The sequence below is a fragment of the Roseateles asaccharophilus genome (assembly GCF_031458115.1).
In the GTDB taxonomy this organism is placed as follows: Bacteria; Pseudomonadota; Gammaproteobacteria; order Burkholderiales; family Burkholderiaceae_C; genus Pelomonas; species Pelomonas asaccharophilus_A.
Map to the genome: position 1 here is coordinate 55,726 of NZ_JAVDXV010000003.1, position 110,913 is coordinate 166,638.

General features: G+C 69.4%; 103 protein-coding genes (2 of these 103 cut by a window edge). 51 read left to right on the forward strand and 52 right to left on the reverse strand.

Going from position 1 to position 110,913, the window contains the following annotated elements:
- Positions 1-324, reverse strand: partial view of a diguanylate cyclase domain-containing protein gene (locus tag J2X21_RS08675; RefSeq protein ID WP_310327357.1) — the 5' portion only. Its footprint begins 1,431 nt before the window's first position; the window shows 324 of its 1,755 coding nt (coding positions 1-324); the start codon lies at positions 322-324; the stop codon falls past the left edge of the window.
- A 156-nt stretch (positions 325-480) separates the two neighbouring features.
- Here J2X21_RS08675 and yajC point away from each other — a divergent pair, with 156 nt between their 5' ends.
- From yajC to J2X21_RS08695, 4 genes are read left to right on the forward strand one after another with little or no spacing between them, the layout of a single operon-like run.
- The gene (yajC, locus tag J2X21_RS08680) at positions 481-804 is read left to right on the forward strand and encodes a preprotein translocase subunit YajC (RefSeq protein ID WP_310327359.1); all 324 of its coding nucleotides are present in this window, start codon (positions 481-483) and stop codon (positions 802-804) included.
- A 43-nt stretch (positions 805-847) separates the two neighbouring features.
- Positions 848-2,746 carry a protein translocase subunit SecD gene (gene secD, locus J2X21_RS08685; protein ID WP_310327361.1) on the forward strand — a complete coding sequence of 633 codons (1,899 nt, stop codon included), beginning with the start codon at positions 848-850 and terminating at the stop codon, positions 2,744-2,746.
- A 12-nt stretch (positions 2,747-2,758) separates the two neighbouring features.
- Positions 2,759-3,793 (forward strand): protein translocase subunit SecF, encoded by a 1,035-nt coding sequence (gene secF / locus J2X21_RS08690; RefSeq protein WP_310327364.1) that lies wholly within the window; start codon positions 2,759-2,761, stop codon positions 3,791-3,793.
- Between the two features lie 45 nt (positions 3,794-3,838).
- Positions 3,839-6,280 carry a DUF1631 family protein gene (locus tag J2X21_RS08695; protein WP_310327365.1) on the forward strand — a complete coding sequence of 814 codons (2,442 nt, stop codon included), beginning with the start codon at positions 3,839-3,841 and terminating at the stop codon, positions 6,278-6,280.
- Positions 6,281-6,382: 102 nt separating this feature from the next.
- On the opposite strand, the gene J2X21_RS08700 is transcribed toward J2X21_RS08695, so the two are convergent.
- The 3 genes from J2X21_RS08700 to J2X21_RS08710 all read right to left on the reverse strand — a co-directional run bounded on the left by J2X21_RS08700 (position 6,383) and on the right by J2X21_RS08710 (position 9,164).
- Positions 6,383-6,835, reverse strand: a complete 453-nt coding sequence (locus J2X21_RS08700; RefSeq protein WP_310327366.1) for a Smg family protein — start codon at positions 6,833-6,835, stop codon at positions 6,383-6,385.
- Positions 6,836-6,921: 86 nt separating this feature from the next.
- A complete protein-coding gene (gene dprA / locus J2X21_RS08705) occupies positions 6,922-8,007 on the reverse strand; it encodes a DNA-processing protein DprA (RefSeq protein WP_310327368.1) in 1,086 nt (361 codons plus the stop codon).
- Entirely contained in the window at positions 8,007-9,164 is a 1,158-nt protein-coding gene (locus J2X21_RS08710) for a LysM peptidoglycan-binding domain-containing protein (RefSeq protein ID WP_310327370.1), read from the reverse strand. Before J2X21_RS08710 ends, dprA begins: the two co-directional genes overlap by 1 nt.
- Positions 9,165-9,291: 127 nt before the next feature.
- Between J2X21_RS08710 and def the strand changes: the two genes are divergently transcribed.
- The 11 genes from def to J2X21_RS08765 all read left to right on the forward strand — a co-directional run bounded on the left by def (position 9,292) and on the right by J2X21_RS08765 (position 20,080).
- Positions 9,292-9,828 (forward strand): peptide deformylase, encoded by a 537-nt coding sequence (def, locus tag J2X21_RS08715; protein ID WP_310327373.1) that lies wholly within the window; start codon positions 9,292-9,294, stop codon positions 9,826-9,828.
- Between the two features lie 4 nt (positions 9,829-9,832).
- A complete protein-coding gene (gene fmt / locus J2X21_RS08720; protein ID WP_310327375.1) occupies positions 9,833-10,768 on the forward strand; it encodes a methionyl-tRNA formyltransferase in 936 nt (311 codons plus the stop codon).
- A gap of 322 nt (positions 10,769-11,090) precedes the next feature.
- Positions 11,091-11,942: a zinc metalloprotease HtpX gene (gene htpX / locus J2X21_RS08725; protein ID WP_310327377.1), complete on the forward strand. Its 852-nt coding sequence runs from the start codon at positions 11,091-11,093 to the stop codon at positions 11,940-11,942.
- Positions 11,943-11,979: 37 nt separating this feature from the next.
- Complete coding sequence (locus tag J2X21_RS08730) at positions 11,980-12,318, forward strand: hypothetical protein (protein WP_310327379.1); 339 nt, start codon at positions 11,980-11,982, stop codon at positions 12,316-12,318.
- A gap of 114 nt (positions 12,319-12,432) precedes the next feature.
- Positions 12,433-13,191 carry a head GIN domain-containing protein gene (locus J2X21_RS08735; protein ID WP_310327382.1) on the forward strand — a complete coding sequence of 253 codons (759 nt, stop codon included), beginning with the start codon at positions 12,433-12,435 and terminating at the stop codon, positions 13,189-13,191.
- Positions 13,192-13,282: 91 nt separating this feature from the next.
- Positions 13,283-13,933: an AzlC family ABC transporter permease gene (locus tag J2X21_RS08740; RefSeq protein ID WP_310327385.1), complete on the forward strand. Its 651-nt coding sequence runs from the start codon at positions 13,283-13,285 to the stop codon at positions 13,931-13,933.
- Positions 13,930-14,259, forward strand: coding sequence for an AzlD domain-containing protein (locus J2X21_RS08745; RefSeq protein ID WP_310327388.1), 330 nt, complete (start codon positions 13,930-13,932; stop codon positions 14,257-14,259). The genes J2X21_RS08740 and J2X21_RS08745 overlap by 4 nt, the downstream gene beginning before the upstream one ends.
- A 61-nt stretch (positions 14,260-14,320) precedes the next feature.
- Complete coding sequence (locus J2X21_RS08750; RefSeq protein WP_310327391.1) at positions 14,321-15,514, forward strand: phosphoglycerate kinase; 1,194 nt, start codon at positions 14,321-14,323, stop codon at positions 15,512-15,514.
- 106 nt (positions 15,515-15,620) lie between these two features.
- A complete protein-coding gene (locus J2X21_RS08755) occupies positions 15,621-16,877 on the forward strand; it encodes a GGDEF domain-containing protein (RefSeq protein WP_310327395.1) in 1,257 nt (418 codons plus the stop codon).
- Positions 16,878-16,953: 76 nt separating this feature from the next.
- Positions 16,954-19,281, forward strand: a complete 2,328-nt coding sequence (locus J2X21_RS08760) for an NADP-dependent malic enzyme (protein WP_310327398.1) — start codon at positions 16,954-16,956, stop codon at positions 19,279-19,281.
- Between the two features lie 58 nt (positions 19,282-19,339).
- Positions 19,340-20,080, forward strand: coding sequence for a transporter substrate-binding domain-containing protein (locus J2X21_RS08765; RefSeq protein WP_310327401.1), 741 nt, complete (start codon positions 19,340-19,342; stop codon positions 20,078-20,080).
- Here J2X21_RS08765 and J2X21_RS08770 read toward each other — a convergent pair.
- Positions 20,077-21,009 (reverse strand): DMT family transporter, encoded by a 933-nt coding sequence (locus J2X21_RS08770; protein ID WP_310327403.1) that lies wholly within the window; start codon positions 21,007-21,009, stop codon positions 20,077-20,079. The genes J2X21_RS08765 and J2X21_RS08770 overlap by 4 nt on opposite strands.
- A gap of 39 nt (positions 21,010-21,048) precedes the next feature.
- Between J2X21_RS08770 and J2X21_RS08775 the strand changes: the two genes are divergently transcribed.
- From J2X21_RS08775 to pyk, 3 genes are all read left to right on the forward strand, one after another.
- On the forward strand, positions 21,049-21,621 hold the full coding sequence (locus J2X21_RS08775) for a helix-turn-helix domain-containing protein (RefSeq protein WP_310327405.1): 573 nt from the start codon (positions 21,049-21,051) through the stop codon (positions 21,619-21,621).
- Between the two features lie 16 nt (positions 21,622-21,637).
- On the forward strand, positions 21,638-22,117 hold the full coding sequence (locus tag J2X21_RS08780) for a GNAT family N-acetyltransferase (protein WP_310327407.1): 480 nt from the start codon (positions 21,638-21,640) through the stop codon (positions 22,115-22,117).
- A gap of 84 nt (positions 22,118-22,201) precedes the next feature.
- Positions 22,202-23,632: a pyruvate kinase gene (gene pyk, locus J2X21_RS08785; protein ID WP_310327409.1), complete on the forward strand. Its 1,431-nt coding sequence runs from the start codon at positions 22,202-22,204 to the stop codon at positions 23,630-23,632.
- A gap of 19 nt (positions 23,633-23,651) precedes the next feature.
- Here pyk and J2X21_RS08790 read toward each other — a convergent pair whose 3' ends face one another.
- Together J2X21_RS08790 and J2X21_RS08795 are read right to left on the reverse strand one after the other, a co-directional pair.
- Entirely contained in the window at positions 23,652-24,449 is a 798-nt protein-coding gene (locus J2X21_RS08790) for an alpha/beta hydrolase (protein WP_310327412.1), read from the reverse strand.
- Between the two features lie 59 nt (positions 24,450-24,508).
- Positions 24,509-25,522, reverse strand: coding sequence for an MBL fold metallo-hydrolase (locus J2X21_RS08795; RefSeq protein WP_310327414.1), 1,014 nt, complete (start codon positions 25,520-25,522; stop codon positions 24,509-24,511).
- Between the two features lie 108 nt (positions 25,523-25,630).
- On the opposite strand from J2X21_RS08795, the gene J2X21_RS08800 reads away from it, so the two are divergent.
- A complete protein-coding gene (locus J2X21_RS08800; protein WP_310327416.1) occupies positions 25,631-26,377 on the forward strand; it encodes a substrate-binding periplasmic protein in 747 nt (248 codons plus the stop codon).
- A 120-nt stretch (positions 26,378-26,497) separates the two neighbouring features.
- Here J2X21_RS08800 and J2X21_RS08805 read toward each other — a convergent pair whose 3' ends face one another.
- The 3 genes from J2X21_RS08805 to J2X21_RS08815 form a co-directional block, all read right to left on the reverse strand.
- Positions 26,498-26,743 (reverse strand): hypothetical protein, encoded by a 246-nt coding sequence (locus tag J2X21_RS08805; RefSeq protein ID WP_310327418.1) that lies wholly within the window; start codon positions 26,741-26,743, stop codon positions 26,498-26,500.
- 64 nt (positions 26,744-26,807) lie between these two features.
- A complete protein-coding gene (cphA, locus tag J2X21_RS08810) occupies positions 26,808-29,369 on the reverse strand; it encodes a cyanophycin synthetase (RefSeq protein ID WP_310327420.1) in 2,562 nt (853 codons plus the stop codon).
- Positions 29,370-29,647: 278 nt separating this feature from the next.
- Positions 29,648-31,822, reverse strand: coding sequence for a cyanophycin synthetase (locus tag J2X21_RS08815; protein ID WP_310327422.1), 2,175 nt, complete (start codon positions 31,820-31,822; stop codon positions 29,648-29,650).
- A gap of 90 nt (positions 31,823-31,912) precedes the next feature.
- Here J2X21_RS08815 and J2X21_RS08820 point away from each other — a divergent pair, with 90 nt between their 5' ends.
- On the forward strand, positions 31,913-34,168 hold the full coding sequence (locus J2X21_RS08820) for a cyanophycin metabolism-associated ABC transporter (protein WP_404666522.1): 2,256 nt from the start codon (positions 31,913-31,915) through the stop codon (positions 34,166-34,168).
- Positions 34,165-34,638 carry a cyanophycin metabolism-associated DUF1854 family protein gene (locus tag J2X21_RS08825; RefSeq protein ID WP_310327426.1) on the forward strand — a complete coding sequence of 158 codons (474 nt, stop codon included), beginning with the start codon at positions 34,165-34,167 and terminating at the stop codon, positions 34,636-34,638. The genes J2X21_RS08820 and J2X21_RS08825 overlap by 4 nt, the downstream gene beginning before the upstream one ends.
- A gap of 49 nt (positions 34,639-34,687) precedes the next feature.
- On the opposite strand, the gene bfr is transcribed toward J2X21_RS08825, so the two are convergent.
- On the reverse strand, positions 34,688-35,164 hold the full coding sequence (gene bfr, locus J2X21_RS08830) for a bacterioferritin (protein ID WP_310327428.1): 477 nt from the start codon (positions 35,162-35,164) through the stop codon (positions 34,688-34,690).
- A 114-nt stretch (positions 35,165-35,278) separates the two neighbouring features.
- On the opposite strand from bfr, the gene J2X21_RS08835 reads away from it, so the two are divergent.
- The 5 genes from J2X21_RS08835 (at position 35,279) to J2X21_RS08855 (ending at position 41,859) form a co-directional block, all read left to right on the forward strand.
- A complete protein-coding gene (locus tag J2X21_RS08835) occupies positions 35,279-35,494 on the forward strand; it encodes a (2Fe-2S)-binding protein (protein ID WP_310327430.1) in 216 nt (71 codons plus the stop codon).
- Between the two features lie 134 nt (positions 35,495-35,628).
- Entirely contained in the window at positions 35,629-35,844 is a 216-nt protein-coding gene (locus J2X21_RS08840; protein WP_310327433.1) for a cold-shock protein, read from the forward strand.
- 81 nt (positions 35,845-35,925) lie between these two features.
- Complete coding sequence (locus J2X21_RS08845) at positions 35,926-38,202, forward strand: YgiQ family radical SAM protein (RefSeq protein ID WP_310327435.1); 2,277 nt, start codon at positions 35,926-35,928, stop codon at positions 38,200-38,202.
- 119 nt (positions 38,203-38,321) lie between these two features.
- Positions 38,322-40,538 carry a putative bifunctional diguanylate cyclase/phosphodiesterase gene (locus J2X21_RS08850; protein ID WP_310327437.1) on the forward strand — a complete coding sequence of 739 codons (2,217 nt, stop codon included), beginning with the start codon at positions 38,322-38,324 and terminating at the stop codon, positions 40,536-40,538.
- Positions 40,539-40,641: 103 nt separating this feature from the next.
- Positions 40,642-41,859 carry a 6-phosphofructokinase gene (locus tag J2X21_RS08855; protein ID WP_310327439.1) on the forward strand — a complete coding sequence of 406 codons (1,218 nt, stop codon included), beginning with the start codon at positions 40,642-40,644 and terminating at the stop codon, positions 41,857-41,859.
- A 4-nt stretch (positions 41,860-41,863) separates the two neighbouring features.
- Here J2X21_RS08855 and J2X21_RS08860 read toward each other — a convergent pair whose 3' ends face one another.
- From J2X21_RS08860 to J2X21_RS08870, 3 genes are all read right to left on the reverse strand, one after another.
- The gene (locus J2X21_RS08860) at positions 41,864-43,465 is read right to left on the reverse strand and encodes a hypothetical protein (RefSeq protein ID WP_310327441.1); all 1,602 of its coding nucleotides are present in this window, start codon (positions 43,463-43,465) and stop codon (positions 41,864-41,866) included.
- A 269-nt stretch (positions 43,466-43,734) separates the two neighbouring features.
- A complete protein-coding gene (locus J2X21_RS08865) occupies positions 43,735-45,447 on the reverse strand; it encodes an Hsp70 family protein (RefSeq protein ID WP_310327443.1) in 1,713 nt (570 codons plus the stop codon).
- 52 nt (positions 45,448-45,499) lie between these two features.
- Complete coding sequence (locus J2X21_RS08870; RefSeq protein ID WP_310327445.1) at positions 45,500-45,955, reverse strand: YciI family protein; 456 nt, start codon at positions 45,953-45,955, stop codon at positions 45,500-45,502.
- Positions 45,956-46,101: 146 nt separating this feature from the next.
- Here J2X21_RS08870 and J2X21_RS08875 point away from each other — a divergent pair, with 146 nt between their 5' ends.
- Positions 46,102-46,500, forward strand: a complete 399-nt coding sequence (locus J2X21_RS08875; RefSeq protein WP_310327449.1) for a BlaI/MecI/CopY family transcriptional regulator — start codon at positions 46,102-46,104, stop codon at positions 46,498-46,500.
- Complete coding sequence (locus J2X21_RS08880; protein WP_310327451.1) at positions 46,497-48,746, forward strand: M56 family metallopeptidase; 2,250 nt, start codon at positions 46,497-46,499, stop codon at positions 48,744-48,746. Before J2X21_RS08875 ends, J2X21_RS08880 begins: the two co-directional genes overlap by 4 nt.
- Here J2X21_RS08880 and J2X21_RS08885 read toward each other — a convergent pair.
- The 16 genes from J2X21_RS08885 to J2X21_RS08960 all read right to left on the reverse strand — a co-directional run bounded on the left by J2X21_RS08885 (position 48,743) and on the right by J2X21_RS08960 (position 62,216).
- Positions 48,743-49,651, reverse strand: a complete 909-nt coding sequence (locus J2X21_RS08885; protein ID WP_310327453.1) for a hydroxymethylglutaryl-CoA lyase — start codon at positions 49,649-49,651, stop codon at positions 48,743-48,745. The genes J2X21_RS08880 and J2X21_RS08885 overlap by 4 nt on opposite strands.
- 6 nt (positions 49,652-49,657) lie before the next feature.
- On the reverse strand, positions 49,658-50,125 hold the full coding sequence (locus tag J2X21_RS08890) for a nucleotidyltransferase (protein ID WP_310327456.1): 468 nt from the start codon (positions 50,123-50,125) through the stop codon (positions 49,658-49,660).
- Between the two features lie 128 nt (positions 50,126-50,253).
- Entirely contained in the window at positions 50,254-52,236 is a 1,983-nt protein-coding gene (locus tag J2X21_RS08895; RefSeq protein WP_310327458.1) for an ATP-binding protein, read from the reverse strand.
- On the reverse strand, positions 52,229-52,360 hold the full coding sequence (locus J2X21_RS08900) for a hypothetical protein (RefSeq protein ID WP_310327460.1): 132 nt from the start codon (positions 52,358-52,360) through the stop codon (positions 52,229-52,231). The genes J2X21_RS08895 and J2X21_RS08900 overlap by 8 nt, the downstream gene beginning before the upstream one ends.
- A gap of 93 nt (positions 52,361-52,453) precedes the next feature.
- Positions 52,454-53,494 (reverse strand): biotin synthase BioB, encoded by a 1,041-nt coding sequence (gene bioB / locus J2X21_RS08905; RefSeq protein ID WP_310327462.1) that lies wholly within the window; start codon positions 53,492-53,494, stop codon positions 52,454-52,456.
- Positions 53,491-54,177 (reverse strand): dethiobiotin synthase, encoded by a 687-nt coding sequence (bioD, locus tag J2X21_RS08910; protein WP_310327465.1) that lies wholly within the window; start codon positions 54,175-54,177, stop codon positions 53,491-53,493. Before bioD ends, bioB begins: the two co-directional genes overlap by 4 nt.
- 76 nt (positions 54,178-54,253) lie before the next feature.
- The gene (gene bioF, locus J2X21_RS08915; RefSeq protein WP_310327467.1) at positions 54,254-55,468 is read right to left on the reverse strand and encodes an 8-amino-7-oxononanoate synthase; all 1,215 of its coding nucleotides are present in this window, start codon (positions 55,466-55,468) and stop codon (positions 54,254-54,256) included.
- The gene (gene bioA, locus J2X21_RS08920; protein WP_310327470.1) at positions 55,455-56,735 is read right to left on the reverse strand and encodes an adenosylmethionine--8-amino-7-oxononanoate transaminase; all 1,281 of its coding nucleotides are present in this window, start codon (positions 56,733-56,735) and stop codon (positions 55,455-55,457) included. Before bioA ends, bioF begins: the two co-directional genes overlap by 14 nt.
- Positions 56,736-56,743: 8 nt before the next feature.
- Positions 56,744-57,355: a DUF4126 domain-containing protein gene (locus tag J2X21_RS08925; protein ID WP_310327473.1), complete on the reverse strand. Its 612-nt coding sequence runs from the start codon at positions 57,353-57,355 to the stop codon at positions 56,744-56,746.
- Positions 57,356-57,358: 3 nt separating this feature from the next.
- Positions 57,359-57,949 carry a DUF7010 family protein gene (locus tag J2X21_RS08930; protein ID WP_310327476.1) on the reverse strand — a complete coding sequence of 197 codons (591 nt, stop codon included), beginning with the start codon at positions 57,947-57,949 and terminating at the stop codon, positions 57,359-57,361.
- Complete coding sequence (locus J2X21_RS08935) at positions 57,946-58,737, reverse strand: enoyl-CoA hydratase/isomerase family protein (RefSeq protein ID WP_310327479.1); 792 nt, start codon at positions 58,735-58,737, stop codon at positions 57,946-57,948. Before J2X21_RS08935 ends, J2X21_RS08930 begins: the two co-directional genes overlap by 4 nt.
- Positions 58,734-59,267, reverse strand: a complete 534-nt coding sequence (locus tag J2X21_RS08940; protein ID WP_310327481.1) for a hypothetical protein — start codon at positions 59,265-59,267, stop codon at positions 58,734-58,736. The genes J2X21_RS08935 and J2X21_RS08940 overlap by 4 nt, the downstream gene beginning before the upstream one ends.
- A 19-nt stretch (positions 59,268-59,286) precedes the next feature.
- A complete protein-coding gene (locus tag J2X21_RS08945; protein ID WP_310327483.1) occupies positions 59,287-59,811 on the reverse strand; it encodes a GNAT family N-acetyltransferase in 525 nt (174 codons plus the stop codon).
- A gap of 9 nt (positions 59,812-59,820) precedes the next feature.
- Positions 59,821-60,231, reverse strand: coding sequence for a type II toxin-antitoxin system VapC family toxin (gene vapC / locus J2X21_RS08950; protein ID WP_310327485.1), 411 nt, complete (start codon positions 60,229-60,231; stop codon positions 59,821-59,823).
- A complete protein-coding gene (locus tag J2X21_RS08955) occupies positions 60,218-60,532 on the reverse strand; it encodes a type II toxin-antitoxin system VapB family antitoxin (protein WP_310327486.1) in 315 nt (104 codons plus the stop codon). The genes vapC and J2X21_RS08955 overlap by 14 nt, the downstream gene beginning before the upstream one ends.
- A gap of 76 nt (positions 60,533-60,608) precedes the next feature.
- A complete protein-coding gene (locus tag J2X21_RS08960; protein WP_310327489.1) occupies positions 60,609-62,216 on the reverse strand; it encodes a carboxyl transferase domain-containing protein in 1,608 nt (535 codons plus the stop codon).
- 152 nt (positions 62,217-62,368) lie between these two features.
- On the opposite strand from J2X21_RS08960, the gene J2X21_RS08965 reads away from it, so the two are divergent.
- Complete coding sequence (locus J2X21_RS08965) at positions 62,369-63,061, forward strand: TetR/AcrR family transcriptional regulator (RefSeq protein WP_310327492.1); 693 nt, start codon at positions 62,369-62,371, stop codon at positions 63,059-63,061.
- Here J2X21_RS08965 and J2X21_RS08970 read toward each other — a convergent pair.
- Positions 63,047-63,331, reverse strand: a complete 285-nt coding sequence (locus tag J2X21_RS08970) for a hypothetical protein (RefSeq protein ID WP_310327494.1) — start codon at positions 63,329-63,331, stop codon at positions 63,047-63,049. The two genes, J2X21_RS08965 and J2X21_RS08970, sit on opposite strands and share 15 nt — an antisense overlap.
- Before the next feature lie 108 nt (positions 63,332-63,439).
- Here J2X21_RS08970 and J2X21_RS08975 point away from each other — a divergent pair, with 108 nt between their 5' ends.
- The 4 genes from J2X21_RS08975 to J2X21_RS08990 all read left to right on the forward strand — a co-directional run bounded on the left by J2X21_RS08975 (position 63,440) and on the right by J2X21_RS08990 (position 74,099).
- Positions 63,440-65,044 carry a FecR family protein gene (locus J2X21_RS08975; protein ID WP_310327496.1) on the forward strand — a complete coding sequence of 535 codons (1,605 nt, stop codon included), beginning with the start codon at positions 63,440-63,442 and terminating at the stop codon, positions 65,042-65,044.
- Positions 65,041-67,413, forward strand: a complete 2,373-nt coding sequence (locus J2X21_RS08980; RefSeq protein WP_310327498.1) for a hybrid sensor histidine kinase/response regulator — start codon at positions 65,041-65,043, stop codon at positions 67,411-67,413. Before J2X21_RS08975 ends, J2X21_RS08980 begins: the two co-directional genes overlap by 4 nt.
- Before the next feature lie 141 nt (positions 67,414-67,554).
- The gene (locus J2X21_RS08985) at positions 67,555-70,299 is read left to right on the forward strand and encodes a TonB-dependent receptor plug domain-containing protein (RefSeq protein ID WP_310327500.1); all 2,745 of its coding nucleotides are present in this window, start codon (positions 67,555-67,557) and stop codon (positions 70,297-70,299) included.
- Between the two features lie 86 nt (positions 70,300-70,385).
- Positions 70,386-74,099 (forward strand): ATP-binding protein, encoded by a 3,714-nt coding sequence (locus tag J2X21_RS08990; protein ID WP_310327502.1) that lies wholly within the window; start codon positions 70,386-70,388, stop codon positions 74,097-74,099.
- Positions 74,100-74,112: 13 nt separating this feature from the next.
- Here J2X21_RS08990 and J2X21_RS08995 read toward each other — a convergent pair whose 3' ends face one another.
- The 3 genes from J2X21_RS08995 to J2X21_RS09005 all read right to left on the reverse strand — a co-directional run bounded on the left by J2X21_RS08995 (position 74,113) and on the right by J2X21_RS09005 (position 77,294).
- The gene (locus J2X21_RS08995; RefSeq protein ID WP_310327504.1) at positions 74,113-74,718 is read right to left on the reverse strand and encodes a M15 family metallopeptidase; all 606 of its coding nucleotides are present in this window, start codon (positions 74,716-74,718) and stop codon (positions 74,113-74,115) included.
- Complete coding sequence (locus tag J2X21_RS09000; protein WP_310327507.1) at positions 74,715-75,614, reverse strand: LysR family transcriptional regulator; 900 nt, start codon at positions 75,612-75,614, stop codon at positions 74,715-74,717. Before J2X21_RS09000 ends, J2X21_RS08995 begins: the two co-directional genes overlap by 4 nt.
- Positions 75,615-75,713: 99 nt before the next feature.
- Positions 75,714-77,294 carry an ABC transporter substrate-binding protein gene (locus J2X21_RS09005; RefSeq protein ID WP_310327509.1) on the reverse strand — a complete coding sequence of 527 codons (1,581 nt, stop codon included), beginning with the start codon at positions 77,292-77,294 and terminating at the stop codon, positions 75,714-75,716.
- 114 nt (positions 77,295-77,408) lie between these two features.
- Here J2X21_RS09005 and J2X21_RS09010 point away from each other — a divergent pair, with 114 nt between their 5' ends.
- The 3 genes from J2X21_RS09010 to J2X21_RS09020 are packed head-to-tail and all read left to right on the forward strand — an operon-like array spanning position 77,409 to position 80,424.
- Positions 77,409-78,302: an alpha/beta fold hydrolase gene (locus tag J2X21_RS09010; RefSeq protein WP_310327513.1), complete on the forward strand. Its 894-nt coding sequence runs from the start codon at positions 77,409-77,411 to the stop codon at positions 78,300-78,302.
- The gene (locus tag J2X21_RS09015) at positions 78,302-79,375 is read left to right on the forward strand and encodes a tartrate dehydrogenase (RefSeq protein WP_310327516.1); all 1,074 of its coding nucleotides are present in this window, start codon (positions 78,302-78,304) and stop codon (positions 79,373-79,375) included. Before J2X21_RS09010 ends, J2X21_RS09015 begins: the two co-directional genes overlap by 1 nt.
- On the forward strand, positions 79,372-80,424 hold the full coding sequence (locus J2X21_RS09020; RefSeq protein WP_310327519.1) for a homocysteine S-methyltransferase family protein: 1,053 nt from the start codon (positions 79,372-79,374) through the stop codon (positions 80,422-80,424). The genes J2X21_RS09015 and J2X21_RS09020 overlap by 4 nt, the downstream gene beginning before the upstream one ends.
- A 53-nt stretch (positions 80,425-80,477) precedes the next feature.
- Here J2X21_RS09020 and J2X21_RS09025 read toward each other — a convergent pair whose 3' ends face one another.
- Entirely contained in the window at positions 80,478-80,945 is a 468-nt protein-coding gene (locus tag J2X21_RS09025; RefSeq protein WP_310327521.1) for a hypothetical protein, read from the reverse strand.
- 516 nt (positions 80,946-81,461) lie between these two features.
- On the opposite strand from J2X21_RS09025, the gene J2X21_RS09030 reads away from it, so the two are divergent.
- From J2X21_RS09030 to J2X21_RS09045, 4 genes are read left to right on the forward strand one after another with little or no spacing between them, the layout of a single operon-like run.
- On the forward strand, positions 81,462-81,956 hold the full coding sequence (locus tag J2X21_RS09030; RefSeq protein ID WP_310327523.1) for a hypothetical protein: 495 nt from the start codon (positions 81,462-81,464) through the stop codon (positions 81,954-81,956).
- A gap of 1 nt (position 81,957) precedes the next feature.
- Positions 81,958-82,623 (forward strand): PspA/IM30 family protein, encoded by a 666-nt coding sequence (locus J2X21_RS09035; protein ID WP_310327526.1) that lies wholly within the window; start codon positions 81,958-81,960, stop codon positions 82,621-82,623.
- Between the two features lie 31 nt (positions 82,624-82,654).
- Positions 82,655-83,281: a YqiJ family protein gene (locus J2X21_RS09040; protein ID WP_310327528.1), complete on the forward strand. Its 627-nt coding sequence runs from the start codon at positions 82,655-82,657 to the stop codon at positions 83,279-83,281.
- A 16-nt stretch (positions 83,282-83,297) separates the two neighbouring features.
- Positions 83,298-84,980: a flotillin family protein gene (locus tag J2X21_RS09045; RefSeq protein ID WP_310327530.1), complete on the forward strand. Its 1,683-nt coding sequence runs from the start codon at positions 83,298-83,300 to the stop codon at positions 84,978-84,980.
- Between the two features lies 1 nt (position 84,981).
- On the opposite strand, the gene J2X21_RS09050 is transcribed toward J2X21_RS09045, so the two are convergent.
- Genes J2X21_RS09050 through J2X21_RS09060 form a run of 3 tightly spaced genes read right to left on the reverse strand, consistent with a single transcriptional unit; the run spans position 84,982 to position 87,223 of the window.
- On the reverse strand, positions 84,982-86,121 hold the full coding sequence (locus J2X21_RS09050; protein ID WP_310327533.1) for a hypothetical protein: 1,140 nt from the start codon (positions 86,119-86,121) through the stop codon (positions 84,982-84,984).
- Positions 86,122-86,135: 14 nt separating this feature from the next.
- A complete protein-coding gene (locus tag J2X21_RS09055) occupies positions 86,136-86,636 on the reverse strand; it encodes a chlorophyll a-b binding domain-containing protein (RefSeq protein ID WP_310327535.1) in 501 nt (166 codons plus the stop codon).
- Positions 86,633-87,223 (reverse strand): RNA polymerase sigma factor, encoded by a 591-nt coding sequence (locus tag J2X21_RS09060; protein WP_310327536.1) that lies wholly within the window; start codon positions 87,221-87,223, stop codon positions 86,633-86,635. Before J2X21_RS09060 ends, J2X21_RS09055 begins: the two co-directional genes overlap by 4 nt.
- Positions 87,224-87,433: 210 nt before the next feature.
- Between J2X21_RS09060 and J2X21_RS09065 the strand changes: the two genes are divergently transcribed.
- The 5 genes from J2X21_RS09065 to J2X21_RS09085 all read left to right on the forward strand — a co-directional run bounded on the left by J2X21_RS09065 (position 87,434) and on the right by J2X21_RS09085 (position 90,729).
- Positions 87,434-88,216 (forward strand): MliC family protein, encoded by a 783-nt coding sequence (locus J2X21_RS09065; RefSeq protein ID WP_310327538.1) that lies wholly within the window; start codon positions 87,434-87,436, stop codon positions 88,214-88,216.
- On the forward strand, positions 88,213-88,629 hold the full coding sequence (locus J2X21_RS09070; protein WP_310327542.1) for a VOC family protein: 417 nt from the start codon (positions 88,213-88,215) through the stop codon (positions 88,627-88,629). Before J2X21_RS09065 ends, J2X21_RS09070 begins: the two co-directional genes overlap by 4 nt.
- The gene (locus J2X21_RS09075) at positions 88,626-88,757 is read left to right on the forward strand and encodes a hypothetical protein (protein WP_310327544.1); all 132 of its coding nucleotides are present in this window, start codon (positions 88,626-88,628) and stop codon (positions 88,755-88,757) included. Before J2X21_RS09070 ends, J2X21_RS09075 begins: the two co-directional genes overlap by 4 nt.
- A gap of 46 nt (positions 88,758-88,803) precedes the next feature.
- Positions 88,804-89,949 carry a methionine aminotransferase gene (locus J2X21_RS09080; protein ID WP_310327547.1) on the forward strand — a complete coding sequence of 382 codons (1,146 nt, stop codon included), beginning with the start codon at positions 88,804-88,806 and terminating at the stop codon, positions 89,947-89,949.
- 99 nt (positions 89,950-90,048) lie between these two features.
- Positions 90,049-90,729 carry a type IV pili methyl-accepting chemotaxis transducer N-terminal domain-containing protein gene (locus tag J2X21_RS09085; RefSeq protein ID WP_310327549.1) on the forward strand — a complete coding sequence of 227 codons (681 nt, stop codon included), beginning with the start codon at positions 90,049-90,051 and terminating at the stop codon, positions 90,727-90,729.
- A 1-nt stretch (position 90,730) separates the two neighbouring features.
- On the opposite strand, the gene J2X21_RS09090 is transcribed toward J2X21_RS09085, so the two are convergent.
- Positions 90,731-91,105, reverse strand: a complete 375-nt coding sequence (locus J2X21_RS09090) for a MerR family transcriptional regulator (RefSeq protein WP_310327550.1) — start codon at positions 91,103-91,105, stop codon at positions 90,731-90,733.
- Between the two features lie 82 nt (positions 91,106-91,187).
- Here J2X21_RS09090 and J2X21_RS09095 point away from each other — a divergent pair, with 82 nt between their 5' ends.
- Complete coding sequence (locus tag J2X21_RS09095) at positions 91,188-91,625, forward strand: hypothetical protein (protein WP_310327555.1); 438 nt, start codon at positions 91,188-91,190, stop codon at positions 91,623-91,625.
- Here J2X21_RS09095 and J2X21_RS09100 read toward each other — a convergent pair.
- Positions 91,582-92,631 (reverse strand): alpha/beta fold hydrolase, encoded by a 1,050-nt coding sequence (locus tag J2X21_RS09100; protein ID WP_310327557.1) that lies wholly within the window; start codon positions 92,629-92,631, stop codon positions 91,582-91,584. The two genes, J2X21_RS09095 and J2X21_RS09100, sit on opposite strands and share 44 nt — an antisense overlap.
- Positions 92,632-92,811: 180 nt before the next feature.
- On the opposite strand from J2X21_RS09100, the gene ilvD reads away from it, so the two are divergent.
- Positions 92,812-94,674 (forward strand): dihydroxy-acid dehydratase, encoded by a 1,863-nt coding sequence (gene ilvD, locus J2X21_RS09105; RefSeq protein WP_310327561.1) that lies wholly within the window; start codon positions 92,812-92,814, stop codon positions 94,672-94,674.
- A gap of 156 nt (positions 94,675-94,830) precedes the next feature.
- On the opposite strand, the gene J2X21_RS09110 is transcribed toward ilvD, so the two are convergent.
- The 7 genes from J2X21_RS09110 to J2X21_RS09140 form a co-directional block, all read right to left on the reverse strand.
- Positions 94,831-95,361, reverse strand: coding sequence for an SMI1/KNR4 family protein (locus J2X21_RS09110; protein ID WP_310327566.1), 531 nt, complete (start codon positions 95,359-95,361; stop codon positions 94,831-94,833).
- A gap of 142 nt (positions 95,362-95,503) precedes the next feature.
- Positions 95,504-96,757, reverse strand: a complete 1,254-nt coding sequence (locus J2X21_RS09115; RefSeq protein WP_310327568.1) for a Zn-dependent hydrolase — start codon at positions 96,755-96,757, stop codon at positions 95,504-95,506.
- A gap of 11 nt (positions 96,758-96,768) precedes the next feature.
- On the reverse strand, positions 96,769-98,214 hold the full coding sequence (hydA, locus tag J2X21_RS09120) for a dihydropyrimidinase (protein ID WP_310327571.1): 1,446 nt from the start codon (positions 98,212-98,214) through the stop codon (positions 96,769-96,771).
- A complete protein-coding gene (locus J2X21_RS09125; protein ID WP_310327574.1) occupies positions 98,211-99,641 on the reverse strand; it encodes an NCS1 family nucleobase:cation symporter-1 in 1,431 nt (476 codons plus the stop codon). Before J2X21_RS09125 ends, hydA begins: the two co-directional genes overlap by 4 nt.
- Positions 99,642-99,659: 18 nt before the next feature.
- Positions 99,660-101,159, reverse strand: a complete 1,500-nt coding sequence (locus J2X21_RS09130) for a CoA-acylating methylmalonate-semialdehyde dehydrogenase (protein ID WP_310327577.1) — start codon at positions 101,157-101,159, stop codon at positions 99,660-99,662.
- Positions 101,160-101,172: 13 nt separating this feature from the next.
- Entirely contained in the window at positions 101,173-102,480 is a 1,308-nt protein-coding gene (gene preA / locus J2X21_RS09135) for an NAD-dependent dihydropyrimidine dehydrogenase subunit PreA (RefSeq protein ID WP_310327579.1), read from the reverse strand.
- Positions 102,473-103,819, reverse strand: a complete 1,347-nt coding sequence (locus J2X21_RS09140; protein WP_310327582.1) for an NAD(P)-dependent oxidoreductase — start codon at positions 103,817-103,819, stop codon at positions 102,473-102,475. Before J2X21_RS09140 ends, preA begins: the two co-directional genes overlap by 8 nt.
- A 107-nt stretch (positions 103,820-103,926) precedes the next feature.
- On the opposite strand from J2X21_RS09140, the gene J2X21_RS09145 reads away from it, so the two are divergent.
- Entirely contained in the window at positions 103,927-104,568 is a 642-nt protein-coding gene (locus J2X21_RS09145; RefSeq protein WP_310327585.1) for a TetR family transcriptional regulator C-terminal domain-containing protein, read from the forward strand.
- Positions 104,565-104,996 carry a nuclear transport factor 2 family protein gene (locus tag J2X21_RS09150; RefSeq protein ID WP_310327588.1) on the forward strand — a complete coding sequence of 144 codons (432 nt, stop codon included), beginning with the start codon at positions 104,565-104,567 and terminating at the stop codon, positions 104,994-104,996. Before J2X21_RS09145 ends, J2X21_RS09150 begins: the two co-directional genes overlap by 4 nt.
- On the opposite strand, the gene J2X21_RS09155 is transcribed toward J2X21_RS09150, so the two are convergent.
- Positions 104,997-105,593, reverse strand: a complete 597-nt coding sequence (locus J2X21_RS09155; RefSeq protein ID WP_310327591.1) for a NepR family anti-sigma factor — start codon at positions 105,591-105,593, stop codon at positions 104,997-104,999.
- A complete protein-coding gene (locus tag J2X21_RS09160) occupies positions 105,590-106,087 on the reverse strand; it encodes an RNA polymerase sigma factor (protein WP_310327594.1) in 498 nt (165 codons plus the stop codon). The genes J2X21_RS09155 and J2X21_RS09160 overlap by 4 nt, the downstream gene beginning before the upstream one ends.
- 79 nt (positions 106,088-106,166) lie before the next feature.
- Here J2X21_RS09160 and J2X21_RS09165 point away from each other — a divergent pair, with 79 nt between their 5' ends.
- Entirely contained in the window at positions 106,167-107,465 is a 1,299-nt protein-coding gene (locus tag J2X21_RS09165) for a S8 family serine peptidase (protein WP_310327597.1), read from the forward strand.
- A 109-nt stretch (positions 107,466-107,574) separates the two neighbouring features.
- Positions 107,575-108,402, forward strand: a complete 828-nt coding sequence (locus J2X21_RS09170; protein WP_310327601.1) for a hypothetical protein — start codon at positions 107,575-107,577, stop codon at positions 108,400-108,402.
- A 51-nt stretch (positions 108,403-108,453) separates the two neighbouring features.
- On the opposite strand, the gene J2X21_RS09175 is transcribed toward J2X21_RS09170, so the two are convergent.
- The 3 genes in view from J2X21_RS09175 to J2X21_RS09185 are tightly spaced (at most 40 nt apart) and all read right to left on the reverse strand, a layout consistent with a single transcriptional unit that may run on beyond the window.
- Positions 108,454-108,924, reverse strand: coding sequence for a hypothetical protein (locus J2X21_RS09175; RefSeq protein ID WP_310327603.1), 471 nt, complete (start codon positions 108,922-108,924; stop codon positions 108,454-108,456).
- Positions 108,925-108,964: 40 nt separating this feature from the next.
- Positions 108,965-109,756, reverse strand: coding sequence for an ABC transporter permease (locus J2X21_RS09180; RefSeq protein ID WP_310327606.1), 792 nt, complete (start codon positions 109,754-109,756; stop codon positions 108,965-108,967).
- Positions 109,753-110,913 carry the 3' portion of an ATP-binding cassette domain-containing protein gene (locus J2X21_RS09185; protein ID WP_310327609.1) on the reverse strand. Its footprint extends 939 nt past the window's final position, so only the last 1,161 of its 2,100 coding nucleotides appear in the window; its start codon lies beyond the right edge, outside the window; its stop codon occupies positions 109,753-109,755. Before J2X21_RS09185 ends, J2X21_RS09180 begins: the two co-directional genes overlap by 4 nt.

Sequence of the window (110,913 nt, forward strand, 5' to 3'; positions counted from 1 at the left end):
GTTCGGGTCGCGGTGGATGGAGGTGGCCAGCCAGAAGCGCTCACGCAGCGTGGCCATGTCGGCCTGCAGGTCGATCGGCGTCTGGCGGCCGGTGGGGAAGGCGGCCTCCAGCACGTTGTCGGCGCCGCCCACCTGGCGCTCCAGCGTGCCGGCCACGCGCTGCACCGCTTCCACCAGCAGTTGGGCGGACAGCGTGTCCACCGTGTCGCGGCCGGCACGCCAGGACAGCGCGCCCATCAGCAGCACCAGGGCCAGCACCAGCACCGCATAGGGCAGGGTCAGCAGGCGGCGCAGGCTCAGGCGGTCGGTCAGCCGTTTGTGCAAGGGAAGCTCCGGGCAGGGCGGGCGACACAGGTTAGCAGCGCGGCGGCCCGCCATGCAGGTCCTTCAGGGCATCGGCGGGGACGGTTACCGCCCGGCACTAGAATTCAAGGTTGCTTTGCGGCGGCGTCAGCCGCGCTTCACTGCCAGGAAACCCACGTGTTCATCTCCAACGCCTACGCCCAAGCCACCACGGCCGCCGCCTCTCCCGAATCCGGTCTCCTCGGCATGCTGCCGCTGGTGCTGATGTTCGTGGTGCTCTATTTCGTCATGATCCGGCCGCAGATGAAGCGCCAGAAGGAGCACAAAGCGATGATCGAGGCGGTCGCCAAGGGCGACGAGGTCGTCACGGCCGGCGGCATCGTCGGCAAGATCAGCAAGCTGGGCGACAACTTCATCCACCTCGAGGTGTCCACCGGCGTCGAACTGCAGATCCAGCGCAGCGCCATCACCCAGGTTCTCCCTAAGGGCAGCTTGAAGTAAGCCGGTCAGCCGCCATGTCGGGCGGCGCTGACAAGGAAGTCTCATGAACCGTTATCCGCTCTGGAAGTACGCGATCCTGCTCGTCGCGCTGCTGATCGGCACGCTCTACACCCTGCCCAACTTCTTCGGCGAAGCGCCGGCGGTGCAGGTGTCCAGCGCCAAGGTCACCGTCAAGGTCGACGCGGCGTTGTCGTCGCGCATCGAGGCCGCGCTGGAGCAGGCCGGCGTCAAGCCGGACTTCGTCCAGTTCGACGGCTCCTCGGTCAAGGCCCGCTTCGGTGACACCGACACGCAGATCAAGGCCAAGGACGTCATCAGCAAGGCACTGAATGCCGACCCGGCCGATCCGTCCTACATCGTCGCGCTGAACCTGCTGTCGCGGTCGCCGCAGTGGCTGTCGGCCCTGCATGCCAACCCGATGTACCTGGGCCTGGACCTGCGTGGCGGCGTGCACTTCCTGATGCAGGTCGACATGAAGGCGGCCCTGACCAAGAAGGCCGAATCGCTGACGGGCGACGTGCGCTCCGCGCTGCGCGAGAAGAACATCCGCCATGCCGGTGTCTCCCGCGACGGCAACACGGTGCTGATCGCCTTCCGCGAGGCGGCGCTGCGCGATGCGGCGCTGGTCGTGTTGAAGGATACGCAGCCCGACATCGTCTGGACGCCGCAGGGCGAGGGCAGCGAACTGCGCCTGGTGGGCAGCCTGTCGCCCAAGGCCCAGACCGCGGTGCAGGACGCGGCCATCAAGCAGAACATCACGACGCTGCACAACCGCGTCAACGAACTGGGAGTGTCCGAGCCGGTCATCCAGCAGCAAGGTTCCGACCGTGTCATCGTGCAACTGCCCGGCGTGCAGGACTCGGCCCGTGCCGAGAAGCTGATCGGCCGCACCGCCACGCTGGAGTTGCGCATGGTGGACGACAGCGCCGAGGCACAGGAAGCGCTGAAGGGCAACGGCCCCGTGCCATTCGGCACCGAGCGCTACATGGACCGCAGCTTCGGCCCCATCATCGTCAAGCGCCAGGTTCTGGTGACCGGTGACAACCTCAGCGACGCGCAGACCGGCTTCGACGACAAGCAGCAGCCCGCCGTGCACCTGACGATGGACGCCAAGGGCGGCCGCATCATGAAGGAGGTCTCGCGCGAGAACGTCGGCAAGCGCATGGCCATCCTGATCTTCGAGAAGGGCAAGGGCGAGGTTGTCACCGCGCCGACCATCAATTCCGAGATCAGCAATCGCTTCTACATCTCGGGCTCGATGACCACGCAGGAGGCCGCCGACACCGCGCTGGTGCTGCGCGCCGGTTCGCTGGCCGCGCCGATGGAAATCATCGAATCGCGCACCATCGGCCCCAGCCTGGGCAAGGAAAACATCGACAAGGGCATCGCCAGCGTGACCTGGGGCTTTGTCGCCGTCGCCGTGTTCATGTGCGTGTACTACATGCTGTTCGGCGTGTTCTCGTCGCTGGCGCTGGGCTTCAACCTGCTGCTGCTGATGGCCGTGCTGTCGATGATGCAGGCCACGCTGAGCCTGCCCGGCATCGCCGCCATGGCGCTGGCACTGGGCATGGCCATCGACTCCAACGTGCTGATCAACGAGCGCGTGCGCGAGGAGTTGCGCAACGGCGCGGCGCCGCAGCAGGCCATCAACCTCGGCTACAAGCACGCCTGGGACACCATCCTGGACTCCAACGTGACGACGCTGATCTGCGGCCTGGCGCTGCTGATCTTCGGCTCCGGCCCCATCAAGGGCTTCGCCGTCGTGCACTGCCTGGGCATCCTGACGTCGATGTTCTCGTCCGTCGTGTTCTCGCGCGGCCTCGTGAACCTCTGGTACGGCCGCCAGAAGAAGCTCAAGAGCGTGTCCATCGGCCAGGTCTGGAGGCCCCAGGCCGACCAGCAGCCCGCCGCCGAAGCGACCGACGACGCCGCCAAGGCCTGAGGACAGCACACCATGGAACTCTTCCGCATCAAACGGGACATCCCGTTCATGAAGCACGCGTTGATCCTCAACGTCGTCAGCTTCCTCACCTTCGCCGCCGCCGTGTTCTTCCTGGTCACGCGCGGCCTGCACTTCTCCATCGAGTTCACCGGCGGCACGGTCATCGAAGTGGCCTACCCGCAGGCGGCCGAGATCGACAAGACCCGCCACATCATCGAGAAGATGGGCTACGGCGAGGTGCAGGTGACGAACTTCGGTTCGTCGCGCGACGTGATGATCCGCCTGCCGGTTCGCCCCGGCGAGAAGCAGACCGAAGTGGTCGGCAAGGTCTTCACCGAGTTGTGCAAGGCCGAGTCCGGCACGGTCAGCGAGCACCAGGAGGTCACGGCCCAGGGCGAGCAGGTCAGCAAGCAGGCCTGCGCCAAGGCCGGTGGTGTCGAGCCCGTCAAGCTGTCGCGCTCCGAGGTCGTCGGCCCCGCGGTGGGCGCCGAGCTGGCGCTGGACGCCGCCAAGGCGCTGGGCATGACCGTCATCGGCATCATGATCTACCTGGCCATCCGTTTCGAATGGAAGTTCGCGGTCGCCGGCATCATCGCCAACCTGCACGACGTGGTCATCATCCTGGGCTTCTTCGCCTTCTTCCAGTGGGAGTTCTCGCTGGCGGTGCTGGCGGCCATCCTGGCGGTGCTGGGCTACTCGGTGAACGAGTCGGTCGTCATCTTCGACCGGGTGCGCGAGGCCTTCCGCAAGTTCCGCAAGCTGAACACGCACGAGGTCATCGACCACGCGATCACGTCGACGATCAGCCGCACCATCATCACCCACGGCTCCACGCAGCTGGTGGTGCTGTCCATGCTGCTGTTCGGCGGCCCCACGCTGCATTACTTCGCCGTCGCGCTGACCATCGGCATCCTGTTCGGCATCTACTCGTCCGTCTTCGTGGCCGCCGCCATCGCGATGTGGCTGGGCGTGAAGCGCGAGGATCTGGTCAAGGCCGCAGCGAATCGTGACGATCCGAACGACCCGAATGCCGGGGCCGTCGTGTAGAGTGACTGCAGCCCGCAACTCCCGACGCCCAGCCATCCCTTCCCCATGAGCGCCGCCCGCAACCAGGCCCTGGCCACCCAGGCACGGCGCGTCTATCTCGAGGCCCTGGTGCGTGGGATGACGCCGCTAGGTGCGGCGGTGGGGCAGGGCGCCGTGCAATTGCTGTCGCAGGGCGCGGCGCATGCCGTCATGCAGGCGCGGCGCGATGCGGTGCAGGCCTGGCAGAAGCTGGGCCCCAACTGGCAGATGGCCGTCGTCGGCGCGCTGCGCCACGCGGCCCAGCATGGCGTGTCGGACAGCGGCCGTGAGCATGAGCCCACGGTGCCGGCCCAGTCCCAGAAGATGAGCCTGGTGGACGACCAGACCATCGAGCGCGAGATCACCAGTTCGCGCCTGGCGCTGGTCATGATGGATCGCGCCACCTGGGAGTTCACCGACCTGCGCACCCGCATGCAGGCGCTGGAGGCGCATGACGACCTCGACGCGCTGGATCTGCTGCGCGCCCATGTCGTCGCCCGCATCGCGCTGGACGCCTGGAGCCGCGTGGGCCTGGACGCCAACATCTGGCAGTTGCTGCACCACGAGCTGCACGAAGAGTTCGCCCAGCTCATCAGCGAGGCCTACCACGAGACCAACCGCTGGCTGATCGCGCAGAAGGTGCTGCCGGAGGTGGACCTGCGCCCCTTCATCCGCCGCACCGCGCAGGCCGCCGCTGCGGCCGCCGCCGCCGTGGGGGGCGTGCCCGCCGTGCCGCCCGCGGCGCCGGCGCCTGCCCCCGCGTCCGGCCTGGCGCCATTGACCGTGCCGTCGGGCAACGGGGACCTGCCACGCAGCCGCGCCACGACGCAGGCCGACGAGGTCATGGCCCAGTTGCAGCGCGTGCTGGCGCGCAACGTGCCCGGCTTCCCGGTCACGCACAGCCAGGTGCCGGCGCGACCCGGCGCGGGCCGGCCCAGCCTCGCGGGCATGGGCGGCGAGGGCGCCCCAGCCGGCCATGGCGCCGCCAAGCCGTCGCTGGCCGATGCGCCGGTCGCTGCCGGGGTGGCCTCGGCGCCGTCGCCGCGGCTGATGGGCGCCATCAAGCATGCACAGGAATCGCTACAACGCCGCGCGGCCGCGCCGGGTGCGGCACCCAGCGACACCGGCGGGCACAGCGCGCCGCGGGCGCTGGAGGAGATCGGCGCCCGCAACCAGGCCTTCAAGCAGGTCCTGAAGCAGGCCGCCAGCACGCCGGCGGAGCGCGCCACCATCGAGATCGTCGCGATGATGTTCCAGAGCATCCTGACCGAGGAGCGCATCCCGGCCACGGTGCGGGTCTGGTTCGCGCGGCTGCAGATGCCGGTGCTGCGCGTCGCCGTCAGCGAGCCCGACTTCTTCGCAGCGGCCGACCATCCGGCGCGCCGCCTCATCGACCGCATGGGCGCCTGCGTGATGGGCTTCAACACGGCCCAGGCCAGCAGCCCCGGCGCCGAGCGCGCCAGCAGCGATGCACTGGAGCGCGAGATCAAGCGCATCGTGCAGGTCGTCGAGGCCTATCCCGACACCGGCCGACGCGTGTTTGCCACCGTGCTGACCGAGTTCGAGAAGTTCCTGGATCACTACTTCGAGAACGAGAACCAGGCGTCCAAGCGCGGCGTGTCGCTGGCCCAGCAGGTCGAGCAGCGCGAGACGCTGGCCATCCAGTACACCATCGAGCTGCGCAAGATGCTGTCCGAGGTGCCGGTGCAGGATGGCGTGCGCGACTTCCTGTTCCATGTCTGGGCCGACGTGCTGGCCGTGACCGCCGTGCGTTCCGGCGCGCAGGCCGACGTCACCAAGTCCATGAAGCGCGCGGCCGCCGACCTGATCTGGAGCGCCAGCGCGAAGTCATCTCGCGAGGAGCGCGCCGAGGTCATCCGCCGCCTGCCGCCGCTGCTGAAGACCTTGCGCGATGGCATGAGCCACGCCGGCCTGCCCATCGAGAAGCAGGATGAGCACGTGCGCCAGCTGAACAACGCGCTGGCCGCGGCCTTCACGGCCAAGACGGCCGCCATCCCGCGCGAGCGCCTGGACGAGCTGATGGACCAGCTGGAAACGCTGGAGGCCATGCTGCCCGAAGACATCGAGGGCGACAGCCATGTCGACGAGATGCTGGTGCGCGACCTGTCCGGCCACGAATCCGAAGGCATGGAAGTCGTCGCCGAAGGCGGCTCGGCGCCCACGCCGGCCATGGTGGCCTGGGCCCGCGAGCTGCAGGTGGGCGGCTGGTTCATGCTGGACTACCGCGGTCGCAACGAGCAGGTGCAGCTGGCCTGGCGCGGCCTGCGCAAGCAGCTGGCGCTGTTCGTCACGCCCAAGGGTCGCGGTGTGCTGTTCTCGCTGAACCGCATGGCCGCCTTCCTGCAGGCCGGCCTGCTGCTGCCGGCCCAGGACGAGGCACTGACCGTGCAGGCCACGCGCAAGGCGCTGGCCAAGCTGGACGCGGATCCAGAGCAACTGCTGAAGTGATTGCGGGTCAGACCTGGGCGCGCAGCGCACTGCTCTGACTCCAACTGACTCAGGAATTGAAAACGGCGCCAGGGGCGCCGTTTTTCTTTCGCTGTGGCGGGATCAGTGGATCAACCGCTCTTCCGGTGCGACGAACAACTCGTCCAGGATCAGCGCGTCGGGTTCCTCGCCCAGGCTCCAGAACACCATCAGCACGATGATCTTCAGGTCTTCCAGGTCCATCGGGTTGCCGCCGATGGCCATCGCGCGGTCGATGACCATTTCGCGCATGGCGCCGGGCAGCACGCCGGCGGATTCGAGGAAGCTGATGAAGCTGATGGACGCTTCGCCCAGGTGCTCCATCTCGGCGCCGGAATAGACGCGCATGGCATGCTCGCTCTGCTCGCCGTGATAGGCGTCACCTGCGGCGGCCAGACCGTCCAGCCAGCTCAAGGCTTCCTGGATCTCGTCGGTCTCGAAGCCCACCGCCGAGAGCTTGCGCGTCAGCTGCGCATGGTCGGGGCAGGCGTCCGGGCGCCAGTAGGTCTCGTAGAGATAAACCAGGACATCGAACATCGTGAGGGGATGATAGCCCAGCGTTTCGGCGCGGCCGGCTGCGAATAACCCCTTGGATCGGGCTCTGATATCCGCGGTTAAGCTCGTCAGCCCTGTCTGCGTCGTTGGTACAGCTGGCCCGCCAAACGGGCGACCTGGCCGTCCAGTTCCAGCTCCAGCAGCGCCGCGCTCAGCTCGGCCGCGGGCCAGCCGCTGCGGGCCATCAAGGCGTCCAGGCTGACCGGATCGAAGCCCATCGCGTCCAGCAGCGCCTGCTGCTCGTGCGGTGTCTCGGGGATCTCGGGCGCGGCCGGGGCCGGCTGGCCCGACAGCTCCTCCAGCACGTCCTCGGCCGACTCGACCAGCTTGGCCCCCTGGCGTATCAGCGCATGGCAGCCGCGCGCTTGCGGCGAATGGATGGAGCCGGGAATGGCGAACACCTCGCGGCCGGCCTCCGTGGCCAGCCGGGCCGTGATCAGCGAGCCCGACTGCAGCGCCGCTTCCACCACCAGGCAGCCCTGGCTCAGCCCGGCAATGATGCGGTTGCGCTTGGGAAAATTGGCCGGCAGCACCGGCATGCCCAGCGCGTACTCGCTGACGATGAGCCCGCCGCCGGCCAGCAGCCGGGCCGCCAGCCCGGCATTGCGGCGCGGGTAGACCTGATCAAGCCCCGTGCCGACAACGGCAATGGTGGCGCCCGATGCGTCCAGCGCGCCCTCGTGGGCGGCGGCGTCCACACCCAGCGCCAGGCCGGACACGATGGTGTAGCCCTCCCGTGCCAGAGCGCGCGAGAAGGCGCGGGCGTTGTCGGCGCCTTGCGCGGTGGGATTGCGGCTGCCCACGACGGCCAGCGACGGCGTCGCCAGCAGCTCGCGCCGGCCCTGCAGCCACAGCAGCAGCGGCGGGTCGGCCGTGGCCAGCAGCTGCGGTGGGTAGCCGGGATCGCCCAACGTCAGCAGCGCGTGGCCGGGTTGTGCCAGCCAAGTGCCGGCCTGCTCGATCAGCCCGGTGAGGTGCTCGGACGGCTGCTTGAAGGCGTCCCGCTGCTGGGGCGGCAGCGCCTGGTTCAGCGCGGCGGCCGGTAATTCGAACACCGCTTCGGCGCTGCCGGCCATGGCCAGCAGGCGCCTTGCGGCACCGGGGCCGACGCTTTCCGTCAGCCGCAGCCAGGCGGCCAGCTCGGCCGGGGCCATCAGGGTTGGGTGAAGCGATCGCCCGGTTTGACCGGTTCTTTGACCGAAATGATCAACGCGTAGGACACGCGCTCGTAGACCTCGAAGACGAACAGCACGCCGTGGCGCTCGTCGGGCAGCTTGATGGCCTCGGGCCGGTTGCCGGTCTTGTCGGTGACGCGCTCGCCGTCGCGCCACAGAGCGAACACGTGGCCGCGCTCCACGCCATCGCGCTTGCCGCGGTTCAGCGCGACGATCTGGTTCTGGCCCGCGTTCAGCGCTTCGCCGTAGATGGACACGACTTGACCCGCCATGGCGCGGTCGGGCGCGTGCGGCACATAGCGGTCCAGGTTGCGCTGCGGTGCCGGCGCCAGCCGGTCGCCGACGCCCACTTCCTGCCGGGCCAGCTTGATCTGCAGCGTGGCTGGCACGATCTCGGTGGTCTTGCCATCCGCGGACTTGCGGTCCTCGCCGGCGCGGATCAGGTCGGCCGTGCCGACATAGGGCGCTTCGTAGCCCAGGATTTCCTTGGTCGCCGGGTCGCGCAGCTCGCGGGCGTTGCGGAAGATGCGGAAGTCCGTCGCGCCGGCGAAATCGCCGCGCGCATAGGCCAGGTCGCCGCGGCCCATCAGCACATGGCCCTCCTGGGCGGCGACGATGCGCGGCGCCGTGGCCAGCACATTGGTGTCGAACACGACCGCGTCGGTCAGGAAGGGCTGGATCAGGTGCAGCGGGATGGTGGGGATGGGGTTGCCATCCAGCGCCGAGATGCGCATCTGCGGGCTCAGCTTGACGGTGTCGCCGGGGCCGCCGCCCACGCGCTGGCCGAACTGCAGCCGCGCGCGGCCGTCTGATTTGACCAGCACCAGCACCTGCCCCGGATAGATCAGGTGCGGGTTGCGGATCTGGTCGCGGTTCATGCCCCACAGCTCGGGCCAGCGCCACGGGCTCTTCAGGAACAGGCCCGAGATGTCCCACAGCGTGTCGCCGGCCTTCACGGTGTGGCTGTCCGGCGCGTTGGGCGCCAGTTCGGACAGCGGCACGCCGGCGCTGGCGACCTGTTCGGCCACGCGGCGCTGGTCGGCCGTGATGGGCAGCGAACTGGTCTGCGCCCAGGCCGAGGTCAGCGCAAGGGTCAGGCAGGCCGCAACAAAGTGGGCGGGGCGGGCAGCGGGCATCGGGCGCGGTCTCCGAAGGGATTGCCGGATCGGCGAAAATCCGGGTGATTCTGCCCGCATTCAACCCGGCCGGCTTCCGCTTGCGAGTGCTTACAAAGCACCCGCCGTGGCCGCGGCCCCACAACTCATGGCCCAGCTCAACATCCTCCGCTTCCCCGACCCGCGCCTGCATACCGTTGCCAAGCCCGTGGCCGAGGTGGACGCCCGCATCCGCCAGCTCGTCGACGACATGCTGGAGACGATGTATGCCGCCGACGGCGTGGGCCTGGCCGCCACGCAGGTGGACGTGCACGAGCGCGTCGTCGTCATCGACACCTCGCAGGAGCGCGACACGCCGCGCGTGCTGATCAACCCCGAGATCATCAAGAAGAGCGATCGCATGGTGGACGGCGAGGAGGGCTGCCTCTCGGTGCCCACCATCTACGACAAGGTGCCGCGCCATGCCGAGGTCACCGTGCGTGCGACCAACCGCGACGGCGAGGTCTATGAATTCGACGCCGACGGCCTGCTGGCCGTGTGCGTGCAGCACGAGCTGGATCACCTGCTGGGCAAGGTGTTCGTCGAATACCTGAGCCCGCTGAAGCGCGACCGCATCAAGACCAAGCTGGTCAAGAAGCAGCGCGAAGACGAGGCGGAAGCCAAGCGCCGCCAGCAACGGCTGTAACGACATGCGTGTCGTTTTTGCCGGCACGCCGGAGTTCGCCGCCGTCGCGCTGGATGCATTGCTGGCCGCTGGTTTCACGGTGCCGCTGGTGCTGACCCAGCCCGACCGCCCGGCCGGCCGTGGCATGAAACTGCAGGCGTCCGCCGTGAAGCAGCGCGCCGTGGCGGCCGGCATCCCGGTCGCGCAGCCGCAGGGCCTGAAGCTGGACGGCAAGTACGCCAGCGACGCCGCCGCGGCGCGAGAGACGCTGCTGGCCGCCGATGCCGACGTGATGGTGGTGGCCGCCTACGGCCTGATCCTGCCGCAGTGGGTGCTGGAGCTGCCCCGGCGCGGCTGCCTGAACATCCACGCGTCGCTGCTGCCGCGCTGGCGCGGCGCGGCGCCCATCCATCGCGCGATTGAGGCGGGAGACGCCGAGACCGGCATCACCATCATGCAGATGGATGCGGGACTGGACACCGGCGACATGCTGCTGGTGGACCGCGAGGCCATCCGTGCCGACGACACCACCGCTGTGCTGCACGACCGACTGGCCGCCATGGGCGGCCGCCTCATCGTCGAGGCGCTGCGGGCTGGGTCGCTGACGCGGACCGTGCAGCCGGCCGAGGGCGTGAACTACGCGCACAAGATCGAGAAGGCCGAGAGCGTCATTGATTGGACGCAGCCGGCAGCCGTCATCGAGCGCCGCCTGCGCGCTTTCGACCCCTTCCCGGGCGGTGTCGCGACGCTGGCGGGCGAGGTGGTCAAGGTCTGGCGTGCCGAACTGGCCGAGGGCAGCGGGGCGCCGGGTGAAGTCATTGCGCCCGGGCCGGTGGTGGCCTGTGGCGAAGGCGCGCTGCGCTTGACCGAGTTGCAGCGTGCCGGCGGCAAGCGCGCACCGGCGGCGGCCTTCCTGCAGGCGCGGCCCATCGCGGTCGGCGAGCGTTTCGAAACCGCTTGAAATCTGGGCTTTCCAAGCCGACGGCAACGGGTTGCGTTGTGTCCCAACAGGCCGGGAGCAAGGCGCATACCGGAGCCGGGTTGGCTACCCGGCGAGGATTTGCAACGCCGCGCCCGGCCTGTTGGGACACAACCCTTCGGGAAGGCGGCTTGCCGGCGACCACTCTGCGTTGCAGCGTTTGCCCGCACATGAGTGCGGGCTGCGCGCCGCGCCTTGATTGGCCACCGGCCAGCCGCCTTCGCAACCCATTGCCGTCGACTTGAAAAGCCCTTGACGTGGCACCATCTGCCAAGTCGTTGTTTCGCCACCGGAGTTCACTGCAATGTTCAACCTCGTGAAGACCGCCGTCCTGATGGCCGCCATCACGGCGCTGTTCATGGCCGTCGGCGCCATGATTGGCGGCCAGACCGGCATGCTGATCGCGCTAGTCGTCGCCGTCGGCATGAATTTCTACAGCTACTGGTTCTCCGACAAGCTGGTGCTGAAGATGTACAACGCCCGTGAGGTCGACGCCTCTTCGGCGCCGCAGTTCTACGGCATGGTGCGCGAGCTTGCCCAGCGCGCCAACCTGCCCATGCCGCGTGTCTACCTGATCGACGAGCAGGCGCCCAATGCCTTCGCCACCGGCCGCAACCCCGAGAACGCCGCCGTCGCGGCGACCACCGGCATCCTGCGCGTGCTGTCCGAGCGCGAGCTGCGCGGCGTGATGGCGCACGAGCTGGCCCATGTGGCCCACCGCGACATCCTCATCAGCACCATCAGCGCGACGATGGCCGGTGCGATCTCCATGCTGGCCAACTTCGCGGCCTTCTTCGGTGGCCGCGACGAGAACGGCCGACCCACCAACCCCATCGCCGGCATCGCCGTCGCGCTGCTGGCCCCGCTGGCCGCCAGCCTGATCCAGATGGCCATCAGCCGCGCCCGTGAGTTCGAGGCCGACCGCGGCGGCGCCGAGATCTCCGGCGACCCGGCCGCGCTGGCCTCGGCGCTGGACAAGATCCATCGCTATGCCCAGGGCATCACTATGGCACCGGCCGAGGCGCATCCGGAGACGGCGCAGATGATGATCATGAACCCGCTGTCCAGCGGCGGCCTGCGGGGACTGTTCTCCACGCACCCCTCCACCGAGGAGCGTGTCGCTCGTCTCATGGCGATGGCCCGGGGCGGTCGCTGACCTCAAGTTGCCGCAGCGGCGGTCGATACCTCATCCCATGAAGCGTGTCCTTCTCGCCCTGCCCCTGCTCGCGGCCCTGTCGGCCTGCGAGCAGCTGGGCATTGAAGATCCCGTCAAGACCGCCGCCGCCAAGGAGGCCGAGGGCAAGGCCATAGGCAGCGCCTGCCGGCACGCGATGCGCGCCATCGAGGACTGCTATGTGCTGAATCCCAAGGCGCAGAAGGCGGCCGTCTACACCGGCTGGCGCGAAATGGACGAGTACATGCGCGAGAACAAGCTGGAAGGCGTGGCGCCGGTGGTGCCGCGACCGGGCAGCGTGAAGCCGCCGGCAGACGCCGAGGAAGTCGAGACCAAGCCGGCGGCCAAAGCGAGCTGATCAGCGCGTCCAGCCGCATTTCAGGGCTTCTATCCTGCGCATCGTCGCGCGGGCCTGGGGCGAGGCGGCCCCGGTCGGCAAGATTCATCCATCGCAACCTTGATGGAGCCCGACATGAACACCTCCCGCCGCCAATTCGCCCGTCTCAGCGCCCTCGGCCTCGTCAGCGCCGCCGTCTTCTGCGGCTCGGCCCAGGCCTGGAGCTGGAACAACAAGGGTGAGCGCATCACCGGCAACGGCGACATCGCCACCGAGGCGCGCAATACTGGCAGCTTCGACGGCGTGTCGCTCAGCGGCGGCTTCAACGTCGTGATCCGCCAGGGCAGCGGCAACAAGGTCGAGATCAAGGCCGACCGCAACGTGCTTCCCTACATCGAGACCGAACTGGACGGCCGCACGCTGCGCATCCAGCCCAAGAAGGGCTTCAACATCTCCACCAGTACCTCGCCCAGCTTCAGCATCGAGATGCCGGCGCTGCGCGCGGTGGCCGTGGCGGGCTCCGGCACCATCAAGGTCGAGGCCATGAAGACGGGCGGCGTCGAGGCGGCCATCGCCGGCTCGGGCGACATCCGCTTCGCCAACCTGGACGCCGAGCGCCTGGCCATGAAGGTCAGCGGCAGTGGCGACCTGGTCGTCGCCGGCCGCGCGGCCAGCGCGTCGGTCAGCATTGCCGGCAGCGGCGACGTGAAGGCGGCCGAGTTCGCCGCCGAAGAGGTCAAGGTCAGTATTGCCGGCAGCGGCGACGCCCAGGTGCAGGCCACCAAGGCGCTGAAGGTCAGCATCGCCGGCAGTGGCGATGTGAAATACGTCGGCTCGCCGGAGATCAGCTCCACCGTCGCCGGCAGCGGCAAAGTCCGTCGTCTCGAGAAGTAAAAGCCATCCCGCCGAGAATGGCGGGATGCAGTTCATTGAAAGACTGCGCGCGCTGAGGGCGGATCCCGACTTCCGGCAAGGCGCGCGTGACATGGCCTCCCCATCGCTGGGGCTTGCGGCCTGGGGCCTGGTGACAGGCATCACGATGGTGAAGAGCGGCCTCAGCCTGCCGCTGGCCATGGGCATGTCGCTGCTGGTGTTTGCCGGCAGCGCGCAGCTGACGGCGCTGCCGCTGATCGCCGCCGGCGCGCCGCTGTGGGTGCTGCTGGCCACGGCCTTCTGCGTGAACCTGCGCTTCGTCATCTTCAGCGCGCAGTGGCGCCACTACTTCGGCCACCTGCCGCGCGTGCGGCGGCTGTCGCTGACCTATTTCGCGGCCGACCTGAACTTCGTCTATTTCGTGAAACGATACCCGGACCCGCAGCCCGCGCCGGGCCAGCAGCGCTACTTCTGGGGCGGCGTGGCCGTGAACTGGCCCACCTGGCAGCTGAGCGCCTTCACCGGCATCCTGCTGGCCGATCGCATCCCGCCGCACTGGGGCATAGGCTTCGCCGGCGTCATGGCGCTGCTGGGCCTGTCGTACTCGCTGCTGACCGAACGCATGCTGTGGTGGGTGCTGGTCACGGCAGGCGTCGTGTCCATCCTGACCTACTCGTTGCCGTTGAAGCTGAACATCCTGTGCGCCATTGCCGCCGCGGGCGCCGTGGGCTGGTGGCTGGATTCGCGCAAGAGGCGCTCATGAGTGAATGGATGACCTGGATCGCGCTGGTGGGCCTGGGCGCCATCACCGTGGTGACGCGCGGCTTCTTCATGATCGGCAGCAAGCCGCTGCCCACGCCCGACTGGCTTCGCGAGTTGTTGAAGGTGGCTCCGCTGGCGGCGCTGGTCGCCGTGGTCGCGCCGGAGATCTTCATGACGCAGGGCCAGGTCATCACGACCTGGCAGGACGCGCGCTGGCCCGCGGCGCTGGCGGCGACGGCCTACTACTTCTGGCGCCGCGACCTGCTGGGCACCATCCTCGTGGGCATGGCGGTGATGCTGCCGCTGAAGCTGGGCCTGGGCTGGTAACCGCGCCGGAACGCGGGGCGGTGAGAATCGCGGCAGTTTTTCTCAACTGAACCGCCCGACCATGAACGTCATCCGCTTCTCCGACCTGATCGCCGCCGGCAAGGTGGCCGGCCAGCGCGTCTTCATCCGCGCCGACCTGAACGTGCCGCAGGCCGACAACGGCAAGATCACCGAAGACACCCGCATCCGCGCGTCGCTGCCGGCCATCAAGATGGCGCTGGACGCCGGCGCCGCCGTCATGGTCACGTCCCACCTGGGCCGCCCGACCGAAGGCGAGTTCAAGCCCGAGGATTCGCTGGCGCCCGTCGCCGAGCGCATGGCCGAGCTGCTGGGCCGCCCGGTGCCGCTGAAGGCGAACTGGGTTGACGGCGTCGACGTGAAGCCGGGCGAGCTGGTGCTGCTGGAGAACTGCCGCGTCAACAAGGGCGAGAAGAAGTGCAGCGAGGAGCTGTCGCGCAAGCTCGCGGCTCTCTGCGACATCTTCGTGCACGACGCCTTCGGCACCGCCCACCGCGCCGAGGCCACCACCTATGGCATCGCCAAGTTCGCCAAGGTCGCGTGCGCCGGCCCGCTGCTGGCCGCCGAGATCGACGCCATCTCCAAGGCGCTGGCCAACCCCAAGCGCCCGCTGGTCGCCATCGTGGCCGGCTCCAAGGTGTCGACCAAGCTGACCATCCTGCAGTCGCTGTCCAAGAACGTCGACGGCCTCATCGTCGGCGGCGGCATCGCCAACACCTTCATGCTGGCCGCCGGCCTGAAGATCGGCAAATCGCTGGCCGAGCCGGACCTGGTGGACCAGGCCAAGGCCGTCATCGCCGCGATGGCCGCGCGCGGCGCCGCCGTGCCCATCCCGGAAGACGTCGTCACCGCCAAGCGTTTCGCCGCCGATGCCGAGGCGACCGTCAAGGCCGCCACCGACGTGGCCGACGACGACCTGATCCTGGACATCGGCCCCAAGACCGCCGCCAAGCTGGCCGAGCAGCTGAAGGCCGCCGGCACCATCGTCTGGAACGGCCCGGTGGGCGTGTTCGAGTTCGACGCTTTCGCGGGTGGCACCGAGACGCTGGCGCGTGCCATCGCCGAGAGCAGCGCCTTCAGCATCGCCGGCGGCGGCGACACGCTGGCGGCCATCGCCAAGTACGGCATCGAGAAGGACGTGGGCTACATCTCCACGGGCGGCGGCGCCTTCCTGGAAGTGCTGGAAGGCAAGACGCTGCCGGCGTTCGAGATCCTCAGCCAGCGCGCAGCCGGCTGACACCCGGATCGGACTGGCGGCCTGAGTGCCGTAGGTCACGGTTTCTCACCCGCCCCCGGGGTGGGCACCCTGGACGGGTCTGACGCCGCACCGCCAGAATGGTCCCATGGTTCTGCGCTGGCTGCTGGCCCTGCTCATCCTTGTGACGTTCGTGGGGCTTTATGCCAACGAGCACTGGATGACCCGCCGCCTGGCGCTGGACGGGCTAGGGCCGACTCAACACCTGGAACTGGTCGACGACAGCGGCAGCGGCGGCACGAGCAAGGCCCGCTTGGTCGGCAAGCCCGGCGGCCCGCTGGCCATGCAATGCGAGATTCGGCCCGTCTACCAGTGGCCGTTCTGCGAACTGCAGATCGAGATGAAGGAAGGCGACCTCGACCTGCGCCGCTTCAGCCACATCCGGTTGTGGCTGCACGCCGAGGGGCCGACGCTGGACAAGGGGGCCGCCCAGGTGCGTGTGTTCCTGCGCAACTTCAACCCGGTGTATTCCAAGGCCGCTGAGGCCGAGGACCTGAAGCCGCAGGAGGTGGGCTTTGCGCCCGGCGCCCAGCCCCAGCCGGTGGAGCTGCGGCTGTCGCAGTTCGTCGTCAGCTCCTGGTGGGCCCAGACCCATCCGCTGCCTGTGTCGCTGGTGGGGCCGGAGCTGGACCGCATCCGCATCATCAGCTTCAGCACCAGCGGCCAGGTCGCGCCCGGCACGCACGTGATCCGCGTGGACCGTGCGGAGCTGGTGGGCGACTGGGTCGCACCCGAGACCTTCCGCCTGGGCCTGGTGGGCCTGTGGATGTTCAGCCTGCTGGGCTATCTGGTCTGGGAGAGCCGGGCGGTGCGTGGGCGGCTGCGGCGCTCCGTCAGCCGCTCGCGCGCGCTGGAGAAGCTGGCGTTGCGCGATGCGCTGACGCAGGTGGCCAACCGCGAGGGACTGAGCCGTGCACTGGAGCTGCTGATCCGCTCGCAGGGCGAGCTGATCTTTCCGTTGTCCGTTGTCTTCGTCGACGCCGACCATTTCAAGGACATCAATGACCGACATGGTCACGATGTGGGAGACCAGGTGCTGCAGCTGCTCGCGCAGACGCTGCGCGCCAACCTGCCGCGCGACGACCTCGTGGCGCGCTGGGGTGGCGAGGAGTTCGTGCTGGTCATGCCGCAGACGCCAGCCGCCGAGGCGGTCGCCGTGGCCGAACGCCTGCGCCACGTGCTGGCACACACGGCCTGGCCGGCCGGCCTGTCGGTGACGGCGAGCTGGGGCGTGGCGCAGGCCGACAGCGAAGCCGCGCTTGAAGAAGCGATGCGGGAGGCCGACCAGGCCATGTACCGCGCCAAGCACGCGGGGCGCGATCAGGTGATATCGGCTTCGGCATAGATTTTCAAGAAACCTGCATCGGCAGGCCATGAAACGCGGCGTAATCTTGCGGGTTCCCCCTGAGAGAGACACTGCCATGGAAAAGAACAACGCTCCCTTGTCGCCTGCCGAAGCCGCGCTGCGCGACGCCGCCCGTGAGTACCACCGCGCCCCGACGCGTGGCAAGATCTCGGTCACGCCGACCAAGGCGCTGAGCAACCAGCGCGACCTGTCGCTGGCCTATTCGCCAGGCGTGGCCTATCCCTGCCTGGACATCGAGAGCGACCCGGCGCTGGCCGCCGACTTCACGTCGCGCGGCAACCTGGTGGGCGTCATCACCAACGGCACCGCGGTGCTGGGCCTGGGCGACATCGGCCCGCTGGCCGCCAAGCCGGTCATGGAAGGCAAGGGCTGCCTGTTCAAGAAGTTCGCCGGCATCGACGTGTTCGACATCGAGCTGGCCGAGCGCGACCCGGACAAGCTGATCGCCATCATCGCGGCGATGGAGCCCACGCTGGGCGGCATCAACCTCGAGGACATCAAGGCACCCGAGTGCTTCTACATCGAGCGCGAGCTGTCCAAGCGCATGAACATCCCGGTGTTCCACGATGACCAGCACGGCACCGCCATCATCTCGTCGGCCGCGCTGCTGAACGGGCTGGAGCTGGTGGGCAAGGACATCGGTGCCGTCAAGGTCGCCGTGTCGGGCGCCGGTGCGGCCGCCATCGCCTGCCTGGACGTCATGGTGGGACTGGGCGTGAAGCGCGAGAACATCTTCGTCGTCGACTCGCGCGGTGTCATCCAGAGCGAGCGCGAGGACGCGAAGGCGGGCAAGCTGGACGAGTCCAAGCAGCGCTACTGCCAGGTCAGTTCGGCGCGCACGCTGGCGGATGTCGTCGAGGGCGCGGACGTGTTCCTCGGCTGCTCGGCGGCTGGCGTGCTGACGGCGGACATGGTCAAGACTATGGGCACGCAGCCCATCATCCTGGCACTGGCCAACCCCGAGCCGGAGATCCGCCCCGAACTGGCCAAGGCCGTGCGGCCGGACTGCATCGTCGCGACGGGCCGCTCGGACTACCCGAACCAGGTCAACAACGTCTTGTGCTTCCCCTACATCTTCCGCGGCGCGCTGGACTGCGGCGCGACCAAGATCACCGAGGGCATGAAGCTGGCCTGCGTGCGCGAGATCGCCGCGCTGGCCAAGGCCGAGACCTCGGATGAAGTGGCCGCCGCCTATGCCGGCCAGGAGCTGGCCTTCGGCCCCGACTACATCATCCCCAAGCCGTTTGACGCGCGCCTGATCCTGCGCATCGCGCCCGCGGTTGCCGCAGCCGCGGCGGCCGATGGCGTGGCCACGCGGCCGGTGGAAGATCTGGCGGCCTACCGCCAATCGCTGGAGCGCTTCGTCTACCAGACCGGCATGTTCATGCGCCCGGTGTTCGCGGCGGCCAAGGCCGAGAAGGCCCGCGTCATCTACGCCGAGGGCGAGGACGAACGCGTGCTGCGCGCCGTGCAGGTGGCGCTGGACGAGGGCCTGTGCCGGCCCACGCTGATCGGCCGCCCCGAGGTGCTGGCGGCGCGCATCCAGCGCGCCGGCCTGCGGCTGAAGCTGGGTGACGATGTCGCCGTCATCGACCCCGAGGACGACCCGCGCTTCCGCCAGTACTGGGAGGCCTACCACCAGCGCATGAAGCGCAACGGCGTGACGCCCGAGATGGCCAAGTCGGCCGTGCGCCGCTCCAACACCGCCATCGGCGCGCTGGCCATCGAGCTGGGCGATGCCGACGCGATGATCTGCGGCCTGGTGGGCAAGTTCGACCGCCACCTGGAGCAGGTGCGCGACCTCGTGGGCCTGCGTGCCGATGCCCGCCAGTTCGCCGCGATGAACGCGCTGATCCTCGACCAGATGACGCTGTTCATCACCGACACCTTCGTCAACGACGACCCGAGCGCCGAGGCGCTGGCCGACATCGCCGCGATGGCCGCCGAGGAGGTCAGCCGCTTCGGCCTGCCGCCCAAGCTGGCTTTCGTCAGCCACTCGATGTTCGGCTCCAGCACGCGACCGTCGGCGCTGAAGATGCGCCGTGCGCACGAGTTGTTCGCGGCCGCGCACCCCGAGGTGGAGTGCGACGGCGAGATGCACGGCGACGCGGCGCTGTCCGAGAGCGTGCGCCAGGCCTTCCTGCCCGACAGCAAGCTCACTGGTGCCGCCAACCTGCTGGTGCTGCCCACGCTGGACGCCGCCAACATCCTGTTCAACGTGCTGAAGATCAGCGCCAGCCAGGGCGTCACCATCGGCCCCATCCTGCTGGGCGCGGCGGCCCCGGTGCACATCCTCACGCCGTCGGCCACGGTGCGCCGCATCGTCAACATGACGGCGCTGGCGGTGGCGGACGTGCGCGAGGCGCGGCTGGCGAAGGGCTGACTCGTCGAGGCCGGTGGTGCTACGCTGCCAGCCGGCAGTTCCTGATGCCCGAGCCCGCGTGAAGCCCGACGCCCGTCTCCACCGCCGCCTGCTGGTCGCGCTACTGAGCGCATGCCCAGCCGCGTGGGCGCTGGCCGCCGACCTGGTGCTGTACTACGAGGAGCGGCCGCCGTTGATGAGCCGCCATGGCGACCTGCTGACCGGCGTCCAGGGGGCGCCGGCGATGGCCATCCTGCAGCGGGCCGGCCTCAAGGTGGAACTGAGCGAGGCGCCCGTGGCCCGTCAGGTGGCCATGATCACGCGCAACGCCGAGCCGGCCTGCGCGCTGGGCCTGTACCGCACGTCGGCGCGCGAGCAGGTGGGCCGGTATTCGCGGCTGCCGGTCTACAGCAGCCCGCCACAGAGCCTGATGATCCGCAAGGATGGCCGGCTCAAGGAGGTCCAGCGTTTTGCCGCCGTGGTGCAGTCGCCCGCCGTCACGCTGGCGCTGCGCCATGGCTATTCCTACGGCGCAGAGACTGACAAGGCGCTGGCCGAGGGCAGCGCGAAGATGCTCCGGTCGTCGGACAACAGCATGGCCCGTGTGCGCCTGGTGCTGCTGGGCATGGCGGATGCGGCCTTGTTCACCGATGAAGAAGGCGAAGCGCTGATCAAGCAACTGGGCGAGGCCGGGGGCGCGCTGGAACTGCGCCGCCTGCCCGATGCGCCGCCCGGGGAAGGGCGCTTCTTCTTCTGCAGCAAGGCGCTACCGGACCGGCAGATGCGGGCCCTCGACGACGCGATGGCGCCGTCTCGCTAGCCCGGCGTGCCGCCTTCGGGCGGGCGACGCGCCGACCAGCCCGCCGCCGCCCCGAACTGCGCGAGCGCCACGCCGGCCAGGATCAGCGCCGCGGCCAGGATCTTGTGCAGCGAGAAGGCCTCGCCACCCCAGGCCCAGGCGGTGATGCCGGCAATGGGCGGCATCAGGTAGATGAACGGCGCCGTGCGCGCCACGCCGCGCTTCTCGTTGGCCCAGCCCCAGGCCAGCCAGCCCAGGAAGCCGCCGCCGGCCACCTGCCAGACCGTGCCGCTCCACACCCAGGCGGGTTGGGCTGCCCAGTCCAGCGCAGCCAGTTCAGGCGCGCACCACAGCAGCATGGGCAGCGTGCACACCAAGCTGCCGTAGCCCAGCACCGTGACGCCGCCGTGATGCTGGATCAGCGGCTTGGCCGCCACCGTGTAGTAGCTGAACAGCGCGGCGGCCATCAGCAGCGTCAGGTCGCCGAGCCCGGCCTGCCAGTCGGCTGCCAGCAGCTTGTCCGACGTGAACAGCAAAGCGCCCATGGCGGCCGTTGCGACGCCGGCGATCTGGCCTTTGGAGAGCGTCTCCACGCCGCTGAAGCGCAGGATCAGCAGCGTGAACACCGGCCCGCAGGCCAGCAGCACGCTGGCGCTGAACGCGGTGGAGCCCTGCATGCCGTAGGTCGACGCCATCAGATGCAGGCCCTGGCCCACCAGCGTCAGCCGCACCAGCGGCCACACCTCGGCGCGGTCCAGCCGCGGCCAGTTCCAGCGAAAGCGCCAGTACAGCAAGGCGACCGCGCACAGCGGCATCAACAGGTAGCGCAGGCCCAGGAATGCGGCCGGGCCCACCTGCGTGAACAGCGCCTTGGCCAGCGGGAAATTGAGACCCCACACCAGCACCACGGCCAGGGCCGCGAGCAAGGGGGCGGTGGGGTGCTGCTTCATCGGTTAGCATCTTCTCATATGAGAGAAGAATTCTCAGATGTGAGCGAAGAAGGCCAGTTCGAACGTCAACTGGCGGAACGCCTGGCCGCGCTGCGCACGGCGGCGGGCTGGTCGCTGGACGACCTGGCCACACGCAGCGGCGTCAGTCGCGCGACGCTGAGCCGACTGGAGCGCGCCGAGACCAGCCCGACCGCCACGCTGCTGTCGCGCCTGGCCCGCGCCCATGGGCTGCCGCTGAGTCGGCTGCTGACCGAAGCCGAGGTGCTGCCGGTACGCCTGCTGCGCGCCGCCGACCAGCCGCGCTGGCACGACCAGCAGAGCGGCTTCGAGCGCCTGATGCGCTGCCCGCCGCTGGCCGGCTTCGCCACCGAGGTCATCGAGGCGCGGCTGGCGCCTGGCGCCGAACTGGCCTACGACGCGCCCACCGTCGCGCGGCTGGAGCACCACCTGTGCCTGTTGGACGGGCAGCTGCGGCTGACGCTGCAGGGCCAGGTGTTCGAGATGGCCGCGGGCGACTCCATCAGCTTTCGCTGCCTGGGGCCTAGCGTGTTTGCCAATCCCGGTGCCGATCCGGCGCGCTACCTGCTCGCGATGACTGTGCCCAGCTTGTAACTGGTATCTAACCACCATGAGTTCACACCTGACCCCGCGTCTCGCCCCACTGGACCCCGGTCACCCCGACGCGCAAGCGCTGATGGCGCAATCCGAGGCGTTGATGAGCAGCCTCTATCCCAGCGAAAGCAACCACTTCGAGCCGGCCGACGGGCTGCGCGCGCCGCATGGCGCGTTCTGGGGGCTGTGGCTGGGCGACACGCTGGCCGGCTGCGGTGGCGTGAAGTTCCATGCCCCGCCCGGCGAGCCGGCCTATGGCGAGATCAAGCGGCTTTTCGTGCTCGACAGCGCACGTGGCAAGGGCGCGGCCAAGCAGCTGATGGCCCGCCTGGAAGGCGAGCTGCTGCAACGTGGCGTGCGCATCGCGCGGCTGGAGACCGGCATCCACCAGCCGGAGGCGTTAGGGCTGTACCGGCGGCTGGGCTATGTCGAGTGCGGGCCCTTTGGTGGCTATGCACTCGACCCGCTGAGTGTTTTCTTCGAGCGGACGCTGTAGCCCTATTCGCACCGAAACGCGGCGAAACTCCGGCGGGCTTGAGCGGACCATAATTCCGCGCCCCCCAGAAAGTTGAGACAAGCCATGACCCGCGCCACCAAGATCGTCGCCACCCTCGGCCCCGCTTCCAACACGCCCGAGGTACTCGAGCAGATGATCCGAGCCGGCGTCGACGTCGTGCGGCTGAACTTCTCGCACGGCAAGGCACAGGATCACATCGATCGCGCGAACATGGTCCGCGCCGCGGCTGAGCGCGTCGGCAAGTCGGTGGCCATCATGGCCGACCTGCAAGGCCCCAAGATCCGCGTCGGCAAGTTCGAGGGCGGCAAGATCGAGTTGATCCCCGGCGCCAAGTTCGTGCTGGACGCCGACCGCACCGAGCTTGGCAACCAGGAGATCGCGGGCCTGGACTACAAGGAACTGCCGCGCGACGTGAAGCCCGGCGACACGCTGCTGCTGAACGACGGCCTGCTGGTGCTGACCGTGGACCATGTGCGCGGCGCGCAGGTGCACACCACCGTCAAGCTGGGCGGCGAGCTGTCCAACAACAAGGGCATCAACAAGCAGGGCGGCGGCCTGACGGCCCCGGCGCTGACCGGCAAGGACATGGAAGACATCAAGACCGCGATGTCCTTCCAGTGCGAGTACCTGGCCGTCAGCTTCCCGAAGAACGCGACCGACATGGAAATGGCGCGCCAGCTGGCCAACGTGGCCGGCGAGCCCTACCGCCACAAGCCGGCCATGATCGCCAAGATCGAGCGCTACGAGGCCATCCCCCACCTCGAAGCCATCCTGAAGGCCAGCGACGGCATCATGGTGGCCCGCGGCGACCTGGCCGTCGAGGTCGGCAACGCCGCCGTGCCAGCGCTGCAGAAGCGCATGATCAAGCTGGCCCGTGAGCTGGACAAGGTGTCCATCACCGCCACGCAGATGATGGAGTCGATGATCGTGAACCCGGTGCCCACGCGCGCCGAGGTGTCCGACGTGGCCAACGCCGTGCTGGACGGCACCGACGCGGTCATGCTGTCCGCCGAGACCGCGGCCGGCAAGTTCCCCATCGAGACCGTCGAACAGATGGCCGCCATCGCGCTGGAGGCCGAGCGCGCCGAGTACGTGACGCTGGACACCGACTTCGCCGGCCGCCAGTTCGGCCGCATCGACCAGTCCATCGCGATGGGCGCGCTGTTCACGGCGCACCACCTGGGCTGCAAGGCCATCCTGGCGCTGACCGAATCGGGCTCCACCGCGCTGTGGATGAGCCGTCACCGCATCAACGTGCCCATCTTCGGCCTGACCAGCCAGCTCGTCAGCATGCGCCGCATGGCGCTGTACCGCAACGTCACGCCGCTGCTGATGCCGCAGTTCGTCGATCGCGACCAGGCGCTGGCCGCGGCCGAGAAGATCCTCGTGGACCGCGGCGTGCTGCGCCCCGGCGACACCTACGCCATCACCTGTGGCGAGCCCATGGGCTATCCGGGCGGCACCAACATGCTCAAGGTGTGCCGGGTGGGCTGACCCACCCCTTGATGCCGGCTCAGCGCGCGGCGGCGTCCAACGCCTCGCGCACCGCCTGCAGATAGGCCGGGAACTCTTGCACATCGCCGTGGCCCGCCCCAGCCACGGTCACATAGCGCGCCTGTGGCAGCTTCTCCCGCAGCGCCTCGCTGTGGGCGGAAGGGATCAGCGTGTCCTGGTCGCCGTGCAGCAGCAGGCTGGGGCCGGTCAGCTGAGGCGCCAGCGCCTCGGTGTCCAGCGGATAGCGCAGCAGCGCGCCAGGCACCCACGGGTAGTGCTGGGCGGCCAGCGCCGTCATGCTGCGATAGGGCGAGATCAGCACGGTCAGCTCCGGCCTGACCTCGGCGGCCAGCCCGGCGGCCAGCCCTGTGCCCAGTGAGCGGCCGGCGATGACGCGGGTCTTGCCGGCGTACTGCGATGCGATCTGCTGCCAGGCCGCGCGGGCGTCGTCGCGCAGCTCGACCTCGCTGCTGATGCGTCCGCCGCTTTTGCCGTAGCCGCGGTAGTCCAGCATGAAGAGGTCGTAGCCGGCCTGTCGGTAGAAGTCGGCGTGGCCAAACCAGGTCTGCAGGTTGCCGGCATTGCCGTGCAGATAGAAGACGACGCCGCGCGGTGCCGGCAGCCGCAGGTGCAGCGCGTGCAACCGCGTGCCGTCCGGTCGGGCGATGTCGACCTCATGCACGTCGGGGCCGAAGTCGAAGCTGTGGCTGGCCGGCAGCGACTCGGGCACGAACAGCAGCCGCTCCTGGCCCCACCACAGCGCGCCCAGCAGCGCGAGGTAGGCGGTGGCGACGAGGCCCATCAAGGTCAGCAGCATGCGCAGCATCGTGCGCGCCGCTGCGGGCGCCCCGCGTAGGACCGCACGCCGGGCGTTTGTCACCCACCAGCCCTGCGCGCGAGGCGGCGCGTGCCGCCAACGGCCAGCGTGAAGAAGGCGTCGTCGGCCAGGCCCAGCTCGGCGCGCTGGCGGGCCAGCTGCCGCGGCGGCTCGTCCAGGGGCTCGTCCGTCAGTTCGAACGTGCCCCAGTGCACGCCCAGCGAGCGCTTGGCGCCCAGGTCCGCATGCATCTTCAGCGCCTCCTCGACGTTGACGTGCTGGTCGGCCATGAACCAGCGTGGCTCGTAGGCGCCGATGGGGATCAGCGCGATGTCAAAGCCGCCTTCGCGTTGCCGCTCGGCGTAGCGGGCGCGGATGTCGGCGAAATCGCGCGAATAGCCGGTGTCGCCGGCGAAGAACAGCTGGCAGTCCGGCGCGAACACCGCGAAGCCGCCCCACAGCGTCTTCATGCGGTCGTTCAGCCCGCGCGCCGACCAGTGGCGGGCGGGTACCAGCGCGATGTCGACGCCGTCCAGCCGGGTCTCCTGCCACCAGTCCAGCTCCACGACGCGGCGGATGCCGCGCGCCTCGAACCAGGCTTTAAGGCCCAGCGGCACGACGTACAGCGGCGAGCCGCCGGGCTGGCGGCTGAGCGCACGGCAGGACGGCAGGTCCAGGTGGTCGTAGTGGTTGTGCGAGACCAGCACGGCGTCGACGTGTGGCAGTTCGCGCAGCGCCACGCCGGGGGGCTGCTCGCGCTTCGGGCCGGCGAAGCTGAACGGCGACGCGCGCTCCGAGAAGATGGGGTCGGTCAGCAGGCTGAGTCCGCCCAGCTGCGCGAGCACGGTGGCGTGGCCCACCCAGGTCACGGCCGGCTGCTGGGCAGGGCCCGCGTTGGCGCGGATGAAGGCCAGGTCGGGGGCCTGCGTCGGGATGGGGGCCTGCGGCCGCGGCGGCAGGCCCAGGCGCGACGCGTTCCAGCGCCAGCGCAGCACGTCGGCCAGCGACTTGGGCTGGAAATCCGCGTCGTTGTTCTGGAAACCGTCGTCGCGGTGATGGCTGGGTCGGCTCAAGAGACACCTTCAGTCGGGGGATGGCGCCCGCATTTTCGTGCGCCGGTCACGGCGTGCCCATGACCCGACACGGGCGCAACCCGGCGCCGGGCGGCATGATGCGCACCGATGACGCAGACAGGGTTTCGACGGCGGGTGGGCAGGCTGTGCGGCGCGGTGGCGCTGCTGGCTTCGTTCGTCTGCGCGGCGGCGCCACCGCCGCTGGTGCTGCTGATCGACACCAGCGCGCAGATGCCCCAGGCGCGCGTCGAGGGCGACCGCGTCGTCGAGGGGCTGCACCTGGACCTGGGCCGCGCGCTGGCGCGCCGGCTGGGCCGCGAACTCGTCGCCAAGCCGGTGCCGCGCAAGCGCCTGGCCGAGGCCTTGCAGCGCGGCGAGGGCGACCTGCTGTGCGACTACCTGAGCGAGTGGGTGCCCGGCAGCTTCGCGTGGAGCCGCCCCTTCATTCCGGACCAGGCGCTGCTCGTCAGTGCCGCCACGGCGCCGGCGCCCGCCGGGCTGTCGGCGCTGGCCGGCCAGCCGGTGGGCACGGTGCGCGGCTATGTCTATCCGGAGATGTCGGAGGCGCTGCGTGATGGCTTCAAGCGCGACGACGCGCCCGATGCGGCCACCAACCTGCAGAAGCTGCAGCGCGGCCGCGTCAGCCATGCGCTGACCGGCCGGCGTGCGCTGGGCTATCAGCAGCGCATGGGCGCGGTGCGCCTGGCGCTGCATCCGCCGCTGGTGGTGTCCGAGGTGCTGGCGCAGTGCGCGCTGTCGCCCACCGCACCGATAGACGTCAACGCGTTGAACACGGCCATCCAGGGCCTGGTGGCCGATGGCGAACTGAACCGCTTGCTGGCGCGGTATCAGTAGGGCCTGCTCCCGTAGTGCCAACAGGCGCAGAACGCGCCGTCGGGCCCGCGCATCAGGTGCGGTCGCGCACGCCTTTCTGCTCGGCCAGCACGCGGCCCAGGAAGATGGGCTGGCCGCCGTTCACGTCGGTGAACGTGAAGCCGTCGGGCGACGTGGCGAAGTGGATGTCGTGCGTTTCGTCCTTGAAGTGGAAGAGCAGGTAGGCCGTCTGTCGGCTGCTGCGGGCGGCTTGGCCGCGGGCAAGGCGGGCAGCTTGGGGACGATGTTCAGCAGCTTGTCCGGGTTTGCCACTTCCAGCGGTGGCACCTTGGCGAACGCCGCCGGGGCGAGCAGGGAGAGGGCGCGCAGGGCCTTCTTCAGCTTCATGCGAGAAGCATGCATGTGAAACGGCCCGCGCAGTGGCGGGCCGTTCAAGTGCTCAAGAAGCTGATCAGCCTTCAGCGATGCGCTTGGCCAGATGCGCCAGCGCTTCCTCGACCTGGTCGACGAGCACCAGGCACAGGTCGCCCGGCTGCAGGCGCGACAGCGCGCGGTCGATGGCCGTGAACTCGCCGACGATCTCTTCGATGTGCGTCGTGCGCGTGGCGCCTTCCAGCCCCGATCGCAGCAGCGCGACGACCTCGCCGGCCTGGCGGCCGCGCTGGCAGGCGTCTTCGTAGAGGATGACGTCGTCAAACGCGGCGCCGAGGATCTCGGTCTGCACGCGGATGTCCTCGTCGCGCCGGTCGCCCGCGCCGCTGATGACGACGCTGCGCTTGTTGGCGGGCATCGCGGCGATGGCACCGACCAGCGCCTTCATCGCGTCGCCGTTGTGGCCGTAGTCGGCGATGACCGTCGCGCCGCGATAGTCCATCACGTTGAAGCGGCCGGGCGCGTTGTCGGCATCGTTGGCGAAGCTGCCCACGCCGCGGCGGATGGTGTCCCAGTCCAGCCCCACGCCCCAGGCGGCGGCGACGGCAGCCATCGCGTTTTCGACCTGGAAGCCGATGACGCCGTTGCGCGTCAGCGGAATGTCGCGCAGCGGGATGCTCTCGCGCCACACGCCTTGCGCGGCGACGAGTTGGTCGCCGTCCACGTAGACGCAGCGCTTGCCCTGCGCGCGGTGCGTGGCCATCAGCGGGTGGTGGCGGTCCACGGCGAAATAAATGACCTGGCCGGGGCACACGGCCGCCATGTTGGCCGTCAGCGGGTCGGCCGCATTCAGCACCGCGAAGCCGTTGGGCGCCACGTTCTGCACGATGACGCGCTTGACCAGCACCAGGTCTTCCGCGGTGTGCAGGAAGTTCATGCCGAGGTGGTCGCCCTCGCCGACGTTGGTGACGACGGCCACCTGGCAGCGGTCGAAGCCCAGGCCTTCGCGCAGGATGCCGCCGCGGGCGGTTTCCAGCACGGCGGCTTCCACGTCCGGGTGCATCAGCACGTTGCGCGCGCTCTTGGGGCCGGAGCAGTCGCCGCTGTCGATCTGGCGCCCGTCCACGTAGACGCCGTCGGTGTTGGTCATGCCGACCTTCAGGCCGCAGCTGGCGAACATGTGCGCGATCAGGCGCGTCACCGTGGTCTTGCCGTTGGTGCCCGTGATGGCGACGACCGGGATGCGCCCGTCCTCCGCCTTGTTGCCGCTGCCGAACAGGTGGCCCACGATGCCTTCGCCGACGTTGCGGCCCTTGCCGTAGCTGGGCGACAGGTGCATGCGCAGGCCCGGTGCGGCGTTGACTTCGACGATGCCGCCGTTGATCTCCTCCAGCGGGCGCAGCACGCTCTCGGCGACGACGTCCACGCCGCAGACATGCAGGCCCACGACCTGCGCCGCGGCAATCGCACGCGCCGCGACCTCGGGGTGCACGTCGTCCGTCACGTCGGTGGCGGTGCCGCCGGTGGACAAGTTGGCGTTGTTGCGCAGGATGACGCGCTGGCCCTTCTCTGGCACGGACTCCGGCGTCAGGCCTTGCTGCGTCAGCCGCGCGACCGCGATGTCGTCGAAGCGGATCTTGGTCAGCGACGTGGCGTGGCCGTCACCGCGGCGCGGGTCCGAGTTCACTTTGTCGACCAGTTGCTTGACGGTCAACTGGCCGTCGCCGATGACGTGCGGCGGGTCGCGGCGCGCGGCGGCGATGAGCTTGTCACCGATGACCAGCAGGCGGTAGTCGCCGCCGGGCAGGAACTTCTCCACCATGACCTGGCCGATCTCGTCGGCGGCCTTGTAGGCGATGTCGAAATGCTCGCGCGTGACGACGTTGACCGTCACGCCCTTGCCCTGGTTGCCGTCCTGCGGCTTCACGACGACCGGCAGGCCGATCTCCTGCGCGACGGCCCAGCCGTCGTCAGGCGAGTCGACCGGGCGGCCGATGGGCACCGGCACGCCGGCGGACTGCAGCAGGCGCTTGCAGAGGTCCTTGTCCTGCGCGATGGATTCGCTGACGGCGCTGGTCGCATCCACCTCGGCGGCCCAGATGCGGCGCTGCTTGGCGCCCCAGCCGAACTGCACCAGGCTGCCCTGCGTCAGGCGGCGGAACGGAATGCCGCGCGCGATGGCCGCGTTGACGATGGAGCCGGTGGAGGGGCCCAGGCGGATGTCCTCGTCGAGCTCACGCAACGCGGCCAGCACGGCGTCGGCGTCGAACTCGCCACCCTCCTTGGCGGCCTGGATGAGCTTGACCGCGTGTTCAAAGGCGAGGCGGCCCACGTCCTCCTCGCTGTACTCGATGACGATCTGGTAGGTGCCCGCCTCGGGCGTCACATGCGTCTGGCTGAAGGTGACCGGGCAGCCGGCCTGGGCCTGCAGGGCCAGCGTGGCCTGCTCCAGCACCTGGGCCAGCGAGGTGTCGGAGCGCAGTTCGCCGATGGTGGGGAAGAGCCGGCGCAGGCTGGCCTCGAAGCCGGGCAGGCGCTCCAGCGAGCGCTCGGTCTCGTTGCAATGCACGACGGCTTCGATGGCCGTGTGCCGGCTCCACATGTTCGGGCCGCGCAGCGCGCGGGTGCGGGAAACGTCCATGTTCTTGTGAGGGTCTGTTGACGCTATGGCAAGGGGGCGCGAAGGCCCGCCGCCACGGGCCAATCTAGGCGCGGCACGCTGCCCGCACTGATGTGCGGGCAAGTGTCGCAACAACGAGTGGCCCGTGGCGGCGGGCCTTCCCGGAGGGTTGTGATCAGAAAGGCCGCATGCGGCGTTGCAAAGCCTCGCCGGGCAACCAGCCCGGCTGCGATTTGCGCCTTGCCTGTGGCCTTTCTGATCACAACGCGCCCCCTTGCCATAGTGTCAACAGACCCTGCTCAGGCGAGGTGGAGTTCGGGGACGAAGGTGTCGAGGCCGGCGGCGATCAGCTCGGGCGAGATGCCCAGCGCCCAGGCGGTGGCGACGGCGGCCAGCAGCGTGGAGGCGTCGGCCTTGTCGGTGCCGAAGCGGCCCAGCAGGGCTTCGATGTTGGCGCCGGGCGTCTCGGCCGGGCCTTGCGCCAGCACGGCGGCGCCGCCGCGCAGGAACACGGCGCGGCCGCCGCGGTCGCGGTGGTGCAGCACGGCTTCCAGGCCGCCGTCCTCGGCGTAGAACACGACCTCGCCGTCGCTCAGCTCGGCCATGTCCACGAGGCGGGCGTGGGCCGCATTCAGCACGCTGGCGCCTTCGCTGAGCACCACGTCCACCTGCGTGCGCAGCACCTTGTAGAGCTGGTCGCTGTCCTGCACGTCGTAGTCGGCCAGCGCGGCAATGCCGTCCAGGTCGGTGACGACGCCGACCTGGCAGCGGTCATAGGCCAGGCCGTCGCGCAGGATGGACGCCGGGTCGTTCTCGATGACGGCCGCGTTGACGACGCGGTTCATCAGCAGGCGGTGGGCGGCATCCCAGCGCGCGCTGTTGGCCTTCTCGACGCGGCGCGTGCCCAGGAACAGGCCGTCGCGGCAGGCCAGGCCCACGTGGCGGCCGTTCAGGTGCAGCAGCCACGCGACCAGGCGCGCGATCTGGCGGCCGCCCTGCGAGCCGGCGATGCCGACGATGGGGATGCGGCCGGTCTCGTCCTCGGCGAACAGGTGGTCGATGATGGCCTGGCCCACCGGCTGCGGTGCGCCGCCGGCCGGCTTCAGGTGCATCAGCAGGCCGGGGCCGGCATTGACCTCGACGATGGCGCCGCCGGTCTCGCTCAGTGGCTTGGCGATGTCTTCGGTGACCAGGTCCACGCCGGCGATGTCCAGGCCCACGGTGCGCGCGGCCAGCGACACGGCGTGCGCGACCTCGGGGTGGACCTCGGCCGTGCAGTCGATGGCGACGTTGCCGTTGCGCTGGATCAGCACGGCCTTGCCGGCGGGCGGCACGGCTTCGGGCGCGAAGCCCTGGCGCTGCAGGTCCAGCAGCACGACGGGGTCTTCGCCCAGCAGGATCTTGTTGAGCGGGAAGTCCTCGGTCAGGCCGCGGCGCGGGTCGGTGTTGATCTGCAGGTCGATCAGCTGGGCCACGGTGTGCGTGCCGTCGCCATGCACCCAGGCGGCTTCACCACGTGCTGCCGCAACGACCTGGCCGCCGACGACCAGCACGCGGTGCTCGTTGCCGCGGATGTAGCTCTCCACCAGCACCGACGAGCCTTCCTCGTCGGCCAGCTTGAAGGCGGCGGCGCAGTCGGTCTCGTTGGCGATGTCCAGCGTGACGCCGCGACCGTGGTTGCCGTCGCTGGGCTTGATGACGACGGGCAGGCCGATGTCCTGCGCGGCTTCCCAGGCTTCCGCGGCGCTCTTCACCTCCTGGCCGTCCGGCACCGGCACGCCCACGGCCTTCAGCAGCGTCTTGGTCAGGTCCTTGTCGCCGGCAATGCCTTCGGCGATGGCGCTGGTCATGTCGGTCTCGGCCGTCCAGATGCGGCGCTGGCGCTGGCCGTGGCCCAGTTGCACCAGGTTGCCGTCGTTCAGGCGGATGTGCGGGATGCGGCGGTCGGTCGCGGCGGCGACGATGGCGGCCGTGGACGGGCCAAGGTAGCAGTCGTCCAGCTTGTCACGCACACGGGCGACAGCGGCGGGCACGTCGAATGCCGCGTCGTTGATCATGGCCATGATCAACGCATGACCCTCAGCCAGAGCCGCCCGGGCGACCTGTTCGTCACGCGCCCGGAACACCATGCGGTAGACGCCGCGCTGGCTGGTGCTGCGCGTCTGGCCGAAACCCGTGGGCATGCCGGCCAGGTTCAGCAGCTCGATGACGATGTGCTCCAGCACATGCCCCATCCAGGTGCCGTCGCGCAGGCGCTCGATGAAGCCGCCGCGCTCGCCCACGCCGCAGTGGTGCTCGATCAGCGCGGGCAGGGCGGTCGTCAGGCGGTCGTTGAAGCCCGGCAGCAGGTTGGAGGGGAAGTCCTCCAGCTCTCCCAGGTCCAGCCAGACCTCCAGCACCGGCCGGTAGGTCCACATGTTGGGGCCGCGCAGGTAGTTGATGCGCAGCAGACGGATGTCGTTCTTCTTGCTCATGGGATAGGGAATTGGCGCTGGGACAGCGCGGGACATTGTGCGCCCAGTCATAGCGGAGAATGCCCCGCAGCCTGTCGACTCAACAACTAAATGCAAGACCTTCCTCCCGTCGAAGCGCCCCATCCACACAACGCCGCCCTGCAGGGCCGGCTCATGGCTGGCGAGAACGTGGTGGCTGCGCTGGAGGTTGACCTGGACGAGCAGGGCCGCTTCGCCCGCGGCCTGATCGCGCTGACGAATTCACGGGTGCTGGCGCTCGAACCGGGCAGCGGCAGCTGGAGCGAGTTCCCGCTGGCGCTGGGCCAGAGCCTGCGCCTCAGCGACCACGGCGGCTTGGCCTTCATGGAGCTGTTCGACGCGCAGCGGCGCCTCGCGCGCTGGCGTTTCACGCTGGCTTGCAACCCGCAGGCCGTGCGCTTCGTGGACGCCTTCGACCGCGAGGTGCAGCGCCTGTCGGGCCATGTGGTGCGCGACGAGGACGAGGAGGGCGAGGAGTCCGACTTCGATTTCGGCGAGGCCAGCGCACCACCCAGCACCTGGGTGCTGCTGCGGCTGTGGCGCTTTGCGCGGCCCTACCAGGGCCAGCTCTTGCTGGGCTTTGCGCTGATGCTGGGTGCCACCGGCGCCACGCTGGTGTCGCCCTACCTGACGATGCCGCTGATGGACCGGGTGCTGATCCCGTTCCAGAACGGCCAGGCCATTGATACCAGCCTCGTCACGCTGCTGCTCAGCGGCCTGCTGGGCGCGGCGCTGGTGTCCTGGGTGCTGGGCTGGGCCAAGACGTATTTGTTGGCTTTGGTGTCGGAACGTATCGCCGCCGACCTGCGCACGGCCACCTTCGAACACCTGCTGGGCCTGTCGCTGGAGTACTTCGGCAACAAGCGCACCGGCGACCTGATGGCGCGCATCGGCTCCGAGACCGACCGCATCAGCGTGTTCCTGAGCCTGCACGCGCTGGACTTCATCACCGACGTGCTGATGCTGGGCATGACGGCCATCATCCTGTTCAGCATCCACCCCGGCCTGGCGCTGGCGACCCTCGTGCCGCTGCCCTTCATCGCGTGGCTGATCCACCTCGTGCGCGACCGGCTGCGCACCGGCTTCGAGAAGATCGACCGCGTGTGGGGCGAGGTCACCAACATCCTGGCCGACACCATCCCCGGCATCCGCGTCGTCAAGGCCTTTGCCCAGGAGCGGCGCGAGGCCAAGCGCTTCAAGGAGGCCAATGCCAACAACCTGCACGTCAACGACCGGCTGAACAAGACCTGGAGCCTGTTCACGCCCAGCGTCGCGCTGCTGACCGAGATGGGCCTGCTGGTGGTGTGGGGCGTCGGCATCTGGCTGATCGCGCACCAGAGCATCACCGTGGGCGTGCTGACGGCCTTCCTGGCCTACATCGGCCGCTTCTACGCGCGGCTGGATTCCATGAGCCGCATCGTGTCCGTCACGCAGAAGGCCGCAGCCGGCGCCAAGCGCATCTTCGACATCCTCGACCACGTCTCCAACGTGCCCGACCCAGTCAACCCGCAGCCGTTCGAGAACGTGACGGGCGCCATCTCAATGCAGGGCGTCAACTTCCGCTACGGATCGCGCTCGGTCATCCGCAGCCTGAACCTGGACATCCGCCCGGGCGAGATGGTGGGCCTGGTGGGGCACAGCGGGTCCGGCAAGAGCACGCTGGTGAACCTGATCTGCAGGTTCTACGACGTGACCGAGGGTTCCATCCGCGTCGACGGCGTGGACCTGCGCCGCATCAAGGTGAGCGACTACCGCCGCCACATCGGCCTGGTGCTGCAGGAGCCCTTCCTGTTCTTCGGCACCATCGCCGAGAACATCGCCTACGGCAAGCCCGACGCCACGCGCGACGAGATCGTTGCCGCCGCGCGCGCGGCCCATGCGCACGAGTTCATCCTGCGCCTGCCGCATGGCTACGACAGCCTCGTCGGCGAGCGCGGCCAGGGCTTGTCGGGCGGCGAGCGTCAGCGCATCTCCATCGCGCGTGCGCTGCTGATCGACCCGGCCATCCTGATCCTGGACGAAGCCACGTCGGCCGTCGACACCGAGACCGAGAAGGAAATCCAGCGCGCGCTGGACAACCTCGTGAAGGGCCGCACCACCATCGCCATCGCCCACCGGCTGAGCACGCTGCGCAAGGCCGACCGGCTGGTAGTCATGGATCGCGGCGAGATCGTCGAACTGGGCCCGCACGATAAGCTGATCGACCAGCAAGGCCACTACTGGCGGCTGTGGGAGGCGCAGGCCCGGCGTGTCGATGCCGAGGCCGGCGACGACGGCGGCCTGATGGTCGTCGCGCCCAACCCCAATGCCCACACGGTGAACGCATGAGCGAACTGCCCTTCCGCGACCTGCAGCTGGACGCTCACGGCAAGCTGCAGCTGACCGACCTGAACGGCACCGTGCATGCCGGCGTGACGCCTGTGCGCGCCCATCCGATCTCGGCGCCCGACGAAGGCCTGAGCCTGGTGGGCAGCCATGGCCACGAGCTGGCCTGGGTGGAGCGCCTGTCCGCACTGCCGGATGGCCCGCGCGAACTGCTGGAGGCCGAACTGGCCGCGCGCGAGTTCCACCCGACGCTGCTGCGGCTGATCTCGGTCAACACCTTCGGCACGCCCAGTACCTGGCGCATCGAGACGGACCGCGGCGAGGTGGACTTCGTGCTGAAGAGCGAGGAAGACATCCGCCGGCTCGACGAGGGCCGGTTGCTGATCACGTCCACGCATGGGCTGCAGCTGAACGTGCCGGACCGCTGGGCGCTGGACAAGGCGTCCAAGAAGCTGCTGGAACGCTTCCTCTAGAAACGACAAAGGCCGCACGGTGGCGGCCTTTTCAAGGGGGCGTTCGGCCTCAGCCGGCTTCGCCCATTTGCGACTGCAGGTAGTTCTGCGCGCCGACGGTATCGACCAGACCCAGCTGGGTTTCCAGATGGTCGATGTGCTCCTCGGTGTCGTCGAGGATCTGCACGAACAGCTCGCGGGACACGAAGTCGCGCACGCTTTCGCAGTAGGCCACGGCTTCCTTCAGGTGCACGTGCGAGGCTTTCTCGATGATGAGGTCGCACTTCATCGTCTCGACGGCGTCCTCGCCGATGTAGAGCTTGCCCAGGTCCTGCAGGTTGGGCAGGCCGTCCAGCGTCAGCACGCGCTCGATGAGCTTGTCGGCGTGCTTCATTTCCTCAATGGACTCCTCGTATTCGTGCTTGGCCATCTTCATCAGGCCCCAGTTCTTCAGCATGCGGGCATGCAGGAAATACTGGTTGATGGCGGTCAGTTCGAGCTTGAGCTGTGCGTTCAGGTGAGCAATGACTTGCGGGTCGCCTTTCATGGAGGCCTCCTTGTTGTGTTCGTGAAGAGTTGCCGCAGTATCCCCAGTGAAAGCCCTTGATCAAAACCGGTTTTTCTGCAAATGAGACCGATTCGCATTAGACTGCGCATCACCATGATCGTCTGTGTCTGCCACCGCGTCTCCGACCGCGACATCGCCATTGCGGCGTCGTCGGGCTGCCCGAGCTTTGAGGCCTTGCAGGATGACCTGCGCGTCGCCACGGCCTGTGGTGCCTGCCACGACTGCGCCTGCGAGGTGTTCGAGGAGAGCCGCGTCGCCGCTGGCCCCCGTGGCAAGACGATTGCCATCCATGCGCTGATTGCCGCCTGAGCGTCCCAGCTAGAATCACGCCCAGGCGCCAGGCAATGGCGCCATTTTTTTGTTGTCCGAGCCCCGAGGTCGTTGTGTTTCCCGCAGCTGCTGAGCGGTGGGACTTCCAGAACGAAACCTGAGGAAAAGACTTCATGAGCACCCAGCAGACCGGCATCGTCAAGTGGTTTGACGACGGCAAGGGCTACGGCTTCATCACCCCCGCCGACGGCAGCAAGGATCTGTTCGCCCACCACAGCGAGATCAAGAACAACGGCGGCTTCCGCACGCTCGCCGAAGGCGCCCAGGTGGAATTCGAAGTGAAGCAGGGCCCCAAGGGCCTGCAAGCCGCGAACATCCGCGCGGTCTAATTCACGCCGGCTCTGCCGCTGAGCCCGCTCATCGAGCGGGCTTTGTGCTTTTCTGAGCCGGTCCAACGACAATTGATGGCTATGTCTGCCCTGCCCGTCACTGTTCCGAAGGCGCTGACCGCTTATCGCCCGTTCTGGGCGAAGCGTTTCGGCCCCGCGCCCTTCCTGCCCATGAGCCGGCAGGAGATGGAGCAGCTCGGCTGGGATTCCTGCGACATCATCATCGTCACGGGCGATGCCTACGTCGACCACGCCAGTTTCGGCATGGCCGTCATCGGCCGCACGCTGGAGGCCCAGGGCTTCCGCGTGGGCATCATTGCGCAGCCGGACTGGAACAGCGTCGACGCGTTCAAGGTTCTGGGCAAGCCCAACCTGTTCTTCGGCGTCGCGGCCGGCAACATGGATTCCATGATCAACCGCTACACGGCTGATCGAAAAATCCGCAGCGACGACGCCTACACGCCGGGCGGCGAGGGCGGCAAGCGCCCCGACCGCGCGACGCTGGTCTACACGCAGCGCTGCCAGGAGGCGTTCAAGGACGTTCCCATCGTCATCGGCGGCATCGAGGCCTCGCTGCGCCGCATCGCGCATTACGACTACTGGCAGGACAAGGTGCGCCGCTCGGTGCTGGTGGACAGCAAGGCCGACCTGCTGGTCTACGGCAATGCCGAGCGCGCCATCGTCGAGATCGCCCACCGACTGGCGCGCCGCGAACCCATCGAGGCGCTGACCGACGTGCGCGGCACGGCCTTCATGCGCCGCGACGGCGACCCGTCGGCCGACGGCTGGTTCGAGCTTGACTCGACCGAGGTGGACCGCCCCGGCCGCATCGACGAGCTGATAAGCCCGTACCAGGAAATCCCGCAGGACAACAGCTGCGCGACCAAGGACGAGCCCGACGCACCCAAGCCGATCAAGATCCACAAGACCGGCCGCATCGCGATGCCGCCGCGCGAGCGCACCGTCGTGCGTCTGCCGGCCTACGAGACGGTCAAGAGCGATCCGGTGCTCTACGCACACGCCAACCGCGTGCTGCACCTGGAGACCAACCCCGGCAACGCCCGCGCGCTGGTGCAGCGCCACGGCGAGCGCGACCTCTGGATCAACCCGCCGCCCATCCCGCTGACGACGCCGGAGATGGACCACGTGTTCGACCTGCCGTACGCCCGCGCACCGCACCCCAGCTACGCCGACGAGAACGGCAGCCACGACCACGCGACCAAGATTCCCGCGTGGGAGATGATCCGCTTCAGCGTGAACATCATGCGCGGCTGCTTCGGCGGCTGCACCTTCTGCTCCATCACCGAGCATGAGGGCCGCATCATCCAGAGCCGCAGCGAAGACTCCGTGATCCGCGAGATCGAGGAGATGCGTGACAAGGTCAAGGGCTTCACCGGCATCGTGTCGGACCTGGGCGGCCCCACGGCCAACATGTACCGCATCGGCTGCAAGAGCCCCGAGATCGAGGCCGCCTGCCGCAAGCCCAGCTGCGTGTACCCGGGCATCTGCCCGAACCTGAACACCAGCCACGACCCGCTGATCAAGATGTACCGCCGCGCGCGCGCGCTGCCGGGCGTCAAGAAGATCCTCATCGGTTCCGGCCTGCGCTACGACCTGGCCGTGCAGTCGCCCGAATACGTGAAGGAACTGGTCACGCACCACGTCGGCGGCTATCTGAAGATCGCGCCCGAGCACACCGAGACCGGGCCGCTGTCCAAGATGATGAAGCCGGGCATCGGCACGTATGATCGCTTCAAGCAGATGTTCGAGGCGGCGAGTGCCGCGGCCGGCAAGAAGCAGTACCTGATCCCGTACTTCATCGCCGCCCATCCCGGCACCAGCGACGAGGACATGATGAACCTCGCCGTCTGGCTGAAGAAGAACGGCTTCCGTGCCGACCAGGTGCAGACCTTCTACCCCAGCCCCATGGCCACGGCCACGGCGATGTACCACTCGGGCCGCAACCCGCTGAAGGGCATCAGCCGCGACGAGAGCCGTGGCGAGAAGGTCGACATCGTGCGCGGCGAGCGCCGCCGCCGGCTGCATAAGGCCTTCCTGCGCTATCACGACGCCAACAACTGGCCGCTGCTGCGCGAGGCGCTGAAGGCCATGGGCCGCGCCGACCTCATCGGCAACGGCAAGCATCATCTGATCCCCACCTACCAACCGGTCACGGACGGCAGCTACGAGAGCGCTCGGCGCAAGAACTCCACCGGCGCCAAGCCGGCGGCCGCGCCGATGAAAGCGGCCACGCCGCGCAAGGGTCAGGTGCTGACTCAGCACACCGGTCTGCCGCCGCGCGTGACCGGCGCGGGCCGTCCCAATGGCTCGCGTCCGGGCAAACCCGGTAAGCGTTGAGGCGTACTGCGGGACATTTGCCCGTGCTTTTCGTGGCTATGGCTGCGCGGATGCCGTACGCTTGCGGCTCTTGAACGGCGGGGCTGTAGCCGCCGCCCGCGCCCGAAGCCCTCGCCCTCATGCAAGACACAACGCCCGCCGTTGACGACGACCTGCTCGAACTGCTCGACGAGCCCGAGCACGCCGAGCTGGAACATCGCCCCTACGACCGGCCCTGGCGCATCCTCATCGTCGACGACGACGGCGACGTCCACAAGGCCACCGAACTGGCCATGCAAGGCCTGACCATCGAAGGTCAGCCGCTGATCTTCCTGCACGCGTCGTCTGCCGCCCAGGCCCGCCAGCTGCTCGCCAGCGAGGATGACCTCGCCGTGGTGCTGCTCGACGTGGTCATGGAGAGCGAGGACGCCGGCCTGCAGCTGGTGCGCCACATCCGCGACGAGCTGGGCCTGTACGCGCTGCGCATCGTGCTGCGCACCGGCCAGCCGGGCTATGCGCCCGAGATCGAGACGGTGCAGGCCTATGACATCAACGACTACAAGACCAAGTCCGAGCTGACCCGCACGCGGCTGTACACGGTGCTGACCGCGGCCGTGCGCTCCTATCGGCAGATCTGCGCGCTGGAGGCCAACCGCCTCGGGCTGGAGATGATCGTCGAGAGCAGCACGTCGCTGTCGCGCATGCGCGGCCTCAGCCGCTTTGCCGAGGGCGTCGTCACGCAGCTGTGCGCACTGCTGGGCATCCTGCCCGAGGGGCTGGTCTGCGCGCAGGTGCATGGCCAGACGGGCGACGAGGTGCGCATCGTCGCCGCGGCAGGGCAGTACAGCGGCCTCATCGACCGCCCGCTGTCACAGGTCAAGATCCCCGCCGTGCGCGAGCGCCTGGAGCGCTGCCTGCGCGAGCAGAAGAACCTCTACGACGACGGCACCTGCCTGTACTTCGGCATGGGCCAGGGCCGCGCGATGGCCGCGCTGGTCGATGTGGGCCGCCACCTGGACGACCTGGACCAGCAGCTGCTGCGCGCCTTCTGTTCCAACATCGCGGTCGGGTTCGAGAACGTGCTGCTGTACAGCCAGCTGCTGGACCAGGCCTACAACGACCCGCTGCTGCGACTGCCCAACCGCAACCGCTTCGTCGAGCTGCTGGACAAGAACCTGAAGGATCCGTCCGGCGTCACGCTGGCGCTGATCGACATCGACGACTTCTCCGACATCAACGACGCCTTCGGCCAGCACTTCGGCGACCAGGTGTTGCAGGCCGTGGTGCATCGCATGAGCGAGATGCTGGGCCTGAACACCGCCATGGCCCGCGTCGGCGCCGACACCTTCGGCGTGCTTGGCGAGCATGCCAAGGTCTGCCCGGAAACCGTGCAAGGCGTGTTTGCCGAACCCTTCGTCGTGTCCGGCGAGCGCCTGCAGCTGTCGGCCACCACGGGGCTGGTGCGGCTGGGCGAGTCCACCGCCGTGGGCTCCGAGCTGCTGCTCGATGCGCAGATCGCGTTGAAGCGTGCCAAGCAGCACCAGCGCGGCTCGTCTCAATACTTCTCCGCCGCCATGGGTAGCGACGCGCGCGAGCGCTTCAAGCTGCTGAAGGGGCTGCGCACCGGCTTCGAGGAAAGCCAGCTGTTCGTCGTCTACCAGCCGCAGGTGGACCTGGGCAGCCGCCGCGTCATCGGTGCCGAGGCGCTGCTGCGCTGGCGCACCGCCGACAACCGATTCATCCCGCCCGACCAGTTCATCCCGCTGGCCGAGCAGAGCGGACTCATCATCCCCATCGGCGAGTTCGTCATGCGAACCGCCTGCGGCCAGCTGAAGAAGATGCAGGCGCTGGGCCATGCCGACTTCCGCATGGCGGTCAACATCTCGATGGCGCAGTTCCGCCACCCCGGCTTCCTGGACATGCTGGCGCGCGCGCTGCAAGACAGCGATGTGGCCGGGCACAGCATCGAGCTGGAGATCACCGAGTCCATGGCCATGGAGGATGCCGAGCTGGTGCGCCGCGTGCTGGCCGACATCAAGCACCTGGGCTTCAGCGTGGCCATCGACGATTTCGGCACCGGCTTCTCCAGCTTGAGCCAACTGCGCCAGCTGCAGGTGGACCGGCTCAAGATCGACCGCGCCTTCGTGCAGGAGGCGCAAACCTCCACCGCCGGCTCCACCATCGCGCAGATGGTCGTCAACCTGGGCCGTGGCCTGGGCCTGACCGTCATCGCCGAGGGCATAGAGACCGAGGAGCAGCGTCAGTACCTCGTCGGGCTGGGCTGCCACGAGGGCCAGGGTTGGCTTTTCGCCAAGCCCATGCCGGCCGAGCAACTCGAATCTTTCATGGCAGGCTGAGCCGGGGCCTGCCCGCCCCCCAGTACGTAGCTGAACTGCCGATTGCGCTGCCGCCCGGCGCTCCTAAACTCCGCCGTCCTTTGACGACAAGCCAGGAGCGCTCATGAGTCTCGCGAAGATCCTCGTCGCCCAGGGTGGCGGCCCCACCGCCGTCATCAACCAGAGCCTGGTGGGCGTGGTGCTCGAAGCGCGGCGCCAGGCCGGCGTGGCGGCGGTCTACGGCGCGCGCCACGGCGTGCGCGGCATCGTCAACGAGGACTTCGTCGACCTCGCGCAAGAAACCAGCCACAACCTCGAGCTGGTGGCCATGACGCCCGCGTCGGCTCTGGGCTCCACGCGCGACAAGCCCGATGCGGCCTACTGCCGCGAGATCTTCACCGTGCTGCAGGCGCACGGCATCACGCACTTCTTCTACATCGGTGGCAACGACTCGTCGGACACCGTGCGCATCGTGTCGGAAGAGGCCAAGGCGGCGAACTACCCGCTGCGCTGCATCCACATTCCCAAGACCATAGACAACGACCTGGTCGGTAACGACCACACGCCCGGCTATGCCTCCGCAGCGCGCTTCGTCGCCCAGGCGTTCGCCGGCGCCAACCTCGACAACGCGGCGCTGCCGGGCGTCTACGTGGGCGTCGTCATGGGCCGCCACGCCGGCTTCCTGACCGCCGCCGCGGCGCTCGGCAAGAAGTTCGATGACGACGGCCCGCACCTGATCTACGTGCCCGAGCGCGACTTCGACACCGACCAGTTCCTGCGCGACGTGAAGGCCACGCACGAGCGCTTCGGCCGCTGCGTCATCGCCGTCAGCGAGGGCATCCACGATGCGAGCGGCGCGCCGATGCTGTCCAAGCTGGCCGGCGACCTGGAGCGCGACGCGCACGGCAACGTGCAGCTCAGCGGCACCGGCGCGCTGGCCGACCTGCTGTGCGAGGAGATCAAGGGCAAGCTGGGCATCAAGCGCGTGCGTGGTGACACCTTCGGCTACCTGCAGCGCAGCTTCCTCGGGTGCGTGTCCGACGTGGACCAGCGCGAGGCCAGAGAGGTCGGCGAGAAGGCCGTGCAGTGCGCCTTCCACGGCGACCGCGACGGCTCGGTGGCCATCCAGCGCGTGGGCTACTACTCGGTGGACTACAAGCTGCTGCCGCTGAGCGCCGTGGCCGGCAAGACGCGCACGATGGAAGACGTGTTCATCAACGCCAGCGGCACCGACGTGACCGACGCCTTCCGCCTCTACCTGCGCCCGCTGCTGGGCTCGGGCATGCCGGACGCGTACCGGCTGCGGCCCAACCCGGTGGCCAAGGTGCTGAACCGGGGCTGAGTGCTCAAACCGCGGCGGGCGCGGGCAGCTGCTTCAGCGCCCAGGCGTCCGCCTTGTCCTGCAGCCAGGCCGTGCCCAGGTTGCCGAACACCCAGATCAGGAAGACCGTGCTGGCGCGCGCCGGGCCATCGTTCAGCGCGATGTAGGCCGCCGCGCAGGCCATCGGCAGCAGCGCCACCGAGTAGGTCCAGCGCTGCGCCAGCGCCAGCGCGTTCAGCATGGGGCGCAGCGGCCACAGCGCGAAGCCGGTCGCGCGCACGCGCTCCTCGTGGACCGCGGCGGCCAGCAGCATCCAGGCCAGCGCCAGCAGCAGGCAGGTGGGCTCCGGCAGCCAGCGGCCCAGCGCCGCGATGAACAAAAAACCCACCAGCGGCGACAGGCCGGCCACCACCCAGCCGTGCAGCGGCAGCAGCGGCCAGGCCGCGACCAGCCCCGCGAGGCCGAACAGCCCGCAGGCCCACGGCAGCAGCCAGTCGGGTATCACCGACAGCACGCCGCTCCCGGCCGCAGGCTCCTGCTCGGACAGCCAGGCCAGCCAGGCGGCAAACAGCAGCCAGACCAGCCCCAGCACCGGCTGCATGCTGTGGCGGCGCCAGCGCTCCAGCGGCAGCGCCAGCCGCTTCTGGCCATGGGTCAACGTCGGGCCCACGCCGATCAGCGTGGCGGCGAACAGGCCCACCAGCATGACGGCGCCGGTACTCAGCAGCCAGCCCAGCGCATGCGCGCCGGCAATGATCGCGTCGCCGAACACCAGCAGCCCGCCGCCGAAGCACAGCGCGCCGGCCAGCCCCACGCGCCACCACAGGCCGCGCTTCACGCCCGCATCCAGCCAGCGCTGCGCATGCAGGTCCAGGCCCAGCTTGCGCAGCCACTGCGCACCCAGCAGGCTCTGGTTGCGCGCCAGCGTGGGCTGCAGCAGCAACAGCAGCAACTGCAGCCGCCACCAGGCGCCGCCGGCTTGCTGAAGCGCGTCCAGCCCCACCAGCGGTGCGCCCAGCTCATGCACGGGCGCGGGGATGGGGGCGGGCCTCAGCCGCTCGTCGAACGCATCGTGCAGCGCATGGGCCAACTCCACGCCCAACTGCCGCTCGGTGCGGAAATCGTTCAGCCAGCCGAACTGCGCGTCCAGTGCCTTCAGGAATTCATCGGGCAAGGTGGGCAGGCTCAGCGCCCATTGAGCGAACGCGGCCGAGAACTCGGCCTGCCGGCTCAGCGGCTGCTGGTCCAGCTCGCGGCGGGTGTCGGCCCAGGCATGCAGCAGCGCGGCCTCGCCCGTGCGGCGCCAGTGCAGCTCCAGCTCGTGGATGAGGTGCTGCGGCTGGAGAACGTACTCCGGCACGGGCTCGGCCTCCTCGGCGGGCGGCGCCTGCTGTTCAACCGGCGGTGCGGGCTCGGCAGCTGCGATGACGGCCGGCTGCTCCTCGGGGTTCTCGCGCTGCCACTTCGCCCATTGCTGCGCGCGCTCGTAGGCCGCGCGCAGCGCCTGGTAGGCCTCGGCATCGTCGTCCGGCCGCGTGACCTTGAGCTTGGCCGCGTAGGCCTTCTTGATGGCGGCGAGGTCGGTCGTCGCGTCAATGCCCAGCCGGGCCCAGTCTTCTTCCCACATGTTTAGGGTCTGCTCACGCTATGGCAATGGGTCGCGAAGGCCCGCCGCCAGGGGCCAATCAAGGCGCGGCGCGCCGCCCGCACGTGTGTGCGGGCAAGCGATGCAACGCTGAGTGGGCCCTGGCGGCGGGCCTTCCCGCAGGGTTGTTATCAAAAGGGCCGCGCGCTGCGTTGCAAATCCTCGCCGGGTGTTGAACCCGGCTGCGGTTTGCGCCTTGCTCGCGGCCCTTTTGGTAACAACGCGGCCCATTGCCATAGCGTGAACAGACCCTAGAACCTGAACGACGTGTCGATGCTGTCCAGCGCTTCCTTGAACTGCTGGCGTGCGGTGCGGATGACGCGCGGGTCCTGCGTCTGCAGCGCCAGTTCGAACTGGCCCAGCCAGTCCTGCAGCATCTGGCGGTCGTTGCCCAGCCGATCCTCGAACAGCCGCTTGGCGCGCTCGATCTGGTAGCGGTTGTCCTGCTCGTCGCGCGGGTGGCGCTTCAGCGACTGCAGGCGTTCGCGCGTGGCGGCGATCTCGGCCGCGCTGAGGCGAGCGCCTTGGCTCTCGATGATGAGCTCATGGCGCTGGCCGCCGGGCGTCTCGCGCGCCTCCACCTCCAGCAGCCCGTTGGCGTCGTAGGTGAAGCGCACCTCCACGCCGGCCTGGCCTGCCGGTGCGGGCGTGACCTCGATCTCCAGCTTGCCCAGGTGCAGGTTCTCCGAGCCCACGGGCGACTCGCCCTGGCGCACGTCGACAAGGATCTGCCGCTGCCCGTCGGCCAGCGTGTGATAACTCTCCACGCGCGACACCGGCACCGGCGTGTTGCGCTCGATGATGGGCGAGAAGCGATCGTTGACCATGCGGCCGGCGATGTGCGTGGCCGCGACGATGCCCAGCGAATAAGGCATCACGTCGGTCAGCACCACGTCGTCCAGCGCCGCGTCGCGCGCCTTCAGGCCGGCCTGCACGGCCGCGCCCATCGCGATCGCGAGGTCGGGGTCCAGGTTGCGCAGCGGCAGGCGCTGGAACAGCCGTGCGACCAGCTGGCGCACCATGGGCATGCGCGTGGCGCCGCCCACCAGCACCACCTCGGCCAGGCCGGCCGGGTTCAGCTGCGCGTCGGCCAGCGCGCGCTCGATGGGGCGGCGCAGGCGCTGCAGCAGCTCCTGCGCGCCGGCCTCGAAGTCGGCACGCGTGATCGTGGCGGTCAGCGTGCGGTCACGCCAGACGCTGCGCAGCTCCGCGCTGTCGCGTTCGCCGAGGTCGCGCTTGGCCTGTTCGGCCATGCGCCACCAGGTCTCGCCCTCGAACCAGGCGGTGCGCTCCTCGGCGCTCAGGCCCTCGGCGGTCTTGGCGAACAGCTGCGCGATCGCGCGGCTGAAGTCCTCGCCGCCCAGCCGCGTGTCGCCGGCGCTGGCGCGCACCTCGACGACACCATCGAAATACTCCAGCACCGACACGTCGAAGGTGCCGCCGCCCAGGTCGAAGACGAGAAAGCTGCTGTGCTCGGGCCGCTCCTGCAGGCCATAGGCCAGGCCGGCCGCGGTGGGCTCGTTCAGCAGCCGCTCGACCTTCAGCCCGGCGATCTCGCCCGCCGTGCGGGTGGCGCGGCGCTGCGCCTCGTTGAAGTAGGCCGGCACCGTGATGACGGCCTCGGTGACCGGCTCGCCCAGAAAGGCCTCGGCATCACTTTTGAGCGTCTGCAGCACCAGTGCCGACAGCTCCTCGGCGCGCAGCTCCTTCACATGCGGGCCGGTGCGCAGCGTGATCTTGCGGTCGCTGCCCATCCAGCGCTTGAAGGCCAGCGCGGTGGACTGCGCATGCAGCCCGGCGCGCTCGCGCGCGGCCAGGCCCACCAGCGTGTGGCCTTGCTCGTCGAGCGCGACGGCCGACGGCGTCAGGTAGTCCCCGTGGGCATTGGGGATGAGGACGGCCGCGCCGTCGCGAAACACCGCCGCCGCGCTGTGCGTGGTGCCCAGGTCGATGCCCAGGATCATTGGTGAGCCTCCCGTTGAAACGGGCGCTAGCGTAGCCGCTAACGGGCGGCGGTCAGGACTTGGGTTTGATCAACCGGGGATGCCACTCGGGCACCGCCATCAGCGCTGCCGAACCCATGTGGCGGTGGATGTCGGCCACCATCTCGCCGTTGATGATGACGGGGTCGGTCTCCACGGCCTTGCGGGCGGTCTCCACGTCTTTCGTCGCGAAGACGAACAGCCCGCGCAGGCCGTTCTGGCCGTCCAGCGGGCCGGCGTAGACCAGCAGCCCTTCCTTGGACAGCCGCTCCATGTTGGCGAAATGGCCCTTGAACATCGCGTCGCGCTCGGGGCCGGGCGGCATGGGCTTGGGGCCCGTCTTCAGCAGCACGAAGACATAGGAGCGCAGGCCGCCGTCGTTGGCGCCCCAGGCCTGGGCCTTGGCGGCATCGTAGGCGGCCGGCGCCTCCTGGGCATGGACGGTCAGCGTGCCCAGCAGGGCGAGCAGGCAGGCGGCAAGGCGTTGCATGGCGTGTGGCGGTAGTCGCAATGCACCCATTGAATCGCAGCGAGCGCCGCCGGCGCCCGCGTTGAAACCCGGGTGCCCAAAGTCACTTGTCAGGCCATCGATGTTGCAACTACATTTGTAGTACGACAACTGTAGAAGATCTTGCCATGGATGAGGACGCCGGCGGCGGGGATGTGCAACTGAGCGAGCTGCAGCTCAGCCTGATGCGCGTGCTGTGGGCACGCGGCGAGGCCAGCACGGCCGAGGTGGCCGAGGCCTTGCGCGGCGAGCGCGACCTGGCCCACACCACCATCGCCACGCTGCTGACACGCCTGGAGAAGCGCGGCCTGCTGGCCAGCCGGCGCGAGGGGCGGGCGCTGCTGTACACGCCGCTCGTCAGCGAGAGCGAGGTGCAGCGCTCCATGGTGGGCAGCCTGCTGGACAGCCTGTTCGCCGGCCGTGCCAGCGCGCTGGTGTCGCATCTGCTGGATGCGCGCGGCGTGGACGCCAAGGAGCTAGCCGAACTGCAGGCGCTGCTGAAGCAACGCAAGGGAGATGCGCGATGACCGATGTGCTGCTGACCTGGCTGTGCAGCTACCTGCTGCACAGCAGCCTGTTGATCGGCGCGCTGTGGGTGGCCGAGCGCGCCGGCTGGCTGGCGCGCGTGACCACGTCCACGCAGGAGACGCTGTGGCGGCTGGCGCTGCTGGGCGGGCTGCTCAGCGCCAGCCTGCCGCTGCTGACGGCGGCGCCCGCACCGGGGCCTGTCGTGCGACCCGCGCAGGTCGCCGTGCAAGACCCGGCCCCCGTGATCACCGATGCGCTGCCTTCCAACGCGCCGGTGGCCCAACTGCCCGGCGCTCAACTGGGCGCGCTGCCCCTCACGACGCGCTTCGAGCCCCAGACGCATGACCTGGCCGTCGGCTTCGTGGCGGTCTGGCTGCTGGGTGCGGTGCTGATGGCGGCCGCACTGGCCGCGCAGTGGGCTTGGCTGCGCCGCACCGTGTGCCGCCTGGCCGTGGTGGCCGACCCGCGCTGGCAGGCGCTGGTCGCCGGGCTCTCGGCCGACATGCGCGTGCCGCTGCCGGTGCTGCGCCATGCGCGCGCCGGCTGGGCCAGCCCGCTGCTGGCGCCCGGCCGCCAGCTGTGCCTGCCCGCCTGGTGCCTGGACCTGCCCGACGACGAAGCCCGCGCCGTGCTGGGCCATGAGCTGGCCCACCTGCGCCGGCGCGACCCGGCCTGGCGGCTGCTTGCGGCCGTCATGCAGGCGCTGCTGTGGCCGCAGGCGCTGAACCGCATCGCGCTGCAGCGGCTGGACCTGCTGGCCGAGCTGGCCTGCGACGCGGAAGCCGCCGCACCGGCTGGGCAGCGCCTGGCGCTGGCGCAGAGCCTGTTGCGTTGTGCCGAGGCGCTGAAGGCGCCGGGCGGCCGTCATGGCCCGGCGCTGGCCTGCGGCGCGGCGGGTGTGGGGTCGCCGCTGTTCGCCCGCGTGCGCAGGCTGCTGAAGCCCGAGGGCGAGGCCGCGCCGCGCGAACGCCGCGCGCTGCGTTGGGGTCTGGTGGCCGCGATGCTGGGCGGCCTGGTGGCGCTGCCGGCGGTCGTCGTCAGCCACACCGACGGCCGCGAGATGCTGGGCCGCTTCGGGCTGGAAAGCCTGGCCGATCCCGGCTTCCTGCGGCCCGGCACGCGCCTGGTGAGCCGCTATCCCGGCGGCAGCTTCTCGGTGACGCTGGACGGCAAGGTGGCGTTCAACGACGCCGAGGACGACGTGCAGTCGCTGACCGGCACGCTCACCGTGCGCCACCGCGAAGGCGGGCTGACGCGCGAGATGACGCTCAAGTCCATGGGCGAAGGCCGCATCCAGCGCGAGTACCGCGTGGGCCGCGATGTGCTGCAAATGGATGACGCCGCGCGCGTCTGGTGGACCCAGGCCGTGCAGCGCATGGCCGAGCACCTGACCGACCCCAAGGTGCGCGCGCAGCGTCAGTTCGAGCGCGGCGGCATCGATGCCGTGCTGGCCGACGTCGAGCGCGCGAGCGAGGACCACTCACGCCGCCGCCGCTTGGAGGCGCTGGTGGGCCTGGGCCAGCCGTTGTCCGCTGCCGCGCAGGACCGCGTCATCGCCGCGGCCGCCCGCATTGGCGGCGGCTTCGAGCGGCGCGAGGCGCTGCAGGCCATCGCGCGGCTGCCGCTGGCCGAGCCGCAGCAACTGGCCTGGCTGAAGGTGGCGGGCGGCATCGATGGCGACTTCGAGCGCCGCGAAGCGCTGGGCGCGCTGGCGCCCAAGCTGCTCACCACGCCGGCCGTGCTGGCGGCCTGGAGCGAGGCGCTGGGCCGCATCGACGGCGACTTCGAGCTGCGTTCGGCCATCGAGGCGCAGGTCACGGCCACGCCGCATCCGGCGGTGCTGGCGGCGGCTCTGCAGGCGGCGCATCGGTTGCAGGGCGACTTCGAAAGGCGCGAGGCGCTGGGCGCGATCGCGCGCCGGCTGCAGGGCGACGAGGCGCAGTTGGTCGAGGCCTATGTCAGCGCGGCCGGTGGCATTGACAGTGGCTTCGAGCGGCGTGAGGCGCTGAACCTGCTGCTGGACCGGCCCAAGCTGGGCCTGCCGGGCCTGGAGCGCGTGCTGGCCAGCGCCGAGGGCATGGACAGCGGCTTCGAGCGCCTGCAGGTGCTGCTGCGCGTGGCGGACCGCCTGGGCCAGGCCAAGCCGGTGGATGCCACCCTCGTTGATCGCCTGCGCCGCGCCGGCCGCGGCCTGGGCGAGCATGAGCGCGGGCAGATCGAGACGGCGCTGGACAGGTTGGGCTAGCCCGCCCGCTTGGCCAGCACCGCTCGCGCCACGCGTGACACCGGCGGGCGGCCCAGCACGTTGGAGATGAAGGCGCCGGCATCCACCAGCTTGTCGAGGTTGATGCCCGTTTCCAGCCCCAAGCCATCCAGCATGAAGACGACATCCTCCGTCGCCACATTGCCCGTCGCGCCCTTGGCATACGGACAGCCGCCCAGGCCCGCCACGCTGGCGTGGAAGCTGTGCACGCCCAGCTCCATGCTCGCGTAGACATTGGCGAGCGCCTGGCCGTAGGTGTCGTGGAAGTGGCCGGAGACTTCCGCGAGCGGAAAGTGCTTCAGCGCCCGCTCCATCGCGGCCTGCACCTTGCGCGGCGTGCCGACACCGATGGTGTCGGCGATGTCGATGGCGTCCACGCCCAGTGCGCGCAGCGGCTTCACGACGGCCTCGACCTGATCGGCGCTGATGTCGCCCTCGTACGGGCAGCCCAGCGCACACGACAGCGCCGCGCGCACCTTCACGCCTGCCGCGTGCGCGCCCTCTATGACGGGCGCAAAGCGCTCCAGGCTCTCGGCGATGGAGCAGTTGATGTTCTTCTGCGTGAAGGCCTCGCTGGCCGCGGTGAAGACCAGGATCTCGTCAGGCTTGGACGCCAGCGCCGGCTCCAACCCCTTCAGGTTGGGCACCAGCACCGAATAGCGCACGCCGGGCTTGCGCGCGATGGCGGCCATCACCGCGGTGTTGTCGCCCATCTGCGGCACCCACTTCGGGCTGACGAAGCTGGTGACCTCGATCTCGTTCAGGCCGGCGTCCTGCAGCATCGCCACCAGTTGCGCCTTGTGCTCGGTGGCGACGTTCTCCTTCTCGTTCTGCAGCCCGTCGCGCGGGCCGACGTCGAGGATCTTGACGTGGGTGGGCAGTGGCATCGCGATTCAATCCTTGTCTTCGAGTGCGTCAAGGTCCGCCAGATCCTTGTGGCGACCGCTCGCACGCTTGTTGGCCTTGAAGTCATCCAGGCCGATGAAATTCAACGCCAGCCCGTCGACGGTGATGATTTCGCGCCGTTCGTAGCAGTCCTCAAACGCGACACCATCGATGCCCATCAGCAGGTCGATGCGCCGGGGGGGCTGGCCCAGTTGGATGACGGAATCTGGTGCGAAGTCGGCCGTCGACAGGTTCAGCGAACCGAAGCCGAACTGGCGCAACGTCGTCAACAGGCGTTCGAGGTTGTCGGCGTGGGGGTTCAACCAGAAGTCGATATCGCCCGTATAGCGGGGGTGGCCATGCGCGGCCAACGCATAGCCGCCAACAACGAGGTACTCAACGCCGTTCGCGTTGAGTAACTCGGCAAACTCTTTGAAGTCGGGGTTGAGCATCAGGTTCTTCGGCAAAGCCTTCATGCTGAAGCCGCAGTTGTTCGACGGCAGCCAGCCGCTCGGCAGGCGGGCGTGAGAGCCAATACGCCCTGTCCTCAGAGGCTTGGTTCTTGCGGCTGGTGATCGTCACTGTGCGCAGCATGGCTTGATTGTCAGGCTTCCAGCTTCAATAGTTCCGCGCCGTCGCTGACCTGGTCGCCGATGGCGAACAGCAGCTCCGCCACCTTGCCGTCACGCGGCGACGAGATGGTGTGCTCCATCTTCATCGCTTCCATGACGGCCAGCGGCTGGCCCTTGGTGACGGTGTCGCCGGCCTTGGCCAGGAAGGCGATGAGCTTGCCGGGCATGGGCGCGGTCAGGCGGCCGCCTTCGCTCGGGCCGTCGCCGGCGTGGGCGATGACGTCCACCTCGGTCAGCACGGCTGAGCCCGACGGCGCGAACACGGCGACGCGCTCGCCCTGGGCATAGGTCTTCACGCGGATGCGGTCGGTGCCGAGAAACAGCTCGTGTGTCTCGGCGTCGCTGGACTTCACAGCGAACTCGATCGCCTCGCCTTCGACCGTCAGCGTCATGCCGCCGCGGTGGTGGCACGACAGCAGCACTTCATGGTGCGCGCCACCGGCTTCGAGATCAAAGCGGCGCGTGGCCGAGCCGAACAGGCGGAAGCCGTCGCGCGCGCTCCACGGGTCATTGCCCTGCGTTGCGCCTTCCACGGCCAGCGTGTGCGCCACGACAGCGGCGGCGCTCACACGCAACGGCAGGCCGGGCTGCTCGAACAGCACCGCCTTTTCGCGTTCGATGAGGCCGGTGTCGAGGTCGGCGCCCGAGAACGAGGCGGTCGCGGCACAGCGGCGCAGGAAGGCGACATTGGTGTGCAGGCCGACGATGTGCGTGTCGCGCAGCGCAGTGTCCAGCCGGGCCAGCGCCTGCGCGCGATCCTCGCCCCAGACGATGAGCTTGGCGATCATCGAGTCGTAGTACGGACTGATCGCGTCGCCCTCGCGCACGCCGGCGTCGATGCGCACGTCGCCACGCTGGAAGGCCACGTGCGAAGGCCAGCGCGCCACGTCCAGCGTGCCGGTGGCGGGCAGGAAGCCGGCGCCCGGGTTCTCGGCGCAGATGCGAGCCTCGATGGCGTGGCCGTGCATGCGCAACTCGTGCTGCTTCAGCGGCAGCGGTTCGCCCGATGCGACGCGCAGCTGCCACTCGACGAGGTCTTGCCCGGTGATCGCTTCCGTCACCGGATGCTCCACCTGCAGCCGCGTGTTCATCTCCATGAAGTAGAAGCGGCCGTCCTGCTCGGCGATGAACTCGACGGTGCCGGCGCCGACATAGCCGACCGCCTTCGCAGCGGCCACGGCGGCCTCGCCCATCTGCGCGCGGCGTTCCGGCGTCATGCCCGGCGCGGGAGCCTCTTCCAGCACCTTCTGGTGGCGGCGCTGCACGGAGCAGTCGCGCTCGAACAGGTAGACGCAGTCACCGTGCGAGTCGCCGAACACCTGGATCTCGATGTGGCGGGGCTTCTGCACATAGCGCTCGATCAGCACCGCGTCGTCGCCGAAGCTGTTGATGGCCTCGCGCTTGCACGAGGCCAGCGCGGCATCGAACTCATCGGCGCCGTAGACGGCGCGCATGCCCTTGCCGCCACCACCGGCGCTGGCCTTGATGAGCACGGGGTAGCCGATGCGGTCGGCTTCGCGCTTCAGCAGCGCCGGGTCTTGATCGGCGCCGTGATAGCCCGGCACCAGCGGCACGTTCGCCGCTTCCATCAGCCGCTTGGACTCGGCCTTCAGGCCCATCGCGAGGATGGCCGACGGCGGCGGGCCGATGAAGACGACGCCGGCATCGGCGCAGGCCTGCGCGAACGCCTCGTTCTCGCTGAGGAAGCCGTAGCCGGGGTGCACGGCCTGCGCGCCGGTGGCCTTGGCGGCGGCCAGGATGCGCTCCCACTGCAGGTAGGAGTCGCGCGGCGCCGGGCCGCCGATCAGCACCGCCTCGTCGCAAGCCTTCACGTGCTGTGCGTCGGCGTCAGCCTCCGAATAGACCGCGACGGTCTGAATGCCCAGGCGGCGGGCGGTGGCCGCAACGCGGCAGGCGATTTCACCCCGGTTGGCAATGAGGATCTTTTTAAACATGGCGAGCCCCCGGGGTGAACTCGCCTGCTTGGTCGGCTGCGCCGACCAGCATGCAATCTGTCGCTGGCGCGGCCGCGCCTTTGGCGCGAGCGCCACGGTTGGCGATCAGGATCTTCTTGAACATCTCTCTTGTCTCCTCAGCCGTCTTCTTTTGGATTCGGGATAGGGGCGCGCGCCGAGCGGGGTGGCTGCAGGCGCGCGTTGAGTCAGCCGGCGATCAGTGGGTGCAGACCTGCACCTTGGCGGCTGCGTCCGACGGCGTCAGCTCCGCCTCGGTCGAGCAGCGCATGCCCAGGCGCTCCAGCAGCGCGCGGTCCTTCTCGGCCTGCGGGTTGCTGGTCGTCAGCAGCTTGTCGCCGTAGAACATGGAGTTGGCACCGGCCAGGAAGCACAGCGCCTGCATGGTCTCGGGCATCTCCTCGCGGCCGGCGGACAGGCGCACCATGGCGCGCGGCATCGTGATGCGGGCGACGGCAATCGTGCGGATGAACTCCAGCGGATCCAGCGGCGCGACGCCGGCCAGCGGCGTGCCTTCCACCTGCACGAGGTTGTTGATGGGCACGCTCTCGGGGTAGGGGTCGAGGTTGGCCAGTTGCACGATGAGGCCGGCGCGCTGGCGGCGTGTCTCGCCCATGCCGACGATGCCGCCGGAGCAGACCTTCAGGCCTTGCGCACGCACGCGGTCCAGCGTGTCGAGGCGGTCTTGATAGGTGCGCGTCGTGATGATCTGGCCGTAGAACTCGGGCGCCGTGTCGAGGTTGTGGTTGTAGTAGTCCAGCCCCGCTTCCTTGAGCTGCTCGGCCTGGCCGTCTTCCAGCATGCCGGCGGTCAGGCAAGTCTCCAGGCCCAGTGCCTTGACCTCGGAAATCATCTCGCCGATGGCGTCCAGGTGGCGGGGCTTGGGCGAGCGCCAGGCGGCGCCCATGCAGAAGCGCGTCGCGCCATTGGCCTTGGCGGCGCGGGCGGCTTCCATCACCTCCTGCAGCGGGATCAGCTTCTCGGCCTTCAGGCCGGTGTCGAAATGGGCCGACTGCGGGCAGTAGGCGCAGTCCTCCTCGCAGCCGCCGGTCTTGATGGAAAGCAACGTGGACAGCTGCACCGCGTTGGCGTCGAAGTGCTCGCGGTGCACCTGCTGCGCGCGGAAGATCAGGTCGTTGAAGGGCAGGTCGAACAGCGCCACGACATCCTTGACCGTCCAGGGCGTGGCCTGGCGGCGGTCAGCGTCGGTCGTGGGGGTGAGGGTCTGGATCTGGTTCATGCGTGATCGAGCAGCAGGGCTGAGATGTCGAGACAGGCTGGCGCGGCCAGCGGGTCGGTGAGTCGGGGGATGTGCCCGATGCAGGGCGCCTTCAGGCCGGCCTGCAAAGAGGCCAGATTGTCGGCGACATGGGGTTGGCGCGGGTCCACGGTGTTCGCGACCCAGGCGGTGAGCCGCAGGCCGCGCGCGCGGATGGCCTCGGCCGTCAGCAGCGCGTGGTTGATGCAGCCCAGCCGCAGGCCCACGACGAGGATGACGGGCAGGCCCAGGTCCACGGCCAGGTCGGCGGTGTCCCAGCTGCCGGCCAGCGGCACTCTGAAGCCGCCCACGCCTTCGACGAGGGCGATGTCGCCCTTGGCCGCGGTGGCGCGGATGGCGGCCAGCAGCGGCTCGCGTTCAATCGTCTTGCCTTCCAGCCGCGCGGCGATGTGCGGCGCGCAGGGTTCGCGCAGCTGCAGCGGGCCGACCTCGCCGTCGGTGAGGTCCAGGTTCTGCGCGGCCTGCAACGTGGCCACGTCCTCGTTGACCCAGCGGCCGTCGACGAACTCCTGGCCGGCCGCCAGCGACTTGATGGCCGCGACGCGCAGGCCGCGGGCGATGAGGGCGCGTGTCAGCGCGGCGGTGACGAAGGTCTTGCCGATCTCGGTGTCGGTGCCGGTGACGAAGAAGCCGCGGCCGCTCATGTCGGGCTCCCGCAGGGCCGCCCCAAGGGCGCCCGCGCCCCCTCGGGGGGCAGTGAGCAAAGCGAGTGTGGGGGCTTCATGCGGCCTGCTCCTGGGCGGCTGCTGCGCGTTCCAGCGCGGTCAGCAAGGCATCGACATCCGCCTCGGTGTGCGTGCCGCACAGCGTGATGCGCAGCCGCGCCGTACCGTGCGCGACCGTGGGCGGGCGGATGCCGGGCACGCGCAGGCCGGCCGTTTCCAGCGCGGCGGCCAGTGCCATGACCTCGGCGTTGCCGCCGACGATCAGCGGCTGGATGGGCGTGGCGGAGTCGGTCAGCGACCAGCCCAGGCGCGGATGGTGGTCAATGAGGGCCAGCAGGCCATCGCGCAGCTGCGCCTGACGGGCGACAAGGTTGGCGCGGCGGGCGGCGCCCAGCGGCCCTTCGATCAGCTCGAAGCTGGTCAGCAGTGCATGCTCGATGGCCGGTGGCGACGCGGTCGAGAAAATGAAGTTGCGCGCCGCCTGCAGCAGGTACTCGACGATGGTGGCGTGGGCCGCGACGAAGGCGCCCGACAGGCCCGCGGCCTTGCCTAGCGTGCCGACGAGGATCAGCCGCTCGCTGTTCAGGCCGAAGTGCTCCAGCGAGCCGCGGCCCTTCTCGCCCAGCACGCCGAAGCCGTGCGCGTCGTCCACGATGAGCCAGGCATCGAACTCGTCGGCCAGTTTCAGCAGATCGGGCAGCGGCGCCAGGTCGCCGTCCATGCTGAACACGGCGTCGGTGACGATCAACTTCACCTTGGCCGTGCTGGCCGCCAGCAACGGGCGCAGCGAGGCCAGGTCGGCATGTGGATAGCGCGTGACCTTGGCCCGGGCCAGGCGCGCGGCGTCGATCAGCGACGCGTGGTTCAACTGCTCCGAGAAGATCTCGGTGCGCTCGTCGCCCAGTGCGGTGACGACGGCGAGGTTGGCCATGTAGCCGGTGCAGAAGCCGATGGCGCGCGCCTCGGGGACGTGCGGCGCATACCAGCGGGCCAGCGTGTCGGTGACGGCCTCGTGCGCGGCGCTGTGGCCGCTGACCAGCGGCGACGCGCCGGAGCCGCCACCCCAGCGGCGCGCGCCTTCCGCGATCGCGTCGGCGATCGCCGGCTCCGCCGCCAGGCCCAGGTAGTCGTTGGAGCAGAACATCAGCAGCGGCCGGCCATTGATGGTCTGGCGCGGCGCGGTGCCGTCGTCGGCGCGGCGCAGCTTGCGCGTCAGGCTCTGCGCCGAGATGGCGGCGAGCTTGGCGCTCAGGTGATCAAGCAAGGACATCGTTCAGCGTCTTCGTCACGGCATCGGCCAGGAAGGCCGCGGTCGTGTCGTCGATCAGGTAAGGGGGCATCAGATAGACAGTGCTGCCGATGGGGCGGATCAGCAATTCGTGTGCGCGAGCCTTCAGGTGGAAGGTCTCGGCGAAGCGCGGCGGTGCGCCCGGCACATCGAAGGCCAGGATCATGCCGCGTTGGCGCAGATGGGTGACGCGTGAGGCCAAAGGCGAGAAGGCGCGCGTCAGCGCTTGAGCCTGCGCGCGGTTGTCGTCCAACTGGCCGGCGTCGAAGCGGTCCAGCACCGCATTGGCCGCCGCGCAGGCCAGCGGGTTACCGGTGTACGAGTGCGAATGCAGGAAGCCGCGCGTGACGTCCTCGCTCCAGAACGCGGCGAACACGTCGTCGGTCGTCAGCACCAGCGACAGCGGCATCGTGCCGCCGGTGATGCCTTTGCTCAGCAGGATGAAGTCGGGCCAGTCGGTGTCCGTCTGCTGCCAAGCGAAGAAAGTGCCGGTGCGGCCACAGCCGACCGCGATCTCGTCGGCGATCAGGTGCACGTCGAACTCGCGCGTCAGCTCGCGCAAGCCCTTCAGGTAGCTCGGCGAGTACATGACCATGCCTGCCGCGCCCTGGATCAGCGGCTCGACGATGACGGCGGCGATATGCTCATGGCGCTCGGCCAGCAGCGCGCGCATCGCGTCCAGCGCCTCGGCCTCGTCGCCCAGCCGTCCATCCGGTGACGCGACGATGTGCGCGCGCATCAGCAGCGGGTCATACGCGTCGCGGAACACCTGCACGTCGGTCACGCTCAAGGCGCCCAGCGTCTCGCCGTGATAGCTGTTCTTCAAGCAGACGAACTCGCGCTTCTCCGGCCGGCCGCGGTTCTTGAAGGAATGAAAGCTCTGCTTCAACGCGATCTCGACGGCGCTGGCGCCGTCGCTGCCGAAGAACACATGGCCCAGCGCGCCACCCGTGCGGGCGGACAGCCGCTCGGCCAGGCGCACGGCGGGTTCGTGCGTGCAGCCGGCCAGCATCACGTGGGGCAGCGTGTCGAGCTGCTGCTTGATGGCGCCGTGCAAGGCCTTGTCGCTGTGGCCGAACAGGTTGACCCACCACGAGGAGTTGGCGTCGAAGTAGCGGTGGCCGTCGGTGTCGAACAGCCAGGGGCCGTCGCCGCGGGCGATGGGCAGCGGTGGCACGGCGTCGAGCCGGGCCATCTGCGTGCAGGGGTGCCAGACGGCCTTGCGGCTGCGGTCTTGGAGAGCGGTCATGCGGGACGTCATGCAGGAACTGAGCGGCGCACGCGGCGGACGAGTGCGCGCAGGAACTTGAAGCAAAGCCAGATCAGCACCGCCATGACGAGAAGCGCGAGCGCCAGCAACGGAAAGAAGATGAGCGGATGCGCCCAGGCCAGCCACAGCATGGTGGGCACGGCCACGTCGCCGATCAGCGACAGGGCTATGTTGGAGAAGGGCTCGGGCGACGTGTTCGCCGCCGCCCGCGTGCTGGCCTTGGCCGTGTGGGCCGTGGCCGCCAGGCCTCCGCCCAACAGGGCCGCCACGATACCCCAGGCCTGGCCCTGGTCGCCCGCCCAGCCGCCCACCAGCCCGGCCACCAGCGCCGCCCCGGCGGGGATGCGGATCAGCGTGTGCAGCGCATCCCAGGCGCTGTCGATCAGCGGGATCTTGTCGGCCAGGAACTCGACGACGGCCAGCACCGCGGCGCAGGCCATCACCAGCGGCGACGACAGGATCTGCAGCCCGGGCGGCAGCGCGATCCAGCCGAAATGCCCGGCCACGCCCACCAGCAGCACCGTCAGGTACAGCCGCAGGCCGCTGGCCCAGCCGAGTGCGGCGGCCAGGGCGATGAGCTGGACGGCGTCGAGCTTCATGGGTCAGCGGCCCGTTCGTCCCTGCACGAACAGCGTGATGCCGAACAGGGTTTCGATGATGGCGCCCGTGGCCGCGCCGAGCAAGGGGCCGAGGGGCTTCAGCTCGGGCGAGGGCGCGAACAGCAGCGCGCCCAGCAACAGGCCGGCTGCGGCGAGCGCGAGGCCGCAGGCCTGGTAGATGCGCAGGCCGTAGACCCTGGTGAACACGAGGTAGCGCAGGCCGATGACCAGCAGCATGGTCGGGAAGAACCATTCCAGCTTCTGCGTGGCCACGCCCAGCGCCAGCGCGCAGCCGGCCAGCAGGCCGAAGGTGCTGAACATCGCCAGCCGCCCCAGTGGGTTGGTCTTCTCGTGCATGCCGGCGCGGCCCGCGAGCTTGGCCAGCCCCATGCTCAGCGGGAAGATGAACATGCCGGCGATCAGCAGCGTCCAGACGGCCTGCTGCGGTTTTCCGAGTGCCGCCACGGCGGCCGCGACGCCCCAGGCCAGCGCCGAGCACAGCACGCCGAAGGCGCCGTGCCAGTAGGCCGCGCGCATGTCGGCCTGGGCCTGGGCGAGGTCGGGTGCGTCAGCGGCGAGGGTGGCTTGGTTCATGGTGTTGGCGTGTGGGTCCACGGTGCCGGGGTCTTGGACAGAAAGCTCAGCACGCCCGCGCGCCCTTCGGCGCTGGCGCGGATGTCGGCGATGCGGCGCGCGGTGTCGTCGCGCAGCTCGGGTGTGATCTCACGGCCGGCCACGTCCTTCACGAGCCGCTTGCAGGCACGCGCGGCGGCGGGGCCGTTGGCGCAGATAGCGGCCAGCAGCTCATCGACCTTGGCGTCCAGCGCGTCGGCCGCCACGACCTCGTGCACCAGGCCCAGCCGCTTCGCTTCATCGGCGGAGAAGCGCTCGGCTGTCACGAAGTAGCGCCGCGACGCCTGCTCGCCCAGCGCCTTGACGACGTAGGGGCCGATGGTGGCCGGCAGCAGCCCCAGCTTGGCCTCGCTCAGGCAGAAGCCCGCCGCATCCACCGCGACGACGACGTCCGCGCAGGCCACCAGACCCACGCCGCCGGCATACACATCGCCCTGCACGCGCGCGATGACCGGCACCGGGCAGCTGTAGAGGGCCCACAGCATGTCGGCCAGCTTGCTGGCGTCGGCGTGGTTCTCATCCCAGCTGTAGCCGGCCATGGCCTTCATCCAGTTCAGGTCGGCGCCGGCGCAGAAGGCCTTGCCCTCGGCGGCCAGCACGATGGCGCGTAGGTCCTCGCGCGCGCCCAGCGCGTTGAAGGTGCCGGTCAGCTCGGCGATCAGCGCCTCGTTGAACGCGTTGCGGACTTCCGGGCGGTTCAGCGTGACGCGGGCCACATGGCCTTCGACCGCGATGTTCAAGGTGTTCATGGCTGCTTGGTCAACGTCATCTTGAAGAAGGGCTGGCAGGACTCGCCGCGGCAGAAGAAGCCTTCCTCGGCCCACTGGCCGGCGGCGTTGCGCTGGATCTCGTAGCGGATCTGCTGGCCTTCGCCGGCGGGCATGGACCACAGCAGCTTGTCGCCCTCCACGCGGGCCTCGAAGTCGCCGCTGCGGCCGTTGGCCAGTTGTGCGACGAAGCGGTGCTTGCCGGTGCGCGGCTGGAAGCTCAGCAGGCCGGCGGCATCGTGCACCACGTCGCCCGGCGTGCCGTCCGGCTTGATCGCGTGGTGGCGACCCTGGATCAGCAGCGCCGTGCCGCCCGCGGCGACGATGACGCGCTCCCACGACAGGCTGCGCAGCTGGCCCTCGGGCCGGCGCATCGTCGATTCGCCCTTCCACTCGCCGGCCATCCAGGCCAGCGGCGCCATCGCGGCGGCCTGCTGCTTGTCGACCTCGTCGGCCAGCGCGGGGCCGGCCAGCGGCAGCAGCGTCAACGTCATCAGGACAGAGCGGCGCATCGTCGGTTCTCCTTGTTGATCAGTCGGCGGTCAGGGGCTTGAGCATCAGCACGCTGCGGTAGGTCTTGCCGGCCCATTGCACATCGCCCACCGGCGCGTAGCCGCGGCGGGCATAGCGGCGCTGCAGCGCGACGGCGGGCTCGGCCGTGTCCAGCGCGACATGGGTGTAGCCCTGGGCTGCAGCCCAGGTCTCGGCGGCGTCCATCAGCTGCTCGGCCAGGCCCAGGCCGCGCACGTCAGGGTGCACGGCCAGCTGGGCCAGGATGGCATGGCCGGGCTGCGTGTAGCAGTCGGGCACGGGGTCGCGCAGGTAGTTGCCGTCCGCCGGCTTGGGGCCGGAGATGGCCACGGTGCCCACCAGCCGACCCTCGCGCTCGGCCACCCAGGCCTGGCCGGCGGACACGCGCTCGCGCGTGACCTCCATGGATTGGTCCACGGCCGTGAAGTTCCAGCCCTGTGCGGCCAGGCTGGCGTAGGCGGCGTGCAGCAGCGCGGTGAGCGCGTCCAGGCTGTCAGCGGCAGTCAGAGGGCGGATGAGGATCATCTGGCGGGATCAGCTGTCGAGGTGGGGCCAGGCTTGCAGGCCCAGGTGTTCCACATAGGCGTCGTAGTCCCTGTCGCGGTGCAGCAGCGCGAAGCCGCGCTCGATGCAGAAGGTGGCGACCAGGCTGTCGATGCCGTTGCGAATCGTCAGGCCCAGGCGGCGCAGTCGCCGGTACTGGTCGGCGGCGCTGTGGGCCAGGTCGGCGCCACCCACGGTGTCGATCTGCAGCGCATTGAACAGCGAGCGGGCGACACGCAGGTCACCTTCGCTGCGAAAGCCGCGCAGCACCTCGAACACCACCAGGTCGGGCAGCACGAGGTGCGTCTGGCCTTCCTCCAGCAGGCGCTCCAGCGCCGCCGTGGCGCCGTTCTCCCGGCCGGTGAACAGGTCGATCCAGACGCCGCTGTCAACGACGACCATGGCGTGCCGCCTTCGCTGCGGGCTTGACGGCCGGCTTGGCCGGCGACTTGGGCGCGGGTGCTGCCCGGTAGGACGCCTCGGCTTCCGCGGCGCGGACGATGTTGGGCTGGCCATCCAGGCGCGGTTCGGCGTCGTCCCAGCCCCATTGCAGCTTGCCCTTCCACTTCAGGATCTCGCGGTAGGCGGCCTGGCGCTCCAACAGGGCCAGGCCGGCTTCCACGGCTTCTTTCTTGGTCTTGAAGGGGCCGGCGGCCATGGCGCGGGCCATCAGATCGTCATCAATGTCGATGTTGGTGCGCATGATGTGTATGAAGTGGATGCTTTGTGTGCATCATACGCCGCGAGGCCTTCGGTGCGGCGGTGGTTCGCCTGCCGGCCTACATGCGGAACACGCCGAACTTCGTGTCGGGAATCGGCGCGTTCAACGACGCGCTCAAGCCCAGCGCCAGCACGCGGCGCGTGTCGGCCGGGTCGATGACGCCGTCGTCCCACAGCCGGGCCGATGCGTAGTACGGGTGGCCCTGGTCCTCGTACTGCTGGCGCAGCGGGGCCTTGAAGGCTTCTTCTTCGTCGGCGCTCCACTGGCCGCCCTTGGCCTCGATGGCGTCGCGGCGGATCGTCGAGAGCACGCTGGCCGCCTGCTCGCCGCCCATCACCGAGATGCGCGCGTTGGGCCACATCCACAGGAAGCGTGGGCTGTAGGCGCGGCCGCACATGCCGTAGTTCCCGGCGCCGAACGAGCCGCCAATGATGACGGTGAACTTGGGCACCTGCGCGCAGGCCACGGCCGTCACCATCTTGGCGCCGGCGCGGGCAATGCCCTCGTTCTCGTACTTGCGGCCCACCATGAAGCCGGTGATGTTCTGCAGGAACACCAGCGGGATCTTGCGCTGGCAGCACAGCTCGATGAAGTGCGCACCCTTGTTGGCGCTCTCGGCGAACAGGATGCCGTTGTTGGCGACGATGCCCACCGGCATGCCCTCGATGTGCGCGAAGCCGCACACCAGCGTGGCGCCGTAGCGGGCCTTGAACTCGTCGAACTCGGAGCCGTCGACGATGCGGGCGATGACCTCGCGCACATCGAAGGGCTTGCGCGTGTCGGTGGGAATCACGCCGTGCAGCTCGGCCGGGTCGTGCGCCGGCGCCTGGGGTTGCTGCATGGCCAGCGGGCTGGCCTTGGTCCAGTTCAGCCGCGCGACCGAGTTGCGGGCGATGGCCAGTGCATGCGTGTCGTTGTTGGCCAGGTGGTCGGCCACGCCAGACAGGCGCGTGTGCACGTCGCCGCCGCCCAGGTCCTCGGCGGTCACGACTTCGCCGGTCGCGGCCTTCACCAGCGGCGGGCCGCCCAGGAAGATGGTGCCCTGGTTCTTGACGATGATGGTCTCGTCGCTCATCGCCGGCACATAGGCGCCGCCGGCCGTGCACGAGCCCATCACCACGGCGATCTGTGGGATGCCCTCGGCGCTGAGGTTGGCCTGGTTGAAGAAGATGCGGCCGAAGTGGTCGCGGTCGGGAAAGACCTCGTCTTGATTCGGCAGGTTGGCGCCGCCGCTGTCCACGAGATAGATGCAGGGCAGGCGGTTCTGCTGTGCGATCTCCTGCGCGCGCAGGTGCTTCTTGACGGTGATCGGGTAGTAGGTGCCGCCCTTCACGGTCGCGTCGTTGCAGACGATGACGCACTCCACGCCTGACACGCGGCCGATGCCGGCCACGACGCCGCCGCCCGGGGCCGCGTTGTCGTACAGGTTGAGCCCGGCCAGCGGCGCCAGCTCCAGGAATGGCGTGCCGGGGTCCAGCAGCATCTCGACGCGGTCGCGCGGCAGCAGCTTGCCGCGGGCCGTGTGCTTGGCGCGCGCGGCCTCGCCACCGCCTTCGGCGATCTTGGCGAGCTTGGCGTTCAGGTCGGCGATGAGGCCTTGCATCGCGTCGGCATTGGCCTTGAAGTCGGCCGAGCGCGGGTTGAGCTGGGTGGTCAGGACCGGCATGGAGTCTCCCGGCGAGCCCTGCTTAAGCAAGGCTCAACTTGATTGTGTGGCGGCCTCGTGAGCCGCGTAAGGGGCGCCAGAATAATCCAGCGTGCAAGTCGATGCAATGCCGACTTGAGTGATCCTCAGAAATTGCGCAGAATGCGCCTCCGATGACGACCGCCACCCCCACCGCGCAGCGCCGCTCCCCGGCCGGCCCCAAGGCCGAGCAGCGCGTGCGCGACATCCTGCGCGTGGGCCGCGAGGTGTTCGCCGAGCGCGGCTACGAGCGCGCCACGACGACCGAGATCGCGCAGCGCCTGGGCATCTCCGAGGCCACCGTCTTCACCTACTTCCGCGGCAAGCGCGAGCTGTGCGTGCGCGTCATTCAGGACTGGTACGACGAGATCATCGACGCCATCGAGGCGGGCCTGCCGCGCGACCAGCCCATACGCGCGCAGCTGGAGTTCGTCGTGCTGACGCATCTGCGGCTGTTCCTGATCCAGGGCACGGGCCTGTGCGCGCTGGTGCTGTCCGAAGGGCGCACCAAGGGCCAGGACCTGGGCGAGGGCTTCGTCGAACTGCAGCGCCGCTACACCGCACCGTTGATGGACCTGCTGGCGCGCGGCCAGCACGCCGGCGAGGTGCGGCAGGACATCCCGCTGCGGCTGCTGCGCTCGCTGGTGTTCGGGCCCATGGAGCACATGCTGTGGGAGGTGGTCATCACCGGTCGGCACATCGACGTGGAGGCCAGCAGCCGCGACCTGGTCGCGCTGCTGTGGCCCGCGCTGCAGGCACCCGACCGCGAGCTGCAGTCGCTGCGCCGGCTGCGCGCGCAGTTGCAGGACGCGCTAGCGGGTCAGTGACTGCACCAGCAGCGTCTCGCAAAGCTTGAACAGCAGCCAGGCCGCCATGGCCGCGATGCTGCTCAGCGCCAGCTCGGCGAACTGCCGCAACCCGCCGTCCCGCAGCGCCTGCACGCCGTGGTCGGACAGCAGCGTCCAGTTCGCGCCCACCACCCGCACCAGGTCCAGCGTCAGCAGGCCGAAGGCGACGAAGCTCAGCGTCATCAGTCCGAGACAGGCGATGCGGTGGCACCTCAGCCAGGCAATGCAGCCGTGAACAACAGCGGACATCGGGACCTCCTCGGGATCCCGGCATTCTGGACCGTCGCTAGGATCAGCCTGTATGGCGCGACGACCGCGCGCCAACGGGAGGCCGGGATGAGACTGACAAGGATCCTGATGACTGCCGTGCTGTGCCTGGCCGCCTTGGGCGCCCGGGCACAGACGGAGAGCGCCGACGCCGACTGGCGCTACCGCATCCAGACGGGCGACACGCTGATCACGCTGACCGACGCGTGGCTCGCGCCACCCAAGACCTGGCGCGACCTGCAAAAGCTCAACCGCGTGCCCGACCCGCTGCGCCTCAAGCCCGGTTCCACGCTGCGCATGCCGGTGGTCTGGCTGAAGCGCGAGGCCAGCGTGGCCGAGGCCGTGTTCGCACGCGGCCAGGTGACGCGCCAGCGCGGCACGGCCAGCGAGGCGCTGGCGGCCGGCGCGCAGTTGCACAGCGGCGACCGCATCAAGACCGGCGCGCAGTCCAGCGCGTCGCTGCGCTTCGCCGACGGCTCACGGCTGCTGATCCCGCCCGAGAGCGAGGTCGCGCTGGAGCAGCTGCTGGTGCTGGGCCGTGGCGCCATCCCGGCCGTGCGCCTGGGCGTGCAGCAGGGCGGTGCCGACAGCCGCGTGGCGCCCAACGCGCAGCGCGTACCGCTTTACGAGATCCGCACGCCGCATGTGAACCTGGGCGTGCGCGGCACCGAGTTCCGCGTGCAGACGGCCGGCGGCGCGACGCGCATGCAGGTGCTGTCCGGCGCCGTGCATGCCGACGGGTTGAAGGCCGACGTCGCCGCGGGCCAGGGCCTGCTGGCCGAAGGCAAGGCGCTGTCCGTCGCGCCGCTGCTGCCGGCGCCCGACCTCAGCGGCCTGGCGCCCGAGGCCGAGCGCCTGCCGCTGCGGCTGGCCTGGGTGGGTGGCCCGACGGGCGCGGCCACCTGGCGTGCCCAGCTCTATGCGCGCGGCGACTTCGACCGCCTGCTGCTGGATGCCCACGTGGGCGAGCCAGTGGCGATGTGGAACGAGGCCCGCGACCTGCCCGACGGCGACTACACGCTGCGCGTGCGCGCCATCGACGCGCGGGGCCAGGAGGGCGTGGCCGCCGATGCCGACATCCGGCTGAAGGCCCGACCCGAGCCGCCCTTCATCCAGCAGCCGGCCGAAGGGGCCGTCAGCTACAACGGCGCGATCGCGCTGGCCTGGACGCGCAACACCGCCGCGCCCGACGTGCGGCTGCAGATCGCCAAGGACGCCCAGTTCAAGGAGCTGGTGCTGCAACCGCCGCCGCTGTCGGCCGCCGGCTTCGACGCCAAGCTGCCCGATGGCGTCTACCACTGGCGCGTCGCGTCGGTGGAGGCGGGCGGCCGCGCCGGCCCGTTCGGCGACCCGCAGCGCTTCGAGATCCAGCCGCCGCCACCGGCGCCGCCGCCGGCGGAGCCCGACCTGGGCGGCGACCAGCTCAAGCTGCGCTGGCGCGCCGACGCTGGCGTCGTGCGCTACGAGCTGGAATGGGCCAAGGATGACAAGTTCGACGGCGCCGACGTGCAGCGCTTCAGCACTGACAAGGCCGAGGTCGCGATGCCCAAGCCGTCAGCCGGCAAGTACTACCTGCGCGCGCGCGGCTTCAACGCGGCCGGCGCGCCCGGGCCCTGGGGCCAGACGCAGATGATCGAGGTGCCCTATCCGCGCTGGATCTGGTTCCTGCCGCTGCTGCTGATACCTCTCCTTTGAAGCAGCACTGGCCCTGGCTCGCTCTGCCCGCAGCGCTGCTGCTGTGGGCGCTGCTGAGCGTGGCCGGCGTGCAGCCGCGCGTGGACCGGCTGCTGGGTGATCTGCTGGAGCAGGCCGCGGCGCCGCCCGCGGCCGCGCAGCCGGGCAGCATCATCGTGGACATCGACGACGCGTCGCTGCGGGCGCTGCGCCAGCCGCTGGGCGAGTGGCCGTATCCGCGCGAGGTCTTTGCGCTGATGCTGGACTACTTGCGCCAGGCCGGCGCCCGCCTCGTCGTCGTCGACATCGTGTTCGCCGGCTCGCGCGAGGGCGATGCGCGCTTCGCGCAGGCGCTGGCCGCCGGCCCGCCCGCCGTGCTGGCCGCCGCGGGCCTGGCGCCACGCCAGCGCGCCAGCGTGGAACTGGCGCCGGTCACGCCCGCCGAGGAGGCAGCGCTGCAGCGGGTGGGCGGTGCGCCTGCCGGCATTCCCTGGGCGGGGCTGACCCCGCCGGCCGACGCGCTGCTGGATGCCTTGCCCGGCCGCGGCAGCCTGGGGGTCATCTCGGTGGCGCTGGACGACGACGGCCTGCTGCGCGAGCTGCCGCTGCTGCACCGGGTGCAGGGCCGCGCGCTGCCCAGCCTGGCACTGGCCGCGCGGCTGCGCGCCGATGGCACGACCCAATGGCGGCTGGAGGGCGGCGAGCTGATCGCCGGCGCGCGCCGCTGGCCGGTGGACGAGCAGGCCCGCCTGCGATTGCGGCTGCCGCAGGATGGCGGCGACCTGCCGCGCCTGCCCTGGCAGCGGTTGATGCGCGCCGCGCTGGGCGAGGCCGACGACCCCGAGCTGCCGCGCCTGCTCGCCGGCCGCAGCGTGTTCGTCGGCAGCAGCGCCTTCTTTGCGGACGAGGTCATGACGCCGCAAGGCCGCTTGTCCGGCACGGCGTTGAACGCGGCCGTGTTCGAGGCGCTGGGCAGCGAGCCGCCGCCGCTGCTGCGCGAGCGCGGCGCGCCGGTGTGGGCGTTGACCGCGCTACTGCTGTTGTGCGGCGCGCTGCCGCTGCTGCTGCGCCACCAGGCGCTGGCGGCCGGCCTGGCGATGTTCGGCATCGCGCTGATGGCCTGGGGCGGCGTCGGTCTCGGGCTGCTGGCCACGCCCGCGCCGGCCTTGTACCTGCTGGGCCTGGCGCTGCTGCTGACGGCCGTGGCGCACGAGCGCGCGGCCCGCGAGCGCGAGCGCGAGCTGACCCGCCAGCGCGAGCTGGCCGAGGCGCGCAGCCGCGCCAAGACCGAGCTGCTGGCCCAGGTCAGCCACGAGATGCGCACGCCGATGAACGCGGTGCTGGGGGTCTCCGACATCCTGGCGCGCTCACCGCTGAAGCCCGAGCAGGCGCACTACGTGGAGGTGCTGGGCCATGCCGGCCGCCAGGTGTTCGCGCTCATCAACGACCTGCTGGACAACGCGCGCATTGAGAGCGGCCGGCTGGAGCTGGCCGCGCACCCGTTCAACCTGGTGGACCTGGTGGAACTGCAGCTGGAGCTGCTGCGCGAACGCGCGCAGAACCAGGGCCTGTGGCTGCGCGTGTTCGCGCGCACGGAGGCCACCGGCTGGGTGCTGGGCGACGCGCAGCGCGTCGGGCAGATCGTCACCAACCTGGTGGGCAACGCGATCAAGTTCACGAAGACGGGCGGCGTCACGGTGGAGCTGGCGCGCGGCGACGACGGCCGCGTGCATCTGAGCGTGCAGGACACCGGCATCGGCATCGCCCCGGAGCGGCTGGAGCGCATCTTCCAGCCCTTCGCGCAGGCCGATGCGTCCATCGCGCGCGAGTTCGGCGGTACGGGCCTGGGGCTGTCCATCACGCGCAGCCTCGCGAGACTGATGGGCGGCGATGTCAGCGTGCAGAGCCGGCCGGGCGAGGGCAGCCGCTTCGAGGTCGACCTCGTGCTGCCGGTCGCGCCGCCGCCGGCCGACGACGCGGCACTGGAGCGGCCCGAGCGCGTGGCGCCCGCGCGTGCGCTGCGGCTGCTGCTGGCGGAGGACAACGACGTCAACGTGCTGGTCATCGAGGGCATGCTGGCGCCGCTGGGCCACCACGTGACGCGCGCCCGCGATGGCGCCGAGGCGCTGGTGGCGCTGCGCAGCCAGGTCTTCGACCTCGTGCTGATGGACATGCTGATGCCGGTCGTGGACGGGCTGGCCGCCACGCGCCAGTGGCGCCTTGAAGAGGCGGCCCAGGGCCGGCCGCGCACGCCCATCGTCGCGCTGACGGCCAACGCCTTCGATGAGGACGCGCGCCAGTCGCTGCAGGCCGGCTGCGACGCCCACCTGACCAAGCCCATCAGCCTGGCCGCGCTGCTGCAGGCGCTGGCGCGCCACGCGCGCACGTGAACGAGGGCGGCTTGCGCCGCCTGTGCTGGAAGTCAGTCGCTGATTGAGGTGGCGCCTGTGCGCGACAGCCTGACTTCCCGCAGGGGTGGGTTGTCGTGGTGGCGCCGAAGACTGTCCGCTTCAAAGTCCTGAGGAGCGACCATGAAGCACTCTCTCCGTCCCCTGGCGCTGGCGCTGCTGAGCGCCGGTGTTGCCGGCGGCGCGGCGGCCCAGTCGGGCACACAGCTGGAACGCATCACCATCACCGGCTCGTCCATCAAGCGCGTCGAGTCCGAGACGGCGCTGCCGGTCAGTGTCATCACGCGCGACCAGATCGTGAAGTCCGGCGCCACCAACGTGGAAGACATCCTGCGCCGCATCGGCGCGAACTCGGCGCTGCAGTCCGACACCACGCAGGGCGCCGGCTACGCGCAGAGCTTTGCCAACCTGCGCGGTCTGGGGCCCAACTCCACGCTGGTGCTGCTGAACGGCCGGCGGCTGGCCAACTTCGCGTTCGCGTCCATAGGCGGCAATTCGTCGGTGGACCTGAACAGCATCCCGTTCGCGGCCATTGATCGCATCGAGGTGCTGCGCGACGGTGCGTCCGCCGTGTACGGCACCGACGCCGTGGGCGGCGTCATCAACTTCATCACGCGCAAGGACTACGACAAGGGCGAGCTGACGCTGAAGTACGGCGACACCGAGGAGCGCATCGGCGGCAAGGAGACCGGCGCGACCATCGCGTTCGGCATGGGCGGCCTGAAGACCGACGGCTTCAACCTGCTGCTGACGGCCAACGTGAAGAAGCAGACCAAGATCGCGTCCATAGCCCAGAAGTGGTACCTGCGCGGCCTGGAGGAAATTCCCGGCTCCGCCCCGCCCACGTCGGGCCGCTCCTTCCCCGGCCGGCTGGTGGACTTCGGCATCACGCCGGGCGCCTATGCCAACGCGGGCGCCAACTTCAGTGCCTGCGACCCGAACTTCAACACCATCCAGACGCTGACGGACACGACGCCCAACGGCACGCCCATCAAGCGTTGCCGCTTCATCTACCCGTCCACGCAGGAGAACCTGCCCGACACCAAGAAGGCCGACGCCTTCGGCCGGCTGACGCTGGACCTGGGCGGCGACTCGCAGCTCTTCTTTGAGGCCAGCTACGCGCGCAGCGAGGGCATAGGGCGCACGGCCGCCGTGCCCATCGACTCCACGGCGGGCCACGTGAAGGCCGACGGCACCTACCCGTCGTTCGCGCTGCCCATCAGCAGCAAATACTTCCCGCGCGACCTGCTGCTGAGCCTGGGCTACACGCCGGCGCAGTTCGACACGCTGGGCGGCGGCTTCACCGAGATCGCGATGCGCTCGGTGCCCGTGGGACTGCGCACCAACAACACGCTGAACGAGCAGACCCGGCTGGTGGCCGGCGTCAGCGGCGTGCGCGCCGGCTGGGACTACGACGCCGGCCTGACCCTGTCGCAGGCCAAGGGCTCGCTGGACTACTACAACTACCTGCACGAAGGCCGGTTCATCGCCGAGCTGGCCACCGGCGTCATCAACCCCTTCGGCCCGCAGGACGCCGCCGGCCTGGCCGCGCTGGAGCGCGCCCGCATGGAAGGCGCGATGCGCCGCTCCAAGAGCACGGTCTATGCGCTGGACGCCAAGGCCAGCCGCGAGCTGATGCCCATGGCCGGCGGCCCCATGATGCTGGCGCTGGGCCTGGACCTGCGCAAGGAGAAGGCCAACGACCGCCCGGTGAACAGCGACTACGAGCAGGGCCTGCACATCGGCGGCGAGGGCTCGGTGCCGGTCACGACCGCGTCGCGCAGCATCTACGCGGTGTTCGGCGAACTCTCCATGCCCTTCGCCAAGGGCTGGGAGGCCACCGTCAAGGCGCGCTATGACAAGTACAACGACTTCGGCGGCACCTTCAATCCTGGTCTGACGCTGCGCTTCCAGCCGTCGCGTCAGCTGCTGCTGCGCGCCAGCGCGGGCACGGGCTTCCGCGCGCCGACGCTGTGGGACGTCAACAGCCCCACGGCCTTCACCAACACCGCCAACTCGCTGGTGGACCCGCAATGCCCGCCCGGCCAGGCCAACGACCCGCGCTGCGAGACGCAGTTCAACGTGCGCCTGTCCAGCGACCCAAGCCTGAAGCCCGAGAAGTCGCGCCAGTTCGCCGTGGGCGCCGTGTTCGAGCCGGTGCGCGACCTGTCCATCGCGCTGGACTACTGGCACATCCAGAAGAAGGACCAGATCGGCGTCATCGGCGGCGACGCCATCATGGCCGACCCGACGCTCTACCAGCGCTACATCGCCCGCGTCAAACGGTTGGCCAGCGGTTTCATCAGCTATATCGAGACGCCGGTGGAGAACCTCGGCGAGCTCAAGACCAGCGGCATCGACCTGGACGTCAAGGCCAGCTGGCCGCTGGGCGGCATGGGCCGCCTGGGCGCCAGCTTCGCCGGCACCTACGTCAACAGCTGGAAGCAGCAGAACGGCAAGGGCACGCCGTTCGTGTCGTACGACGGCACGGCTGGCGACGGCGCCGGCGTGCAGCCCGTGCCGACCTGGCAGCACACGTTGGGGCTGGACTGGAACCTCGGCAGCTGGAACGTCACGCTGGAGAACGTGTTCGTGAAGGGCTGGACCGAATCCGCCGGCCTGGTGGAAGCCAATGTGGGCCTGCCCGTGGAGTACAAGGTCAAGGACAGCAGCCGCTGGAACCTGTCGGTGGGCTGGAAGCCCGTGCCGACGCTGGCGCTGCGCGTCGGCGCGCGCAACGTGTTCGACGAGGATCCGCCGTTCACGGCCGTGTCCAGCTACGGCTCGCACGTGACCGGCTATGCCGGCAGCTTTGTCGACCCGCGCGGTCGCTTCTGGTACCTGAACGCGAGCTGGCAGTTCAAATGAGCCGCCGGTCAGGGTCAGGCTCAAGGTAACAGGGGCTCCCTCGGGAGCCCTTTTTCATGGCGGCTGCGGTTATCGTGCGCGCACCCATGAACGCACCTCACCCGCCCCTGGACCCGACGCGAGACCTGGACGTCTCCTTCCTCGCCGGCGGCGGCGAATTGGGCGAGCGCATCCGCGCCTTCGACTGGGCCGCCACGCCGCTGGGGCCGCCGGCGGGCTGGCCGCGCAGCCTGAAGACGGTGGTGCGCATCATGCTGACCTCGCGCCAGCCGATCTGGGTGGGCTGGGGGCCGGCGCTGACCTACCTCTACAACGACCCCTACAAGTCCATCATCGGCGGCAAGCACCCCGAGGCGCTGGGCCAGCCCACGCAGATCGTCTGGCGCGAGATCTGGGACTACATGAAGCCGCTGCTGGACAGCGCCTGGAGCGGCGACGGCGTGTTCATCGAGAGCCAGCTACTCATCATGGAACGCCACGGCTACCGCGAGGAGACCTACTACACCTTCTCGTTCAGCCCCATTCCGGGAGACGACGGCCTGCCGGCCGGCATCCTGTGCACCAACTCCGACGAGACACAGCGCGTCATCAGCGAGCGCCAGCTGGCGCTGCTGCGCGAACTGGCCGCGCGTGCCGCCGATGCGCGCACCGTCGATGTCGCGGTGCGGCGCTGTGTCGAGGCGCTGGAGACCCATGCGCGCGACCTGCCGTTCGCGCTGGTGCTGCTGCGCAAGCCGGGCGCCAACACGTTCGCGCTGGCGGGCGCCACCGGCGAGACCGGGCCCTGGCTGGAGGCCGCCCGGGCCGCGTCGTGGCCCGCTGCCGAGGTGCTGGCATCGCAGCAGCCGCAGGTCGTCACGCTGCCCGACGGCGTCGCCTGGCCCAGCGGCGCCTGGGCCGAGCCACCGCGCCGCGCGCTGGTGCTGCCGATACGCCCGCCCGCCGACGCCGGCGTGGAGGGCGTGCTGGTGGCCGCCATCAACCCGCACCGCCTGCTGGATGCGCGCTACACCGACTTCCTGGGCCTGGTGGCGCAGCAGCTGTCGGCGGCGCTGGCCCATGCCGAGGCCTACGAGCAGCAGCACCGCAAGGCCGACGAGCTGGCGCGACTGGACCGCGCCAAGACGCGCTTCTTCTCCAACATCAGCCACGAGTTCCGCACGCCGCTGACGCTGATGCTGGGGCCGCTGCACGACGCACTGGCCCGGCCGGGCCTGCCGCATGCCGAGCGCGAGAGGCTGGCGCTGGTGGAGCGCAATGCGCTGCGGCTGTCCAAGCTGGTGAACGCGCTACTGGAGTTCTCGCGCATCGAGGCCGGCCGGGTCACATCCACCTTCCGGCCCACCGACCTGGCCGCGTTGACCGGTGAACTGGCCAGCAGCTTCCGCTCCGCGATGGAGCAGGCCGGGCTGGACTTCCGCGTTTGCTGCCCCACGCTGCCCCAGCCGGTCTATGTGGACCGCGACCACTGGGAACGCATCGTGCTGAACCTGCTGTCCAACGCGCTGAAGTACACGCTGCAGGGCCGCGTGTCGGTGCATGTGCGCGAGGAGCAGGGCATGGCGGTCGTGGACATCGAGGACACCGGCGCCGGCGTGGCCGAGCACGAGGTGCCGCGGCTGTTCGAGCGCTTCCATCGCATCGAGGGTGCGCAGGCCCGCACGCATGAAGGCAGCGGCATCGGCCTGGCGCTGGTGCAGGAGCTGATGCGGCTGCATCACGGCGACATCGCCGTCGACAGCCAGCTGGGCCGCGGCAGCCGCTTCAGCCTGCGCCTGCCGCTGGGCCATGCCCACCTGCCGCCGGAACAGGTGCGGCACGACCAGGACATCCGGCCGCATGCCAGCCTGGCGCCGTCCTATGTGCGCGAGGCCATGCGCTGGCTGCCCGACGCCGCGCCCGACGACGCCGCCGGCCCGGCCGGCCTGCAGGCCGACATCGGCGAGCGCTACCGCGCCACGCTGGGCGCGCGCATCGTCGTGGCCGACGACAACGCCGACATGCGGCAGTACCTGCGCAGCCTGCTGTCCCCCTTCTTCCGCGTGGAGGATGTGGCCGACGGGGAGCGGGCGCTGGCCGCGATACGCCGCGAGCGACCCGCGCTGCTGCTGTCCGACGTGATGATGCCGGGGCTGGACGGTTTCGAGCTGCTGGCCGCATTGCGTGCCGACCCGGCCACCAGCACGCTGCCCATCGTGCTGCTGTCGGCGCGTGCCGGCGAGGAGGCCCAGATCGAGGGCCTGGGGGCCGGCGCGGACGACTACCTCGTCAAGCCCTTCACCGCGCGTGAGCTGCTGGCCCGCGTGGCGGCGCTGATCGAGCTGGACCGGCTGCGCCGCGCCGGCGAGCAGCAGCTGCGGCTGTTCCTGGCCAATGCGCGCATGTACACCTGGAGCATCGACCTGCGCACGCGGCGGCTGACCATGTCCGACAACGCCGGCGATGTGCTGGGCGCGTCGGCCAATCACCTCGAGGGCGGTTTTGCGCTGGTGCATCCCGACGACGTGGACGGCATACGGCGCGCCATCGATGACGCGGCGAGCACGCGCGGCGGCTTCACGCAGGAGCTGCGCATCGTGCGGCCCGACAACGGCGACACACGCTGGCTGGAGGTGCGCGCGCAGGCGCTGCTGGACGAGGCCGGCGAGGCCATCGCGCTCAGCGGCATCTCCTTCGACGTGACCGAGCGCAAGCACATGGAAGCCGCGCTGCGCGAGACGGACCGGCGCAAGGATGAGTTCCTGGCCATGCTCGCGCACGAGCTGCGCAACCCGCTGGCGCCGATACGCAGCGCCGCCGAGCTGTTGCAGCGCGCGGCGCCGCTGGACGCCCAGCAGCGCCGTGCCGTCGACATCGTGGACCGCCAGGTGCAGCAGATGGCGCGCATGGTGGACGACCTGCTGGATGTGTCCCGCATCACGCATGGCCGCATCGAGCTGGAATGCGCGCCGGTGGACCTGGCCGGCGTCGTCGCGGCCGCGGTGGACGCGGCGTCACCCGCGATGACGGAGCGCCGCCACCGGCTGACCGTGTCCACGCAGGCCGGCCTGCATGTGCTGGGCGATGCGGCGCGGCTGCAGCAATGCGTCGTCAACCTGCTGTCCAACGCGGCCAAGTACACCGACGCGGGCGGCGAAATCCAGCTGAGCCTGCTGCGCGAGGGCGACTGGGCCGTCGTTCGCGTGGCCGACAGCGGCGTGGGCATCCCGCCCGAGATGCTGCCCAGCGTGTTCGACCTGTTCGTGCAGAGCACGCGCACGCTGGACCGCGCGCAGGGCGGGCTGGGCATTGGCCTGTCCATCGTCAAGCGGTTGGTGGAGATGCACGGCGGCCGCGCCGCGGCCAGCAGCGCGGGCGTGGGGGCGGGCGCGACCTTCGAGATTCGCCTGCCGCTGTCCACGCTGCCGCTGCCGGTCGCCGACACCCCGCCCGCAACGGCGCGCGACAGCCGCCGCGTGCTGGTCATCGACGACAACGAGGACGCCGCCGAGTCGCTGGCGATGATGCTGAGGCTGGACGGCCACGAGGTCTGCACCGGCTTCGGCGCCGACGACGCGCTGCGCCTGGCCGACGAATGGGTGCCCGACCTCGTGCTGCTGGACATCGGCCTGCCGGTGATGGACGGCTACGAGGTCGCGCGCCGGCTGCGCGCGCGACCGCAGGCGGCCACGCTGCGGCTGGTGGCGCTGACCGGCTATGGCCAGCCCGACGACCTGCGGCGCTCGGCCGAGGCGGGCTTCGACGGCCATCTGGTCAAGCCGGTGGACCTTGATGCATTGGCCCGCGTGATGCGGGGCTAGCGCCAGTGGCTCGCTAAAGCACCCGCGGCAGATCCCGCCGGACCGCGATGCGGTCGCCGAAGTCGAAATGCCACCACTCGGTGGTGATGCCCTGGAAGCCTGCCTCGCGCATGGCCGCGCGCAGCCAGCCACGCTCGACCAGATGCTCGGGCTTCAACGCGCCCAGCGCGAGGTGTTCGGCCTCGTGGTCGGGGTGGGAGGCCAGCGTCATCTCGTCGAAGCCGCTGCCCATGTCCACCTCGCGGTCTTGCGGGTCCAGCAGCGTCAGGTCCACGGCCATGCCGTAGCTGTGGATGGAGCCGCGCTCGGGGTTGGCGAGGTACATCGTCAGCGGCGTGCCCTGCAGTTCGTCCCACAGGCGCTGCTGCACGCGTTGCGGCCGCAGCGCGTCAAGCACCAGCAGGCGGTAGCCGGGGCGGCGCTGCGCCAGCCAGGCGGCGGCGGCTTCCAGCGCTTCGGCGGCCTCGCGGCGCAGCCAGTGGCAGTCGAAGCCCTCGTAGACGGAGTGGCCCACGAAGTTGTCGGCCGTGGCGTAGCGCAGGTCCACGGCGATGCCGTGTTGCAGCGAGTCCAGCCGCCGGAAGTCCGCGTGGCTGGCGATCTCTTCGATGGGGATCACGGGAGTCTTGCGAGGTGGGCCGATGCGGCCGCGGTGATGAACTTGACCAGGCGGCGCGAGGCCTGGCCCAGCGGCGCGTTGGCGGCGCTGAGCAGGTAGAGGTTGACGTTGACCGTGGGCGCCAGCGGCCGCACGCGCACCCTGCTGACGTCGGCGCTGGCAGCCGTGAACGGGTCCACCAGCGTCATGCCCACGCCGGCCTCCACCAGCGCGCGGGCGAGCTGGTAGGTCTGCACGGTGATGCGGCTTGCCAGTGGCTGGCCCAGCGCCTCGCCGGCGTGGTGCAGCAAGCCGGCCAGCGGGTCGTCGCTCTGCAGGCCGACGATCTCGGTGCGGATGTCGGCCAGGCCCAGCGGGCCATCGCTCTGTGCCTCCGGGCTGCCCAGCGGGCACAGCGCCACCATCGCGCCGCTGGCGATGACCTCGGCCTTGATGCCGGGATGGCGCGGGTCCTGCAGCGACAGGGCCAGGTCGGCCTCGCCCAGCAGCAGCGCCGACACGATTTCGCGCGTGTGGTGCGTGGCCAGCGAGCAGCTGGCGTTCGGGAAGGCCTTGCACCAGGGTGTCATCGCGGCGGGCACGATGGCGGTGGCCAGCGCCGGCGTGGCCACCAGCCGTACCTGCTCGGCCTCGCCGCTCTTCAGGTTGGCGGCCAGGCGGCGTATGCCCACCAGGTCGCGATTCAGCTTGTCGATCTCGACGAACAGCCGCTGCGCCTCGGGCGTGGGGTAGAGCTTGCCGCGCACGCGGTCGAACAGCGCCATGCCCAGCTGCAGCTCGCAGTGCTGCAGCACCTTGGTCACGGCGGGCTGCGAGATGTGCAGCAGCTGGGCGGCACCGCTGATGGTGCCGGCCTGCATGATGGCGTGGAAGACTTCGATGTGACGTAGACGCATGATGAACTCAAAGGCAACCACGTAGCCACAGAGGCACAGAGAAAAAGCAAATGAATTGCTCTGTGTCTCTGTGCCTCTGTGGTTGCATTTTCCGCAGCGTCACTTTCTGTAGACGCCCTCGAAGTCCACGCTGCCGTTCGGCGCCATCTTGAAGCCGACGACGTCCTTGCGGATGGGGATGTAGACGGTGGAGTGCGCCATCGTGATCCACGGCCGCTCGCGCTTGAAGATCTCCTGCGCCTTCTCGTACATCGCGTTGCGCTTGGCTTGGTCGGGCGTCGCGCGGGCCTCGTCGATGAGCTTCTCGAACTCGGCGTTGCAGAACTTGATGCCGCCCCGGCTGGTCGCGCAGCTGAGGTTGGGCGTCAGGAAGTCGTCGGCGTCACCGGTCTCGCCGCTCCAGCCGCTCATGTAGACGTTGTGCTCGCCGTTGTTGGCGCGCTTCAGGTACTCGCCCCACTCGTAGGTCTTGATGTTGGCCTTGACGCCGATCTTGGCCCAGTCCTGCTGGATGAGCTGCGCCATCAGCTGGCCGTTGGGGTTGGTGGGGCGCTGCACCGGCAGGGCCCACAGGTCGAGCTCGAAGCCGTTGGGGAAGCCGGCCTTGGCCAGCATGGCCTTGGCCTTGGCGGGGTCGAACTCGTTCTTCAGCTTCTTGTTGTAGCCGGGGATGGCGGGCGGAAAGGCGCTGACGGCCTGCATCGCGTCGCCGCGCGGGAACAGCGCCTTGAAGATGGCGCCGCGGTCGATGGCGATGTCCAGCGCCTCGCGTACCTCGCGCTTGTCGGTGGGCGCCTTCTTCAGGTTGAAGGCCAGGTAGGAGATGTTCAGCGCCTGGATCTTCTCGATGCTGACGTTGGCGTTGCCCGCCAGGCCGGCGATGTCCACGTCGCGCAGCGCGGCCGTCACATGGCATTCGCCGGCGGCGATCTTCTGCACGCGCACATTGGGCTCGCGGCTGATGCTGAACACCAGGTTGGTCGTCGGCTGCTTGCCGCCCCAGTAGTCGGGGTTGGCCGTCATGCGCAGCACGTCGTCCTTGGCATAGCTCTTGAACAGGAACGGGCCGGTGCCCACCGGCTGCACATTGATCTGGCTGGCCTTGCCGGCCTTCAGCAGCTGCGCCCCGTACTCGGCCGAATGGATGCCGGCCCAGGCGAACGCGAAGTTGGCGACGAAGGTCACGTTGGGCTGGTTCAGCCGGAAGCGCACCGTCAGGTCGTCCACCTTGTCGATGCCGGCGATGAGTTTGGGCAGGCCCAGGTTCTGCGGGTAGATGAAGTTGGCCGTGAAGGCCTTGTTGAACGGGTGGTTGGGGTCGATGAAGCGGCTGAACGTGAAGATCACGTCGTCGGCGTTCAGGTCGCGTGTGGGCTTGAACCACGGCGTGCTGTGGAACTTCACGCCGGGGCGCAGCTTGAAGGTGAAGCTCTTGGCGTCGGGCGAGATCTCCCAGCTGGTGGCCAGCTTGGGCGTCAGCTCGGTGGTGGGCCGCTTGAAGCCCAGCAGGCCGTCAAACATCTGCGAGCTGACCGTATTGGTGCTGGCGCTGTCCCACATGCCGGGGTCGAAGCCCTCGGGGCTGGCATCGGCACAGTAGATCAGCGGCTTGCCCTGGGCCTGGACGGCGGCGGGCAGCAGGGCGGCGGACAGGGCGAGCAGCGGAACGGCGAGCTTCATGACGGCGGGCAGGGTGTTCGGGCGACGGCAGATTGTTCGGAGCGCCCCGGCCGGCCGCAAGCGCGGCCAAGACCATGGGGCATAACAAAAGCTTATACCCAATGGAGGTTCACAATGGCCCGCATGTGGACCGGTTTCCAAACGCTCACCGTCCAGCGCGACGGTGTCACGCTGCATGCCCGCCAGGGCGGCCCCATTGACTCAGGCAGGCTGCCGCTGCTGCTGCTGCACGGACATCCGCAGACCATGGCCATGTGGCACCGCGTGGCGCCCGCGCTGGCGCAGGGCCGCCGTGTCGTGCTGATGGACTTGCGCGGCTACGGCGACAGCGACCGCCCGCCTGCCGGCGAGGCCAGCGCGGCCTACGCCAAGCGCGAGATGGCGCTGGACGCCGTGGCGCTGATGAAGTCGCTGGGCCATGACCGTTTCGCCGTGCTGGCCCACGACCGCGGCGCCCGCGTCGCGCACCGGCTGGCGCTGGACCACCCGCAGGCCGTCGCGCGGGCCATGCTGCTGGACATCGCGCCCACGCTGGCCATGTACGAGAACACCACCGAGGCCTTCGCGCGCGCCTACTGGCATTGGTTCTTCCTGATCCAGCCGGCACCGCTGCCCGAGCGCCTCATCACGGCCGATCCCATTGCCTACCTGCGCGACGGCATGGGCCGGCGCGGCGACTTCTTCGCGCCCGAGGCCTGGGCCGAGTACGAGCGCTGCGTCGTGAAGCCGGGCACCGCCGCGGCCGTCTGCGCGGACTACCGCGCCAGTGCCGGCATCGACCTGGCGCACGACCGCGCCGACCGCGACGCGGGCCGCCGCGTCAAACAGCCGCTGCGCGTGCTGTGGGGCGCCAAGGGTGTGGTCGGCAGCTGCTTCGAGCCGCTGAAGCTGTGGCAGGCGGCGGCCGAGAACGTGACGGGCCGGGCCGTGGACAGCGGGCACTACATCGCCGAGGAGGTGCCGGAGGTGGTGCTGGCCGAGGCAGCCGAGTTCTTTGGGGATCTGTGATGCAGAAGATTGCCGTCATCGCCGGCGACGGCATCGGCCAGGAGGTCATGCCCGAGGGCCTGCGCGTGCTGCGCGCCGTGGCCGAGCGCTTCGGGCTGCCGCTGCACTTCGACGAGTTCCACTTCGCCGACTGCCGCTACTACGAGCAGCACGGCGACATGATGCCGCCCGACTGGAAGGAGCAGATCGGCAGCCACGACGCCATCTTCTTCGGCGCCGTGGGCTGGCCGGCCATCGTGCCCGACCATGTGTCGCTGTGGGGCTCGCTGCTGAAGTTCCGCCGCGAGTTCGACCAGTACGTGAACCTGCGCCCCGCGCGGCTGCTGCCCGGCGTGCGCTCGCCGCTGGCCGGCCGGGCGCCCGGTGACATCGACATGTGGATCGTGCGCGAGAACACCGAGGGTGAGTACTCCAGCGTGGGCGGCCGCATGTACGCCGGCACCGAGCGCGAGATCGTGCTGCAGGAGACGGTCATGAGCCGCGTCGGCGTGGACCGCGTGCTGCGCTTCGCGTTCGAGCTGGCCGCGTCCCGCCCGCGCGCCAAGTTGACCTCGGCCACCAAGAGCAACGGCATCGCCATCACCATGCCCTACTGGGACGAACGCGTCGAGGTGATGGCCGCGCAGTACCCGGGCGTGGCGGTGGACAAGTTCCACATCGACATCCTGTGTGCCCACTTCGTGCAGCGGCCGCAGCACTTCGACGTGGTCGTCGCCAGCAACCTGTTCGGAGACATCCTGTCCGACCTGGGCCCGGCCTGCACCGGCACCATCGCCGTGGCGCCATCGGCCAACCTGAACCCCACGCGCGAATGGCCCAGCCTGTTCGAGCCGGTGCACGGCTCGGCGCCGGATATTGCCGGGAAAGGCATCGCCAACCCCATAGGCCAGATCTGGGCGGGGGCCATGATGCTGGACTTCCAGGGGCACCGCGCCGCTCACGATGCCGTCATGGCCGCCATTGAGCAGGTGCTGGCCGACCCCGCCGCGCCCAAGACACCGGACCTGGGCGGCAGGGCCTCATGCGCCCAGCTGGGTGAGGCCATTGCCAAGGCTGCGAAAATGACGGCATGAAGTCCATCGCCTACACCCGCGCCCAGGCCTTGCCGGCCATCCTCCAGAACCGCATCGCCGTGCTCGACGGTGCGATGGGCACGATGATCCAGCGCTACAAGCTGGGCGAGACCGACTACCGCGGCGAGCGCTTCAAGGACCATCACAAGGACCTCAAGGGCAACAACGAGCTGCTGCTGTTCACGCGGCCCGACGTGATCCGCGAGATCCATGAGCAATACCTGGCCGCTGGCGCCGACCTCATCGAGACCAACACCTTCGGCGCCACGTCCGTCGCGCAGGAAGACTACGACCTGCGCGAACTGGCCTACGAGATGAACGTCGTCGCCGCGCAGATCGCGCGCGCCGCCTGCGACAAGTATTCGACGCCCGACAAGCCGCGCTTCGTTGCCGGCGCGCTGGGCCCCACGCCGCGCACCGCGTCCATCAGCCCGGACGTGAACGACCCCGGCGCGCGCAACATCGACTTCGACACGCTGCGCGACGCCTACTACGAGCAGGCCAAGGGCCTGCTGGAGGGCGGCTCGGACGTCTTCCTCATCGAAACCATCTTCGACACGCTGAACGCCAAGGCCGCGATCTTCGCGGTGGACCAGCTGATGGAAGACACCGGCGAACGCCTGCCTGTCATCATCTCCGGCACAGTGACCGACGCGTCCGGCCGCATCCTGTCGGGCCAGACCGTGACCGCCTTCTGGCACTCGGTGCGCCACGCGCGGCCCATCGCCATCGGCCTGAACTGCGCGTTGGGTGCCACGCTGATGCGGCCCTACATCGAGGAGCTGGCCAAGGTTGCGGGCGATGTGGCGGTCAGCTGCTACCCCAACGCCGGCCTGCCCAACCCGATGAGCGACACCGGCTTCGACGAGACGCCCGACGTGACCGCCCGCCTGGTGGGCGAGTTCGCGCATGCCGGCTTCCTGAACATCGCCGGTGGCTGTTGCGGCACGACGCCCGACCACATCGCGGCCATCGCCAAGGCCGTGTCGGCCTACAAGCCGCGTGTGCATGGGGACAAGTTCTTCAGTGAGATGCTGAGCGCGGCTTGAGGTCGGCCAAGTAAGTCGCGCCCACGCTGCTCCTGCGGTGTGCAAGCGCCCCGTCACTGCACCGATTCGTGACGGACGCGCGGACTATTGGCGACGCTCGCCTGAAGCGGTGCATAACGAACTGGTTTGGATTGCACCGCTGGTTCGCACTTCGCGCGCGCGGCCTCGCGTAGCGCGGGTGGAGCCTCAGATGTCAGGAGTGCGATGGAGTTGAATTGAGGCATGGGGGCGAGGCCGCTCCGAGTGTCGAGCCACGCTTTGAGTCGTCCGATGTGTACCGCCTCGCCGGGCTTCAATGAGAAAGGCAGAGAAAAGGCTTCATGCTTCCTCGGCCCGAAGTCTGTGCCACCCCCGAAGTACGTGTGAAGAATGAGGTTGAAGAACTCGTAGTCTCCCGGCACGAATGGAATGCAGAAGTGATATCCCTTCTCGTGGCGATCTCTATCGACAAAGTCGTACTTTGTGTCTGGCCTTGATTTGATAGCCCCCTCAAAGGGTTCGGTGACTGACTTGTAGTTCATGCCCATGACCTCAAGTCGCTGAGCGCAATCGTCACCGCGAGGCTGGCAACTGACCACATATGTCCCAAGAAGGTATGCACGCTGATCTGCTGGGACTGACTCAATACGCTCTCTTTGCTGAGAAACGCCGGTGGCGCACCCGGTAAGGGCAACAAGGAGCGGAAGGAGTTTGAGTGGGTTGGTCATAGCAGTGAAGCAGTTTGATCTTGGCGGCGTGGTGTCTTGATCTTTGCAATTCGAGCCGCACCCTCTGGATGTATGCGGGTATTGCGCGAGTATGGCGTTCCATGCGGAAGGAAAGGGCGCCGTGGCGGGTCGCAGGCATTGGCGCTAACCCTTGATTTGCACACCCCTCAGGGGCAGAGCGGGTCGCCCGCAAACGGTCAGCGAACGTACAGGGGCGTCGAGCGGCCGCGCGCGAGCTGAGCAGTTCGACATTCGGCGTCCATCGTGTTGACAAATGAATTCAAACGAATACATTCGTTTTCGTTGGAATTCATTGGAAGGCGGTGTCGCATGGCGACGCAGACCATCACGATGGAGCCGCTGTCGGCTCGCATCCCCAGCGACCTCTACCTGTGGCTGGCGCAGCTGCAGGTGGAGGGCGCCACGACCAACAGCGACAAGCTGCGGGTGCTGCTTTCGCAGCTGAAGCGCCAGCATGACGGCGCGTTCGACTATGTGGCAGCCCACGGCTGGGCGCGCGAGCTGACGCACCGGCTGCGCGAGGCGCTGGTGCGCATCGAGGGCACCGAAGGGCGGCATTCCGAAGTGCTGGGGTCGCTGGTGGAGCAGGTGACCACGCTGATGGCGCTGGTCATCAGCCACGCGCCGGCCACCGCCGACGACGCCGCGAAACTGGAAGACGCGCTGGTGCGCCGCGCCGCGCTGCTGGGCGAGTCGCTGCTGCGGCAGGCCACGACGGCCTCCGCCCATGCATTTGATCCCGAGGTGGTAAAGCGCCACCTGACCGCCACCGTCGAGCTGGCCTCGACCTTGAAAGGAGCGTGACATGAGCGATTCCCTGAAGGCCCGCGTCGGGCGCGTCATCGCCGGCGGCATGCATGCGCTGCTGGACAAGATCGAGGACCTGAATCCGCAGGCCGCGATGGAGCAGGCCATCCGCGAGGCCAGCGCGGTCGTGGACGAGGTGCGCCATGAGCTGGGCACGGTCAGCGCCAACCGCCACCTGGCGCAACAACAGCACGCCCGGCTGAACCGCAGCCACGAGGCGTTGAGCGACCAGATCGCGCAGGCGCTCGGCAGCGGACGCGAGGACCTCGCCCGTGCCGCCGTCGCGCGGCAGCTGGACATCGAGGCGCAGATCCCGGTGCTGGAGACCACGCTGGCCGACCTGGCCCGCCAGGAGCAGGAGCTGCAGGGCTTCACCGCGGCGCTGCTGGCCAAGCAGCGCGAGATGCAGGAGGCGCTGGCGGCGTTCCGCAACAGCCGCGCGGCGGCCTCGTCGGCGGCGCAGCCGGTGGGGCAGTCCGCCGTCGACCAGCGCCTGGCCCAGGTGGTGGATGCGTTCGACAGGATCCACCAGCGCCAGACCGGCCTGAACGGCACGCAACCCGGCGACCTGAAGCAGGAGGCGCAGCTGCGCGAACTGGACGAGCTGGTGCGCGATCACAAGATCGCCGAACGCATGGCGCGGCTGAAGGCCGGAGAACTCTGAGAATGCGCCCCGTGCTCACTGGGAGGACTGGATGAACCTGTTCACCGCGCCCGAGACGCTGCCCTTCGGCGTCGCCGTGGCGTTGATCGTCGCCATCGCGCTGCTGGAAGGCCTGGGCATGCTGGTGGCGCTCAGCCCCAGCAACTTCATCGACGACCTGCTGCCCCACGACGTGCCCGACTCCGGCCTGGACCGCGTGCTGGGCTGGCTGCATCTGGGCCGCGTGCCGGCACTGGTGCTGCTGCTGCTGTTCCTGCTGGGCTATGCGCTGTTCGGCTACGCGCTGCAGAAGGTCGCGCTCAACCTGGCCGGTGGCTTCCTGCCGGCCTGGCTGGCCGGGCTGCTGGCCGTGCCCCCGGGGCTGGCCACCGTGCGCGGGCTGGGCTCGCTGGTGGCCCACATCATTCCGCGCGACGAGACCAGCGCCGTCAGCGAGCAGTCGCTGGTGGGGCGGGGCGGCGTCATCAGCGGTGGCAGCGCGCGTCGAGGCCTGGCGGCGCAGGCGCGCGTGCGCGATGCGCATGGCCGCGTCCACTACCTGATGGTGGAACCCGACCTGGACGACGAAGTGTTCGAGGAAGGCGCGCAGATACTCGTCGTGCGCAAGCTGGGGCCGTTCTACCGCTGCATCGCCAACCCCCATCCGCAACTGATCTGAGGGAGAGAACGAAAGCATGGACAACATCATCGACATCACCATCATGGCCAGCATCGGCCTGCTGGGCCTGCTGACCATAGGCTTCATCTTTGCGCGGCTGTACAAGCGCAGCACCAAGGAGCTGGCCTTCGTGCGCACCGGCCTGGGCGGGCAGAAGGTCATCATGGACGGCGGCGCCATCGTGCTGCCGGTGTTCCACGAGCGCGTGCTCGTCAACATGAACACGCTGAAGCTGGAAGTGCTGCGCCGCGAGCGCGAGAGCCTCATCACCAAGGACCGCATGCGCGTGGACGTGACGGCGGCGTTCTTCGTGCGCGTGAAGCAGACGGAAGAGGCAGTCAGCACCGCCGCGCAGACGCTGGGCGCCCGCACGATGAGCCCCAATGAGCTGAAGGCGCTGGTGGAAGACAAGTTCGTCGACAGCCTGCGCGCCACCGCCGCGACCATGACCATTCAGGAGCTGCAGGACAAGCGCCGCGACTTCGTGCAGGCGGTGCAGAACGCCGTGGCCGAGGACCTGGAGAAGAACGGCCTGGAGCTGGAGTCGGTGTCGCTGACGAGTCTTGACCAGACTGACAAGCAGTTCTTCAACCCCAACAACGCGTTCGACGCCGAGGGTCTGACGCGCCTGACCGAGCAGACCGAGGCGCGCCGCAAGCAGCGCAATGACGTCGAGCAGGACACCGAGGTGCAGGTGCGCACCAAGAACCTGGAAGCCTCGCGCCTGAAGCTGACCATCGAGAAGGACCAGGAGTTCGCGTCGCTGTCGCAGAAGCGCGAGATCGAGACCGCCCGCGCCGAGCAGATCGCGCTGATCGCGGCCCAGCAGGCCGAGCGCGGCCGTGAAGCCGAGACCGTGAAGATCGAGGCCGAGCGCCAGGTGGGCCAGCGCCGCATCGAGGCCGAGCGCGAGATCAAGGCCGCCGAGATCGAGAAGAACCTCGTCATCCAGACGCGCGAGATCGAGCAGGAGCGCCAGGCCGAGCTGAAGCGCGCCGAGCAGCGCAAGCAGGTCGAGATCGCGCGCCAGGACACGCAGATCGCCATTGCCACCAAATCGCGCGAGCAGTCCGAGGCCGACGCCGCCGCCAACCTGGCGCGCGCCGAGGCCGTGAAGGCCGAGGAAACCGTCAACACCGCGCGCCAGGTGGCCGTGGCCGAGCGCGACAAGGCCATCCAGCTCATCGAAGCCAGCAAGGATGCCGAGCAGAACGCCATCGCGGTGAAGGTCTCGGCCTCCGCCGAGAAGGAGGCGGCCATCGACCGCGCCGAGGCGCTGACCATCGAGGCCAAGGCCAAGCAGGCCGCGGCGATGGCCGAGGCCGAGGGCCGGCGTGCCATCAACGAGGCGCTGAACACCTTGTCGGCCGCGCAGATCGACCTGCAGGTGCGCACGCAGCTGTTGCAGCAACTGCCCGAGATCCTGGCGCAGGCCGTCAAGCCCATGGAGCAGATCGACTCCATCCGCATCGTGTCGGTCAACGGCCTGCCGGGCCAGGGCGGCGCGGCAGGCGAGGGCGGTGCGGCTGCCGGCACCTTCCCCGAGCAGGTGATGAACTCGGCCCTGCAGTACCAGATCGCCAAGCCCATCGTCGACGCTGTCATGCAGGACGCCGGCCTTTCCAACCAGGGCATCACCGGCATCGCGCAGAACCTGGCGGGGCTGCTGAAGCCCGCGCCGACGACGCCGGCTCAATGAGTCAGGAGCGCGCCTCGGCGCTGGCCTTGGGCGCGGCGCTGCGGCGCGCGCCTTCGCTGTAGTCCGCCGGGGGCTTCATCAGCGCCGGGTCGGGCTCGCCGCGCTTGATCTTCTCCAGCCGGTAGTTGCGCTCGCCGCTGCGCGGGTCGGCATCGCGGCTGGAGACGGTCAGCATCAGCTCGGGCGAACGCCACACCTCGCGGCTGATGACGATGGGCTTCTCGTTGCCGATCTTGCCGGCTTCGATGGTCCAGGTCGTGCGCTCGCCGTTGACCTTCACGCCTTCGATCTCCTTGGCCGGCAGCGCGGTGGTCGCGCCGCCTTCGCGCGGCAGGGCCAGCGTCAGCGGCCCCGGCAGCAGCAGCGGCGGCATGGGCGGCACCGGCAGCGCCATCGGGGCAGGGGGCGCGGGTGGCGCGGGCATGGCCGGCATGTCGCCGGCACGCAGCACGCGCAGCTCGCGGCGCACCAGCGGCGCGCTGGCGCCCGGCGTGGCCGGCACCACCACGTCGCGCTCGATGACGACGCCGGGCTCGCCGCGCAGCGTGCGCGCCCGCACGCGCTCGGCGTCGACGGCGCGCGCATCCTCCGCCACGCGGGCGCCCCATTCCTTCCAGCGCGCGGCCTGCTCCTTCATGCGCTCGCCCCATTCGCGCATGGACGCCTGCCAGGCGGCGTGGGCCGCCGGGTCCGGCGAGGCGCTGTACGACACGTTGCCGCGCAGCTTCAGCATGCGCTTCTGGTCGGGGTAGAGGATCCAGCTCGCCCTCGCGACCGGGTCGCTCAGGTAGACGATGCTGGGGCCGCCCTCACGCTGCACCTCGTGGCGCGTGCGGCCCTCGCCGTCGCGGCACAGCTGGCTTTGCTGCTGGCGCACGATGCGGTTGCCGTCGGCCAGCGTCTGCACGTTCTCGTGCACGGCGGTGGCGCAGTACGGCGCGCCCTTGACGGGGCGGCCGGTCTCCATCTCGCGGCCGGCAAAGGCCAGCGCCTGGTCGCCCAGCTCGATGCGCGTGGGCACCTGGGCCAGCGCCAGCGTGACGCTGCGTTCGATGTCGCGCGTCAGTCGGTCGGCGTCCAGCGCCGCCGCGGGCAGGGCCAGCGTGCACAGCGCCAGTGTGGTGAAGGTGGTCTTGCTCATGTCGTTCTCCGTCGTCATTCCAGAATTCGGACAGCCAGCAACTGTCCGTCGGGGTTCAGCAGCAGCTCCGCGCGCACCATGTCGGCGGCGCGCGCGGCGTCGAAAGGCAGGCCCAGCAGTGCCAGTCGCTCGCGCGGCAGTTCGGCCGGCTGCAGCCACACGGCCATGCCGCGGTCGGCCGTCAGCGCGGCGCGGAACTCGCCCTCCGGCACCAGCGGGATGAATCCGCTGCCGGCCAGCGACGCGGACGGCGCGCTGCCGGGCGGGTCCAGCAACAGCAGCGCGCTCATCAGCACGGCGGCGGTGGCGCCCAACGCACCGCTGCCCCAGGCCAGCCGGCGCAGCCAGCGCGGCTCGTGCGCGTCGGCGGTGGCCTGGTGCGCGCGGCGGGCCTGCTGCAGATGCGTCAGGCGGGCCAGCAGCCGGGCGTCCTGCTGGGCGTCGGGCTGCTGGCGGTTGAACTCCGCGCGCGCGGGCAGCAGCCAGTCGGGCGTGGTGTCGTCGTGATGAGTCATGGTCGTTCTCCCACGGCCAGCAGGTCGGCCAGGCGCTGGCGGGCGCGGTGCAGGCGGGTGCGCAGCACGTCGGCGCTGACGCCGGCAATGGCGGCGGCGTCCTCGTAGCTGCGTTCCTGCAGGTCCACCAGCACGATGGCCTCGCGCTGCGGCCAGCTGAGGCGGCGGATCGCGGTCCAGAGCTGGGCCTGCTGCTGGGCGGTGTCGAGGCGCAGGTCGCTGCCGGATTCGCCACTCTCGCCGTCGTCGGCGTCGTCCAGCGGCACGTGGCGGCGCGCGTCGCGCCATTGGTTGAGCAGTTGGTGCCGGGCCATGCCGGCGAGGTAGGCGCCCAGCGAGCCGCGGCCGGGCTGGTAGTCCTGCGCCCCGTGCAGCAGCTTCGCGAACGCCTCCTGCACGGCGTCCAGCGCGGCCGCTTCGTCGCCGGCCAGCGCCAGCGCGTAGCGGTAGACCGAGCCGCTCTCGCGCCGGTAGATCAGCGCCAGCGCATCGGCGTCACCGGCGACGACGCGGGCCAGCAGCGCGCCCTCGTCGCTGCGGGCTGCGGCGCCAGGCGCGACAAAGCCGAGGCGGGTCAGCCAGCTCACTGGTGCACCCTTCGCGCTGCGCGCTGTCCCGCCGGGCGGGAGCGAGCTTGCTTGGGACGGCCCGGCGCGGCGCTCATGTCGGGCTGCATGGGGTGAAGGCCTGCTGGACTTGCATGCCGCTATTGAGCGTGGCGGCCTCGTTTCGTTACTCGGGACAAACCCGTCGTCACTTTCGACACGGGGGCGCCTCGCCGTGATCGAATCGCCTGCATGACGACAAAGCGATGCTTGGGCGTGCTGGCACTGCTTGCCTCAGCAGCGCATGCCGCGGCGCCGGCCTGCGACGCGGGCTGGCAGCTGGACGTGCAACTGCGCCTGGGCGGCACGCACGGGCCCGACCTGGGCTCGGCCGAATGGCAGGCGGGCGTGGAGCGGCAGCTGATGCTGACAGAAGCGCCGCCGCGCGGGGGCGCGGCCTGGTGCGCGCGGGTGCAGCAGGCGCTGGATGCCGCGCGGCGGGCGCCGGTGTGCCGGCTGCGCATCGGCCCCGACAGCATCGAAGGCCTGAGCTGCCGCCGCGCGGCCCTGGCCACGCTGGACCTGCGCATGGCCCAGGCCCTGGCCGCCGCGCGCCGCCACGCGGCCCGCAAGGAACGCGCGCGGCTGGACGCCGAGCAGCAGGGCTGGCTGCGCGGCCGCAACGACTGCTGGAAGGCCGGCCCCGGCGACGACGCGCGTGCCGCCTGCATCGCCGACAACTATCGCCAGCGGCTGCTGGAGCTGCAGACCGGCTACCGTCTCGTGCCCGTGCAGGCCAGCGTGCGCTGGCGCTGCGACGATGGCAGTGCGCTGACGACGCACTTCTATACCGTCACCGACCCGCCCAGCCTGGTCGCGCAGCGCGCCGGCCAGCGCTCCTTGATGAAGCTGCAGCCCGCCGCCAGCGGTGCCCGCTATGCCGGCCCCAACGAAAGCTTCTGGGAGCACCAGGGCGAGGCCCGCATCACCTGGGGCTGGCAGGCGCCCGAGACCCGTTGCGTGAAACAGCCATGATCAAGTTGCAAGGCCTCGACCACCTCGTGCTGCGCGTCATCGACCTGCCTGCGATGACACGCTTCTATGTCGATGTGCTGGGCTGTTCGGTCGAGCGCCGCCAGGATGCCATCGGCCTGGTGCAACTGCGCGCCGGCGCGGCGCTGATCGACCTGGTGCCCGTGGACGGCCAATTGGGCCGCATGGGCGGCGCGCCGCCGGGCCGGGAGGGGGGGCGCAACCTGGATCACTTCTGCCTGCGCGTGCAGCCGTTTGACGAGGCTGCCATGCGCGCCCACCTGGCCGCGCATGGCGTGCAGGCGGGCGACACGGTGCCGCGCTACGGCGCGGAGGGCGAGGGGCCGTCCATCTATCTGTCCGACCCCGAGGGCAATGTCGTTGAACTGAAGGGGCCTCCGGAGACCACGCGATGAAGCCGCTGACGCGCGCCGTGCTGTGGGGCGGGCTGCTGGCCGGCACGGGCGAGCTGGTGTTCGCGCTGGCGTTCGGGCTGCCGATCGCGCTGGCGGTGCGGCAGTCGTTGGCGCACGCATCAGCTTAGGCGCCGCCCGCATAAGCGCCGCCGCGCTCGCGCAGAATCCGGCTCCATGCCCGTTCTGCCCACCAAGCTGCCCCACACCGGCACCACCATCTTCACCGTCATGTCGGCGCTGGCCGCCGAGCATGGCGCGATCAACCTTGGCCAGGGCTTCCCGGACTTCGAGGCCGATCCGGCGCTGCTGCAGGCCGTGACGAGCGCGATGGCCGCGGGCCACAACCAGTACCCGCCCATGACCGGCGTGCCGGCGCTGCGCCAGGCCGTCGCGGCCAAGCTGAACGATCTGTACGGCTCGGCCTATGACGCCGACCGCGACATCACCATCACCGCCGGCGGCACGCAAGGCCTCATCACCGCGCTGCACGCCTGCGTGGGCGCGGGCGACGAGGTCATCATCATCGAGCCGGCCTACGACAGCTACGACCCCGCCATCCGGCTGGCCGGGGCCGTGCCGGTGGGCGTGGCTATGACGCCGGACTACCGCATCGACTGGCCCGCCGTGCGCGCCGCCATCACGCCGCGAACGCGTGCTCTGGTCATCAACACACCGCACAACCCCAGCGGCCGCGTCGCCACGCATGACGACTTGATCGAACTGGAACGCATCGCCGAGCAGCACGACCTGTTCGTCGTCAGCGACGAGGTCTACGAGCACATGGTGTTCGACGAGGCGCCGCACCAGAGCGTGGCGCGCTTTGCCGCGCTGCGCGAGCGCAGCTTCCTCATCAGCAGCTTCGGCAAGACCTTCCACGTGACGGGCTGGAAGGTCGGCTTCGTCGCCGCGCCGCCGGCGCTGTCTGCCGCGTTCCGGCGGCTGCACCAGTACACGGTGTTCACGGTGCACACGCCCACGCAGCACGCCATCGCGGCCTACCTGGCCGACCCAGCGCCCTGGCAGGGTCTGAGCGCCTTCTACCAGGCCAAGCGGGACGCCTTCCGCGCGGCGCTGTCGCACACGCAGCTGAAGCTGCTGCCTTGCGAGGGCACCTACTTCCAGACGGTGGACTACCGTGCCGTGTCGGACCTGCCGGAGCTGGACTTCGCGAAGTGGCTGACCACCGAGATCGGCGTGGCCGCCATCCCGCTGTCGGTGTTCTACCAGCGGCCGCAGGAGCGCGGCCATGTGCGTTTCTGCTTCGCCAAGCGCGACACGACGCTGGCGGAGGCGATCAGGCGGCTGGAGAAGCTGGCCTGAGCAGTCTGCTCTGGCACGCCCCGTGCTAACCCTAGGGTGAGAGATCGGCAGCTGCCGCCGAGGCGCAGACCGGTCGTGACCCAGTTCACGGAGGACATCATGTTGCACCACGCCCGTGCACCGGCCCATGCACCGAAAGCGGGGATGCCCCCCAAGCAGACGGGCGGCGAGGCCTTTGGCAAGTTGATCAACCTGTCGGGCCGGCGGCGTTTCACGTCGCAGCGGCTGGTGCTGTACGCGGTGCTGGCGGCGCAGGGTCGCGAGGGCGCGCTGAACACGTCGCTCGATGCGCTGGCCACGTTCAGCGACGCCCACCGTTCGTTGATGGAAGGCGAGCTGTCGCCGGTCATGCTGGGCGGTGAGCTGGAAGAAGCCTACTTCGGCCCGGAGCGCGCCGATGAACGCATCAACGCCTTCATCGACCTGGCCCGCCGCGCGCTGGACGCCATCGGCGCCGGTATGCGCAGCGCGCCGGAACTGCTGGAGCAACTGGTGGATGCCGCCACGCCGCTGCTGGCCGCGCTCAACCGGCTGACCCAGGTCTACGAAGACCTGGCCCGCCAGCAGGCCGCGTCGGCCAAGCGGCAGCTGACCGCCGTCATGGGCGACATCGAGCAGATCGCCAAGCACGCACGCATCGTGTCGTTCAATGCCCAGGTGGTGGCGGCGCGCGCAGGCGCGTCGGGCCGCGAGTTCGCCGTCGTGTCGGGTGAGATGACGCACATCACCGGCCAGCTGGACGGGTTGGTGCGCGAGGCGGTGCGCAGCGCGGTGGCTTGAGTCAAGTCGCCGACCTCAGTGGGCAACTGGCGCCGGTTTCAGGCGTCTCTGCCAGCCTTGTGGCCAATTCGTTGCGCAGGCTTTGCAGGCCGGCGATGCGGGCGTCGACATCGGCCAGCTTGCGCGCCAGCGCATCGCGCAGCGCCGGGCCGGCGTCCTGCCCCTGCGCCAGCAGCGGCAGGTCGGCTGCGATCTCGGCCAGCGTGAAGCCCAGTTGCTGGGCGGTGCGCACATAGCCCAGCCACTGCACGGCTTCCTCGGGGTAGTCGCGGTAGCCGTTGGCGCTGCGGCGCGCCTGCAGCAGGCCGCGTTTTTCATAGAAGCGCAGGCTGTCGCGGCTCAGGCCGGTGCGCTCGGACAGGGTGCCGATCTGCATGGAAAGACTCGGATGGGGGGCTTGACCCTGGAGCGTAGTCCAGCCCTGAGCATGCGGGCCTTCGCAACTTGCCCAGTGCGCCATGCCCTCGTTCAGCCCCGCCCAGTTCCGTCGCATCGTCTGGGCCAGCGCCGCGTACGACGTCGTCGTCACGGCGCCCTTCGCCACCCCCTGGACCTTCGCCATCGCCTTCGGCCAGCTCAGCGTCGTCAACCAGGCGCTCGGCGGGCAGCCGCTGCCGGCCTTCGAGCCGATGCACCAGCTGTTTGCGTTGCTGATGGCCAGCGTGGTGATGGTCTGGTCCTGGCTGCGGCTGCGCACGCCCACTGCGGCGCTGGGCCGGCACGATGCGGTCACGCGGCTGCTGTTCAGCACCTGGATGTTCTGGACCTGGCTGCAGACCGGTGCACCGGTGATGTTGCTGTTCCTGCTGCCGGAGATCAGCTGGGCGGTCGCCCAGGCCTGGCCGGTGAAGCTCAGCGCGCCAGCAACGGCAGCACTTCGTCCGTCAGCAGCTTGAACTGCGCGTCCAGCAGCGGTCCGTTGGGGTCGTGGCCGGCGCGCGGCACGGTGACGAGCTGCTTGCGCGGCGCGGTGAGGCGGTCGAACCAGGCGCGTGTAGTGTCCGGCGGCGTCAGCAGGTCTTCCTCGCCTTGCACGAGGAAGACGGGCAGCTGGAACTGCGTGCGCTCATCCAGCAGGTTCAACCGCCACAGCATGCCGTCGCCGTTGAAGCCGACGAACTTCAGGAAGGAGAACGCCTCACCGGCTTCGTACGCGGCGGCATCCTGCGGGGCGGCGTAGTCGGCGGCGGGCTTCCAGCTCGGGCCGGGCTCGGTGCGTTGGGCCTCGTAGCCGCGCAGGATGCGGCGCAGCTTGCCGAAGCTGCGTGGGTCGGTCCAGGGCGGGCTGCCCAGCGCCTGCAGCGTGGCGAGGGCGGGCTGGTCACCCAACTCGCGGGCGCGCTGCAGCGCGAGGGCATGGCTGGCGATGAGGTCGGCCGGGCCGACGAGCTGAGACACGCCCACGTAGGCGTGGAAGAGCCCGGGTCGCCGGTGCGCCATCTCCACCGCCAGCGCCGAGCCCCACGAGCTGCCCAGCAGGATGACTTTGCGCAGCCCCAGGCGGCGCTGCAGGTGCTCGGCCACGGCGATGCCGTCGGCGGCCAGCAGGTCCAGCGTCAGCGGTGTGCGGGTGAACTCGTCCGGTTCCAGCTCCCGCACCGGCAGGTTCTTGCCATAGGTGCGGCCGGCGCCGCGCTGGTCCCACTGCGCGAGGGTGAAATTCTTGGCCCAGGCGCCGAACAGCGAGTCGGCGAAGGGCGTGTTGGGATTGCCCGGGCCGCCATGAACGAACAGCAGCACGGGGTTGCGGCAGTCCTGGCCGGTGATGGTCAGCCACTGCGGGATGCCATTGATCTCGACGAAACCCTGTTCCCGCACGGTGCACTCGGGCGCCGGTGGTTGCACGGCGGGGCTCAGCAGCGGAGCGAGCAGCAAAGCGGCGGTCAACAGGCGTCGGATCAACGGGGTCTCCAGGGGCTGTAGCGAGCAGATGAGAGCCCCGCCGCAGGCCCGCGACCATTCGGCAAGCCGCAACCGAGCTTTCGGCACGGCCGCGGAATAGCGCCTGGGCGAGACATTGGCCGGCCGGTGCCGGAAAATCGCGGTCTTTCCCGCTTTCGCGAGCTACCGCCAGGTTCCGCCATGCCCACCCCCTACCGCTCCAAGACTTCCACCGCCGGCCGCAACATGGCCGGCGCCCGCTCGCTGTGGCGCGCCACCGGCATGAAGGACGATGACTTCTCCAAGCCCATCATCGCCATCGCCAACAGCTTCACGCAGTTCGTGCCCGGCCACGTGCACCTGAAGGACCTGGGCCAGCTGGTGGCGCGCGAGATCGAATCGGTGGGCGGCGTGGCCAAGGAGTTCAACACCATCGCCGTGGACGACGGCATCGCGATGGGCCACGACGGCATGCTGTATTCGCTGCCCAGCCGCGACATCATTGCCGACTCGGTCGAATACATGGTCAACGCCCACTGCGCCGATGCGCTGGTGTGCATCTCCAACTGCGACAAGATCACCCCCGGCATGCTGATGGCCGCCATGCGGCTCAACATCCCCGTCGTGTTCGTCTCCGGCGGCCCGATGGAAGCCGGCAAGGTGCGCCTGGCCGTGCCCGGCACCAGCAAGATCGAGATCAAGAAGCTGGACCTGATCGACGCGATGGTCATGGCCGCCGACGCCAAGGTCAGCGACGCCGACCTCGCCGAAGTCGAGCGCTCGGCCTGCCCCACCTGCGGCAGCTGCTCGGGCATGTTCACGGCCAACTCCATGAACTGCCTGACCGAGGCGCTGGGCCTCTCGCTGCCGGGCAATGGCACGGTGGTGGCCACGCATGCTGACCGCGAGCAGCTGTTCAAGCGCGCCGGCCGCACGGCCGTCGAGCTGTGCAAGCGCTTCTACGAGCAGGACGACGCCACGGTGCTGCCGCGCGCCATCGGCAAGAAGGCGTTCGAGAACGCGATGACGCTGGACATCGCGATGGGCGGCTCCACCAACACCATCCTGCACATCCTGGCCGCGGCGCAGGAGGCCGAGATAGCCTTCGACATGACGGACATCGACCGCCTGTCGCGCGACGTGCCGCAGCTGTGCAAGGTGGCGCCCAACACCAACAAGTACCACATCGAAGACGTGCACCGCGCCGGCGGCATCATGGCCATCCTGGGCGAGCTGGACCGCGCCGGCAAGCTGCACACGGACGCGCCCACCGTGCACGCCAAGACGATGAAGGACGCGCTGGACGAATGGGACATCGCCCGCTCGCCCAGCGAGGCCGTGAAGACCTTCTACATGGCCGGCCCTGCCGGCATCCCGACGCAGGTCGCCTTCAGCCAGAACAGCCGCTGGCCCAGCCTGGACACCGACCGCGCCGAGGGTTGCATCCGCTCGTATGACCACGCCTTCAGCAAGGAAGGCGGCCTGGCCGTGCTGCGCGGCAACATCGCGCTGGACGGCTGCGTCGTGAAGACCGCCGGCGTGGACGACAGCCTGCTGGTCTTCGAAGGCCCGGCGCATGTCGTCGAGAGCCAGGACGAGGCGGTCGCCAACATCCTGGACGACAAGGTCAAGGCCGGCGACGTGGTGGTGGTGCGCTACGAAGGCCCGAAGGGCGGCCCCGGCATGCAGGAAATGCTCTACCCGACCAGCTACATCAAGAGCAAGGGCCTGGGCAAAGCCTGCGCGCTGCTGACCGACGGCCGCTTCTCCGGCGGCACGTCGGGCCTGTCCATCGGCCACTGCTCGCCGGAAGCGGCAGCGGGCGGCGCGATCGGCCTGGTGCGCAACGGCGACCGCATCCGCATCGATATTCCGAACCGGACCATCGATGTGCTGTTGAGCGACGAGGAACTGGCCGCACGTCGTGCGGAGCAGGATGCGAAGGGCTGGAAGCCGGTCGAGGCGCGTCCGCGCAAGGTGTCGGCGGCGCTGAAGGCGTATGCGCTGCTGGCGACGTCGGCGGACAAGGGGGCGGTGCGGGATCTGGGGCAGCTGGAAGGCTGAACTAGCTGAAGCGGCCCGTGGGTCGCTTTTTTAATGCCCGGAGTAGTTGCGTTCTCCTCAAGCACTTGGTGCGCTCTGGAAGTCCCTCCGCAAACCTAGGCGTGCGCGACGATGAGCATTGAAACCGATGCTTGGCTGAGAAATGCGCGCTTTACATCAGTCGATGTCGAAGTTGGCGCCATCCTCAAGCGAGCCAATGAACGCCTCAAAGCTCGGTGCAACGGCCGTGATCTTGAAATCGAACTCTTGGTCTACATGCACAACTGAGGGATCACCCGCCGGTCCACAAGAGCGGTAGTCAAGGCAGAGCATGTCATGCCCGGCAGAGGGGCAGTCTGCGAAGTAAATCCCGATGTCCGGGTACCCCCACTCTTCTATCCAAAACTGGCTTCCGAAACTGCCGCAGAGAGAGTTCGCCTTCTCCCAGCCAATGGAATAGATACCGGTGATGGCCACATGGTCCTGAGCCCAGGACGTGGGCGCATCGGTTCTATGTGCTGTCTTGATCGGCATCCCCCCGTTCTGGTTGCCGGCCAGTGCTACGTAAGCTGCGGGCAACTTGTAGCCAAGGCGCTTCTCTACCTCAGCAAGAGTTTCAGCGTTAGGAGTGACGTCAACGTACTCGCGAGTCGCGTAGTCGGACGTTTTCCAGAACGAGGAAAAGTCGAAGCTTTCAAACGGCGGCATTCTCTACAGCGTCGGCAGGGGGAATTCGTACAGCGGCGGGCGTGACTGCATATTTCCGCTAAAGCTAACAAACTAGCCCCACCTGCCCGTGTCAGTGACTACTCGGGGGCTAGCAGCTTGACACACCAAGCAGCGCAGATGCTCAGCCCGCCCGCTCCAACATCGCCTGCAACAACACGTTGCACCCCGCCTCGATGTGCTCCGGCTTGGCGTCCTCGATCTCGTTGTGGCTGATGCCGTCCTTGCAGGGGATGAAGATCATGCCGGCCGGGGCCAGGCGGGCCATGTAGACGGCGTCGTGGCCGGCGCCCGAGACCGCGCGCATGTTGCTGTAGCCCAGCGTGTCGGCGGCCTTCTGCACGGCGGCGATGCAGTCGGCGTGGAAGGGTTGGGCCGTGTAGGCGCTGACGGGCGTGATCTCGATGGGCAGGCCGCTCTCTTGCGACAGCTTCGCAGCGACCGCGCGGATGTCCGCATCCATCGCCTCGCACAGCGCGTCCGTCGCGTTGCGCAGGTCGATGCTGAACTTCACGCTGCCCGGGATGACGTTGCGGCTGTTGGGGTGCACCTGCACCATGCCCACCGTGCCGCGGCCGTGCGGCGGGTGACGGTGGGCGCAGGCGACCACTTCCTGCATCAGCTTGGTGGCCACCTGCAGCGCGTCCTTGCGCAGCGCCATCGGCGTGGGGCCGGCGTGGGCCTCCATGCCGGTGACGACGCAGTCGTACCAGCGGATGCCCAGCACGCCGGTGACGACGCCGATGGTCTTGTCGTGGTCCTCCAGCACCGGGCCCTGTTCGATGTGGGTCTCGAAGTAGGCGCCGATGGGGTGGTCGCCGGGCTCCTGATCGCCGATGTAGCCGATGCGCTCCAGTTCTCCCTTCACCGTCTTGCCTTCGGTGTCGGTGGCCGCGTAGGCGTGCTCCAGCGTGAAGGCCTTGGCGAACACGCCCGAGCCCATCATGACGGGCACGAAGCGCGAGCCTTCCTCATTCGTCCAGAAGGCAACCTCGATCGGCGCCTCGGTCTCGATGCCGTGGTCGTTCAACGTGCGCACGACCTCGATGCCGGCCAGCACGCCGTAGTTGCCATCGAACTTGCCGCCGGTGGGCTGGGTGTCGATGTGGCTGCCGGTCATGATGGGCGGCATGTTGCTCCGACCCGCGCGGCGCATGAAGACGTTGCCGATCTTGTCGATGGTGACCGTCATGCCGGCCTCGCGTGCCCAGCGCGTGACGAGGTCGCGGCCCTGCTTGTCGAGGTCGGTCAGCGTCAGGCGGCAGACGCCGCCTTTCTCGGTGGCACCGATCTGCGCCAGTTCCATCAGCGAGTCCCACAGGCGTTGGCCGTTGACGCGCAGCTTCGTGATGTCGGGTTTGGTGGTGGGCATGTCCATGAAGTGCTCCTTCAACGAGCGACCGCAGTCGGCATCAGGTCCGCTGCGCGTTTGGCGGCGGCGTCGAACTGCGGGCCGAACGGCGGGCGCTTCAGGTAGCGGCCGGTGCCGGGTTCGGCGCGCAGTTCGCCACGCGCGAACACGACGCGGCCTTGCGAGATCGTGTGGCTGGGAATGCCGCGCACGGTGCGGCCCTCGAAGATGTTGAAGTCGTTCTTCGAGAACTGCGTCTTGGCGCTCAGCGTCTTGATGCCGGCAGGGTCCCACAGCACGAGGTCGGCATCCGCGCCTTCGGCGATGACGCCCTTGCGCGGGTACATGTTGAACAGCTTGGCCGCGTTGGCCGATGTGATGGCGACGAACTCGCTGGGCGTGAGCCGCCCGGAGTTGACGCCGGCGTCCCACAGCACGGCCATGCGTTCCTCGACACCGCCGCAGCCGTTGGGGATCTTGGCGAAGTTGTCCTTGCCGGCGGCCTTCTGCTCGGCGCAGAAGGTGCAGTGGTCGGTGGCCGTCGTGTGCAGCTGGCCGCTCTGCAGGCCGCGCCACAGGAATTCCTGGTGGATCTTGGGGCGGAAGGGCGGGCTCATCACATAGGCCGCGGCCTTGTTGAAGTCGGTGTCGCGGTAGACGCTGTCGTCGATCAGCAGATGGCCGGCCAGTACCTCGCCGTAGACACGCTGGCCGCGGGCGCGCGCTCGCGCAATCGCCTCGGCGCTCTCGATGCACGACACATGCACGATGTAGATCGGCACGCCCAGCACGTCGGCAATCGCGATGGCGCGGTTGGCGGCTTCGCCTTCGACCATCGGCGGGCGCGACATCGGGTGACCTTCCGGTCCGGTGATGCCCATCTTGGCGACCTCGGCCTGCAACAGGTAGACCAGCTCGCCGTTCTCGGCGTGGACGGTCGGCATGGCGCCCAGTTCGAGCGCACGCTTGAAGCTGTTCACCAGCGTCTCGTCGTCGCACATGATGGCGTTCTTGTAGGCCATGAAGTGCTTGAAGCTGTTCACGCCTTCCTCTCGCACCAGGGTCCCCATGTCGGCGTGCACCTGCTCGCTCCACCACGTCACGGCGACGTGGAAGGCGTAGTCGGCGGCGCTCTTCTCGGCCCAGCCGCGCCACTGCCGGTAGGCGTCCATCAGCGGCTGCTGCGGATTGGGGATGACGAAGTCGATGATGCTGGTGGTGCCGCCCGCCAGCGCGGCCGCCGTGCCGGTGAAGAAATCGTCCTGCGTGACCGTGCCCATGAAGGGCAGCTGCATGTGGGTGTGCGGGTCGATGCCGCCGGGGATCAGGTACTGGCCAGTGCCATCCAGCGTCGTCGTGCCGGTGGGCGCCTCGCGAGCGGCGCGCTCGCCCATCGCGGCGATGCGGCCATCGACACAGAGGACATCGGTGCGTGATTCGGCGTCGGCGTTGACGACGACCGCGCCGCGGATCAAGAGACTCATGCGTGTGCTCCTTGTGCTGCCGTCTGCCGCGGCATGCTGAAGAAATAGACCGCGCCCGACACGGCCAGGCTGAAGAACCAGCCAAAGCTGAACAGCGTGACCAGTGCCGGCGCGACGGCCGACTTGTCCAGCACGCCCGACACCACCAGATAGCCCGGCAGGCAGGGCAGCACGCCCAACAGCAGCGCGACGATGGCGCGGACGTTCCAGCCGCCGCTGTACTCGTACTCGCCGCCGCGGCGGTAGAGGTCGGTGCTGTTCAGCTCGGTGCGGCGGATCAGGTAGTAGTCGGTCAGCAGGATGCCGGCGATGGCGCCGAGCAGCGTTCCATAGCCGCCCAGCCACGTGAACAGATAACCGCCCGACGTGGCCAGCAGCTTCCAGGGCATGAACAGCAGGCCGATGACGGCGGCGATCAGCCCGCCCATGCGGAAGCTGATCTTGCTGGGCGCCAGCTGCGAGAAGTCGTAGCTGGGGGACACGAGGTTGGCGGCCACGTTGGTCGTCAAGTTGGCCAGCAGGATGACCAGCAGGCCGATGCCCGCGGCCACCGGACCCATCTTGGCCAGCAGCGCATCGGGAAACAGCTCGGCCTTGCCGTACAGGATGGCACTCGCCGAGAAGCCGATGACACCCACCATGGAGAACAGCGCCATCGGCACCGGCAGGCCGATGGCTTGGCCGACGACCTGGTCGCGCTGCGTCTTCGCGAAGCGCGTGAAGTCGGGGATGTTCAGCGCGAGGGTCGCCCAGAAGCCCACCAGCCCGGTCAGCGCGGCCAGCGAGTTGGGGCCGCCTGGCACCTCCTTGGCGGGCAGGCCGAACAGCTGGGCGCTGGGCACGCTCATCATCAGCCAGACCACCAGCGCCGCGGACGCGCCGATCATCAGCGGCGCCGCGATGACCTCCAGCAAGCGGATGGACTCGGTGCCGCGCCAGATGAACCACAGGTGCAGCGCCCAGAACGCGATGAAGCAGGCGAACTGCGACGTGCTGATGGTCTCGCCCGCGGCCGGCGCGGCGAGGCCGAAACCCAGCACGTTCAAGAAGCTGTGCAGCGCCAGCGCGCCGAAATAGCAGTTGATGGAGAACCAGCCGCAGGCCACCAGCCCGCGCAGCACGGCCGGCAGGCTGGCACCCTTCACGCCGAAGGACGCTCGCGCCAGCACCGGGAACGGGATGCCGTGCTTGGGCCCCACACGGCCGATCAGCACCATGGGAATCAGCACGATGAGGTTGGCCAGCAGCACCAGCCACACGGCCTGCTGCCAGCTGAAGCCCTGGTCCAGCATGGAGCTGGCCATCGTGTAGGTGGGCACGCACACCACCATGCCCACCCACAGCGCGGCGAAGTCCTTCCAGCCCCAGGTTCGCTGGGCGGATGTCGTGGGCACGAGATCGTGATTGCTCAGCGAGGGGTCTGTCATGGTCTGCTTCCAGTGAGGTTAGGTGTTCTGCGGGAAAGCAAATTGCGGACCCTTGGGGGTCGAGTCCGGCCAGCGTTGCATGACGGCCTTGTGGCGCGTGTAGAAGCGGATGGCCTCGGGGCCGTAGGCGTGGTGGTCGCCGAACAGGCTGCGCTTCCAGCCGCCGAAGCTGTTGAAGGCCATGGGCACCGGCAGCGGCACGTTGACGCCCACCATGCCCACCTGGATGTGGTGCACGAACTCGCGCGCCACGTGGCCGTCGCGCGTGAAGATGGCGACGCCGTTCGCATATTCGTTGGCTTCGATGAGCGCGAGCGCCGCGGCGAGGTCGGGCACGCGGACGATGCACAGCACGGGGCCGAAGATCTCTTCCGAGTAGCAGCTCATGTCGGCGCTGACGCCATCGAGGATGGTGCCGCCGACGAAGAAGCCGTCCTCATGGCCCGGCACACGCAGGCCGCGGCCGTCGACCACCGCCTTGGCGCCGGCTTCAACGCCTTCGGCTATCAGCCGCTCCACGCGCTGCTGCGACGCGCGCGTGATCAACGGGCCCATCTCGGCGCCGGGCTCGTGGCCTTCGCCGATCTTCAGCGCCTTGACCTTGGGGGCCAGGGCGGCGACCAGCTTGTCACCCACATCGCCCACGGCCACCGCCACGGAGATCGCCATGCAGCGCTCGCCGGCCGAGCCATAGGCCGCGCCCATCAGCGCATCCACCGCGCCGTCGAGGTCGGCATCGGGCATGACGACCATGTGGTTCTTCGCGCCGCCCAGCGCCTGCACGCGCTTGCCATGGGCCGTGCCCACCTTGTAGATGTGCTCGGCCACCGGCGTGGAGCCGACGAAGCTGACGGCCGCGATGCCGGGGTGGGCCAGGATGGCGTCGACGATGTCCTTGTCGCCCTGGATGACGCTGAAGATGCCGTCCGGCAGGCCGGCTTCCTGCAGCCAGCGCGCCATCAGCAGCGACGACGACGGATCGCGCTCGCTGGGCTTCAGGATGAAGGCGTTGCCGCAGCCTATGGCCAGCGGGTACATCCACATGGGCACCATGGCAGGGAAGTTGAACGGCGTGATGCCGGCCACCACGCCCAGCGGCTGGCGCATGCTCCAGGCGTCCATGCCACGCGCGATCTGCTCGGTGTACTCGCCCTTCAGCAACTGCGGCATGGCGGTCGCGAACTCGACGACCTCGATGCCGCGCGCCACCTCGCCGATCGCGTCGGGCAGGGTCTTGCCGTGCTCGCGCACGATGGCCTCGGCCAGCAGCTCGCGGCGTTCCTGCAGGATGGTGAGGAACTTGAACAGCACGCGGGCGCGGGCCAGCGGCGGCGTCTGGCTCCAGGCCTTGGCGGCCTGCGTGGCCGATGCCACGGCAGCGTCCAGATCCGCCACGCTGCCCAGCAGCAGCTGGCCTTGCACTTGGCCGGTGGCGGGGTTGTAGATGGCCTGCTGACGGTCTCCGCTGCCGTGTGACACGGCGCCGTTGATCCAGTGGCCCACTTCGTAGTGGCTCATGAGGTCTCTTCCTTCAGGCGCACCCGGCCCGCATCGGGTTGTTCGGGTGCTCGGTCCAGTTCAGCGTGCTGCCGTCCATGACGCGGCCGGTGCGGGCATCGGTCTCGCCGACTTGCAACTTGCGCATCGAGATGGTGCCAGGGACCGGGCAGATCGACACGCAGAGATTGCATCCCACGCATTCCGCGTCGTTGACGTGGAAGTGCCGCTTGCCATCCTTGGTGGCAAAGATGGCCTGGTGCGAGGTGTCTTCGCAGACGACGTGACAGCGGCCGCACTGGATGCAGCTGTCCTGGTCTATGACCGCCTTCTCGACGTAGTTCAGGTTCAGCTGGTTCCAGTTCTTCACGGTCGGCACGGCGCGGCCGCGGAAGTCGTCCAGCGACGCATAGCCTTTCTCGTCCATGAAGTTGCTCAAGCCCGAGCACATGTCCTGCACGATCTTGAAGCCGTAGACCATGGCGGCGGTACACACCTGCACCGTGCCGCAGCCCATGGCGATGAACTCGGCCGCGTCGCGCCAGGTGCTGATGCCGCCGATGCCGCTCAGCGGCAGGCCGGCCGTGGCCGGGTCGCGGGCGATCTCAGCCACCATGTTCAAAGCGATGGGCTTCACGGCCGGGCCGCAGTAGCCGCCGTGCGAGCCCAGGCCATCGGTGACCGGGCTCATGGTCATGCGGTCCAGGTCCACGCCCATCACGGAGTTGATGGTGTTGATGAGGCTGACCGCGTCGGCGCCGCCCGCCTTGGCCGCGCGCGCCGGGTGGCGCACATCGGTGATGTTGGGCGTGAGCTTCACGATGACGGGCATCTTCGTGTGTTTCTTGCACCACTCGGTGACCTGCTGGATGTACTCGGGCACCTGGCCCACGGCGGAGCCCATGCCGCGCTCGCTCATGCCGTGCGGGCAGCCGAAGTTCAGCTCCACACCGTCGGCGCCGGTGTCGGCCACGCGGGTGAGGATGTTGCGCCAGGCCAGCTCGTTGACGGGCACCATCAGGCTCACCACCATCGCACGGTCCGGGAAGTCGCGCTTCACGCGCGCTATCTCGTCCAGGTTGGTCTGCAGCGGCCGGTCGGAGATCAGCTCGATGTTGTTGAAGCCGATGACGCGGCGGTCCTGGCTCCACAGCGTCGCGTAGCGCGGGCCGTTGACGTTGACCACCGGCGGGTCCTCGCCCAGCGTCTTCCAGACCACGCCGCCCCAGCCCGCCTCGAAGGCGCGGCGCACGTTGATCTCCTTGTCGGTGGGCGGCGCCGACGCCAGCCAGAACGGGTTGGGGCTCTTGATGCCCAGGAAGTTGGTGTTCAGGTCAGCCATGGGCCCCCCCCGTCAGAACAGCGTGAATGGACTCGGCGGCGCGTTTGCCGTGCTCGACAGCCTCCACCGTCAGGTCGCGGCCACCGTGTCTGCAGTCGCCGCCGGCCCAGACGCGGGCCAAGCTGGTGCGGTATTGCGCGTCGGTCTTGATGCGGCCGCCCTCCAGCGCGATGGCCGCGCCGGCCGGCTGGGATTCGTAGGTCTGGCCGATGGCGCGCAACACCATGTCGGCCTCGATGAAGAACTGCTCGCCGGTGTCGACCAGCTTGCCGCCTTCAAGGGCCGTCGCCGCGAAGCGCATGCCGCGCAGCACGCCGCCGGACGCCTCGGCAGACAGCGGCCGCGCCCAGCAGCGGATGGTCACGCCGTTGGTCTGCGCCCAGTGCTGCTCGTGCGTGGACGCCGACAGTCCGTCAGGGCCGCGGCGGTAGACCATGGTGACCTGCTCGGCACCCAGCAGGCGGCTTTGCACGGCGGCGTCCACGGCGGTCATGCCGCCGCCGATGACGACCACCTTGCGGCCCACGCTCACGTCCGACGGCGGGCTTTGGCGCAGCTCGGCGATGAAGTCCACCGCATTGCGCAGGCCGGCCAACTCGGGCTCGGCAATGCCCAGCGCGTTGACGCCGGCGAGCCCCAAGCCCAGGAAGACCGCGTCGTATGCGGAGAGCAGGCCGTCGAGCGTGATGTCGCGGCCGAGTCGACAGTTCAGTTTGGGTTCGATGCCGCCGATGCTCAGCAGCCAGTCGATTTCCTTCTGCGCGAAGCCGCCGGCCACCTTGTAGGTCGCCAAGCCGTACTCGTTCAGGCCGCCCAGCTTGTCGTGGGCGTCGAACAGCGCCACGTCATGGCCGCGGCGGGCCAGGCCGTGGGCCGCGGCCAGCCCGGCCGGGCCGGCACCCACCACGGCCACGCGCTTACCCGTTGCTGCGGCGCGTTCGAACAACGGCTTGGCTCCGGGAGTGGCGAAGTGACCCTCCACCGCATAGCGCTGCAGCAGGCCGATTTCCACCGGCTTGTTCTCGTTGGTGTTGCGCACGCAGGCCTGCTCGCACAACACCTCGGTGGGGCAGACGCGGGCGCACATGCCGCCCAGCGGGTTGGCCGTCAGGATGGCCTCGGCCGCGCCACGCACGTTGTCCTGCGCCACGCGCTGGATGAAGGCCGGGATGTCTATGCCCGTGGGGCAGGCCGTCTGGCAGGGGGCCGCATAGCAGTAGTAGCAGCGCTCGGCCTCGATCAGGGCCTGCGTGCGGTTCAGCGGCGGGTGCGCATCGGTGAAGTTGCGCTCGTAGTCATCGGGGGCCAGTCGGCCGGACTTCAGATCTGCAAGGTCCACGGGATTCTCCGAGTGGAAAACAAGCAAACATTACTACCCTGTAAAACTTGACCGAAGCGTAAAAACCCGCAGCAAGCACTTGGTGCGTGCCCGTCAGAATGCGGTGCATGACCGCTGTTAACGCTGCCACGACCCGCACGCCCCGCGCCACCACCCTGCGCAAGCAAGAAGCCATCCTGACCGAAGCAGAGCGCCAGTTTGCCCGTTTCGGATTCGAGGGCGTGAGTCTGGACAGCATTGCCGCCGCACTGGATCTGTCGCGCCAGAACCTGCTGTACCACTGGCCCAGCAAGGAAGAGCTCTACATGGCCGTGCTGAACAGCGTCATGGGGGAGTGGATGGCCAGCATGACGGCCATTGCCGACGCCGTCGAGCCGCAGGCCGCCATCCAGACCTATGTGGCGGTCAAGCTGCGCTTCAGCCGCGAGCGGCCCAGCGGCAATGCGGTGTTCACGCGCGAGATCATGGCTGGCGCGCCGCGCTACCGCGAGGTGCTGCTGTCCCAGGTCATGCCGCTGCTGCATGCCGACGTGGCGCGCTTCGAGCGCTGGGCCGAGCAGGGGCTGATCCGGCGCATGGACTTCACGCACCTGATGTTCCTGCTGTGGTCGGCCACGCAGGCCTATGCCGACCTGGGGCCGCAGTACTCGCTTTACATGGGCAAGCCCGAGCTGGACGAGGAAGACTTCGAACGCGCGCGCCTGCTGCTGACCGAGGTCATCTGGCGCAGCCTCGAGATTCCCAAGTGAAGCGCCGCGCGCTGCTGGCGCTGGCGGTTGTGGCCGGCGCCGCACAGGCCGCTCCGGCCGGGCTGGTCGCCAAGCTCAAGGCCCAGGCCGACGCCTGGGACCGCGCCATCGTCGCGAAGGACCGTGCGGCGATCGCCGCCAACATGGCCGACGACTTCCGCCAGATCGATGCGCGTGGCAACGTCGAGACCAAGGCCAGCTTCGTCGACGGCCTGGTCACGCCCGACCTGGTGCTGGACCCGTACACGGTCGAGGACTTCGAGGTGCGCGTCTACGGCGACACCGCCCTCATCAGCGGCCGCACGCGCATGACCGGCCGCTACCAGGGCCAGCCCTTCAGCACGCACTACCGCTACATCGACGTCTACGTGAAGCGCGGCGGCGCGTGGAAGATCGTCAGCGTGCAGATCAGCCCCATCAAGGACTGATCAAGGCTTCCAGCCCGCGTCGCGCGCGGCCTTTTCCTGCTCGGCGTTCAGCGCCTCACCCTCCATCGCCGCGTCCACGGCGGCCAGCACCGACGGCGGCAGGCTGCTGGCGGCCTGGCGCATGTCGCTCTTCACTTCGTTGACCTGGGCCAACTGCCGCAGCGCCCATGCGCCGTCCTCTTCACGGCAGGCCAGGCCCGCGGCGGATGCGGTCGAAAAGCTGCGACAGAAGCGGCCATCCCGGGCCTTGAAGCTGATCTGCACGGCCACCGGCCCCGCGGGCGCACTGGCCAGCTGCCGGTCCAGCGCCTGTGCGATGGCGCCGCTCGCGACCACGCGGCCGTCGTCGCCGCCCGACGGCGCCAGCCGTGTGCCGATCAGCGTGCCCAGCACCAGCGTCGCCGCCATGCCGCCCCAGGCGGCCCAGTTGGACATGCCCCGGCGTTGCGCGCGCACGGCGCCCAGGTCCACCACCGCGGGGGCGGGCTCGGCCAGCAAGGCCTTCAGGCGATCCGGCACGGGCTCGTTCAGCACATCGTCGAAGGCGGCCGACAAGCGGCGGCGCTCGGCCTTCAGTTGGTTCTCGTCCAGATTCATGGCCACTCTCCCAGCATCTCCTGCAGCGCCTCGCGGGCGCGGGCCACGCGGCTCGTGACGGTGCCCACCGGCACGCCCAGCGCCTCGGCGGCCTCCTGATAGCTCAAGCCCTCCACCAGCACCATGCCGACGACCGCGCGATGCTCATCGCTCAACCGGGCCACGGCCTTGCGCACCAGCAGCGCGTCCAGCTGCGCGCCCGAGGCCTTGCCGTCGCCCACGTTGTCGCCTTCCTCTTCCGGCACAAAGGTCTGGCCGCGCCGCTCGCGCGCCCTCAGCTCGTCAATCCACGCGTTCTGCATGATGCGAAACATCCAGCTGTCCAGACGCGTTCCAGGCGTCCACTGCTCGGTGCGCGTCAGCGCCTTCTCGATGGCGACCTGAACCAGGTCGTCGGCGTCCTCGCGGGAGTGGGCCAGCGTGCGGCCGAAACGGCGCAGCCGCGGCAGCAGGTCGGCGATCTCTCGGCGAAGTTCGGGAAGGTTTGCGGGCATCGATGCTGGGACAACGGGCGAGGCACGGATTTTCTTCCCTGCCTCGCTCGTTATCCTGATGAACAACCCCTGAAGACCGATGAAAGCCTTCTTCGCCCTGTCGCTTCTTGCTGCCACAGTCGTCGCCCAGGCTCAGCTGTTGCCTCGGCTGCCCGGCGTCGAGCGCCTGCCAGGTGCCGTTGACCGGGTGCTGGACCGCACCGTGGACCGCGTGCTGCAACCGCTGCCCGAGCTGCTGTCGTCCACCACATCGCTGCTGGACCTGCGCGTGACCCAGGTGCGCGACCTGCTGCGCCGCCACCCCGACGTCATCGAGGCCGACCCGCGCGGCGAGCTGATCCGCCGGCGTGAACTGGTGCTGGTGTCGCCGGGTGAGGCGGCGCTGGCGGCAGCGGCGGCGCTGGGGTTGATCAAGCTGCGCGAGGAGGCCTGGCCCGAGCTGGACCTGCACGAGGTGGTGCTGCGCGTGCCACCAGGCCTGGACACGGCCGAAGCGCTGGAGAAGCTGCGTGCGGCGCAGCCCGATCTGCAGGCCGACTTCAACCATCTTTATGCGCGCAGCGGCAATGTGGCGGCCGCTGGCAGGGCCCCGGCCAAGCAGACCGGCCCGGTCCGCGTGGGCCTCATCGACGGCGGCGTGGACCGCCGCCACGAGGCCCTGCGCCGCGCCGGTGGCGGCAGCTTCGGCTGCGGCGGCAGGCCGGTACCCAGCGAGCACGGCACGGCCGTCGCGTCACTGCTGGTGGGCCGCGACCGTGGCTTTGCCGGCGCGGCCGACAAGGCCGAACTGTTCGCCGCCGACGTGTACTGCGACCAACCCGACGGCGGCTCCGCCGAGGACGTCGTGCGCGCGCTGGCCTGGATGGCACGCGAACGCGTGGCGGTCGTCAACGTCAGCCTGGTGGGCCCGCAGAACCGGTTGCTGGAGCAGGGCGTGGCGGCGCTGGTGAAGCGCGGCCATCTGGTCGTCGCGGCCGTGGGCAACGATGGCCCCGCCGCGCCGCCGCTGTTCCCGGCCAGCTATGCCGGCGTCATCGGCGTGACCGGCGTGAACGCGTCGCGCCGCGTGCTGCCGGAGGCGGCGCAGGGGGCGCAAGTGATGTGGTCGGCGCCCGGCGCCGAGATGGCCGTGGCCCGCAGCGGCGGCGGCTATGGCGTGGCGCGCGGCACCTCGTTCGCCGCGCCGCTGGTGGCGGGGCTGCTGGCCGCGCAGCTGCGCCAACCTGACCCCGCGGCGGCAGCCGCGGCGGTGGACGGGATGGCGACGGGGGCCATCGACCTGGGTGCACCGGGCCGAGACCCGGTCTACGGCCGCGGCTTCGTCGCCGAGGACTTGCGCGTGGTCCCCGAGCGGTTGCAGGCGCGCCAACAGCGCTGACACAAAGCGTTGCAAACAGCGCCGGAAGGATCTTCCAGCGGCCGTCGTTGTGATCAGTGAAAGGGCCGGAATGGCTGGCTCTTCCTGAGCAACGAACCGGAGATCCATCATGTTTGCAACCCGTCGCACCTTCCGCACCACGCTGAGCGCCGTCGCCATGGCGGCCGGCCTCATCGCCTCCAACGCGCACGCCGGCCTGCTGGGCGGTGGCGCCGGTGGCGGCCTGACCGGTGGCCTCACCGGTGGCCTGAACGGCGCACTGCAGCCCCGCCAGCTGGACGTGGGTGGCCGGCTCAACGGCAACGCCAGCGGCTCGGCCGGCGGCTCGCTGGTCAAGGGCACGCTGGACAAGACCAAGGGCGCCGTGGGGGGCGTGAAGGACACGGCCACCGGCAAGGTGGGCGATGCGAAGACCGCCGTGCAAGGCCAGGCCGAGGCCGCGAAGACCAGCGTCGCCGACAAGGCCGGCGAGCTGAAGGCGGCGGGCCAGGGCGCAGCGGGCTCGCTGGCCTCCACCGCCGGCAATGCCAGCGGCAGCGCCGACGGCAGCCTCAGCGGCGCACTGAACGGCACGGCCAACGGCGTCAGCGGCAGCCTGGCGGGTCAGGGCAGCGGCATGCTGAATGGCGTGCTCAAGCAGGACGAGGCTCCGGCGGCGGCAACGCCGACCACGCTCGCGGCGCCCGCCACCCCGGCGGCACCGACCTCGCCGACGGCGCCCGTCGCCGCGACGACGCCCGCCCAGCCGGCCTCGCCGCTGAACCTGGGCGGCACCGCCAGCGGCAACGCGAGCAAGAAGGAGGTCGGCGGCAGCGCCAGCGGCCAGACCACCGGCCCCAAGGGCGGCCAGGCCTCGGGCAACGCCTCCGCCAAGGCCACGCGCACCGATAACGGCGTCGCGTTCGATACCTCGGCCAACGGCGCGGCCAAGCGCTGATCGAGATTTGCGCTGAGTGACGAGGGCGGCCTGCGGGCCGCCCTTGCTTTTCTACCAACTCAACAGCGGGTGGTTGCTCGGTGCGACCAGCGCCAACGCTGCGCGGAAGTTGCTGTCCCTCAATATCGGGTGGGGGATGAACAACGAGTGGAACAACCGCCGTCCGCCTCTGCCGTTGAAAAGAAACACGCGAACACCGGGTGCACCACGACGCTGGGTGTGCGCCTCCACGATGACAGGTTCAGACCAGGCTATCAAAGCGCGGCGATCTCCCAAGATGCCTCGGCCTTGTATGCCTGCGCCTGAGAGCGTGACCCAAACTCGCAGGCGCAACAGCGGATAGACAAGGAAAAAGGCTAGCAATACCAGCCCTGCAAAGGGAGCCGCCTGCGTTCCAACTCGGCCAAACTTGGCCCAGACAAAGACACCCACGGCCGACACCGCCGCCATCAGGGCGCACTGGCGTAGCAAGTAAGAAGCAGGCATGCGAAAAGTCTGCTCAGGCGTCAATGCTTTGGTCATGCGTGTCTTGAAATTTCCCATCCGCATCCGGAGGTGTGGCTCATCCTTTGCGGCTCAACCGCCACAGCGCCACGCCGCTGCACAGCACCGTGAAGCCCAGCAGCATCGCGAAAGCCATTTCGACGGAGATCCAGCGGAACTTGGCGACGCCGCCGGCGGCGAAGACGAGCTGGTCCAGGTGGAAGTGCGGCCAGAACACGGTCTGGAAGTGCATGGACTTCGGCAGCGGGAAGAACACGCCCGACAGGTACAGCCCCGGCAGGTAGGCCAGGTTGGCGTAGGCCGGCGCGGCGGAGCCGCTGGTCAGCGCGCCCAGCATCACGCCCAGTGCGCAGAACGGAATGGTGCCGGCCACCAGCACCGCGCTCATGGCGGCGAGCTGGGAGCCCGTCAACTGCGCCTGGCCCGTGACGGCGCCCAGCACGAGGATGGGCAGGTAGGCGATGACGCCGCAGGCCACGCCGGCAACGATCTTGGCCGTGAGCCAGGCGCCGGGCGGCGCGGGCTGGGCACGCTTGAGCGTCAGCAGCCCTTGCTCGCGCTCCATCGCGAGGTTGGGGCAGGTGGCGAACAACGCCGCCATCGTGACGGCCATCACCGAGAAGCCGGCGAACATGAAGCGGCCGGCGTCGGGGTCTTTGGCGACGGCCTCAGCGGCCACCGCGAACGCGAACAACAGATAGGTGCCCACCGGCAGCAGGAACATCGGCAGCGCGAAGGCCGGCATGCGCAGCAGGCGCAGCAGCTCCAGCCGCATCTCCAGCAGGTAGACGTGGGCGGTCGAGTACGAGGGCGCGCGCAGCGCCGGGGCGGTGTGGGTCAGCGTGTTCATGCGGCCTCCTGGGTCAGTGTGTTGAAGGCATCGTTGAGCCCGGCCTGACGGACTTCCAGGCGGGAGAGATTCGGGTCGGCGGCCAGCAGGCGGCGCACCACGCCTTCTGCATCGGTCGCCACGATGGCGAGCTGGTCGTGGTTGCAGCTCACGTCCACCACGCCGGGCCAGTGGCGCACCTCCACGGCGGGCAGCGTCGTCTCGCAGCGCACGTGGCGGCGCGACACCAGCGCGCGCATCTCGTCCACGCTGCCGGAGGCGATGACGCGGCCCTTGGCCAGCACGGCCACGCGGGTGGCCAGTGCCTCGGCCTCTTCGAGGTAATGCGTGGTCAGCAGGACGGAGCAGCCTTCGCGCAGCAGCGCGCGGATGTTCTGCCATAGCGCCTCGCGGGCCTGGATGTCGAGGCCCACGGTGGGCTCGTCCAGGAACAGCACCTGGGGCCGGCCGCAGATGGCGATGGCGAACTGCACTTGCCGCTTCTGGCCGCCGGACAGCTTGCCGTACGACCGCTCGGCCAGCGCCACGATGCCGGCGCGCTCCAGCGCCTCCTTCACCGTCATCGGCTGCTCGTAGTAGCTGGCGGACAGCGCGATCAGCTCGTGGACCTTCAGGTCCTTCGGCAGCTCCACATCCTGCAGCATCACGCCCAGGCCTTTGCGCTGGGCGATGTCCTGCGGCGTGCCGCCCAGCAGGCGGACGACGCCCGCATCGGCCTCGTTCAGCCCCAGCCACAGCGAGATGGCGGTGGACTTGCCGGCGCCGTTGGGGCCCAGCAGTGCGAGCAGCTCGCCGCGCTTGAGGTCCAGGTCCACGCGCCTCAGCGCGTCGAGATTTCTATAGCGCTTGGACACACCGCACAGCGAGGCGACGGTGCCGTTGTCGGCGGGCTGCGACGGTGGCGCTTCGACCGGCGACCGGCGGCGCGGGTAGGCCTTGCCGTTCAGCAGCCTGCCAATGGGTGTAGGCCGCACGAGGACCTGGTAGCTCAGCAGCAGCAAGGCCAGCGTGACGGTCACGATGAAGGGGAACTTCACCGCCCAGTGCAGCGGCCAGTGGCCCACCCACACCTGCAGCGCCGCAACGACGGGCAGGTGCACCAGATAGATCCAGTACGACGCATCGGCCACGTAGCGGATGGCGGCGTTGTGGCCCGA

What these genes read in the sequence shown, in the direction of transcription:
- secD (WP_310327361.1), top strand. Translation starts at nt 848, where the DNA reads ATGAACCGTTATCCGCTCTGGAAGTACGCGATCCTGCTCGTCGCGCTG.
- secF (WP_310327364.1), top strand. Translation starts at nt 2,759, where the DNA reads ATGGAACTCTTCCGCATCAAACGGGACATCCCGTTCATGAAGCACGCG.
- J2X21_RS08695 (WP_310327365.1), top strand. Translation starts at nt 3,839, where the DNA reads ATGAGCGCCGCCCGCAACCAGGCCCTGGCCACCCAGGCACGGCGCGTC.
- J2X21_RS08700 (WP_310327366.1), bottom strand. Translation starts at nt 6,835, where the DNA reads ATGTTCGATGTCCTGGTTTATCTCTACGAGACCTACTGGCGCCCGGAC.
- dprA (WP_310327368.1), bottom strand. Translation starts at nt 8,007, where the DNA reads ATGGCCCCGGCCGAGCTGGCCGCCTGGCTGCGGCTGACGGAAAGCGTC.
- J2X21_RS08710 (WP_310327370.1), bottom strand. Translation starts at nt 9,164, where the DNA reads ATGCCCGCTGCCCGCCCCGCCCACTTTGTTGCGGCCTGCCTGACCCTT.
- def (WP_310327373.1), top strand. Translation starts at nt 9,292, where the DNA reads ATGGCCCAGCTCAACATCCTCCGCTTCCCCGACCCGCGCCTGCATACC.
- fmt (WP_310327375.1), top strand. Translation starts at nt 9,833, where the DNA reads ATGCGTGTCGTTTTTGCCGGCACGCCGGAGTTCGCCGCCGTCGCGCTG.
- htpX (WP_310327377.1), top strand. Translation starts at nt 11,091, where the DNA reads ATGTTCAACCTCGTGAAGACCGCCGTCCTGATGGCCGCCATCACGGCG.
- J2X21_RS08730 (WP_310327379.1), top strand. Translation starts at nt 11,980, where the DNA reads ATGAAGCGTGTCCTTCTCGCCCTGCCCCTGCTCGCGGCCCTGTCGGCC.
- J2X21_RS08735 (WP_310327382.1), top strand. Translation starts at nt 12,433, where the DNA reads ATGAACACCTCCCGCCGCCAATTCGCCCGTCTCAGCGCCCTCGGCCTC.
- J2X21_RS08740 (WP_310327385.1), top strand. Translation starts at nt 13,283, where the DNA reads ATGGCCTCCCCATCGCTGGGGCTTGCGGCCTGGGGCCTGGTGACAGGC.
- J2X21_RS08745 (WP_310327388.1), top strand. Translation starts at nt 13,930, where the DNA reads ATGAGTGAATGGATGACCTGGATCGCGCTGGTGGGCCTGGGCGCCATC.
- J2X21_RS08750 (WP_310327391.1), top strand. Translation starts at nt 14,321, where the DNA reads ATGAACGTCATCCGCTTCTCCGACCTGATCGCCGCCGGCAAGGTGGCC.
- J2X21_RS08755 (WP_310327395.1), top strand. Translation starts at nt 15,621, where the DNA reads ATGGTTCTGCGCTGGCTGCTGGCCCTGCTCATCCTTGTGACGTTCGTG.
- J2X21_RS08760 (WP_310327398.1), top strand. Translation starts at nt 16,954, where the DNA reads ATGGAAAAGAACAACGCTCCCTTGTCGCCTGCCGAAGCCGCGCTGCGC.
- J2X21_RS08770 (WP_310327403.1), bottom strand. Translation starts at nt 21,009, where the DNA reads ATGAAGCAGCACCCCACCGCCCCCTTGCTCGCGGCCCTGGCCGTGGTG.
- J2X21_RS08780 (WP_310327407.1), top strand. Translation starts at nt 21,638, where the DNA reads ATGAGTTCACACCTGACCCCGCGTCTCGCCCCACTGGACCCCGGTCAC.
- pyk (WP_310327409.1), top strand. Translation starts at nt 22,202, where the DNA reads ATGACCCGCGCCACCAAGATCGTCGCCACCCTCGGCCCCGCTTCCAAC.
- J2X21_RS08790 (WP_310327412.1), bottom strand. Translation starts at nt 24,449, where the DNA reads ATGCTGCTGACCTTGATGGGCCTCGTCGCCACCGCCTACCTCGCGCTG.
- J2X21_RS08800 (WP_310327416.1), top strand. Translation starts at nt 25,631, where the DNA reads ATGACGCAGACAGGGTTTCGACGGCGGGTGGGCAGGCTGTGCGGCGCG.
- J2X21_RS08805 (WP_310327418.1), bottom strand. Translation starts at nt 26,743, where the DNA reads ATGAAGCTGAAGAAGGCCCTGCGCGCCCTCTCCCTGCTCGCCCCGGCG.
- cphA (WP_310327420.1), bottom strand. Translation starts at nt 29,369, where the DNA reads ATGGACGTTTCCCGCACCCGCGCGCTGCGCGGCCCGAACATGTGGAGC.
- J2X21_RS08815 (WP_310327422.1), bottom strand. Translation starts at nt 31,822, where the DNA reads ATGAGCAAGAAGAACGACATCCGTCTGCTGCGCATCAACTACCTGCGC.
- J2X21_RS08820 (WP_404666522.1), top strand. Translation starts at nt 31,913, where the DNA reads ATGCAAGACCTTCCTCCCGTCGAAGCGCCCCATCCACACAACGCCGCC.
- J2X21_RS08825 (WP_310327426.1), top strand. Translation starts at nt 34,165, where the DNA reads ATGAGCGAACTGCCCTTCCGCGACCTGCAGCTGGACGCTCACGGCAAG.
- bfr (WP_310327428.1), bottom strand. Translation starts at nt 35,164, where the DNA reads ATGAAAGGCGACCCGCAAGTCATTGCTCACCTGAACGCACAGCTCAAG.
- J2X21_RS08835 (WP_310327430.1), top strand. Translation starts at nt 35,279, where the DNA reads ATGATCGTCTGTGTCTGCCACCGCGTCTCCGACCGCGACATCGCCATT.
- J2X21_RS08840 (WP_310327433.1), top strand. Translation starts at nt 35,629, where the DNA reads ATGAGCACCCAGCAGACCGGCATCGTCAAGTGGTTTGACGACGGCAAG.
- J2X21_RS08845 (WP_310327435.1), top strand. Translation starts at nt 35,926, where the DNA reads ATGTCTGCCCTGCCCGTCACTGTTCCGAAGGCGCTGACCGCTTATCGC.
- J2X21_RS08850 (WP_310327437.1), top strand. Translation starts at nt 38,322, where the DNA reads ATGCAAGACACAACGCCCGCCGTTGACGACGACCTGCTCGAACTGCTC.
- J2X21_RS08855 (WP_310327439.1), top strand. Translation starts at nt 40,642, where the DNA reads ATGAGTCTCGCGAAGATCCTCGTCGCCCAGGGTGGCGGCCCCACCGCC.
- J2X21_RS08860 (WP_310327441.1), bottom strand. Translation starts at nt 43,465, where the DNA reads ATGTGGGAAGAAGACTGGGCCCGGCTGGGCATTGACGCGACGACCGAC.
- J2X21_RS08865 (WP_310327443.1), bottom strand. Translation starts at nt 45,447, where the DNA reads ATGATCCTGGGCATCGACCTGGGCACCACGCACAGCGCGGCGGCGGTG.
- J2X21_RS08870 (WP_310327445.1), bottom strand. Translation starts at nt 45,955, where the DNA reads ATGCAACGCCTTGCCGCCTGCCTGCTCGCCCTGCTGGGCACGCTGACC.
- J2X21_RS08875 (WP_310327449.1), top strand. Translation starts at nt 46,102, where the DNA reads ATGGATGAGGACGCCGGCGGCGGGGATGTGCAACTGAGCGAGCTGCAG.
- J2X21_RS08880 (WP_310327451.1), top strand. Translation starts at nt 46,497, where the DNA reads ATGACCGATGTGCTGCTGACCTGGCTGTGCAGCTACCTGCTGCACAGC.
- J2X21_RS08885 (WP_310327453.1), bottom strand. Translation starts at nt 49,651, where the DNA reads ATGCCACTGCCCACCCACGTCAAGATCCTCGACGTCGGCCCGCGCGAC.
- J2X21_RS08890 (WP_310327456.1), bottom strand. Translation starts at nt 50,125, where the DNA reads ATGAAGGCTTTGCCGAAGAACCTGATGCTCAACCCCGACTTCAAAGAG.
- J2X21_RS08895 (WP_310327458.1), bottom strand. Translation starts at nt 52,236, where the DNA reads ATGTTTAAAAAGATCCTCATTGCCAACCGGGGTGAAATCGCCTGCCGC.
- J2X21_RS08900 (WP_310327460.1), bottom strand. Translation starts at nt 52,360, where the DNA reads ATGTTCAAGAAGATCCTGATCGCCAACCGTGGCGCTCGCGCCAAAGGC.
- bioB (WP_310327462.1), bottom strand. Translation starts at nt 53,494, where the DNA reads ATGAACCAGATCCAGACCCTCACCCCCACGACCGACGCTGACCGCCGC.
- bioD (WP_310327465.1), bottom strand. Translation starts at nt 54,177, where the DNA reads ATGAGCGGCCGCGGCTTCTTCGTCACCGGCACCGACACCGAGATCGGC.
- bioF (WP_310327467.1), bottom strand. Translation starts at nt 55,468, where the DNA reads ATGTCCTTGCTTGATCACCTGAGCGCCAAGCTCGCCGCCATCTCGGCG.
- bioA (WP_310327470.1), bottom strand. Translation starts at nt 56,735, where the DNA reads ATGACCGCTCTCCAAGACCGCAGCCGCAAGGCCGTCTGGCACCCCTGC.
- J2X21_RS08925 (WP_310327473.1), bottom strand. Translation starts at nt 57,355, where the DNA reads ATGAAGCTCGACGCCGTCCAGCTCATCGCCCTGGCCGCCGCACTCGGC.
- J2X21_RS08930 (WP_310327476.1), bottom strand. Translation starts at nt 57,949, where the DNA reads ATGAACCAAGCCACCCTCGCCGCTGACGCACCCGACCTCGCCCAGGCC.
- J2X21_RS08935 (WP_310327479.1), bottom strand. Translation starts at nt 58,737, where the DNA reads ATGAACACCTTGAACATCGCGGTCGAAGGCCATGTGGCCCGCGTCACG.
- J2X21_RS08940 (WP_310327481.1), bottom strand. Translation starts at nt 59,267, where the DNA reads ATGCGCCGCTCTGTCCTGATGACGTTGACGCTGCTGCCGCTGGCCGGC.
- J2X21_RS08945 (WP_310327483.1), bottom strand. Translation starts at nt 59,811, where the DNA reads ATGATCCTCATCCGCCCTCTGACTGCCGCTGACAGCCTGGACGCGCTC.
- vapC (WP_310327485.1), bottom strand. Translation starts at nt 60,231, where the DNA reads ATGGTCGTCGTTGACAGCGGCGTCTGGATCGACCTGTTCACCGGCCGG.
- J2X21_RS08955 (WP_310327486.1), bottom strand. Translation starts at nt 60,532, where the DNA reads ATGCGCACCAACATCGACATTGATGACGATCTGATGGCCCGCGCCATG.
- J2X21_RS08960 (WP_310327489.1), bottom strand. Translation starts at nt 62,216, where the DNA reads ATGCCGGTCCTGACCACCCAGCTCAACCCGCGCTCGGCCGACTTCAAG.
- J2X21_RS08965 (WP_310327492.1), top strand. Translation starts at nt 62,369, where the DNA reads ATGACGACCGCCACCCCCACCGCGCAGCGCCGCTCCCCGGCCGGCCCC.
- J2X21_RS08970 (WP_310327494.1), bottom strand. Translation starts at nt 63,331, where the DNA reads ATGTCCGCTGTTGTTCACGGCTGCATTGCCTGGCTGAGGTGCCACCGC.
- J2X21_RS08975 (WP_310327496.1), top strand. Translation starts at nt 63,440, where the DNA reads ATGACTGCCGTGCTGTGCCTGGCCGCCTTGGGCGCCCGGGCACAGACG.
- J2X21_RS08985 (WP_310327500.1), top strand. Translation starts at nt 67,555, where the DNA reads ATGAAGCACTCTCTCCGTCCCCTGGCGCTGGCGCTGCTGAGCGCCGGT.
- J2X21_RS08990 (WP_310327502.1), top strand. Translation starts at nt 70,386, where the DNA reads ATGAACGCACCTCACCCGCCCCTGGACCCGACGCGAGACCTGGACGTC.
- J2X21_RS09000 (WP_310327507.1), bottom strand. Translation starts at nt 75,614, where the DNA reads ATGCGTCTACGTCACATCGAAGTCTTCCACGCCATCATGCAGGCCGGC.
- J2X21_RS09005 (WP_310327509.1), bottom strand. Translation starts at nt 77,294, where the DNA reads ATGAAGCTCGCCGTTCCGCTGCTCGCCCTGTCCGCCGCCCTGCTGCCC.
- J2X21_RS09010 (WP_310327513.1), top strand. Translation starts at nt 77,409, where the DNA reads ATGGCCCGCATGTGGACCGGTTTCCAAACGCTCACCGTCCAGCGCGAC.
- J2X21_RS09015 (WP_310327516.1), top strand. Translation starts at nt 78,302, where the DNA reads ATGCAGAAGATTGCCGTCATCGCCGGCGACGGCATCGGCCAGGAGGTC.
- J2X21_RS09020 (WP_310327519.1), top strand. Translation starts at nt 79,372, where the DNA reads ATGAAGTCCATCGCCTACACCCGCGCCCAGGCCTTGCCGGCCATCCTC.
- J2X21_RS09025 (WP_310327521.1), bottom strand. Translation starts at nt 80,945, where the DNA reads ATGAACTACAAGTCAGTCACCGAACCCTTTGAGGGGGCTATCAAATCA.
- J2X21_RS09030 (WP_310327523.1), top strand. Translation starts at nt 81,462, where the DNA reads ATGGCGACGCAGACCATCACGATGGAGCCGCTGTCGGCTCGCATCCCC.
- J2X21_RS09035 (WP_310327526.1), top strand. Translation starts at nt 81,958, where the DNA reads ATGAGCGATTCCCTGAAGGCCCGCGTCGGGCGCGTCATCGCCGGCGGC.
- J2X21_RS09040 (WP_310327528.1), top strand. Translation starts at nt 82,655, where the DNA reads ATGAACCTGTTCACCGCGCCCGAGACGCTGCCCTTCGGCGTCGCCGTG.
- J2X21_RS09045 (WP_310327530.1), top strand. Translation starts at nt 83,298, where the DNA reads ATGGACAACATCATCGACATCACCATCATGGCCAGCATCGGCCTGCTG.
- J2X21_RS09050 (WP_310327533.1), bottom strand. Translation starts at nt 86,121, where the DNA reads ATGAGCAAGACCACCTTCACCACACTGGCGCTGTGCACGCTGGCCCTG.
- J2X21_RS09055 (WP_310327535.1), bottom strand. Translation starts at nt 86,636, where the DNA reads ATGACTCATCACGACGACACCACGCCCGACTGGCTGCTGCCCGCGCGC.
- J2X21_RS09065 (WP_310327538.1), top strand. Translation starts at nt 87,434, where the DNA reads ATGACGACAAAGCGATGCTTGGGCGTGCTGGCACTGCTTGCCTCAGCA.
- J2X21_RS09070 (WP_310327542.1), top strand. Translation starts at nt 88,213, where the DNA reads ATGATCAAGTTGCAAGGCCTCGACCACCTCGTGCTGCGCGTCATCGAC.
- J2X21_RS09075 (WP_310327544.1), top strand. Translation starts at nt 88,626, where the DNA reads ATGAAGCCGCTGACGCGCGCCGTGCTGTGGGGCGGGCTGCTGGCCGGC.
- J2X21_RS09080 (WP_310327547.1), top strand. Translation starts at nt 88,804, where the DNA reads ATGCCCGTTCTGCCCACCAAGCTGCCCCACACCGGCACCACCATCTTC.
- J2X21_RS09085 (WP_310327549.1), top strand. Translation starts at nt 90,049, where the DNA reads ATGTTGCACCACGCCCGTGCACCGGCCCATGCACCGAAAGCGGGGATG.
- J2X21_RS09090 (WP_310327550.1), bottom strand. Translation starts at nt 91,105, where the DNA reads ATGCAGATCGGCACCCTGTCCGAGCGCACCGGCCTGAGCCGCGACAGC.
- J2X21_RS09095 (WP_310327555.1), top strand. Translation starts at nt 91,188, where the DNA reads ATGCCCTCGTTCAGCCCCGCCCAGTTCCGTCGCATCGTCTGGGCCAGC.
- ilvD (WP_310327561.1), top strand. Translation starts at nt 92,812, where the DNA reads ATGCCCACCCCCTACCGCTCCAAGACTTCCACCGCCGGCCGCAACATG.
- J2X21_RS09110 (WP_310327566.1), bottom strand. Translation starts at nt 95,361, where the DNA reads ATGCCGCCGTTTGAAAGCTTCGACTTTTCCTCGTTCTGGAAAACGTCC.
- J2X21_RS09115 (WP_310327568.1), bottom strand. Translation starts at nt 96,757, where the DNA reads ATGGACATGCCCACCACCAAACCCGACATCACGAAGCTGCGCGTCAAC.
- hydA (WP_310327571.1), bottom strand. Translation starts at nt 98,214, where the DNA reads ATGAGTCTCTTGATCCGCGGCGCGGTCGTCGTCAACGCCGACGCCGAA.
- J2X21_RS09125 (WP_310327574.1), bottom strand. Translation starts at nt 99,641, where the DNA reads ATGACAGACCCCTCGCTGAGCAATCACGATCTCGTGCCCACGACATCC.
- J2X21_RS09130 (WP_310327577.1), bottom strand. Translation starts at nt 101,159, where the DNA reads ATGAGCCACTACGAAGTGGGCCACTGGATCAACGGCGCCGTGTCACAC.
- preA (WP_310327579.1), bottom strand. Translation starts at nt 102,480, where the DNA reads ATGGCTGACCTGAACACCAACTTCCTGGGCATCAAGAGCCCCAACCCG.
- J2X21_RS09145 (WP_310327585.1), top strand. Translation starts at nt 103,927, where the DNA reads ATGACCGCTGTTAACGCTGCCACGACCCGCACGCCCCGCGCCACCACC.
- J2X21_RS09155 (WP_310327591.1), bottom strand. Translation starts at nt 105,593, where the DNA reads ATGAATCTGGACGAGAACCAACTGAAGGCCGAGCGCCGCCGCTTGTCG.
- J2X21_RS09160 (WP_310327594.1), bottom strand. Translation starts at nt 106,087, where the DNA reads ATGCCCGCAAACCTTCCCGAACTTCGCCGAGAGATCGCCGACCTGCTG.
- J2X21_RS09165 (WP_310327597.1), top strand. Translation starts at nt 106,167, where the DNA reads ATGAAAGCCTTCTTCGCCCTGTCGCTTCTTGCTGCCACAGTCGTCGCC.
- J2X21_RS09170 (WP_310327601.1), top strand. Translation starts at nt 107,575, where the DNA reads ATGTTTGCAACCCGTCGCACCTTCCGCACCACGCTGAGCGCCGTCGCC.
- J2X21_RS09175 (WP_310327603.1), bottom strand. Translation starts at nt 108,924, where the DNA reads ATGACCAAAGCATTGACGCCTGAGCAGACTTTTCGCATGCCTGCTTCT.
- J2X21_RS09180 (WP_310327606.1), bottom strand. Translation starts at nt 109,756, where the DNA reads ATGAACACGCTGACCCACACCGCCCCGGCGCTGCGCGCGCCCTCGTAC.